This window comes from Paraburkholderia antibiotica, assembly GCF_012927125.1.
Classification (GTDB): domain Bacteria; phylum Pseudomonadota; class Gammaproteobacteria; order Burkholderiales; family Burkholderiaceae; genus Paraburkholderia; species Paraburkholderia antibiotica.
This window is the reverse complement of the sequence record NZ_JABBFZ010000009.1, coordinates 57,672-172,378: the sequence shown is the minus strand read 5'-3', so window position 1 is coordinate 172,378 and position 114,707 is coordinate 57,672. Positions and strand designations below refer to the sequence as shown.

Here is a 114,707-nt window from a genome sequence, read left to right as displayed (position 1 = left end):
CACGGACCGGACGCCGAGAACAACCACAAAAGACGGGGGATGTATGAACGATCAATTTACGCGACCGCGCGGCGATAACCCGTACAAGGGCCGCGCGCATCGCTCGCTCACGCTGCGTCAGCGGTTCGCGGCCACGCTGCTGCGGCTGGCCGGTCCGCTGCCGCTGCGCACCGCGCGCCTGACGGCCGCGCGCATGCCGCTTCACTCCTTCCGTTTGCCCCAGTTCGTTTCGCCAGGCGTTGCGCTCGTGCGGATCCAGTCCCGCACGACCATGACCGGGCGGCGATAGCCAGTACCTCATGCCGTACCCGCAGTAACCGCAGTCCCTGCAGTGCCCGCAGTGCCTTCCCTCAGCCGATCCCGGTCAAGGGTTCATTTATTTAGCTATCCAAATGGAGTCCGATCATGAAGAACATCATCGCTACCGCAGCTCGTTTCGTTCGCGACGAAGACGGCGTGACCGCCATCGAATACGGCCTGCTCGCCGGCCTGATCGCACTGCTGATCATCGGCGGCGTGACGACGCTGGGTCAGCATCTGCAGACGATTTTCGGCAACCTCGCCGACTCGGTCTGAGTTCCGATGCCGGCGGACGAACGTTGCGGTTCGTCCGTCGCTTTTCCTTTCGAAGCAAGGAGCCTGTGATGAAAGACTTTATCGCCAGCGCGGCACGCTTCGTTCGCGACGAAGACGGCGTGACCGCCATCGAATATGGCCTGCTCGCCGGGCTGATCGCGCTGCTGATCATCGGCGGGGTGAGCACGCTCGGCACCAATCTCGGCACGATCTTCACCAATCTCGCCGCCTCGGTCTGACGCGGCCTGACGATTTCAATTCATACCGGGGCCAACCATGCTGACGCTGCCACCCTTGCCGCCACATCCTGTACCGCTGTGCGTGATCGTGCTGGTGATCGTGGCCGCGAGCACGGACCTCACGGCGCGGCGCATTCCGAATCGCGTGATCGCACTCGGACTTGCCGCCGCGCTCGTTGCACAGATTGCTTTGCACGGGCCGCTCGCCGGTGCGCTCACATGGCTGGCCGGCGCCGCCTGCGGCTTCGCGCTGCTGTTGCCGTTCTATCTGCTGCGCGGCATGGCCGCCGGCGACGTCAAGCTGTTGATGATGATCGGCGCGTGGGTCGGCGCCGCGCTGACCTGGCGGATCGCGCTCGCCACGTTTCTGATCGGCGGACTCTGGTCGCTGGCGGTCGTGCTGTGTCGAGGACGCGTAGCGAAATCGCTCACGAATCTGCGGCAATTGATCGGCGGCCTGCCGGTCGCACCGCTCGACCGCCCGAATCTGATCGATGCGCAGTCCGAATCGATCGGCACGATTCCGTATGGCGTCGCGATCGCGGCTGGCACCCTGGGTTTGCTGTTCGCGACCGCGCTATAGCCGAACGTTTCCACTGAACGATGCAGGAGTGTTGCCATGAAAAACAGTCGGGCTTTTATGATGCTGGCGATCGCCGTGCTGGCCGGCCTCGCGGCAGTGAGTTTCGCGTCGCGCTGGCTGCTGCAGACGTCGTCGAGCGCGCTGACGTCGGTGGCGGTCGCTACCGGCGACATCAGTCTCGGTCAGCCGCTCAACCAGAACCTCGTGCATATGGTCAGCTGGCCGAATTCGAGCGTGCCTCCCGGCGCGTTCGCCGATGCGAAGGCGCTCGAAGGACGCGTGCTGTTGACGAGCCTCGCACCGGGCGAGCCGGTGCTCGAATCGAAACTCGCGCCGCTGGGCACGAAGGGCGGCCTGTCGGCGGTGATCGGCGAAGGCCATCGCGCGATCACGGTGCGGGTGAACGACGTGGTCGGCGTCGCGGGTTTCGCGCTGCCGGGTAACTACGTCGACGTGATCGTCAACACGCAGCAGGCGAACAAGACCGACACGCCGCAAAGCATCTCCAAGATCGTGCTCGAAAAGATTCTCGTGCTGGCAGTCGCGCAGCAGGTGAGCCGCGACGACACCGCGCCGAAAGTGGTCAATGCGGTGACGCTCGAAGTCACGCCCGACCAGGCCGAGAAGCTCGACCTCGCGCGCAGCGTCGGCACGTTGTCGCTGGTATTGCGCAACCAGGTCGACAAGCAGACGCCGAACACCGGCGGCGCCACCAAGCTCACGCTGCTCGACGTGCCGGCTTCCGCGCCGGTCGCCGCGCCCGAGCCCGTGCATCCGGTGCGCACGCGCTATGCGGCGCGCCCGGCGCCGAAGCGCGATTGCGTCGGCGTGCTGTCGGGGGTGACGGGCAGCGTCGAATGTTTCTAGTGAGTTGGCGGCGCGCGAATTCGAAGGCGCCGCGAACCGGATAACGATGGCCATAAAGAACGTCTCGGTTCACACACATCGAGCGACGGGGGCAGCGACATGAAAGCACAACAGAGGTTCTCATCCGGCGGCGGCACGTGGTGCCGCGCGCTTGGCGGCACGATGCTCGCCGCGGCGCTGTGCGCCGGTCTGACGGTCGCGCAGGACAGCGCCGCACAGAACATGGCTGGCGGCCAGATGCCGGCGGGCTGGGGCATGCCGGCCGCGCCGCTGCCGGTCGGCCGCGGGCCGGTGCCGATGCTGGTCAGCGCCACGCCGATGCCGACCGGCGCGGCGAGCGGCAAGGCGGTCAGTTCCGCGCAATTGAGCGGGCCGAACTGCAGCGGCGAGATTCGCGACGAGTCGAATGTGTCGGTGGCGGTCGGCAAGTCGGTGCTCGTGCCGCTCGTCGAACCTGCGCGCAACCGCACGCTCGGCAATCCGACGGTCGCCGAGGCGGCGCTGGTGTCGCAACGCACGCTGTACGTGGTCGGCATGACGGTGGGCACGACCAACATGATCGTGCAGGGCCGCAGCGGCGCCTGCCAGATCATCGACGTGAACGTGACCGTCGATGCGGACGGTCTGCAACGAACCCTTGCGCAACTGCTGCCGAACGAGCGCGGCATTCGCGTGTCGAGCGCGGCCGGCAATCTCGTGCTCGCGGGGCGCGTATCGAGCGCGCAGGCCGCGCAGCAGGCAATGGGCATCGCCAGCGCCTATGCGGGCGCGCAGCCGACGCAGCAACAGCAGGCCAGCACCGCGAGCTTCGGCAACGGCGGCTCGATCTCGCAGCAAAGCACGAGCGTCAGTAAGGGCTCCGACGTCATCAACATGATGACCGTCGATTCGCCGCAACAGGTGATGCTCGAAGTGAAAGTCGCCGAAGTGTCGAAGACGCTGCTCAATCAGTTGGGCTCGGCGGTCAACATCCAGGGTGGCTTCGGTTCGTGGACCGGTGCGCTGGTGAGCAGCCTGCTTGCCGGCGTCGGCAACGGCCTCGCGGTGAGCAAGGCCAACAACAAGCCGTTCAATCTGGCGCTCGACGCGCAGAAGAGCGACAGCCTCGGCAAGATCCTCGCCGAACCGAACCTCGTCACGCTGAGCGGTCAGGAAGCGTCGTTCCTCGCCGGTGGCCGGGTCTTCATTCCGGTGCCGCAAAGCAACGGCACCGGTGGCTCGACGATCACGCTGCAGGAAGAAGAGTTCGGCGTCGGCCTCAAGTTCACGCCGACCGTGCTCGGCGGCAGCCGCGTGAACCTGAAGGTCGCACCGGAAGTGTCGGAGCTGTCGCCGACCGGCGTCACCGTGTCCGCGAGCGGCACGAGCGGCGTCGCGGTGCTGCCGCTGATCACGACCCGCCGCGCGTCGACCACGGTGCAGATGAACGATGGCGAGAGCTTCGCGATCGGCGGGCTGATCCAGAACAACATCACCGGCGCGCTGAAGGCGTTGCCGGGGATCGGCGAAGTGCCGGTGCTCGGCGCGCTGTTTCGTAGCACGTCGTTCCAGCAGGATCGCACCGAGCTGATCTTCATTATCACCGTGCATCTGGTGAAGCCGTTGCCGGCCAGCACCGACTATCCGTTGCCGACCGACAGCTTCAACCCGACCTCGGATGCGATGGTCTACGCGACCGGCAACATGGAAGGCCGTCGTCCCGCCGCGCAACCGGCCGCGGGTGGCGCTACGCCGAACGCCCCGCAGCAGGGACAGCCGCAAACGCCGGCGCAACCCGCGACACCCGCACCGGTGCCGACGCCCGCGCCGACGGGCAGCACCAGCGCACCCGCCGCCGCGTTGCCGCGCGATACCCAGGCGGACCGGCCGGCGCCCTCGGCGGCGCTGCCGTCGGGCGATACGACGGCGGTCACGCCAGGCACCGCGAGCGCCGCGCAGAACGCGACGCAGAGCGTGACGCAAAACGCGACCGCCACCCCCGCCAGCGAGCCCGCGCTCGCGAGAGCCGACGCCGCGAGCCCGGGCAATCCGCCCAGCACGGCAAGCCAGGCCAACCAGTAACGCGCCGCGAAGGAGACGCTCATGAAACTCGAACTTCTTGTGATGACGCGCCGCGTGGCGTTGCTGGCGACGCTGGGCGCAACGGCCGCCGCGTTGAGCGGCTGCATGTCGAGCTCGCCGATCTGGGACGCGCACTTCGGCGACGCCGTGCGCACCGTCACGCAGATGCAGATCATCGATCCGCACGCGGGCGAGCACACGCCATCGACGCCGGGCGTCGACGGCAAGGCCGCGGTGGCCGCGCAGGATCAGTACGTGAAGTCGTTCCAGGCGCCGACCGCGACGGTCAACCCGTTCGTGATCGGCATCGGCAGCGCGGGCGGCAGTCAATGACCGCAGGTTCGCGACCACGGCGCACGCGGCGTGCGTCGCTTAATTCGACAGCTCGGTTGAGAACATCATGATCAACATCCTGGCTCTCTCGGAAGACGGTGCACGGCTCGCGCAGATCGCGCATCTGACCGGCGAATGCGGCGATTACCGGATCACGCGCGCGACGGGACGGCCGTCGCTGCTCGGCGAGCGCGGCGACAGTCTCGACGCGTTCGACGTGCTGATCGTCGACGCGGTATCGCTGCAGGACGCGGAGCTGGCGGTGGTCGAACGTCTGCACCGCGAGCATGGGCGGCTCACCTGCATCCTGCTGATTCCGGATGCGTCGCCCGAGACGCTGATCGCGGCGATGCGCGCGGGCTTTCGCGACGTGCTGAACTGGCCGCTCGACGCGCGTCAGTTCGGCGACGCGTTGCAGCGCGCGCAGACGCAAAGCCTGCAAGGCGGCACGCGCGACACGCGGGTGCTGTCGTTCATTTCGTGCAAGGGCGGCGCGGGCACCAGCTTCATCGCCGCCAACGTCGCGCATGCGATCGCGAGTCTGCCGCAGAAAAAGCGCGTACTCCTGATCGATCTGAACCAGCAGTTCGCCGATGCCGCGTTTCTCGTCTCCGACGAAACGCCGCCGTCGACGCTGCCGCAAATTTGCGCGCAGATCGAGCGCATGGACGCGGCCTTTTTCGACACGAGCCTCGTGCACGTGACCGACAGCTTTCATATTCTCGCGGGCGCGGGCGACCCGGTGAAGGCCGCCGAGATCAAGGAAGACCGGCTCGAATGGCTGATCGGCGTCGCCGCGCCGCATTACGACTTCGTGCTGTTCGACCTCGGCCAGACGCTCAATCAGCTGTCGATGCTCGCGCTCGACCGCAGCGACCACATTCATCTCGTGTTGCAGGCGAGCATGCCGCACGTGCGCGCCGGGCGTCGGCTGCAGGAAATTCTCTGTTCGGTCGGCTACGCGCAGGAACAGATGCGGCTGATCCTGAACCGCTACACGCGGCACGGCGAACGGCCGCGCGCGGCGCTCGAGTCGGTGCTCGGCATGAGCGCGTATCAGGTGATTCCGGAGGATGCCGACACGGTGGCCGATGCGATGAACCAGGGGCTGCCGGTGTCGAAGACCGCGCGCAGCAGCGGCGTCGCGCGCAGTCTGCAGACGCTCGCCGAGCATCTGGTTGCCGGCACGGCCACGCCGGGACGCGGCCACGCGAAAGGCGATTCGCTGTTCGGGCGGCTGCTCGGCCGCCAGACGTCGCCGAAACTCGAAACGCTCTGAACAACGGACTAACGCCGCATTATCGGAAGGGGGACGTCATGTCGCTTCGTGAACAGATTTCCGCGCAACGCGCGCAGCCGCTGGGCGAACGTCAGGACCCGACGGGCGCCGGCATGCTGCGTGGCGCTTATCAGAAGCTCAAGCGCGAGATTCATCTGGCGGTGCTGGAACGCGTCGAACTCGAACGGCTGTCGCGCCTGCCGTCCGACCAGGTGCGTCAGGAGATCGCCGTGCTGATCGCGCGCATTCTCGACGAGCAGAAAGCGCCGGCCAACGATCTCGAACGCCGGCAGCTGGTGACCGACGTGTACGACGAGATGTTCGGCTTCGGCCCGCTCGAAGTGCTGCTGCGCGATCCGAGCGTGTCCGACATTCTGGTCAACACGCATCGCCATACCTACGTCGAACGGCGCGGACGGCTCGAAGCGACCGACGTGAGCTTCTACGACGACGCGCATCTGATGAAAGTGATCGAGAAGATCGTCTCGGGCGTCGGCCGGCATATCGACGAATCGAGCCCGATGGTCGACGCGCGTCTGCCGGACGGCTCGCGCGTGAACGCGATCATCCGGCCGTGCGCGATCGACGGCCCGTTGCTGTCGATCCGGCGATTCGCCGCGAATCCGCTGCAGGTGTCGGATCTGATCGACCTGCAAAGCCTGACGCCGCCGATGGCCGAGGTGCTCGACGCGCTCGCGCGCGCGAAGGTGAACATTCTCGTGTCGGGCGGCACGGGCAGCGGCAAGACCACGCTGCTGAACGTGCTGTCGGGTTTCATTCCGGGCGACGAGCGCATCGTCACGATCGAGGACGCCGCCGAACTGCAATTGCGTCAGGAGCACGTGCTGCGGCTCGAAACGCGCTCGCCGAACATCGAGGGACGCGGCGAGATCACCCAGCGCACGCTGGTGCGCAACGCGCTGCGGATGCGGCCCGATCGCATCATCCTTGGCGAGGTGCGCGGCGCCGAAGCGCTCGACATGCTGAACGCGATGAACACCGGCCACGAAGGCTCGCTGTCGACGATCCACGCGAACACGCCGCGCGATGCGCTGACGCGCCTCGAAAACATGATGACGCTCGGCGGCCTCGCATTACCGACGCGCACGATGCGCCAGCAGATTTCGTCGGCGATTTCGGTGATCGTGCAGGCGTCACGGCTCACAGACGGACGCCGCAAGATCATCAGCATTTCGGAGCTGACCGGCATGGAAGGCGACATGATCAACATGCAGGAGATCTTCGTGTTCCGCCGCTCCGGCGTCGATTCGAAGGGCAACGTGCGCGGCCATTTCTGCGCGACCGGGGTGCGGCCGAAATTCGCCGAGCGCCTGCAGGCATTCGGCGTGGCGCCGTCGGATCAGATCTACGATCCGGCGCGGCGTTTCGAGGCGGCATGACCGGCATGAAGCAGGAGCGCGCCTCCGGCATCCGGCGTTTCAGGAGACTGGCATGAACTCCATTTTTTACGCATCGATCATCCTGCTGTTCGTGGCGGTGGTACTCGCGACCGGCACCGTGTACGAATACTGGAACAGCCGGCATGGCCCGGTTGCGCGTCGCGTCGAAGCGCGAATTCGCGCGGCCTCCGCGGGCGGCCAGGTGAACAAGGAGCGTCTGTCGATTCTGAAGACGCGGATGATGGCCGAGTCGGCGTGGCTCACGCGCCTGCTGCTGAAAATTCCGCGTGTGCATGCGCTCGATCTGTTTCTGCAGCAGTCGGGGCTCACGTGGTCGGTCGGCCGGCTCGCCGGCACCTGCGCGGTGTTGCCGCCGTTCGTGCTGATCATCAGCGCCAGCCTCGCGATGCCGTGGCTGTTCAGTATCGGCGCGGCGGTATTGTCGGCGCTGCTGCCGATCGTCTACGTACAGCGCCGCCGCAACCGGCGGATCCGTCAGCTCGAGCGGCAACTGCCCGACGTTTGCGACATGCTCGCTCGCGCGTTGCGCTCCGGCCATGCGTTCACCGGCGCGCTCGATATGGTCGGCACCGAGTTCGCCGAACCGATGGCCGGCGAATTCCGCATCGTGTTCGACGAGATCAACTACGGCGTGTCGATCAGCGACGCGCTCACGAATCTGGCCATCCGTGTGCCGATTCGCGATCTGCGCTACTTCGTGATCGCGGTGGTGATCCAGCGCGAGACCGGCGGCAATCTCGCGGAAGTGCTCGACGGCATCACGGCGATGGTGCGCGACCGCTTCAAGCTGTTCGACAAGATTCGCGTGCTGGCCGCCGAAGGCAAGCTGTCCGCGTGGGTGCTCGGCTTGCTGCCGTTCGGCGTCGGCGCCGCGATGCTCGCCATCAATCCCGAGTTCCTGAACGTGCTGTGGCAGGACCCCGCGGGCACGAAGATGCTCACGATGGCGGGCGTCGGCATGCTGTTCGGCATCGTGTGGATGCGGCATATCGTGCGCATCCGCGTGTGACCTGGCGTGTGACCTGGTTCGACCGGGCATAGCCGCGCGAGCCGCGAAAAATAGAAACGGGGAAATACGAGGAGAGATCATGCAAACGCTGAACCTCACGCAGATTCTGTTGCTGGCCGGTGTGTTCGCGATCGTCTTCGCCGCCGTGTTCGGCGCGATGCATCTGGCCGCGCCGCGCGACATGAGCCGCCGCATCGAGCAGGCGGGCGGCGCGAATTTCGTGGCGCCGTCGGAGCCGTCGATGGGCGCGTCGGACACGCCGTGGTACGAGAAGCTGGTGGAAATTTCGCAGCCGATTTCGCGGCTGTCGGTGCCGAAAGACGGCTGGGAGCAATCGGCGTTGCGCGTGCTGCTGATGAATGCGGGCTGGCGCTCGGCCAACGCGGTGCCGGTCTATCTCGCGGCGAAAACCGCGCTCGCGATCGCGTTGCCGTTGCTCGCGATGCTCGCGCTCTACGGCACCACGATCGCGACCACACTGCTCGAACGCTCGATCGTGCTGGTGGTGCTGGCCGCGCTCGGCTACTACCTGCCCAATGTGGTGCTGTCGCGACGCATCGCGGCACGCCAGCGCACCATCGTCGAGGACTTTCCCGACGCGCTCGATCTGCTGACGGTCTGCGTCGAAGCGGGTCTGAGTCTCGACGCGTCGCTGATGAAAGTCGGCGAGGAAATCCGCATGCGCAGCGCGGTGGTCGCGAGCGAACTCGAACTGATGCTGCTCGAAATGCGCTCGGGTTTTTCGAAGGAAAAAGCGCTGCGCAATTTCTCGCTGCGTACCGCGGTGGAAGACATCGATTCGTTCAGCGCGATGCTGATCCAGGCGGAGCGTTTCGGCACCAGCATCGGCGCGTCGCTGCGCGTGCTGTCCGATACATTGCGCACGCGGCGCCGGATGCGCGCCGAGGAGCGGGCCGCGAAGATCGCGCTGAAGCTGCTGTTTCCGCTGATGTTCTGCATTTTCCCCGCGTTGCTGGTCGTATTGATGGGGCCGGCGATGATCCACATCTACCGGGATCTGTTGCCGAGCATGGCGGGCGGCGCATGACGCGGCGGTCTGCGTGGCGACCACGGGATGCGACGCGAAGCGAACGGAGAAGGCCGATGAAACGCAAATCACAACGCGGCGCGGCAACGGTCGAGCTGGCGCTCGTGCTGCCGCTGCTGCTGGCGCTGATCTTCGGCATCGTGCAGTTCGGCTGGCTGATCAACAACTACCTGGTGCTGACCAATGCGGCGTCGCTGGGCGCGCATCAACTGGCGGCCGAGCGCGGTTACGCGGCGCCGTACAGCGACACGACGGCGGCGATCCGGTCGCAGACGGGTGCGCTGAACGGCACGCTGACGATTTCAGTCAGTGTGGGCGGCACTTCCTGCACGAGCGATAGCACCTGTGCCGCCGCGCTCGGCACCACCACTCAGGCGCCGAGCGCCGGCACGCAGGCGAAGGTGCAACTCGGCTATACGTTCGTGCCGGTATTCGGCGGCTCGCTGGACAACCTGAAAAGCATCATGCCGACGAGTCTGAGCGCCACCATGTCGGAGCTCGTGCAATGAGTCCTTCCCTCCCCATGCAACGACTGAAGCGAATGAAACGGCTAAAGGGTCGCGCGCGGATGGCAACGCGTTTGCGCCGACAGCGAGGCGTCGCCGCGGTCGAGTTCGCGCTGGTCGCGCCGATGCTGCTGCTGATCGCGATCGGCGTCGCGCAGTTCGGCTGGCTGCTCGGCAACTACGTGATGGTGGCGAACGCCGCTTCGGCGGGCGCGCGTTATTTCGCGTCGCAACGCGGCACCAGCACGCCGTACAGTACGACGCAAAGCCAGGTGAGCACGTCGGCCGCGTTGCTGAATACGTCGAATCTGTCGATCGCGACGGCGGTGAACGGTGTGGCGTGCAGCAGCGATTCGAGTTGCGCGACCAGTCTGACCAGCGCGGGGGGGACGCCCGCGATCGGCACGGCGACCGTTACGGTTACCTACACGTTCGCGCCGCTGTTCAAGGGCAGTTTGTCGGGCCTCTACGCGATGATGCCGACCGCTTTGAATGCCAGCGCGGTGGAGCGCGTGCAGTAATGCCGCCGTGCGGAATCGCGATAGGGGCGGCACCGGGCATGCGGTTACCGCGCGTGCGAAATAGCAGTTAAACCGGACGTAAGGCGAGAAAATCATGACCAGAAAAAAACTTGGCTTGCGCGGTTCGCCACGTCGCCAGCGTGGCGCGGTGTCCGTTCTGGTGGCGTTGTCGATGGTGGCGCTGTTGGGCTTCATCGCGATCGGCGTCGATTTCGGTTATCTGGCCTACAGTCAGCGGCGTTTGCAGAGCGCGACCGATGCGGCGGCGCTGTCGGGCGCGGTGGATCTGTGGACGCAGTCGTGGACTACCGCGGCCAGCGATGCGCAGGCGTTCACGGCCGGCCGCAACAACACGTTGCCGGGCGGCGTCGTGCCGGCCAGCGCGACGGTCACCGGCCTGACGCTGTCGAGCGTCACGCTGCCGTACAAGCAGGCCACCTCCGGCTACAACGGCATCCAGGTCACGCAGACGGCGAGCGTGCCGCTCTATTTCGCGCGCGTGTTCGGCAAGAGCGCGCAGACCATCTCCGCGACCTCGCGCGCGGGGGCGGGCGGCGGCGCGGAGCCCGCGCTCTACAACGTGATGATCGTGCTCGACACCACGCGCTCGATGGCCACGACGACGGACAGCAACTGCAAGAACTCGAAGGGCGTCGCGCAGACGCGGCTGCAATGCGCCGAGGCCGGCGCGTTGACGCTGCTGACGGGCTTGACCAACGCGGGCGACAACGTCGGGTTGATGGCATTTCCGCCGCAGACGTCGTCGACCTATAACTTCTCGTGCTCGGGCAAAGCGCCGACGATTGCGGGCAGCTATTCGGCGTCGGGCGCGAGTTACCAGGTGTCGTCGCTGAACACTGGGTATCTCGGCAGCAACGGCGCGGTCAGCACCAGCTCGGGCATCGTGCAGGCGCTGGGCGGCGGCAGTTGCAGCGGCATGTCCGCGCCGGGCGGGCTCGGCACGTTCTACGCGCAGGCGATCACCTCCGCGCAGTCGGCGCTGACCACGCTATCGTCGACGCAGAAGCCGCCGGGGCAGAACGTGATCATTCTGCTGAGCGACGGCATTGCGACGTCGAGCACGAGCGAACTCGGCAGCACCTATAGCAGCACGTACGGAAGCGAATGCCAGGCGGCCATCAACGCGGCCTCGACGATCAAGACCAACACCGGTACGTTGATCTATACCGTCGCGTATCTCGGCGGCGAAGCGGCGTCGGCGCCGAGTTGCGGCGACGGCAACGACAAGCTCACCGCGTGCAACACGATGCAGTCGATTGCGTCGGGGCCGTCGTATTTCTATTCGGACACCTGCGCGAATGCGGCGGGCGGCACGAATAGCCTCAATACGCTGTTCAGCCAGATTGCGTACAGCCTGACCAAGCCGAGGCTGATTCCGCAGAGCGCGAGTTGACGTGGAGTGACGTGAGTTGAAGCGAGCCGGCGCCGGCCAACGCCGGCCAACGCCGGCGCGCGGATCAAGAGTTGTCGCGCGTGTCGGCGCCGCGCCGGCCTTGAAAGATCGGCAGGCGCCAGCCGTAACGCAGCGACGCGAGCCGCACCAGCACACAGGCGAGCGTCGCGAACCACGGCGTCCACCAGTCGGTCCAGCCCGCATACGAGAAGCCCACCTGCACGGCCGCGCCGAATAGCGCGGCCGACGCGTAAATTTCCCTTTCGAGAATCGCGGGCACGCGCGACAACACCACGTCGCGCATCACGCCGCCGCCCACCGCGCTGACCACGCCGAGCAGAATCGCGAGCTCGGCATTGTGGCCGTATGTGAGCGCTTTCTGCGCGCCCGACACCGCGAACAGACCGAGCCCGATCGCATCGAAGAACAGCACCGGCTGACGCAGGCGGCGCACCTGCGGATACGCGAGAATCGTCACTGCGGAAGCGGCGAGCGCGGTGGCCAGATAGCGCCAGTTCGACAACCCCGCCGGAGGAATCGCGCCGATGCAGACATCGCGCACGATGCCGCCGCCGCACGCGACCATGAACGCGATCACGACGATGCCGAACAGGTCGAGGCGCCGCTGGCGCGCGGCCACCGCACCGCTGATCGCGAACACGAAGGTGCCGATCAGATCGAGGATGGTATAGACGGCGTGCGAATTCACAGTGTTTCGTCGTGTTGGTCGAGCCATACGCCGGCCGCGCACAGCATCGCTTCGAGGCCGGCGCGCAAGGTCGGGTCGAGCACCGGTGCGAACTTCGGCGAATGGTTGCTCGGGATCTCGTTGAGCTTTTTCGCCGCCAGCGCATTGCGGAAGACTTCGGGATCGGTGCCGCCGACGAACCAGAACGAGTACGGCACGTTCCATTCGCGGCCGAACAGGCTGAAGTCTTCGCTGGCGGCGGCCGGCTGCGTTTCGTACGCGTGTTCGCCGAATTGCGTTTCGAAGGCCGTGCGCAGACGCTCGGTGACGGCGTTGTCGTTGACGGTCAACGGGTAGCTCGACAGCGTGGTGAATTCGGGCTCGCGCGGCGCGTTCGACGCCACGCACTCGGCGCAGCAGATGCGACGGATCGCGCCGAGCATGTACTCGCGCACGTCTTCGTCGTAGGTACGGACGTTGAGCTTCAGCGTCGCGTCGTCGGGGATGATGTTTTCTTTCGTGCCGGCCTGCAGCGAACCGATGGTCAGCACGGCGCTGTCGAGCGGCGAGATTTCGCGCGACACGATGGTCTGCAGACGCAGGGTCGTGGAGGCTGCCATGATGACCGGGTCGATCGAGGTCTGCGGCTGCGAACCGTGCGAGCCGCGGCCGAACAGCTTGACCTTCAGGCTGTCGCCGGCCGACAGGATCGTGCCGCTGCGATAGCCGATGCTGCCGGCCGCGCCGACCATCACGTGCTGACCGAGAATCACGTCGGGCTTCGGAAAGCGCGTGGTCATGCCGTCGTCGAGCATGCTGCGCGCGCCGCGCCCGACTTCTTCGCCGGGCTGGAAGACGGCCATCAGCGTGCCGCGCCACGCGTCGCGATGTTCGGCCATCAGACGCGCGACGCCGAGCAGCCACGTGACGTGCAGATCGTGGCCGCACGAATGCGCAACGCCGACTTCAAAGCCTTCTTCGTCTTTGGTTCTGACCGTGCTCGCGTAGGGCAGGCCGGTTGCCTCGGCCATCGGCAGCGCGTCCATGTCGGCGCGCAGCATCACGGTCGGACCGTCGCCGTTGCGCAGCAGCGCGACGACACCCGTCACGCCGACGTTGCGCGTCACGTCGTAGCCGAGCTTTTCCACGTAGTCCGCGACGATGCCGGCGGTACGCACTTCCTGCATCGACAGTTCGGGATGCTGGTGCAGGTCTTTGTAGATTGCTTCGAGTTCGGGCAGCAACGCGTCGATCGCGGGGGACATCGTTCCGATCAGCTTCGACATGAAGGGCTCCTGGTTGGCGTGAATGCTATGGAAAACGAACTATCACCGTGGCGGCGCGTGCGTGGTTTCGCTGGCGAGCAGGCTGTTCGACAATTTGCCGAGCAGGCGTTCGAGCGTCTTGCGTTCGGTCGCGCTCAGCGCCTTCGCGAGCTCGACTTCGAGGACCGATCCTAACGCTTCCGATGCCTGAGCGACGTTGAGGCCTTGCGCGGTGGCACGCAGCGCGACGCTGCGGCGATCCGAGGCATGCGCGTGGCGGCGGATCAGGCCACGCGTTTCGAGTTCGGAAAGAACCTTGGAAAGCAGCGTTTTTTCGATCAACGCATGCTGCGACACCGCTTTCGGCGTAATGTCCGGCTCCGCGCACACGAGACGCAGCACGCGCAGCGCCCGCACGTCGAGATCCCAGCGCTCGCGATAGATCTCGTTCGCGCGGTTGATCAACAGCGCGCTGGTCAGATCGAGCCTGAAGGTGAGGAAGTCCGAATACACGATTGCTCCGCTGTCGACTGAGGTAGCCAGTGCCGGCATGCGGGCATTATAGGCAAGTAGTTGAAATTTTCAACTACTTGCGGCGCGGCGAAAGGGCGGCAGAAGGGCGACGGCGGGGCTACGGAGTTAAAGCTGCTTGCAGTAGAACGTGGTGCCGCAGAGTGCGCCGTCGGGCATCAGCGCGTAGTTCGGCACGTCGCCGACGCGCTGCCAGCCGGCGCGCCGATAGAGGCGCTCGGCGTCGCCGCCGGTGACCGTATCGAGTACCAGCACCGACTTGTTTTCTGCGCGTGCGAGTCGGTCGATCTCGTTCATCAGCGATTGTCCGATACCGCGTCGACGTGCGTTTCTGTGGACGAGCATTTTCGCGACGTCCGCGCGATGCGGCTGGTTTTCGGGCTGCGCGGTGATCAGCTGCACGGTGCCGACGATTGCGCCGGCTGTGTCTTGCGCAATCAGTAGCGCGCGCTCGCCGTGTGCAACGCCATCGGCGACGTGGCGCCAGAACGCGCGCGCCACGTCGCGCGAGATCGGTAGCATGAAGCTGACCGATGCGCCCCCTTCCACGCAGTCGATCAGCACGTCGGCGAGCGCTTCGATACAGGCGGCGGCTTCCTGTGCGCCGACCCGTCGTATGGTGATGTGATCGGTCATCCGTTGCTCCGTTCGTTGACTGCGAAGGTGGTCAGTGCCACGAGATAGCGAGCGCGTTTGCGCGTGGGATTGCGGAATACGTTCGGGCTGTCGAGACGCATCGCCAGGCAGTCGCCCGGTTTGAGTCGCCAACTGGTGTCGCCCACGGTGATTTCCATCGCCCCTTCGAGCATCCAGATCTGCTGATGGATGTCCGCGTCGCGCGCACCGGTTTCGTAGCTGACGCGTTGACCGGCGGGAAAGTCAACCTCGACCAACTGAATGGCCGAACGCGCGGTGGGCGACAGATGACGCCGCACGTAACCGGAGCCCGGATCGGTCCACACCGTCTGATCGGCGGCGCGGCTGACGGGCGATGTTTCCGCGGCCGGCGCGTCGTCCTGTTCGAAGAGCGCCGCCAGCGGCACGTTCAGCGCGGTGGCGAGCTTGTCGAGCACGGTGGCGGTGGGGCTGCTTTGGCCGCGTTCGATCAGCGAGATGTTCGAGCGGCTGACCTTGCTGCGCTCGGCCAGTGCATCGAGCGACCAGTTCTGCGCGTCGCGCAGCGCCTTCAGACGTCGCGCGATCAGGGTGTTGACGTCCATGTGTTCCAGTTTAAAGGAGGATATTTCCAGTAAATTAGACAGCCGTTTTTTTGTTGTCAATAGTGGGTCGGGTACGGGCGTTTATCCGCTAGCTACGCTACGGTGCTTTAGCAATTTTCAAATGGCGATTGCAATGATTTGGCATCGCATTAGCGATCAAATCGCTACGAGGCTGTTGCGGAATTACCGTGGGTTGCCGCGTGCGAAGAGTGCCGATACGACGCGTGGAAAGAGGTGGATGTCAGAAAATCCCTGCATATGCGGCTCGGATTGCAGCGGCGCCGTGATCGGGCAACGCATGCAATGCGGGCGATAGAACAAATACCAGATTATTCGCATATTTTTCCGAATTCATCGTTTGCGAATAAAAATTCTGATAAAAATTACCGCAATTCAGGCTATTTCTTTCAATGAGATTATGTAAGCAAAGCCTTGCGGCCCATTACGCATAAAAACACACGTATTGGTAGAAATACTGATGCTGTAGTTAGACTACATTCTTACATTACTCACCACGGAGAGTCGCTACAGCCCACCCGTCGTGTCGATTCTTCTTCCAGCAGGCAAACGTTTGCAGTCATCGCTGCAATGCCTGTTCTCGCGTCCGCTTTCCACCCACCGACGCGTTCCGCTGCCCCCAGAAAAGCACAATTTCGGAGAGACATGTATGCAAAAGAAACTATGGCCGGCCGTCGCGATAGCGGCGGCCGTGAGCGCTGCTGCGCACGCGGAACTGCCCACTCCCGGACTCGATTTCGCGCCGCTGTCGACGGTGCTGAACGCGTTCGCATCGGCGGCGGCGCATCGGCGTGCTGAAACCCTCGTCGGCAAGATGACGATCGACGAAAAACTGCAGTTCATCCATTCGGAGTACGCGATGTCGGCCGTGCCGGGCGGCGGCGCAGGCTACATTCAGGGCGTGCCGCGGCTCGGCATTCCCGATCTGAACATGGCCGACTCGTCGACCGGTTCGGGCAGCACGTCACAAGCATCGACGACCTTCCCGTCCACGATCGGCCTGGCGGCTAGCTGGGATCCCGCGCTGGCGTGGAACTTCGGCAAGCAGATCGCGATCGAGCTGCGTCAGCAGGGCTTCGGCATGGGCCTTGGCGGCGGCACCAACCTCGCACGCGAACCGCGCGGCGGGCGGCTGTTCGAGTACCTCGGCGAAGACCCGGTGCTGGCCGGCGAAATGCTCGCGGAGCGCACCGACGGCACGCAAAGCCAGAAGGTCATCGCGACGATCAAGCACTACATGGGCAACGAGCAGGAGCATGGCCGCAATGGCGGCAACAGCCAGATCGACGAACGCACGATGCGCGAGCTCTATCTGCTGCCGTTCGAAATCGCCGCGCGCCGTGCGCAGCCGGGCAGCGTGATGTGTAGCTACAACCGCGTGAACGGCACCTATGCGTGCGAGAACTCGCACATCCTGAACGACGTGCTGAAGAACGACTGGAAATTCCAGGGGCAGGTGCAATCGGATTGGGGCGCGGCGCAGAGCACGGCGCCCGCCATCAATGCCGGTCTCGACGAGGAAGAAGATGTCGGCTCGACGGTTTATCTGACGCCCACGCTGGTCAAGCAGGCGATCGCGAACGGCTCGGTGTCGACCGCGCGTCTGAACGACATGGTCGAGCGCAAGCTGTACGTGATGATTCGCACCGGCGTGATGGACGATCCGGCCAAGGCCGGCCCCATCAATTTCGCGGCCGCGAATGCATTCACGCAGTCGGCCGAAGAGCAGTCGATGGTACTCCTGAAGAACGCCAGCAATCAGTTGCCGCTTGCCGCCGGTGCGCTGTCGCGCATCGCGGTGATCGGCGGTCACGCGGATGCGGCGGTGCTGACGGGCGGCGGCTCGGGCAATACGCGCGATCCGGTGACGGGCGCGTTCGCGGGTTGCGGCGGCTTGACGTTCGGTACGTCGACCGGTTGCAGCTGGTGGACCAACCCGTGGCTGAAGCTGAACACGCCGCTCGTGTCGGCGATTCAGTCGCTCGCGCCGCAGGCCAAGGTGACCTTCTCCGGCAATAGCGATCAGCAGTCGCCGTTCGCCGCCTACACGCAGCAGCAGATCAGCGATGCAGCGACGCTGGCGGCCAACTCCGATGTCGCGATCGTCGTCGTTGCGCAGCCGGCCGGCGAGGACTTCGGCGATCTGACGAGCCTCGCGCTGGCGAATCCGACCAACCAGGATGCGCTCGTCGAAGCGGTCGCAGCGGCCAACCCGCACACGATCGTGGTGGTCGAAAGCGGCAACCCGGTGCTGATGCCGTGGAAGGACAGCGTGTCGGCGATCGTCGAAGCGTGGTATCCGGGCGAGGGCGGCGGCAAGGCGATTGCGAATGTGCTGTTCGGCAAGGTCAATCCTTCCGGCAAGCTGCCCGTCACGTTCCCGGTGCGCGACCAGGATACGCCGACGTGGGGCACCAACGGTGCATTCGCGACCAACCCGGTCTACACCGAGAAGCTCGACATGGGCTATCGCTGGTACGACTCGCAGAACATCACGCCGATGTTCGAGTTCGGCTACGGTCTGTCGTACACGCACTTCGCGTACTCGGGTCTGTCGGTGCTGCATCTGCCGGGCAACCTGATCGACGTGTCGTTCAACGTGCGTAACGATGGCCGCGTCGCCGGCGCGGAAGTGCCGCAGGTGTACCTCGGCGTGCCGTATCAGGGCGAACCGCCGCGGCGTCTGGTCGGTTGGGACAAGGTCGGTCTGAACCCGGGCGAATCGCGCCGTGTGCATATGATCGTCACGCAGCGCATGCAGAGCGTGTGGGATACGACCAACAGCCGCTGGCAATATGTGCCGGGCAGCTCGGTGTTTGTCGGTGCTTCGTCGCGTGACATCCGTCTGCAAGGCCACAGCTAAATCGCCGACGGTGTAGCGAATCCGGGCGCGATGGAGGTTGCGCCCGGGTTCGGATGAAACTGCTGCGGAGAGTCAGGCAGGCAGTTCAGGGAGGAATTTCAGGTAAGTCTTCAGGCCGGGGACGTGTCGACGATTTCATGCGACACGTTCCCGGCCAAATCGTTTACTACGCCTTGAGCGTGTTCTTGTAGAACTTCCCGTCTTTCATGACGATGCGCAGGTTCTGTTCGGGGTTGGCGAGCAGATCGATGTTATCGAGCGGATTGCCGTCGACGAGCAGCAGATCCGCATACGCGCCTTCTTCGAGTACGCCGAGTTTGCGCGGATACGGATTGCGCTCGCCGGACATCGCAAGCAGTTGCCCGTTGGTGCCGGTCGCCATGTTCAGCGCTTCCGACGCGTTGTACCAGCGCTTCATATGCGTGAGCATGGTGCCCTGGCGCGTCGCGAGCGATTGCGAAAAAATCAGATCCGTGCCGAACGCGACCTTGAGACCGTGCTTGCGGGCGAGCTTGTAGACGTTGTCGGTGCCTGCCACCACTTCGAGGAATTTCTCGCGGCTCGGTCCCGACAGCGGCGCGACGTCCTGTTCGCTGACGAACGGTTGCGTGCTCAACCATGTGTCGTTTTTCGCCATCAGCGCGGCGGTCTTGTCGTCCATCAGGTGACCGTGTTCGATGCAGCGCACGCCCGCGGCGACCGAGCGCTGAATCGATTCGGGCGTGTACGCATGCACGAGCACGTACGTACCCCAGTCCGCCGCGGTTTCTACCGCCGCGCGCATCTGCTTCTCGGTGAACGTGAGCATGTCGAGCGGACTGCGCGGCGTCGATACGCCACCGCAGCCGACCATCTTGATCTGCGTCGCACCCTGAATGAACTGCTCGCGCACGCGCAGACGCACTTCGTCTTCGGTATCGGCGATCGCGGTACCGCCATCGCGTTCGGACTGACTGACCTGATTGCTGGTGCGCGGCAGATCGGCGAGCGAACGGAAGTCGCCGTGGCCGCCGGTGGTGGTGATCATCGCGCCGGACGGATAGATGCGCGGGCCGGAGATCATGCCGCTATCGATCGCCTGCTTCAGCGCGAACGACGGGCCGCCCGCGTCGCGGATCGTCGTGAAGCCGCGCAACAGCGTACGTTCCGCTTCGGCGCTCGCGGCCAGATGGACGAGCGCGATGTCCGACTGAAGAATGACTTGAATCGGCACCGCGGCGAGCAGCGAATGCCAGTGCATGTCGATCAGGCCGGGCATGATCACCTTGCCGCCGCAATCGACGACCGTCTTGCCTTCGGTCGACGCGGGCTGGCCCTGGCCCAACTGACTGATCGTATTGCCTTCGACCACCATATAGAGGCCGTCGCGCAAGCGGGACGACTTGCCGTCGAACAGGCGGAAATTCGTGAACAGCACCGGCTTGGGCGGTGCCGCCGGCGGCTGGGTGCTCTGGGCATGACTGAGGCCGGGCAGCACCAGGCTCAGCATCGAGGCCGCGAGGCCGGCTACAAAACCGCGGCGCGACAGGTCGGCGCTGATGCGGCGGTTGGCATACTGCGTTTGCGTCTTATCGCAAAGACATGAAAACGACTGACTGACTGATTTATTGCCGATGTACTTTCCTGGAGGCATAGCTCACCCATAACGTAGATCACCGCGCATCGAAGCTCGCCGCGCGATCAGGATCGGCGGCGAAGAAAAGCCAAGTTCGCAAAGAGTATCGTTTGCGATCGCGGATGGCAAATCCGGCGGTTTTCATGCCAGCGCTGGGTTTGCCGCCATTGCCCAATCGATCCGGTTGTAGCAGGCAATTAAAAAAATCCGCTTGCGACCGGCGAAAAAAACCGGCTATGCTCATGCCACTCCTTAGCCATGGCATTCCCGGAAAAGACGTAATAATTCAATCGCTCAATCCTTTCGGGGAGCAGAATGGATCAGGAAAACGTCCGAGTCGAGTGGTTGCAACGAGCCGTCACGGTGGGCTCATCGGCATGGTTCGCGCGCGTGGCGGTGGCCCATCCTTCGAGCGCCGTTGCAGTGCGGCTTTTATCGCGCTATCGGAAACCGTTATATGCGGCTATCCGGTATTCGAATTGCCGCGGATATCTCCTCGGCATTCAACCGGGCACTATTCATCGATACAACAGTAGCGACAGTATGCGATAAACGTTTGAAATGGCGCGATTGCGCTTGCGCCTGTTTAATTTCCACGGAGAGACCGGGATGATTGATGTGTCCAAGCCACGCATGATCAAGGTGCTGGTGGGTTCTGCACTGTCGCTGTTTGCCGTCGCCGCCATGGCGGACGATACGCTCGGCTTGTCCGAAGGCCTGTATTCGGTTGGCGCGCCGGAAGTCACGCAGTCAGCTGGCGCGGGGACGAGCCCGTGGCGCTTTACGGTGGGCGCCGGGGTCGTGAACATGCCGAAGTTTCCCGGCGCGAGCGGCACCAAATGGGAAGTGGTGCCGGTTGTGAGCGCGAATTACGACCGCTTCTTTATCGGCTCGAATCCGGATGCCGCTTCCATATTGTCGCTCGGCGCGTATCTGTATCGCGACAGTAACTGGCGGATCGGCGCGGCCATCACTTACGATTTCATCGATCCGCGTAACGAGTCGGACGATTCGCGGCTGCACGGCCTCGGCGACGTCAAGCGGACCGCGCATGCCGAACTGTTCGGCGTGTACACGTATCAGTTCATCACCGCGCGCGCGAGCGTGCTGACCGATATCGCCGGTAACGATCGTGGTACAGTCGCGACGTTCGATCTGCTCGGCCGCTATCAGCCGATCCCGCAACTCACGCTGTCCGCCGGACCGGGTTTGACCTGGGCGAGCAGCAAGTACAACGAAACGTATTTCGGCGTGAACTCGGAGCAAAGCGCCCGCTCCGGTTTGCCGACGTATTCGGCGGGCTCCGGTTTGAATCAGCTGCGCTTCTCCGTCAACGGTGCATACCGGATCGCGACGAACTGGAATGTCGGCGCAAGCGTCTCGTTCGCATGGCTGCGCGGCGATGCGAACGACAGCCCGATCACGGAGAAGACGAGTCAGATCACGTATGGGCTCTTTGCTAATTATTTATTCTAGAGCGGGTTAGGCAGCGCGCTGCCGGTCGGGCTTTGAAATCTGCAACGCCCGACTGGGTGCGACGCGGGCGGCGACGTTCCGCGCGCGTGGCCGGAAGTCCGCCTTCGAGCATTGCATCATGGTTTTTTCGCCTCTCGTCACAGTCGTCATTCCGGCCTTCAACGCAGCATCGTTCGTAGGCGAGGCGATCGCCTCGATTCAGCGTCAAACGCTTCAGAACTGGGAGCTGATCGTCGTGGACGACGGCTCGTCCGATCGGACCCGGGCCGCCGCCCTCGAGGCCGCGGGAGACGACCCGCGTATCCGGGTCGTCTCTCTCGAGCAGAACCGCGGCATCAGCAGCGCTTCGAATACCGGTTTCGATGAGGCCAGAGGCGAGTTCATCGCCCGTCTCGATGCCGACGACAGAGCGCTGGAAACGCGGCTCGACGTCCAGGTCGCGGCCTTTCAGAATGACGACAGCCTCGCTGCCGCCGGATCCCACGCTCGCGTATTCGGCAACGTCGCCGAGGGCATCGCGTATTGCGCGCTCGGCGACGGCAACATCAAGGCACGTCTGCTCTCGGGTATGAACACCATCAGCGGCGGCACGCTGATGGTACGCACTGCTTTCGTTCGCAAGCATCGCATCCGCTTCGACGAAAGCATGGCCAGCGCGGAAGATCTCGACTATCTCAGCGCGATCATGGTGGCCGGCGGGCAGCTCGCGAATGTCGACGAGGTTCTCACCGAACACCGCTCTCATGACGCGAGCTTTACGCATAGCCAGGTCAGAGTCGGCAGCGAATGTCTTCAGGCATTCCGTCGCGCGCTGCTGGCACGCTGGTATCCCGCTCTCGAGTCGGACGATATCGCGCTGATCGTCGCCGCGTTTCGCGAACCGTATGCGCCCTATACCGAAGCCGTGCTGACCACAGTGCGTGCGATGGACAGACTCGTGCGCGCCGGTGCCGTCGATTACGGCCAGGATACGAGCGTCGTGCATACGATCGTTCTCGATCGGCTGGTCGCAATGGCGGGGCTCTATCGCGATCACAGGCTTCTCAATGCGTCTCATCTTGAGGCCATGCGCTATTTCGTTTCTGCGCCTGTCAACGCGGCTCTCGATCGACTCGGCCTCTAACGGAAGCGGGCGCAACCGCAGTAGAAATCGCAAAAGCCCTCGTACGCCTGATCGCTCCGGCATACGGGGGCTTCTTCGTTTTCATGAGTCCGCCAGCGCGGCATCAGTTCTTCTGCGCGAGCAACGCCTGAATCTTCGCCTCGGTTTGCGCATAGTCGCCTTCTCCGAAGTGCGAGTAGACGATCTGCCCTTTCCTGTCGATCAGATAGAACGCGGGCCAATACTGGTTGTTGTACGCATTCCACGTTGCGTACTGATTGTCCTGCGCAACCGGGTAGGTGATGCCGAGCCGCTTGAGCGCGGTTTTCACGTTGCCGGTATCGCGCTCGAACGGATACTCGGGCGTATGCACGCCGATCACCGTCAGCCCCTGATCCTTGTACTTCTGATGCCAGCTCTTCACGTACGGCAGCGTGTTCGCGCAGTTGATGCAGCTATAGGTCCAGAAATCGACCAGTACCACCTTGCCGCGCAGTTGCTGCAAGGTGAGCGGTTCGCTATTGAGCCATTGCGTAATGCCGGTGAATTCCGGCGCCGTCGAAGCGATGACCGGCGGCGCGGCCATCGTGGTGTGGCTGCTCGCGATCACGGCGCCGGCAGCACCGGCGGCGAGAGCGATGGACAGCGCGAATGCCTTGAGTCGGGTGGTCATGTCAAAGTCCTCCAGGTGAAGGGAAAAGGGCGGCGAGCCGGGCGTACAGCAGCACGTCGTATTGCAGATAGATGGCGAGTGCGGTCAGCATCACCAGTACACCGAAGACCTGTTGCAAACGTTCGGCGTGACGCGACACCGCGCGTACGTGGCGCGTCACGTAATGGCCGCCGTAGATGATCGCGAGCATCGGAATCGCCGCGCCGATCGCGTACAGCGTGAGCAGCAGCGCCGACCAGCCGAGGTCCTGCGCCTTGACCACCAGCACGAGGATCGACGCCAGCACGGGTCCCGCGCACGGCGTCCAGACCGCGCCGAGCGACATGCCGAGCACGAAGCCGCCGGCATTGCCGTTGCCGGGCTGGCCGCGCTGCGTGCCTGGTGCGATGGCCGAGCCGATGCGTTCGAGCGGCGCCTGCAACCGTGCGACGAGCCAGTCGTAGGGGCGCGGCCAGATGCGCATCAGGCCGGACAGCGCGAGCAACGCGATGCCGTTATTGCGCAGTACCTGCTGCGCGACATGGACGGTGCTCGACACCGCGCCCAGCAGCAGCGCAAACGACGCGAAAGTCACGATGAAGCCGGCGACGATGAAAAGCGGCCGGGTGCGGCTCGGTTGTTCGACGGAGGTGCCGAGCAGAATCGGCATCACCGGCAGCACGCAGGGCGACGCGATCGTCAGCAGCCCGGCGAGAAGGGCGAGTGGAGTTTCGAGAGTACTGTGCATGGTGAGCGCTCCGTGGCTGGTATGGCCGTATTGGAGCGCCCGCACGTATCTGGTTTATGTCGGCAAACGGGCACGCGTGCAAGGTTTTGTATCGGTGCATCGCACAGATACATTGCGATACGAATCGGCGCGCCGATTGCGGGTGGTCTGGAAGCCGCTTATAGAGGTTGGTAGCCGTTCTTTAGCCGTTATGGTGCGGAGCCGCACACCCTGACCGGTTAGCGGCTCTTGCGTTTGCGCGCCGCGTGCGCGGTGGTACCCACCGTTCGATTCGTTTTCGCCACGGGCGCGGAGAACATCGGCATGCGCTCCTGAATCCAGCGTAGCAATTCGAGCGGTCCCGGTGCAAGCGGCCGGCCGGACTTGGTCAGCACGCGCGCCTGGGCGCCGGAAAAGAGCGGGTGCGCGATCGGTACCGCCGTCAATTCGCCGCTCGCGATTTCCCGGTAAGCGGCGAATTCACCGATCAGCGTCATGAAGTTGTCGACCGTGACGAAGCGCTTCAACGCGCTGAGCGAGTTGGTCGTCAGCGTCGCGCGAATCGCCATGTTCTCGGCCAACTCCGTCATCTTGACGACATGTCCGATCCCAAATGTTGGGGGCATTAGCGCGAGCGGATAAGCGCGCAGATCGTCGAGCGTGGCGGGTTGTTTTTTTCTGGCGAGCGGATGGTCGCTTCTGAGCAACAACACGACCGGCTGCAGCGAGCTTGCGCGATACTCGATCCGTGCATGAGGCGGCGGATTGTATGCGAGCCCAATATGTGCGCGGCTTTCCGCGACTTCTTCCTGAATCGCGTCGACCGCGAGCATGTCCATGCCGACCTCGAGTTCCGGATAGCGGGCGCAGAAGGGCGCAAGTACGTCGTCGACCAGCATATCGACGAATCCTTCGCTGACCGCGAGCCGGATCTGCCCGCGCTGCAGGCCTTTCAATGCATGCAACTGATCTTCGAGTTTCTCCTGTTGCGAGCGATAGCCGCGCCAGAATTCCAGCAGATGAGTAGCCGCCTCGGTCGGCTTGACGCCGCGCGCCTGCCGTTCGAATAGCACCGTGCCGAGTTCGTCTTCGAGCAGTTTGATTTGCCGCGTAATCACCGATGGCGACGTATTGATGCTTTCCGCGGCGCCACGAATCGTGCCGTGCGTGAGTACTTCATTGAAATAGCGCAGGCGTTGCTGATTGATCTCTCGCATGTTATGACTCGACGACGGTTAATGTGTTGCTCATAAGGCAACGATATGTGAACTTAGTTGCTCTTGCTGTCGGCAGCCTGGGCTGTCACTATTCATCTCAAGCGTTGCGACAGTAGTAAGCCCGGTGGTTCTGTCGTATCAGCATCCTCGTTGCAGATTCGTTCTACCTGTTTCATTCAATTGCCATGTATGGCCGCTCTCGCAGCACGGCCGTCGGGTACGGTCGCGTGTATCGCAGATGAGCGGACCGGATTAATTTCGCATTACGACTGATTAAGGAGAACCAGCATGTCGGATCAGATCAATAGCCGTCGCCGTCGCTTTCTGGGCACCACGGTGGCGGGTCTCAGCCTGCTCGAATTGGGATTGAGCGGACTCGCGCATGCGCAGTCGGCCAACACGGCCGGTACTGCTAATGCCGCGACGCGCGTCGCCACATTCGAGAACATTCGTTCGATCAATGCCGGCACGCTCAATATCAGCTACGCGGAAGCGGGTCCGCAAAACGGACCGGTGACAATTTTGCTCCACGGTTGGCCGTACGATATCCAGAGTTTCGCCGAGGTGACGCCGCTGCTCGTGGCCGCCGGGTATCGCGTGATCGTGCCTTATCTGCGCGGTTACGGCGGCACGCGCTTCCTGTCGGCAGACACGCCGCGCAACGGTCAGCAGGCGGTAGTCGCGGTCGACATCGTCAATCTGATGGATGCGTTGAAAATCGATCAGGCCGTGCTCGGCGGCTTCGACTGGGGCGCGCGCACGGTGAACATCATCGCGGCATTGTGGCCGCAACGCGTGAAAGCGATGGTATCGGTGAGCGGTTATCTGATCGGCAGCCAGGAAGCGAACCGCGCACCGTTGCCGCCGAAGGCCGAACTCACGTGGTGGTATCAGTTCTACTTCGCGACCGAGCGCGGCCGCGCGGGCTATGAAGCGAACCGTCATGACTTCAACAAGCTGATCTGGCATACGGCCTCGCCGAAATGGAATTTCGACGACGCCACCTTCGAGCGTTCCGCCGAATCGTTCAATAACCCGGATCATGTTGCGGTGGTGATTCACAACTATCGCTGGCGTTTGGGGTTGGTGCAGGGCGAGCCGCAATACGACGACCTCGAAAAGCGCCTCGCCGCCGCGCCGACGATCGCCGTGCCGACCATCACGATGGAAGGCGACGCGAACGGTGCCGCGCATCCCGATCCGGCCGCCTACGCGAAGAAGTTTACCGGCAAGTACCAGCACCGCAATATTAGCGGCGGCATTGGCCACAACCTGCCGCAAGAAGCGCCGAAAGCTTTCGCGCAGGCGATGCTCGACGTCACGCGTCTTTGATGCCGGCCGGCGCGGGCCGGCCCGTCATTCCAGTTTCCTTTAACCGTACTCCCTGCAGGCGGCCTCTGGCTGCAGGGTCTTTTCATGCCTGGAATTCGTGGGAAAACGCGTTTGTATCGCAGTGTATCTACAGCGTACGCAGACAAACACGCTTGCATAAACAGGGGGTGGCGAAAACATTGCAGATACGTTCGCGCGTTCAAATGTCGTCACGCAAGGTTGATTCGCAACGTTGCGTTGAATCAGGCGGGACATGACGGCGTATCGGCTCTGACGGCTTGCTACCTGTTCCGCTCAATCCTTGATCTCAGTCTGTTTTGATTACCGGAGAAAACTCATGAAACTCGTTCAATCGCTTCTCGTCGCCGCACTCGTTGTTGCTCCCGTCGCGTCGTTCGCGCAATCGCCGCAGCATCCGTTGTCGCGTGCCGATGTGCGCGCGGAACTGGTGCAGTTGCAGAAGGCCGGCTACAACCCGGCGAGCGACAACACGCAGTACCCGCAGAACATCGAGGCAGCCGAGGCGCGTATCGGCGCGGCGAATAGTGTGGCAAGCGGTGCGGCAGCCGGCGCTTATGGCGGTGTCGAGCAGGGCCGCTCGGCCTCGGGCTCGCCTGTGCCGATGAAGCATGTCGCGGTGGAGCGGACGAACGACGGCTCGAACGTCATCGGTCTTGGCTCGATCTACGCGCACTCGTGATCGATGCAACCTCCAGGCCGTCCGCGCATTGTGTTGCGGACGGCCGCCTGAACAACGCTTGTTGACAACCTGTCGAGTCAAAAAATGACCACGCTCCTGAAGAAAATCCTCGGATCCGCGTTGCTGGTGGGCGGACTGTTCGCGTTGCAGGCTACCGAATTCGCGCAGGCCGCGCCGTCCGACGACCTGAAAGGCAAGAACGTCGTGCTCGTGCACGGCGCATTCGCCGACGGCTCCAGCTGGGACAAGGTGATTCCGCTGCTCGAAGCGCGCGGTCTGCACGTGGTGGCGGTGCAGAACCCGCTGAGTTCGCTGGCCGACGACGTCGCGGCCACGCGGCGCGTGATCGAGCAGCAGAACGGGCCGGTGATTCTGGTCGGTCATTCGTGGGGCGGCGTCGTGGTCAGCGAGGCCGGCAACGACGACAAGGTGAAAAGTCTCGTGTACGTGGCGGCGTTTGCGCCGGATAACGGTCAATCGATTGCCGACATCACGAAGGGCAAGCCGGCGCCGGTCTGGGCGAGCGAATTGCAGAAGGATTCGGCCGGTTATCTGACGCTGTCGACGAAGGCGATTCTCGACGATTTCGCGCAGGATCTGCCGCTGCCGAAAAAGCGGCTGATCGCGGCCACTCAGGAACCGTGGGCCGCCGACTGTATCGATCAGAAGGTGATGAAGGCCGCGTGGCACGACAAGCCGTCGTATTTCGTGGTGTCGGGTCGCGACCGGATGATCGATCCCGCGCTGCAACTGGAGATGGCGAAGAGCATCGACGCGAAGGTTACGCGGGTCGACACCAGTCACGTCGCGATGCTCAGCCAGCCGCAAGCGGTTGCGAATGCGATCATCGCCGCATCGCAGGCTGCGCATTGATCGGCGGCGCATTGAAATGCAATGGCGGACGGAGCGCAACGAATAGAAAGTAGCAGGCGCTCTGCTCCGCCTACGCGCTCAGATCGCAATCGACGGAATACTCTTCATGCAGCGCAGCGCAAACATCGAGCGGCTGTGGCGAATACCCGCGATCTTGTAGAGCTTCTCGCGCAGGAAGCGTTCGTAGCCGGCCGTGCCATCCACCGCGACCTTGACCAGATAGTCGTAATCGCCAGACACCAGATACGCTTCGAGTACTTCGCTGAGCGTTGCGAGTTCGGCGCCGAAGCGCGCGAGCGCGTCGTCGTCGTGACGATCCAGCGTGACTTCGAGCAGCACCACGTCTGCGAAGCCGAGTTTCTGCTGGTCGAGCAACGCGACATAGCCGCGAATATAGCCTTCATTTTCAAGCTGACGCGTGCGATTCCAGCACGCGGTGGTCGACATGCCGATCAGCTCGGCGAGCTCCGCGTTGCTGAGGCGAGCGTTCTTCTGCAGCGCGCGCATGATCTTGCGGTCGAGGTTGTCGAGCGGGCGTGTTTTGGCGGTCATCGGCGGACTCGGGAGAAAATTTCGTATGAACGAATTATAGGCGGAGATCGTCCCGTCGTAACGGATTAAATCGAACCCTTTAAGAAGCCTATCCAGCGGGGCTCCCGGTATATTTTCTCCATGCATTCATGCCCGGGACAACCATCCGGACCGCAGGCCTCGCGCCCAGCGGCCCCTCGCGGCCACAAGCCGCCTTTCGGTGTCTCGCTTCCTTGACGACAAGGCGGCACTCGGGCGAATTCCGGCGTTACCCGCGCCGGAATGCGCGCTCGCCGGGTATGGACGCATGTTCGCGCACGTGTCCGCATGTGTTTTCTGCCACCTCGTGCACTTTGCACTTCTGCCCGTTGATTCGCCGATGTCGATCCAGCTGTATGTGTCGTTTCTTCTCGCTTCCGCCGTGCTCGTTTATTCCCCCGGTCCCGTCAATGTACTGACGATGAGTCAGGCGCTCGGCGCCGGCTGGCGTGCCGCGTTGCCGTGCGTATGGGGCGGCACCTGTGCGGTGCTGCTGCAACTGGTATTGACCGCGCTGTGCCTGAATTCGCTATTGCTGATCGACGAGCGCGCACTGAGTATCTTGCGCTGGGCCGGCGCGATTTATCTGGTGTATCTCGGCTTCAGGCAGTGGCGCAGCGGCATATTTTCGATTGCCACTGGCGAGGCCGGCAATGACGGTCAGCGTGGCCTATTCTGGCGCGGCTTCGCGACCTCGGGCCTCAATCCAAAGACACTGCTGTTCTTTCCATCGTTTTTTCCGCAGTTCATTAGTACGTCGTCGGACGAAGCGCATTGGTCCGCCAATCAGCAGTACTTGCTGCTGGCTAGTACTTTTGCGTTGATATTTGCAGTGGGCGTGGCGTCGACAGCGATCTTCTCGCACCGTTTGCGGAAGGTCTTGCAGCGACCGACACGCATGCGCGCGGTGAATCGTCTGATGGGCACAGTCTGCTGGTCGGCATGGGTGCGCTGATGGCGGCGGTACGCTGATTCCGAATCAGCCGCATACCGCCGCCGCGGGAAAGTACATCGAATACCTGTCCCACCGGGTATCAATGGAAAATCAGGTACAGGATGACGAGTACGATCAGCGGAACGCCAAGCAGCCAGCCGAGTAGGTAAGGCATGATGTCTTCTCCTTTCGTATCGAAGTTGAAATACGAAGGGGACTCAGCATTTGACGTGCCTGACGTGCTCGCCTGAAAAGCGCGCGGCGTAACCGCAGCCTTATGCCGCACCGCGCCATTCCTTCATACGAAGCCGCTGCAACCTTCCCGCACCGCGCCTGATCAAGGCAGGTTCTCGCGCAACACGATGCTGAACTGCACCGGCTTCACGTCGGTCAACGGGTCGCGCCGGTTCAGTACATTGCGGAAAATCCGCAGACAATTACCGACCATCGCCTGGGGCGTTTGGGTAATCAATGCGTCCATCGTGCCGTCGATCAGCAACGCGCGCGTGTCGGGCGTCAGGCCATGGCCGACGAACAGGATCTTCTGGTCCGAACGTGCTTCGACGATCGCGCGCGCCACGCCATCAGAACCGCCGCCGCTGTTGTAAATGCCCGCGAGATCGGGATGTTCTTCGAGCAGCTTGCGCGTCTGCCGATAATTGCGCTCGCTATCGTCGTGTCCCTCGCGTAGTCCAATCACGCGCACCTGCGGAAACGTCGATTCGACCAGATGCAGAAAGCCGATCTCGCGCTCTTCATGGCCACGGTAATTGAGGCTTCCGGCCAGCATCGCAATCTTGCCGTTCGGCCGCGGGCCCATGAAACGGCCCAATAACAACGCCGCCGTGCGCCCCGCCGCGCGATTGTCGATACCGACATAAGCAAGGCGACGCGCGTTCGACAGATCCGAAATCAGCGTAATGGCCGGGATTCCCTGTTCCGCGAGTGTATTGACCGCGTCGCGCACAACCGGATGTTCGAGCGCCATGAACACGACGCCATCCGCGCGTTGTCCGTAATGCAGCAGACGGTCGGCCAATTCATTCGGGTTGAAACTTTCCACGTAGTACACGCGGCATTTCATATCCAATGCGCTCCACTGCTCGTGAGCGAATTCGATGTAGTCGCCGAGCATGCGCAAATAGCGATTGGTACCGGCGGGCAATAGAAAGGCGATGCGCATCGGCTTCACTGCGGAGACAACCGGCGCTTGGGGCGTGAGTAGATAGCCGAGTTCGGCTGCTGCCTGCAATACGCGTTGCGCGGTAATGGCACGCACGCCTTCGCGGCCATTGAGCACGCGATCGACCGTAGCAGTCGATACACCGGCTGCGCGTGCAATGTCGGGAATGCGCACGGCGGACATGCGCCGCGGCGTGTCGGAGAGGTGAACCGGATCGGACATCGCAGTCCTCGACAGAGAGAAGTCCATCAAAAAACATCAAATTGGCGGTTTGACAGCGCTTGCCGGCGCCGCCTAGTCTTGCAGCTATCGCACCGCATTTCAACGCCGATGACCGGAAAATCAGAGCGTTGCAGCGAGGGATGATGGGTTTTGATGGATTCGACAGTCGCATCAATTATAAGCATGGGATCGGCGTAGCGGCACGAACCGCCAACACCGATTCACAGGAGACGCTCATGACCAACCTTGCGAGACGCAGTCTGCTGCGTGCCGCGGCCGCCGTGCCGGTAGTCAGTACGCTGGGATTTCCGGCGATCGTGCGCGCGGCCGCCGGCCCGGAGTTCGTGTTCAAGTACGGCAATAACCTGCCGCTCACGCATCCGCTGAACGTGCGCTCGCAGGAAGCGGCGAATCAGGTGCGCGAGGCGTCCAAGGGGCGCATGGAGGTCCGCATCTTCCCGAACAATCAGTTGGGCGGCGATACCGACATGCTCGCGCAGGTGCGCAGCGGCGGCATCGAAATGTTCACGCCGTCCGCGCTGGTGGTGTCGACGCTGGCGCCCTCAGTGGCGATCAACGCGGTCGGCTTCGCGTTCGGCGATTACGACCAGGTGTGGCGCGCGATGGACGGCAAGCTCGGCGCGTACGTGCGCGCCGCGATGCAGAAGGCCGGACTCGAATCGTTCGAGAAGATGTGGGACAACGGTTTTCGTCAGACCACGACCAGTACCGCGCCCATCGTCAATGCACAGAATATGCACGGCCTGAAGATTCGCGTGCCGGTGAGCCCGCTGAGTATCGACATGTTCAAAGGCCTCGGTGCCGCGCCGACCAGCCTTCAATTCAGCGAAGTGTATTCGTCGCTGCAGACGCATATCGTCGATGCGCAGGAGAACCCGCTGCCGATCGTGCAAGTCGCCAAGCTTTACGAAGTCCAGAAGTACTGCTCGCTGACTAATCATATGTGGGACGGTTACTGGTTCGTATTGAACCCGCGCGCGTGGCAGCGTTTGCCGAAAGATCTGCAGGGGATCGTCAGCGACGCGTTCAATCAGGCCGGACTCAAGCAGCGCGAAGACGTGCGCAAGCTGAACGACGCGGCCGTCGCCGATCTGCAGAGCAAGGGGCTGACGATCAATCATCCTTCGCCCGACACGTTTCGTACCGCGCTGCGTCAGGCCGGCTTCTACGGGCAATGGAAAAACCGCTTCGGTAACGAGGCGTGGGATCTGCTCGAGCAATCGGTCGGCAAGCTCGCGTGAGTGCTTTCGGGTCCGACGAGCGTCGAACGACACGCCGCATGCGACCGCAAGGAGACAGCAGGATGGCGAATCACGCGTTGAATCCGGCGGAAGCCGGCGTGCCGTTGAGCGCGGCGAGTTTGCCGCGACGCTGGCTGCGCAGCGTCGATCGCGGCTTGATCGCGCTCGTCGAGGTGTGCGCGGCCGCGCTGCTCGCGGTCGAAATCATCGTGATGCTCGCGGGCGTGGTGTCGCGCTATCTGTTGCATCAACCGCTCGTCTGGTCCGATGAACTGGCCGGCATTCTGTTTCTGTGGCTCGCGATGCTCGGCGCGGTACTCGCATTGCGGCACGGCGAGCATATGCGGATGACCGCGCTTGTCAGTCGCTTGTCGCCGCGCGCGCGTGCGTTTGTCGATACGCTCGCGCTCGTCGCGTCGATTGCGCTGCTCGCGTTGCTGATCGCGCCGGCTTACGACTACGCAGCGGGCGAAGCGGCCATCGTGACGCCTGCGTTGCAGATCAGCAATGCGTGGCGGGCGCTCGCACTGCCGATCGGCGCCGCGTTGATGCTGCTGGTCGGTCTGACCCGTCTCGCGCAGGTGAGCCGCATGAGCGACGTCCTGATCGTGCTGGCGATCGCCGCGCTGCTCGGCGCGGTAGCAATTTTCGCGGGGCCGTGGTTTCAGACGCTCGGCAAGATCAGTCTTCTGATCTTCTTCGTGGGTGTGGTCGCGCTCGGCATCTTCTCGGGTGTGCCGATCGGCTTTTCGTTTGCGCTCGCCACTTTCGGTTATCTCGGGCTGTCCACGTATACGCCGCTCGAAGTGATGGTCGGCCGCATGGATGAGGGGATGTCGCATCTGGTACTGCTCGCGGTGCCGCTCTTCGTGTTTCTCGGTCTGTTGATTGAAATGACCGGCATGGCGCGCGCGATGATCGAATTTCTCGCGAGTCTCGTCGGTCATGTGCGCGGCGGGCTGTCGTTCGTGCTGATCGGCGCGATGTATCTGGTGTCGGGTATTTCCGGCTCGAAAGTCGCGGATATGGCGGCGATCGCGCCAGTACTGTTTCCCGAGATGAAAAAGCGCGGTGCGTCCGAGGGCGATCTCGTTGCATTGCTGGCCACCACCGGCGCGCAAAGCGAAACGATTCCGCCGAGCATCGTGCTGATTACGATCGGTTCGGTGACGGGGCTGTCGATCTCGGCGCTCTTCACGGCCGGCATGTTGCCCGCCGCGGTGCTCGCGCTGATTCTGTGCGTGGTGGTGGGGTGGCGCTATCGCAACGAAGATCTGGATGGCGCGCAGCGTTTTACGCGTCGGCAGATCGGCCGCATGTTCGTCGTGTCGCTGCCCGCGCTGGCATTGCCGTTCGTGATTCGCATGGCGGTGGTGGAGGGCGTGGCGACCGCGACCGAGGTCTCGACGATCGGCATTGCCTATTCGATGCTGGTCGGACTGCTGGTCTACCGGCGCTTCGAATGGCGGCGGCTCGGCCGCATGCTGGTCGACGCGGCCACGCTGTCCGGCGCGATTCTGTTCATTATCGGCTGCGCGACCGCGATGGCCTGGGCGCTCACGCAATCGGGCTTCTCGCAGGATCTCGCACAATTAATGAGCGCGATGCCCGGCGGCGCGTATGGCTTTCTGGCGATCTCGATCGTCGTGTTCGTGATGCTCGGTAGCGTGCTCGAAGGAATTCCCGCGATCGTGCTGTTCGGCCCGCTGCTGTTTCCGATTGCGCGACTCGCCGGCGTGCACGAAGTGCATTACGCGATCGTCGTGATTCTGTCGATGGGTGTCGGGCTTTTCTCGCCGCCGTTCGGCGTCGGTTACTACTCGGCGTGCGCGATCAGCAAGGTCAATCCCGATGCGGGGATCCGGCCGATCATCGGCTATATGGGGGCGCTGATCTTCGGCTTGCTGCTGGTCGCGGCGATCCCGTGGATCTCGATCGGATTTCTCTAGACGTTACCTGAACCGCTGGCATTCGGGCGCTGCGTTTGCATTGCGCCGGGGTGTCGCTCGTCCTTCGAAACCCGCAGCAACGGGAGAGTTTCATGAGTCGTTTCTTTGGTGAAATCCGGCAGGCCGGCTACGTGGTGCGCGATATCGAGGCCGCGATGGATTACTGGAGCCGCGTGCTCGGCGTGGGGCCGTGGTTTTACAACGAGCGCGTGCCGATCGAGAACTACACGTATCGCGGACAGCGCTACGAGGTTCATAACTCGGTGGCGCTCGCGAACTCGGGCCCGTTGCAGGTCGAACTGATCCAGACGCGCAACGACGCGCCGTCGATGTACCGCGATTTTCTTACCGCCGGCCATACGGGCCTGCAGCACAACGCGTACTGGACGACCTCGTTCGATGCCGATCTCGAACGTCTGCGGCAGCAGGGCTTCAAGGTCGCGATGAGCGGCGAAGTGGGACGCAACGGCCGTTTCGTTTACTTCGATACCGAAGATCATCCGGGCACGGTGATCGAACTCTCGGAGATCGCCGGGCCGAAAGGCAAGCTGTTCGATATGATCTACGCGGCCTCGCGCGACTGGAACGGCCGCGAACCGGTGCGCCCGTTTCCCGACCTGAGCACGCTATGAACGCCATTCACGCGCAGCGGCCCATCGACGGCGAGACGCTCGAAGCCGACTATCTGATCGAAACGCCGCTCGATCCGGCGCGCGTCGCCGACGTGATGGCCGGCGAGCAGTCGAGCGGCACCTTCGTGCGGGTCGCGAACGAATCCGATGCGCTGCGCGCACGCAGTCGCGCGACCGTGCTGCGTATCGAGGAGCTCGAAGCCGCGACGCAGCCGAGTCTGCTCAGCGCGTGGCTCACCCGGCAACGCGCGTCCGGACCGTGGCGGCGCGCGCGCGTCACGCTGTCGTTTCCGCTCGCCAACATCGGCGCGAATCTGCCGACGCTCGCGGCGACCGTCGCCGGCAATCTGTACGACCTTGGCGAAGTGACCGGCATGCGGCTGCTGTCGCTGCGCTTGCCGGCCGCGTATCGGGCCCGTTTCGAGCTGCCGCGTCATGGCGTGGCGGGGACGCGCGCGCTGACACAGGTCAAGGGGCGGCCGATGATCGGCACGATCATCAAGCCGAACGTCGGACTCAGCGCTGCAGAAACCGCGGCGCTGGTACGCGATTTGTGCGAGGCGGGCGTCGACTTTATCAAGGATGACGAAGTGTCGGCGAATCCCACGCATGCGCCGTTGGCCGAGCGTGTACGCGCGGTGATGGCCGAGGTCCGTGCGTACCGCGAGCGCAGCGGCCGGCCGGTGATGGTCGCGTTCAATATCACCGACGATCTCGACGCGATGCGCCGTCACGCGGAACTGGTCGAACGCGAAGGCGGCAACTGCGTGATGGCGAGCATCAACTGGTGCGGCTTCTCCGCGATCCAGACCTTGCGCCGCGCGACGCCGCTCGTGCTGCACGCGCATCGCAACGGCTACGGGATGATGTCGCGCGACCCCGCGCTCGGCATGTCGTTTCAGGCGTATCAAACGCTGTGGCGTCTCGCCGGTGTCGACCATATGCACGTGCATGGACTCGCCGGCAAGTTTGCGCAAAGCGACGGCGAAGTGATCGAGTCCGCGCGCGATTGCGCGACGCCGCTCGCGCCGGGTTGCGACGACCGCGTATTGCCGGCGTTTTCGTCGGGACAATGGGCGGGCACCGCGCCCGCGACGTTCGACGCCGTGCACTCGACCGATCTGCTGTTCATGTGTGGTGGCGGCATCCTGGCGCATCCCGACGGACCCGCCGCGGGCGTGATAAGCGTGCGTCACGCGTGGGATGCGGTGCAGGCCGGTGTGCCGCTCACGACGTATGCGGAGAATGTGCCGGCGCTGCGGCGTGCGTTGGCGTTTTTCGGTGACCGCCCGTGAACGCGTTTTTGGCTGAAGGCGCGATGAACGAACGCAGTGCGGTGCATGGAGAGGCGCCGGCCTACGCGTTCTACGGCGATGACTTTACCGGCGCGACCGATACGCTTGCCCATCTCGCGCGCGCCGGCTTGCGCACAATGCTGTTCTTTGTGCCGCCCTCCGACGAGCGCCTCGCGACGCTCGGCCGGCTCGATGCGCTCGGCGTCGCGGGCGCGGCGCGCACGCTGGCGCCGCGCCCGCAACAGCAGGAGCTCGCGCGCGTCGGCGCCGCGTTTGCGGCGCTTGGCGTGCGCGTCATCCATTACAAGGTGTGCTCGACCTTCGACAGCGCGCCGCATACCGGCAGCATCGGGGTGGCGATTCGCACGCTGCGCGATTACTGCGCGAGCGAACTGGTGGCGATTGTCGGTGGACAGCCGAATTTGCGGCGCTATTGCGCGTTCGGTCAGCTGTTTGCGGCGGCCGGTGGCGATGACGGGCAGCCGCGTATCTATCGGATCGATCGTCATCCGACGATGAGCCGTCATCCGGTCACGCCGATGAACGAAGCGGATCTGCGCGTGCATTTGCAGCGGCAGGGTGTCGAGCGTATCGAGCTGATCGACTGGCGGGACTATGCGTTGGACGATGCCGGATTGCTGGACGAGGTACGGCGCAAGCTCGCTGCAAAACCCACAGCGTTGCTCTTCGATGTACTCGATGACACGCATTTGCAGGCACTTGGCAAAGTCATCGCACATTACGCGGAGCGGTCCGCGCCGTTGCTGGCGGTCGGCGCAAGCAGTGTTGCGCAAGCTTATGCATTCGCGTGCGCCGCCGGCCGCACGGAAGGCGTCAGGGAAAATGAAGCGTCCGTGCCGCTCGCGCGGGCGCGCGGACCGGTGTTCGTTTTGGCCGGCAGTCTTTCGCCGTTGACTGAGGTACAGATCGAAGCCGCGCATTCGTATCTACGGATAGAACTCGATCCGCGGCAGATGATCGGTGCGCACGCACGAGCTTATATCGTCGGGCGAGTGGAGGCTATCGCCGGGCCGTTGCGCGCCGGACGCAATGTACTGGCGTTCACCGCGCGGCGAGTGGCGAATGCGACATCAACGGATTGCGTGCCGAACGAGAATGAAAAAGGCACTACACATGCGGACGGCGAAGCAGCTCCGCAATCAACACTTGCGCAAGCGTGCGCGCAGCTTTTGCAGCAGGTATTGAACGCCGTGCGACTGCAACGCATCGGCATTGCGGGCGGCGACACGTCGAGCCTGGCGGTACGGGCGCTCGATGCGTGGGGACTGTCCTACCTCGCTCCGCTTTCATCGGGTGTCACGATGTGCCGTTTGCATTCCGACCGAGTGGAACTCGACGGTATGGAGATCATGCTCAAGGGCGGGCAGATGGGTGATGCGGATCTGTTTGAAAAGTTGATCAATGGCGAAATGCTCCGCTCGCGCGTCGACGCTTGAGCATTTTTAATAACGCCAGAAAAAATAGCGAAGCCGCCGTCTACTCGCACCTGCACATGCGAGTAGACGGCGGCTCGTTAGCATTCAGTTAATACAGAGCAGCGAGCATGACCTATGTGCGTGGCCTATATCACGCCGGTAATCAGCAGCACGATCACCACGATCAGTACGACGCCGAGTCCACCGGTAGGTCCATAGCCCCATGCACGGCTGTGAGGCCATGATGGAAAGGCGCCGATGAGCAGCAGAATCAGCACAATCAGAAGAATGGTTCCGAGCATGTTATGACCTCCGTCTGGTTGATAGAGACCTGCTTTCACAGATGGCCTGCAAGGCCGCAGGGTTGTCCCTGGTGAGCAAACCACATGCCTAACCGGCAATCCGTCGGCGGAGACTGGATTCTTCTATCGATGGGACGGCATCCGGCTCATGCGGGGAATGGGCCGGGAGCGTGAGCCGGATACCGTCTTTCCAATTGCGGACACGTCGCGCGTCCTATAGATAGGTTCCTTTGATGCGGCCTTCGAAGATGGCGGTATTGATGTCCCAATCGTCGACGTGACCGGTGCCGCCGCCGTCCACCGTGACAACCACGGAGCGGCCGCCGCGCAGCGTCTTCATCTGCTCGACGGTGAGCGTCTTCTCGGGGGAGGCGTCGCTCGCGCGATGCGGCAGGTCTTTGATGATGACAGTGGCATTCATGGCATTACTCCTTGAAGTGGACAGGCGAGCAAGGTGCTGCGCCTGCTTCGATTTCTGCAAGGCCTATGCCAATCGTGGGGGATGTGGCGCGGAAAAGCGCGAGCTTGGCGCCGCGCGAAGCCAGGCAAGGAGCAGCGCGCAGGCCTCGTCGAAACGCGCCGCACGCGACGGCGATATCGCGCCGACGTGTCTGTGCGGCCCCGACGAATCGGATGCGAACGGTTGGATTGGCGCGTGGTCCTTCGGAGAAACGGAGGCGAAGTCGAAAGCAGAAGCGCAAACGGCAACGGCACGCGCGAAAAGCGCGTGCCGTTGCGATCGGGCGTTGCCGGTGCGGACGGAGAGGGTGTTAGCGACGCTGCCGCTTACGCGGCAATGCTGCGTCTGCAATACGCTGATGCGCGGCCGGAAAGCCGGGCGGATATTCGACGACGCGCGTCGCGACAGGCACCAGCGGCGCGGCACGACTCGAACTCGCCCCGACGCGCGCACCGCCGACGATCGCGGCCATCGCCTCGCGGTCGAGTTCTACGCTCTCGATCAGATCCTTGATGATGAGCTTGGCCATGACGGCTCCCTAAAAGTGCTCGGGCGGCCGGATCGTCGTCGAGCCGGCCGCCGTGCCTGCATGCTGTCCGATAGGTCGTTCGGTGTGCTGAGGTCTCGACGCACTCTCAGTATAGGAAATCCGCGTGCCGACGGTGGGGCGCAACGCTGCAGCGGCAGTGGGGAAACCCCGTCCCCGTGCTACTGCATGCGCTTACACGGCGGCGTAGTTGGCGGCCCAGAGGGTTGGATCGACGTTCAGCTTCAGCGGCACGAAACCCGCGCCGATCACGCCGATGTTGTTGAGTGCCGCGACGTTCACGTATTGCTGCTGAACCAGGTTCTGGTTCACCGTGACGTTGATGTTGGCGAGGCCGGAAAGACCACCGAGCCCGCCCGACGGTGTCGGCACGCTGCTGCCGGTGCCGCCGGCGATCACGGACATGGCCCGGCGGTCGAGTTCGCGGGTGGCGGGCAGATCGCGAATCATGAGGGATGACATGGCGTTGCTCCTGAAATGCGGGGAAAACGGACATGCACGGCGCGCGGCGAAGCGGCCCGCGTCGGCGGGCGCTTCGCCGCGTCACGCGTTACATGTGGATGTTGTTGTTCGACGTGACGAACGGATCCTGCGTCGAGTCGATGCCGGCGGCGAGTGCGACGTTGTTGCCGTTGGCGTTCTGCAGGTTCAGTTCGTTGCTGATCAGTTGGGTCGCGGTGAGGTTCTTGCTGTTGTTCGGCGCGACGACCGGGCTGAAGTTGTAGTACAGGCTGGGGCCGAAGCCGCCGCGCACCGCGCGCATCGCATGGCTGTCGAGTTGTTCGGTGACGGACAGGTCTTTGATCATCAGCGTTTTCATGGTGAGTCTCCAGAAAGAAATATTCGCAGTGGTGCGAGTGGTTTTGAGCAACTTGTTTGCTCGGACATCACTAACGCACAGGCTGTGCCAACGTTGATAAAGTGTCCTGATGAAATTGCGGAGTCCTTGTTGCATAAGGCTTTAGCGACCGGTTCGAGGTCAACGCATAGGGTCCTGACGCACGGAGTGAGGCCGCAGCAGATGGAGACGGTCCGACAGACCGGTGCCTGCTGTTGGCCCACACACGACACTCCCTTCGAATGCACGTGCAGCAACGCGCGGCTTATGTCTGATTTGACTGATTTACCTGGTTTGCGAAAGCTCGGACCGGGAGCTAGTATCGAATCGGCACATGTCACTGGTTACGAGAGGTTTTCTATCGACCCGCGTGGCTTCGGTCGCATGCGACACGGTCCAGCGGCAACGGCGGTGCTTCGCACAAATGGCTAGCCTTGCGCGTGTGATTCACGACTTCCAGAGCGGCGAGCTGTCGCGCGACGATTTCGTCGCCCAGCTCGACAGCGCGTTGACGAGCGGACAATTCGGTCCGACGCAACTGCTGGACACGCTCGGTGCCGCGCACCGGCGTACGCCGTTGCCCGACGACCTATATCTGGAGGTACGTCGGCGCATCGAATTGCTGCGCGTGTCGAACGTTCCGGCGGGTGGAGAGGAAACCGGTTTGCAGACGACGGTCGAGGGGCCGTCGATACGCTCGTCGAGCGTGGGGAGCGCAGGCGCTTCCAACGCGGCGAGTTCCGCGGGTATCGCGGGTACGGCGGCCAACGCCGGAGCGGAAACGATCAAAGGTATCGGCGACACGCTGAACAACCGCTTCGTGCTCGAGGAGTGCCTTGGCGTCGGCGGCATGGGCACCGTGTACAAGGCACTCGATCTGCGCAAGCTCGAAGCGTCGGACCGTCAGCCGTATCTCGCGATCAAGGTACTCAACGTCCAGTTCCGCGGCAATCCGAATTCGCTGGTCGCGTTGCAGCGCGAGGCGCGCAAGGCGCAGGTGCTCGCGCATCGCAACATCATCACCGTGTACGACTTCGACCGCGACGGGCCGATCGTCTATCTGACGATGGAATACCTGAGCGGCAAGCCGCTGAGCCAGCTGCTACGCACGCCGGGCTATCAGGGCATGCCGGTGCGTGCGGCGTTGCCGATCGTGCGCGGCATGTGCGCGGCGCTCGCGTATGCGCACGAGCGCGGCTTCGTCCATTGCGACTTCAAACCCGCGAACGTGTTTCTGACCACCAATGCCGAGGTCAAGGTGATCGACTTCGGCATTGCTCGGGTCTTCCAGCGGCCGGAGGAAGAAAGCGACGCGACCGTGTTCGATCCGGGCAGCCTCGGCGCGTTGACGCCCGCGTATGCGAGCCCGGAGATGATCGAGCATCGCGAGCCCGATCCGCGCGACGACATCTATGCGCTCGGCTGCATCACGTACGAGCTGTTGACCGGTCATCATCCGTTCGATCGTCTTTCGGCGACCCAGGCGCGCAATGCCGATTTCCGGCCGCAGCGTCCGCCGAATCTCGACGCGAAGCAGTGGCGCGCATTGCGTTTTGCGCTGTCGTTCGATCGCACGACGCGGATGCCGAGCGTGACGCGCTTTATCGCGGAGTTCGATAACGAAGCGCGCGCGGAAAAGTCGGGCGCGCTGGCGAAGGTCGGGCTCGCGAGTTTTGCCGTGGTGTGCGCGGCGGCGGTCGGCGTGTTCGCGTTGCGCTCGGGGCCGGCGCGGCAGGGCGCGCAATCGGAAGAAGCGGCGAACTCGCAGCCGGATCAGGTGGACCGGGCGCGCGGGGCGTCGCCTACCGCAGCGGCAACAACAACGGCAGCAACGACAACGACGATTGCGGCGGCGAATGAAAGTAACCCGGCAACGAGCCATACATCGGCCAGCGCGGTCGCGTCGGCACCCGCGCCGGTTGCGCCACCGCCGCCCACACCTGCACCTGCACCTGCACCTGCACCTGCACCTGCACCTGCACCTGCACCTGCACCGAGGCCCGCATTGACACTTGCCGCCGTGGCGCCCGCGCTCGCGCAGGTGCCGTGCTCGGCGTTATCGCCTGCGGTTCAGGATCGTGCGCTGACAGTGCGCGGTTTCGTCTCGCAGCGTTATGGCGCCGCGCATTTGAAGGACACGCTGGCCGCGTTGCCGGCCGTCGATAACGTTTCGCTCGACGTGCAAACGCTGGCCGACGATAAATGCGACATCGTCAAAACGCTGGCGCCTTACTGGGTGCGCAACTGGCAGGCTGGCCGCATTGCGTCGTTGCACGTTCGACCGCCAAGCGGTCTGCTGACCGAAGGCGATGCACTGATCGTCGATCTGACGACGCCAGGTTTCGATTCGTACGTGACGGTCGATTATTTTCAGCTCGACGGCAGCGTCGTGCATATGCTGCCGAGTCCGCGCATGAAGGACAATCAGGCGCTGCCGAACTATTCGGCGACGATCGGCAGCAAGGTCGGTGGTTGGACGATCGCGAAGCCGTTCGGCGCGGAAATGCTGGTGATGCTGATTACGCCGGTGCAGTTATTCGACAAGCTGCGCCCCGAAAGCGAACCCCGCGCCGAGTATCTGCGCGCGCTGGAAACGCGGCTCGTGCAGCTTGGCGGCCGGTACGGGCAGGACCATATCGTCGCGGACTTCGCGCCGATCATGACGAAGCCGCTCGAACCTTGAGCCGGTAAGTCTCCACGAGGTACTCGCCAGGCACGCGACGTGCAATGGGCTCGATGAAACATGGGGTGCTATTGCAGTTGCAGGCGCAAGCCGACGCGCATCACGCGAATCGGTGACGCGGAGTACTTGCGAGGAGGTGCCGCGAAACTCAGTGCAGATCCTTGGCGACGCGAAAGCCGTCCTGCGATTGGCGCACGCTTGCGCTGTACTTGAAGCGCGTCGCGCTGAGCATGTAGTCGCCGCCTTCGCGCCACGAGCCGCCGCGAATCACGCGTACTTCGCAGCCGGGGTTGTCCCACGCATGGCCGTCGACGGGCGCGCCCTGGTAGGAGTTGTGCCAGCAATCGGCCGTCCATTCCCAGACCCCGCCATTCATGTCGTAAAGGCCGAGCGGATTGGCGCCGAAGGTGCCGACGCTTTCCGGCCCTTCCTTGTGCCACGGGTCGCCGCAGTCCTTGCAATTGGCCGCGCCTTTGCGCATCTGTTCGCCCCACCAGTAAGCGGTCGTGGTACCGCCGCGATCCGCGTATTCCCATTCGGACTCGGTGGGTAGACGGTACGGTTTGCCGGTCGTTTTAACGAGCCATTTGATGTACTGCTGCGCGTCGTCCCAACTGAGATCGCGTGCGGGCGCCGCTTTGTTGGTATTGCTCTCGGGCGTGAGTTTCTGGCATGCATTGGCGGCGACGCACACGTTCCATTGCTCGACCGTCACCGGGTATTTGCCGATCGCGAACGGCGCGCCGATGCTCACGTGATGAACCGGCTTCTCGGAGGGATCGTCAGTATTGCTACCCATTGCGAAGGAACCGGCGGGGACGGCGATCATGATCGGGCAGGCTGCGCAGTCGCGGATTTCGCCCGCGCCACCTGGTGGATGGGCGACGGCTTTTTGCGTGAGCGGAGCGGCGGCAGCAACGGCGGGTTGTGGCGGTGCAGGCTTGGGAGCCGGCGCGGGGGGCGGATTCGTTGCAGTGCTTGCTTGCGCCGCCGGGCGAGCGACTGGCGCGGGAGGCGCAGCCTGGGTCGCATGGTTGTTTGGCGCCGCAGGTGCAGCAGTCGCTGGCGCATTCGACGCAGCCGCCGCGCGCAACCGGTCAATACGCGCATGCGCGAGCGGCGCGAAGCGCCCATTCGGATACGCCTTCAGATAGGCCTCATAGTCGGCCGGATAGTTGCTGTCCTTGATCGATTCCCAGAACGTGATTTCGTATTGATCGTTGCTGTCTTTGGGCAGGATGCCGCGACTGTGCAGCGTGATCGCGTGACTAACCGTTGTGAGGGGCGGCTGCGATTCGATTGCGCTGGCGAGAACCACGTTAGGGTGCGCGGTGGCGAGCCATGGCTGTTGCGTGCCGCCCGTGGTGCGGCGAACTTCGGCGGCAATGTGCTCGAACATCTCGGCTAATGGCTGTGCCGATAAGTCAGCGTCGTGCAGCGCGTGCAACCATGCGCCGGTATAGACGCCATGACGAGTGCCGTCCGCCGCGAAGCCGCCCGGTGCCGTTGCATAGGCAATTACGGTGTTGGCGGACACCGCGGTGGTCTGCGTGGTTGTTGCTGCGGTCGCAAACGGATTGTCGAGGCAGGTATCGAGAATCACGAGATTGAGCCGGCCGGCGCGTGTCGATTGCATTGCCTGCAGGATCGTATTCAGATCGATGCTGGTCGCGCGGCTAACCTCGACTCCCGCCGGTGAAAGCAGCGTTTGACGGCCAATTTGCATCCCGTGTCCGGCGAAATAGAACAGGCCGAGATCGCCTGTTTGCAGCCGTCGCTGAAATTCGGCGATGGCTTCGCGCATTTCCGGCGGCGTCGCATTCGTGCGGACGATCACATCGAAGCCGCGTGAGCGTAGCGCATCGCGCATCGCTTCGGCGTCGCGTCGCGCATTCGTGCGAAGCGGCTCCCGAGCGTCGCCGTATTCGCCATTACCGATCACGAGCGCTACGCGTCGCGAGTGAGCGGCATCGCGCAATGCAGCAAATGGCGAGAAGCGTAGTGCGGCTTCTCCGGTTGCGCTCGCGCTTATCGCCGGAATCGCCGGGGTAGTCGCGGCGGTTGCGAGGCTTGTCGCCTGCATGGCGGCACCGGCACTACTCCACTGCGCCTGGATTGCTCCAGCCATGCACACCAGCAGGAATCGTCGCCACATCTTCGTATCCTTCTTCATATCCTGTTTGTACCGGACAGAATTCAGGCATTCGAGGACCGCGCTGCTCGCGGTATTCGCCGGCTACAGCGGGCGAAGGTGTCGATGCCGCTACCGGCCATCTACCCGCAACCTGTTATTAACGATAGCACGCGCTTCGCGTTAAAACTGTCCGGGAGTCCTTAATGCGTCATACGGTTAACGAGCATTGCGTATCTTTTTGGCAAGTTACGTCCTAAGCTGATTCACAAAGTCACGCTGCACGGCCGTTTTAACTACGGGCTGTGTGCCTATGAATGTGACTGTCCGATGCTCCGCGCTCGCGACCTGTCGCCCGAACACGCGGAAGCTCATATTTCACCGGGCCAGCCATGACCCCTCTCGGGAGAATGCGCTATGCGAAGAACCCGTGTTTCCTTTCTTTTCGGCAGGCAGTATCCGGTGAAATCGTTTTCCGGCGCATGGCGGGCGGCCTCGCGCGCCATGTTCGTCGCGGCGGTCGTCGTCGCAGCGGCCGGGATCGCGCGTGCGGAACAGACGCCGTCGCCGCCGGGCGCCGAGGAGTACATCATCTGGCCGTCGGACGGCGCGGTGATTCACGGCGGTAAGCTGTGGGTGCGTATGGGGCTTCGTAATATGGGCGTGTGCCCGAAGGGCATCTCGATTCCGAATACCGGCCATCATCATCTGTTGATCGACACGGATTTGCCTCCGCTCGATCAGGAAATCCCGTCGGACCGCCAGCATCTGCACTTCGGTGCGGGAGAAACCGATGCGCGTATCGAGTTGCCGCCCGGCAAGCATACGTTGCAACTGATTCTCGGCGATCACAATCACGTGCCGCATGTGCCGCCGGTGTACTCGAAGAAAATCACGATCACCGTGCTGAAGGATTAGCGCGATCCGTGCATTCGAAGCGCTCAGCCGGAACGGAGAAACGCCATGAACAGGATCATTACGGTCGCGGTGCTCAACGTGCTCATTGCCGGGGTGTGGGCCGCCTCGGCCGCGCCTGACAGCGTGCTTGCCGCGACACCGTCGCCGGCAAGCGCCTATGCGTATATCGGCTATCCGAACGATGGCCAGGTGGTGCCCGCCAATAAGCCCTTTCGTGTCTGGTTCGGGCTACGGTTTATGGGTGTTGCGCCGAAAGGCGTCAAGTATCCGAATACCGGCCACCATCATCTGTTGATCGATACCGACCTGCCGCCGATGGATCAGGAAATTCCGTCGGACCGGCATCATCTGCATTTCGGCGCGGGCGAAACGGAGACGATGATTCAGTTGCCGCCCGGCAAGCACACGCTGCAATTGCTGATGGGCGACGACATGCATATGCCGCACAACCCGCCGGTGTACTCGAAAAAGATCACGGTGATCGCGCGTTAAACGAATGTCGTCGCGCAGCCGACAGAATAGCGGCCGGTGTCGGCTGTCATCCACCATCCGCGATCTGCTCTCTACCTGAAAGCGGCACGTGATAAATAGGCGCCATGTTTCAAGGGCTTTCCGCATAAGGCGCCGGCGAATGGAGAAGGAAAACTGGGCATGACTGGCATAGCTCATGCGTTGATAGCGTCCGAGCAGATCAGTTGCTCGAATCCCAACGACGCACGATGCGCTTTCCCTTTCCAGGAGATTTGTCATGAACATGCTGATGATCAAGGACCTGTCCAATACCGAACAACTCGATAGCAAGGCGATGAGCGCCGTGCGGGGCGGTAACGGCTATTACTTCCCGATGGGTTCGTCGTATTACAGCTTCGCGCCCGTGTATGCGCCGAACAACAGCAAGAACGTCACCGCGACGCAGATGATCAGCACGGCGATGAATATCGAAAGCGCGAACGGCAACAACTCGGCGCTCGTCGCGGGCACCACGACCACGATCGATCCGCACATCACGTCGAACAACAACATCTTCGTGTCCTGAGCGGCACGACGCACGCGCGGCCCGAGCGGCCGCGTGTGTGCAGCGCGCCACGCCCGCGTCGCTCAAAAAGATCGCCCGTTCAATCGTCCTGTCCACGCACCCCGCGCGTTTTATCGATCCCCGCACCGACTTTGCGCCGCTTCGGCACCGAAGCGGAATGGAAGTGCTTTGGCCTGTGGTGGCGAGTTTTCCGCGAAACAGCTGGGTGTCATTGGAGACTATCGTGTCACCGTTGCCCGTTTCATCGTTCGATTTGCCGGAACGTCGGAATTTTTCCAGTTTGCTGCGCGGCGTTTGCGTGGCGACGGTGTGCGCGTTTTCGCTCTGCGCCTGCATCGACGTCAGCATACCGGCGTACCAACGTCCCGATACACCGGCCAAGGCCGCATGGTCGGATCGCAAAGGCGCCTCGGTTACGGCGGCAGAAACGATCGAGGCCGACTGGTGGAAAGGCTTCCAGGACCCGTACCTGAACACACTGATCGACAAGGCGATTGCGGGCAACTTCGACATTCAGGTACTGGCCGCGCGCATCGAAGTCGCGCATACGCAGATCAGCGAAGCAAAAGCGGGCGCGTTGCCGACGATGGATCTCGGCGCCGGCGCCGATTTCGAAAAGACCACCGGTCAGGCGTTTTCGAAGACCTACAACCTCGCGGCGCAGGTGAATTGGGACATCGATATCTGGGGCAAAGTCGAGAAAGGTGTGCAGGCGCAGAAGGCCGAGTTTCACGCGACGGAAGCGGACTGGCGCGCGGGTTATCTCGAACTGGTCGCGAACGTGTCCAGTACCTATTTCCAGATCCTGCAATTCGACGACCAGATCGCGCAGCAGCAAAAGACGCTCGCGACGAACCAGCAGATTCTGACGATCTACCAGGGCCAGGCGCGTAACGGCCTCGTGCCGCAAACCCAGGTATTGCGGCAGCAGGCGGAAATCAACCGTCTGACTCACGACCTATACGAATTGCGCCGCTCGCGTGCGGTGTCGAACAACGCGCTGTGTACGTTGCTCGGGGTGCCTGCCGGTGAATTCGACCTGCCGCAAGGCCATTTGCAGGACCGCGTGAAATTGCCCGACGTGCCGGACGGTTTGCCCGCGCAACTCCTGTCGCGGCGGCCCGACGTCGTGGCCGCCGAATTCAGGGTATTGGAGGCCTATGACCTGGTGGGACAAGCCAAGCTCGCGCAATTGCCGACCATCGGCCTGACCGCACATGGCGGCACCGCGAGTTACGCATTGAACCAGTTGCTGAAATCGTTCACGTTCGGCCTGATGCCGAGCATCGATATTCCCTTGCTCGATCCCGGCACGCGCGCGCATGTGAAGGTGACCCAGGCGCAATCGAAAGTCGCCGAGCAGCAATATCGGGTGGCGGTGATGGGTGCGTTCGAGGAAGTGGAGAACACGCTGGTCAATCTGAGTGCCCATAAGGCGCAGCGCGCGGAATTGCTGCAACAGGTGGCACGTCTGCAAACCGTCGCTGATCAGATCCAGTCGCAATTGCGGCTTGGCGTGGTGTCGCAGCTCGAAGTCTTCGAGACCGAGCGGACCTTGCTGGATGCGCAGCAGCAATTGCTGGAAAGCCATCAATTGATTCTGTCCGACACTGTTCTGCTTTATAAGGCGCTCGGCGGCGGTTGGCCTGGTGTCGACGTGCAAGCGCAAGTCAAAGAGAAGTAACGAAGCATTGAGCTAATCCGCGAGTTGGCGTGCAACGCGGGTATTTAGGCCGACGACGACTTACCCACTGTTTTCTCACCCGGGAATATGGAAATTGACTCTCGTCATGCGTGACTTACAATCTTTTAGCGGGCAGCGTTTGCGCGGCGTTTACAACAATGTCGTCGCGCCGCAGTGGTTTATCCTCGCTTCCGTCGCGTTCTCGCCGCGCCGGGTAAACGCTTAGTGATCCAGAGAAAATGGCCGCCGGCGAAGCCCCGATTGCTGAGATGCGCGCGACAGTGGACGCTGCCTTCGACGTAGTGCTGTCACCGGTTGCGTCCGCGCAGCGCCCCGCGCTCGACGTTATTCGCATCGTCGACAATCTGTTCGCTATCGGCCGCAGTGAAGCACCGTTCAACGACTATCCGGCGCAATGGACCGCGAGTCTGTCGCGCCGTCATGCACGCGTTTTCATTGAACATGGCGTGGTGTATGTCGCCGACCTCGGCAGCAAGAACGGCACGACGGTCAACGGCGTCGCGGTGCGTCAGGCACCGGCGCGCGTGCGCGCGGGCGACCAGTTGTGCTTTGGCGGCGATCTCTGTTATCGACTCGGCATCGAACCGCGCGCGCGTATCGTCGCGGCGAGCAGCGCGTCTGCGCCTTCGCATTTGCTGCTGGTGCCGCAGCGCGACGATCTGGGTCTGCAACCGGTCGACGTGCTGGCTTTTCCGTTTCTCGTCAGCAAAACGGACGAGGTGTTCGCGCGTTACAAGGATCGCTATCCGCATCAGGTCAATTACATTTCGCGGCGTCATGCGCATCTGTTTCTGAAAGGCGGCGAGTTATACGTCGAAGATCTTGGCAGCACCAACGGCACGTTCGTGAACGGCAGGCGGCTCGACGAATCGGCGCTGGCGCTTGTGGAGGGCGACGTCGTTGCATTTGGCGGCGATCACTTCGTCTACAGGGTGTCGCTACAGAAATCTTCCGACGCCGAGCCGACCGTGACCCAGCTCTCCCTCAATCCCGCCGCCGATAGTGCCGCCGACGCCGACAAGACCACTTTCGTTGGCACCGCGCACTCGTTTCTCGAGATCTTTTGCGTCGATCCGGCGCTGCAGCGCGAGGACGAAGTCAATGAAGCTGCGCAGCCAGCGTCCGCGCGTGCGAAACGCGAAGGAGCCGGTACATCGACGAATCGCGCACAGAACGCGAGAAGCACCAGAAACTCGGGTGCAACGAATGACGCAGGCAGCAACGGCGCCGCGAGCGGCAAAAGTACTCGCGACGGCACAGGCGCCACAAAAGGCGCGACCCAAAGCGCGATGAAGCGCAAACCGCGCCGCTGGCGCCTGCTTGCCGGCGAACTGCACAGGACCCTCGCGGATGGCGAACGCACCAACTTCCGGCGCGCCGCGGCGTGGGGTGGCGCGGGTGTCGCGATCGTGGTGGCACTCGGCGTGGGCCTCTATCTGCATGGTTCGTCGGAGCGCGAACTGAAGAACCTGCTGGCGAGCGGCGACTATACGAACGCGGTTTCCGCCGCAGGCGTCTATCTGAGCAGTCATCCCGCCGATACGAAAGTCAGCTCGCTGGCTAGCGAAGCGCTGATGAAAGCGAAACTACCCGGCTGGCTCAATGCACTGGAAAAGGCGCAGTTCGATCAGGCCGACACGTTGCTGAAAGACATGAGGGCATTGAGCGCGAATAACGCCGATGCCGCGTCACTGGTCGGCGAATTGCAGTGGGTCGGCGATCTCGAACGCTTCGTCGCGGCGCGCGGCGGCGTCGATGCGCCGATCCGCATGTATACCGACGAAGCGACGATCAGCAATCTGCTGCAACGCTGGGACGACGATGCGAGGAGCCATCAACGCGCGCTCGATCGCATCGCGAGTTACGTGCCGGTATTCGCGGAGCCGTACGCGCTGGCGCTCAGTCATCTGCGCAAGCTCGAGAGCGACGATTCGGTGTACGTTGCGGCGATCGATCGACTGAACGGCGTGATTCGCGCCGAACTCGCGCGCGACAAACCCGATGCGCTGCCGCCGGTACTCGACGATTACGCGCAGCGTTATCCGCGCCTCGCGGGGCTGGACCGCGTGCGTGAGGATTTGCGTCAATACACGGCGTTGCTGAATGCCGCGCTGAGCCGCCAATTAGCGTCGCTGTTGGCGATGATGAAAACGGCGCGTTTCAATACGCCGCCTTTTCAGGCGCAATTCCGGCAGCTCGCCGCCACGCGTTTGCCGTCGGCGGAGATCGTGCAGCGTCAGAACACGGTCGACGCCGAATGGCAACGGGGCGATACGCAGCAGGCGTTGAGCGATCTGCAGGCGATACCGGAGAACCCGTGGTCGGACGTGCTTGCGGCGGAAGCCGCGCACAGGAAGACCCTTGCGGATCAATACGCGGAGCTGCAGAAAGCACACGGCGATAAAGATTACGACCAGCGTCTGCTGTCGTTCTACGCGAGTCTCGATCCGCAAACGGATGCGTGGTTCGTCCAGGCCATTCAGAAAGACGTCGCGGCGATTCACGATAAAGCTTTGGCCCGTGCGCAGGATCTGCTGCTGCGCGCGCAAAGCCTATGGAAAGCGTACCGCGCAAGTGGGCCGATCGGCGGCACGCAGCGTCTCGAAGCGGGCATCTCGCCGGGCTTTCGCAGCGAGGCGCGTTTGCTGTCCGATGCGCAAACCGCGGCGCGGCAAGGCATGCGCATCTACACGCAACTGAAGGCCGACCATCCCGCCGACTTCGACCGCCTGCTCGCGGATATCGAGGCCGAAGCGAATTTGCAGCGCCGCTCGTTGACCGAATTGCGGATGGTGCTGGACCCTGAGCTGCTCAAAGCGAAGCTCGCGTTGATTGGAGGCGATCAGAGTGAAACGCGATCCGCACCCTAGACCGTTGTCGGAAGCGCTCGAAGATCACAGCGTCGAAGGCATTGCGATTCTGACTGCCGAGCCGGTACGGATTGCGCGCGCGCTGATCTGGGCGATGGTCGGGCTGGTCGTGGCGGGATTGCTGTGGTCGTTCGTCGGGCGCGCGGACGTGATTGTCAGTGCGCCCGGCACGTTGTCGCCGGAATCGGAAGTGCGGCGCATTTATGCGCCCATCGACGGCGAACTCGCCGACCTCTATATCGCTGAAGGACAACCGGTGTCGAAAGGCGACGTGCTCGCGCGGCTCAATGCGCGCGGTGCAATCGAGGCAGCGAGCAATGCATTGCAGGCGCAACTGAAGCTGGAAGACGCCGAGCGCGAATGGAAGCAGTTTCCGGACAAGAAAGCGCTAATGGAACGCAAGGCTGCGTCGCTGAAAGCACAGCTCGAAGTGGAAGCGAAGTTACACGAGAACCGTATTTCGGAAGGCACGACGAAGCTTGCCGAAGGGCAGAAGGCCGAACTCGACGAAGCGCGTAGTTCGCTCGACAATGCGCGCCGAGTGCGCGAAGCGGCGCGTCAGGAACTCGAACGCTATTCGCAGTTGTTCGCGCAACCGGGCGGCGGCGGTGTCGCCGAATTGCAGGTTGAGCAGAAACGCACGGCCGCGCTCGAAGCGGATAACGCGTACCGCGTCGCGCAATCGAAGCTGGCGGAACTCGATTTCCGCCTGAGCCACGAATATGCGCAGGCCAATGCGCAACTAGCGACCAGCGGTCAGCAAAGCGCCGATCTGCAACTGCAATACGATTCGGCCGTGCGCGACATCACCGACGCGGAAGACAAGCTGCGCGTGCAATTGCAAAGCGCGCGTCTGGAAGCCGACGCAGCCGCGCGGGTTCGCTTCGAGAACATCGATAAAGACAATTTCCTGCTGATTCTCGCGCCTGTTTCCGGCGTGATTACGGATGTCACGTCGACCCAACGCGGCGACAAGATTCAGGCGAATGCGCCGCTCGGCGGCATCGCACCGAAAGACGCGAAGCCGATACTGAAGATCGAAATCGCCGAGCACGACCGCGCTTTTCTACACGAAGGCCAGACGGTCAAGATGAAGTTCAATGCATTTCCGTATCAGCGCTATGGGTTGATCAGCGGCACGCTCGCTTATATCTCGCCGGCCACCAAGCCTTCGGTACAGGACAAGCAGCCGGTCTATGAAGGCCGCGTGACGCTCGATCGTGACTATTACCAGGTCGCCGGCACGCGTTATCCGTTGCGCTACGGCATGACGGCCAGTGCGGAAATCGTGGTGCGTGAGCGGCGTCTGATCGATCTCGGTCTCGATCCGTTCAGGCAGGTGGCGGGTTGAGCGTGGCAATAACCAAGGAGCGAATCAAATGACCGCGATAGTGCGTATCGATGACGAAGTCGTGGACGTCGCCGAGTTCATTCGTCTTCTGAAACTGACGGGCCAGTTCGAAAGCCTGATAGAGCAGATCGTGCGCGACAAGCTGACCGTGCATGCCGCGAAAAAGCAGGGCGTCGCGGTGACGGCCGACGAAATCCAGCAGCGCGCCGACCAGTTTCGCCGGGTGCGCGGGCTGCACCGCGCGGCGGACATGAATCATTATCTCGACGCGCTGCACGTGAGTCTCGACGAATTTGAGGTCTTCATTACCGACGGGCTGTATCAGGAGAAGATGCTCGATGAGATTGGCAACGACGCGGCGATTCGCGATTATTTCGCGCTGAATTCGCCGAAGTTCGACGCGATCGAAGTGAGCCATATCGTGCTCGACAGCGACGGCAAGGCGAAGGAAATGATCTCGTATCTGCGCGACGATCCGGATGCCTTTGCCGAGATGGCGCGCGAGCATTCGATTGCCGATACGCGGGAATCGGGCGGCGTGATCGGCAAGGTGCTGCGCGGCTCGCTGAAGCCTGAGATCGAGGCGAAGATTTTCAATGCGGCGGTCGGCGATCTGCTCGGACCGTTTCCGTCCGCGGACCGCTCGTGCTTCGAGATCTTTGCGGTGACGGCCAAATATCCGGCCATGCTCGATGCGGACGTGGCCACCGAAATCCGTCGTTTGCTGCGCGAAGGCTGGCTGATTGCCCGCGCGCAGGAACACGTGATCGAAGCGCGCTAGCGCGTCCGCGAGCACAAGGCTCGCCTGCTCATGGACGCTCCGCAGACCGCACCCTCCGCGCCTTCCACCGCCGAGTTTCTCGCCTCGGTGGAGATTCTGTCACCGTTCTCGCGCGACGAGATCGAGCAGCTTGCCGAATGCGCGCAGTCGCGTTTCTATTCGTTTGGCGAAACGGTGTGCTCGACAGGCGAGATGGCGGACGGTCTATACGTGATCCGCTCGGGCTCGGTGCGGATCTTCACCGAAGAGCATGGCAAGGAAACCAGCATGGGCGTGCGCAAGTCGGGCGAGATTTTCGCCGACATCGCGATGCTGCGCACGTATGTCCATGAAGCGTCGGTGCGGGCGTCGGCCAAAACCGAACTGCTCTTTATTCCGCGCGCCGCAATCGAACCGATGATGGCGGCTAACCCCGCCGCGTTGGCGTTCGTCGCCAGCTATGTCGCGATCAATTCGGCGGGCGGCTTCGTCGCGCAACTGTTCGATCTGCGCGGCAAGCTGAACAAGGCCGAGCTCGAAGAGTACGTGCGCAGCGTAGGTGCGAAACGTGTGGTCGCGGGCAAGGAGATTCTGAAGCAGGACAGTCGCGATGACCGGCGGCTGTACGTGGTGCGGCAAGGCCAGGTGCGCATTGTCCGGCAAGAGGACGGACACGACTACACCCTCGCGACGCTCGGCGAAGGCGAGATCTTCGGCGAAAAAGCCTGCCTGATGCGGCAGGAACAGACGGCCTCGGTGGTGGCCACGACCGACACGCGTCTGCTGGTCATTCCCGAGCGCACCGTTCACTTCATACTCGAACGCAATCCGAAACTGCGCGAAGTGCTCGACGACCGCATCCGCTACGGCGACCGCGAATTGCAGCGGCAAAAGCGCGTCGAGCAGCGGCGCAAGCTGCCGTTGATGCTCGATCTGCAGAGCAAGCCGGAACTCGGCGAAAAGATCATCCGACGTTTCGCGCTCGTCGAGCAGGCCGAGGAAATGGATTGCGGCGCCGCGTGTCTCGCGATGATCTGCCGCCACTACGGCATTCCGATGACGCTCGGCAAGCTGCGCGAACTCGCGAACGTGACCACGCAAGGCGCGACACTCGACAGTCTCGCGCGCGCCGGCGAATCGCTGGGCTTCACGACGCGCGGCGTGCAATGCACGTTCGATTCGCTACGCGGCTTCGATCTGCCGTTTATCGTGCATTGGGAGGGCTATCACTACGTGGTCGTGTATGGCCTGTCGAAGGACTATGTATGGGTGGCCGATCCGGCGCTCGGCTTCCGGAAATTGAGCGTCGAAGATTTCGAGCGCGGCTGGAGCGGTACGTGTCTGCTGTTTAGCGGCGGTGCGCAATTGCTGCAGATTTCCGCTGCGCGCTCGCCGTGGATTCGCTTCGTCGGGTATCTGAAGCCGTACCGGAAGATACTCGGCTATCTGTTTCTCGCGACCTTCGTGATTCAGGTGCTCGGCGTGATTCCACCGCTGATCATTCAGAACATTCTCGACGGTGTGATCGTGCATCAGAACGTCAGCCTGCTGCATATGCTGATAGGCGGTCTGATCATCTCCAACGTGTTCTCGCAGTTGATGTCGACGATTCGCGCGTATCTGGCGAACTTCATGGTCCGGAATATGGACTTCGCGATGATGTCGCAGTTCTTCAGGCATACGTTGTCGCTACCGTTCTCGTTCTTCGCGAAGCGCAAGACCGGCGATATTTTCGCGCGCTTTCAGGAGAACCAGACGATCCGTGCGTTCCTGACCGAATCGACGGTTACGACCGCATTGAATCTGCTGATGGTGTTCATCTACTTCACGATCATGTTCGTCTACAACGTGAAGATGACGCTGGTGCTGATCGCGTTCGTCGTTCCTATCATGGCGTTGACCGTCGTCGCGACGCCGAAGATCAAGACGTATGCGCGCGAGGTGTTCACCGCATCGACCGAGGCGAAGTCGTTTCTGATGGAGGCGCTGTCCGGTGTCGAAACCGTCAAGGGTATGGGTATCGAACGGCCGGTACGTTTGCGCTGGGAGAAGAAATACGCGAAAGCGCTCGAATTGCAGTATCGCGCGCATGCGTTCAATATCCTGGTCGGCTTCGGTAGTCAGTTGCTCAATGCGGCGACCACGATTGCGATTCTGTGGGTCGGCGCGAACCTGGTGCTCGCGCGCGAATTGACGATCGGTCAGCTGATTGCGTTCAATGCGTTCATGGGCAGCGTATTGAGTCCGCTGATGGGGCTGGTCGGCTTGTGGAGCATGCTGAACGATGCCGGTGTGGCGATGGAACGGCTCGGCGACGTGCTCGATATCGACCCGGAGCAGAAGCCGCAGGACTTGCCGTCGCGCGTGATGCTGCCGGAACTCCAGGGCGAGATCAGCCTGCAGGGCGTGTACTTCCGCTATGGCGAAGACGATGCCGCCTATGTGCTGGAGAACATCAGCTTCGATATCAAACCCGGCGAGCTGGTCGCGATTGTCGGGCGTAGCGGCTCGGGCAAGACCACGCTCGCGAAACTGCTGGTCGGCTTCTATCAGCCGAGCGAAGGCAAGATGACAATCGACGGTTACGACGCCGGCGTTATCGATAAAGCCTATTATCGCGCGCAGATCGGCTATGTGATGCAAAGCAATCTGCTGTTTTCCGGCACGATTGCCGAGAACATTGCGAGCGGCGACGACGCACCGGAGCGGCGCCGCATCGAAGAAGTCGCGAAGATGGCCGACGCGCACGGCTTTATCAGCAAGATGCCGCTCGGCTACGAGCAGATTGTCGGCGAGCGCGGCATCGGTTTGTCGGGCGGCCAGATCCAGCGGCTATGTATTGCGCGTGCGCTGTATCACGATCCGCGTCTGCTGGTCTTCGACGAGGCGACGTCGGCGCTCGATTCGCAATCGGAAAGCAATATTCTCGGCAACATGCACGACATCCTGAAAGGCCGTACCGCGGTGATCATCGCGCATCGGCTCAGTACGATCATGCGCGCGGACAAGATTCTGGTGCTGTACGAAGGCGCGATCGTCGAACAGGGCCGCCACGACGAGCTGATTCAGCGCGGCGGCATGTACTATCAACTCGTGCAGAAACAGTTGAGTGCATCATGATGAAGATACTCGACCAGACTGAAGAGACGAGTCCCGCGATTTCCTACGCGGGATTGATCGAACGGATCGAGATTCTGCGCTCCACGCTGCGCTGGTCGTCGCGGCTCGAACGCGCCGATATCGACAAGCTGCTGAGGCAGGCCACGTCGTTGCGCGACGAGGTGATGCAGTTGTCGCACAAGGAGCGCTTCGTGCAGGCGGCAACCGCTGGCGAGCCGCAGCCGGATGCCGATCAATCGCGTGGTGCGCGCCGCAAGGCGTTGCTCGATCGCAGCTTTATTTTCGAAGGTACGTTCGGCGACAATCCGCGACTACTCGAATCACTCGAAATCGCCGAGAAAGCCGCGCCGACCGATTTGCCGGTGTTGATCGACGGCGAAAGCGGTACCGGCAAGGAGTTAATGGCGAAGGTGATTCACGCGAACGGCGCACGCGCGGACAAGCCGTTTATTTCGGTGAACTGCGGCGCGATTCCGGACAATCTGCTGGAGTCCGAGTTGTTCGGGCATCGGAAAGGCGCGTTTACTGGCGCGTCGAACGACCGCAAGGGTAAATTCGAAAGCGCGCATACGGGCACGATCTTTCTCGACGAGATCGGCGAATTGCCATTAGCGGGTCAGGTGAAGCTGCTGCGCGTGCTCGAAGCGCACGAGATCCAGCGTGTCGGTTCCGATGAAACGATCGCGGTCGACACGCGTATCGTCGCGGCGACCAATCGCAATCTGCGGCAGCTCAGCGAGGCGGGCAAATTCCGCGAAGATCTGTTCTACCGGCTCAGTGTGATTCACGTGACGCTGCCGCCGCTGCGCGAACGTCGCGACGAAATTCCGTTGCTGATTGCGTGGTTCGGCGACGAAGCGGCCGGCACGCTGAAACGCCGGCCGGTCAGATTGACCCCGCGTTTGCGGGACTTTCTGTTGAGCTACGCGTATCCGGGCAATATCCGCGAGTTGCGCAACGTGATGTACCGCATCTCGTGTCTGGCCGGCGAAATGGCCGACGTCGAGCATTTGCCGCTCGATATGCGCCCGGCCGCGCCCGGTTCGGCGGCGCTCACGGACGGCGCGCACGCGAGCGGCGAGCAGCCGATCAGCGTGGCGAACCTGATGTCGTTGAGCGACGCGAAGCGCGCCGCGAGCGACGACGCCGAGAAAGCGTTCCTCGAGCGCGGCCTGCGCGAAGTGAGCGGCACGGTCGCCGAACTCGCGCGACGTATCGACATGAACCGCTCGCACCTGCAGATGCTGCTGAAAAAGCACGGCTTGCATTCGAAGGATTTTCGCAACCGCAATGGGCAGCCGGCGAAAAACGGTGCGAACGATAGAGACGAGGAGACTGGCGAAGACTGAGCGGGATCGGATTCGCGATGCCCGCGCGTTGACAACACACCTCAAGGCGCCGGATTCAGCAAGGTTTTCTCCGACGCATTCGGGTCCCGCGCCTCGACCACGACCGCGGTGATGTTGTCGCGCCCGCCGCGTGCGAGTGCCAGTTCGACGAGTTCGCCGCTCGCGTTCTCGCGCTGCGCCGAGGTCAGCACCCCGGCGATTTCGTCGTCGCTCAACTCGTTGCTGAGTCCGTCGCTGCACAGCAGAAACACGTCGCCGTCGGTGACTTCGATCGCGTCGTCGTCGAGTTCGAGCAGGTCGGTCGCGCCGACCGCTCGCGTGATCATGTGCTGCGCCGGATGATGGCGCGCTTCCTCGTCGGTCAGAACGCCGAGCGAGCGCAGTTCCTCGACCTGACTATGATCGCGCGTCAGTTGTCGCAATTGGCCCGCGCGATACAGGTAGATGCGGCTGTCGCCGGCCCACACGTAACCACAGAAGCGATCGCATGCGAGCAATACGACCACGGTACTGCCGATGCGCTGTACCTGGCGGCGCGAGGCTTCGTCGCGCAGCAGACGGTTCGCGCCTTGCAGACGCGCACGCGCATCGGCGATCAGCGTTCTGATGCTGCGCGAGGTTTTCAATTGGCTCAATGCGTCAATCACCGCGCGGCTCGCGAGGTCGCCCACCGCGTGTCCGCCCATGCCGTCGGCGACTGCCCAGCGTCCGGCATCGGACTGATCGAGGCAGGCGTCTTCGTTGATTTCGCGGACGTGTCCGACGTCGGAACGCGCGGACGAGGTCCAGCGAAATTGGCTCGGGCAGGTCACAACGTCTACACCATATCGTTTCTGTTGCGCGCGTCGGGCGAGACGTTGAGGTTCGAGTTCGCGCCGAAGTTGCGTACATCGACCGACTGGAACTGGTTGATCATCTGGTTCGCGTAGAAGTTGTTGGACACCTCGTACAGATTGACGACGGGCCCGATGCTCGGCGTTTGCGGTACGTAAGGTTGAATCCAGCCATAGACCCATGGCGCGCCACCGCCGCCGCGGATCGCGGCCATCGCTTTGCGATCGAGCGCAAGGTTCAGCGAGAGGTCGTGTACGCTGATGCAGGACATGTCGTTCTCCGGTTGGCCGCGTGTGCAATGCGCGCGGCTGAATGGACTCTGCACCGGATGGTGCAAGTGCCATGCCAATCGGTGCGGTGGCGCATGCATGGCGCGCGGCGCGTTGACTGGCGTGCGTCACGCAGGTTTGCCCTGTGCGCGGCCGATACGATAGGTCGGCGTATAACCAACACGCCCGCATTCGAACAGATGTACGACCCAACACATCGATGCGGGCTGCCAGGTATTTCCTCACTCGTCCATTACGTCCGCGCCGCGTCGCTCGACGCGTGTGCAGATGAGCGTCGTACGCCAACAGACCGCTGCGAATTCTGTTGGCCCGGCGCTGACAACTTCCTCTTCAGAAACGCGCTCGCTACGCCGTCAACCCAGTAAACAAGGGCTTTTCGGCGCATGGCCCGGATGATGCAAAAGCTGTCGCAACAGTGTTGGAAATGCGAACGAGGCCAGCTATGAACACCCAAACGCTCGACATCCCCCGCGAAGCTCCTCAATCCGGCGCCGCGCGCACCGGCGCATCGTCGACGATCGATCTGCCGATCGGCGCGCATCTGGTGACCCAACGCAACGGCTACGAACATCACGGCATCTACGTCGGCAATGGCCACGTGGTGCATTACTCGGGCTTCGCGAGTTCGGTGCATCGCGGGCCGGTCGAGGAAGTGGAACTTGCGCGCTTCGCCGCCGGCCATCCGCTGTCTATTCGCGCGACGCCGAGCGCGCTTTACGTCGGCGCCGAAGCGGTGAGCCGCGCGCGCTCGCGTCTGGGTGAAAACCGTTACCGCCTGCTGACCAATAACTGTGAACACTTCTGCGCATGGTGCCTGCTCGGCGAAAGCCGCAGCGAACAGGTGCATGGGTGCCTGCGTCATCCGCGCGTGGGTATGCGCGCGCTGCTGTGTCTGGTGAAGGCGTTTGTCGAAAGCGGTGCCTCTCACGCGGTGCGTGAAGAGCAAAGCGCCCGGTTCGCGGAAGCGACGCAAGTCGCGTGAACACGACGACGCGCGAGACGATTCGAGGAGAGCATCATGGTCGCCGTAGAAAAGACTTTGCACTGGGCCGTCGACAAATGGCTCGCGCCCACGCCGTCGATGCCCGCGCGCGTCGTGCGGTTCTGCCATCGGGCATCGCAACAGCAGCGCTACGTGTGCGTGCAGGCGCTGAAACCCGAAGGATTGCTATCGATTTTCTTCTTCCGCCACGGCGACGGTTCGTGGAACGTGTTCCCGCCGCAAGCCGAGCGGCCCGCGATGAACGGTTGTTGCCGCACCGCCGCGTAACCCCTCGAACTCACGCGCGCCCCCACGCGGCCGCCTCCTTGACGATCCACTGACTGAACAGCACCATCGCCGGTGTCATCGGTTTGCCCTTCAGGCTGGTGAGCCAGTAACTTCCCGCGTGGACCTCGATGTCGAAGGGCCGCACCAGTCGCCCAGTGTTGACCTCATGCTCGAACATCGACACGGGCGCGAGCGCGATGCCTGCGCCCTGCATCGCCGCTTCCACCATCAAACGCGACGAATCGAACACCGGTCCGCGCACCGGTCGCGGCGCAATGCCGGCGGCCGCGAACCAGTTCATCCAGTCGTCCACGCGATACGAACGCAGCAGCGTTTCGTTCGCGAGATCGTCGGGGCGTGCGAGGCGCGTGGCGACCTCCGGTGTGCACAGCAGCGCGAGCGGCGCGTCGAGCAGCTTCGTGGCGAGCGATCCGGGCCACGTGCCGTCGCCGAAACGGATTGCGAAGTCGAGGCCTTCGGTCGCGAGATCGACGAGGTTGTTGTTGGTCAGCAGCCGCAACTCGACGAACGGATGCGCTTCGCGGAACGATTTCAGACGCGGCATCAGCCAGCCGACCGCAAACGTGCCGACCACGCCGATGGTCAACACCTCGTGAAAATGGCCGCCGTCGAACTGCTTGAGCACGGCCTCGATGCGATCGAACGCGTCGGACAGCACCGGGCGCAGCGCGAGCCCTTCATCGGTCATCGCGAGGCCGCGCGGTAGGCGCTTGAACAGCGCGGTGCCGAGTCGTTCCTCGAGCGAGCGGACCTGCTGGCTGACGGCGGCCTGTGTGACGTTCAACTCCTGAGCGGCGCGCGTGAAGCTCAGGTGCCGCGCGGACGATTCGAACGCGCGCAGCGCGTTGAGCGGAAGATAAGGTCTCATGGTGCAGACATTAGATTTTCTTGTGAGTGGGCTAACTTATCATCGTTTGCCAGGGATGCGTGGAAAATCGATAGTAACGGCTTCCAACAGGGAGCTGCGATGATTACACGAAGAAGAGCGATGGGCGCGATGCTGGGGATGTCGATAGCTGGCATTGCAGGTGGAAGCGTACGAGCAAGCGGACGAACAAGCGCGAAAGCAGGCACGTCGAGCCATGTCTCGGCCAGTACGAATGCCGGTACGAACACCGGCAGGACACGCACGGGGGCGGCATCGAACACCGGACTGGCCAGTGCTGACGCTCTGCGCGCACGGCTCGAACAGCTCGAAGTGCAAAGCGGCGGCCGGCTCGGCGTCGCGATCGTCGATACGACGTCGGGCCTGCACGCAGGCCTGCGCGCCAACGAGCGCTTCCCGATGTGCAGCACGTTCAAGCTGCTTGCCGTCGGACTGGTGCTGACGCGCGTGGATCGCGGCGTCGAGGATCTGCGGCGGCGCATCGTGTTCTCGCAGCAGGACGTCGTGCAGGATTCGCCGGAGACCAGCAAAAACACCCGCGAGTTGACGGGCGACGCCGGCATGAGCGTGGAGCAGCTGTGCAAAGCCGCACTGACACTGAGCGACAACACCGCGGCCAATCTGTTGCTCGCGAGCTTCGGCGGCCCGGCTGCGGTGACGGAGTTTGCGCGCGGACTGGGCGACAGCCTCACGCGGCTCGATCGGACCGAACCGGTGCTGAACGAAGCGAGGCCCGGCGACCCGCGCGACACCACGACGCCGAACGCGATGCTCGGCAATCTGCGCGAACTCGCGCTGGGCGAGCGGCTGTCGACGGCCTCGCGGATGCGGTTGCTCGCGTGGCTCGCGGCGAACCGTACCAGCGCGACGCGAATTCGCGCGAAGCTGCCGGCCGACTGGGGCGTCGGCGACAAGACCGGCGCCGGCGAGCACGGCACCAGCAACGATATTGCGATCCTGTGGCCGCCACAGCGCGGTCCGATTCTGGTCGCGGTGTATCTGACGGAGACGGCCGGCGACGCAACGCGCAACAACGCGACGATCGCGAGTGTCGGCGCGCTGGTGGTGGAGTCGGTCGAACGGGGGCTGATCTAGCGACGTCTGCCGCACAGCCTGCGAGCCTGTTTTTCCTCCGTCGAAATGTGCGACTCGAATTGTGCGACACTAGGGCCACATCGACGGGGGTAATCGGCCATAGCGGATTGCCTCGATGTAGGTGGTGAGAAGTTGACTGTCCAGATGGAATGCTCGACATGTTCTGCCGACGTTCGTCCAGGTAAGCCGTCGGCTTGTGCAACCGTGCATCATTGCCCTCGATCGGGAGTCCGCTATGTCCGTGTATGTCCTCGCCTTGCTCATCGGCATCGTCGCCGGCCTTCGCGCGATGACTGCTCCCGCCGCCGTCAGTTGGGCCGCGCGTCTGGGATGGCTGCCGCTGCAAGGCACGCCGCTCGCGTTCTTCGGCTTCGTCGCCACGCCGTATATCTTCACGATCCTCGCGGCCATCGAACTGATTACCGACCAATTACCCGAAACGCCGAGCCGCAAAGTGCCGCTGCAGTTCGGCGCGCGCATCGTGCTCGGCGCGCTGAGCGGCGCGGCGATCAGCGGCGCGCACGGGGGACTGGCGGGCGGATCGATAGTCGGTGTGCTCGGCGCGGTGGTCGGGGCCGTCGGCGCGGTGATCGGCACGCTCGGTGGCGCGAAGGCGCGGGCGTCGATGGCGGCCATGTTCGGGCGCGATGCGCCGGCCGCGCTGATCGAAGACGTGGTGGCGATTGTCGGCGCGGCGTTGATCGTCGTGTCGTTGCACGGCTTCTGACACACACGCGAACACCGAGGCAAACGCGGCGGGACGCCTTGCGCGCCTCGCCGCATTGATCGTTGTCCGCTTGTGGATAGGTGGGGTTCGTCGACCCCGTTTCAGTGCGCGCGGGCGATGCGCGAAACCGTCGTGGAGCGGGCAGCCGGAGCAGGGGCTGCGGCCGGAGCCGGTGCAGTAGTTGGAACGGTAGCCGAAACCGCGGCCGGCGGAATCAGCTTGCCTTGCACCAGCAGTTGCAGCGTCTTCACCACCAGCAGCGCGATGATCCCATTGGCCGCGACGAACAGAACCGGCGCGGCCCATTCGAGCGGACCCGTCGCGCCGCGTTCGAGCAGGCGCAGCACCATCGTCGGCAGCGCGGCCACGCCGAAACTGAACGCCCAGTAGCCGGCCCCGAACGCCTGTTGACGAATCCACGGCAGCAAACGCAGTAGCATCAGCGCCTGATACAGACCGTAGCCGAGCAGCGCGTAAGCGAACAGATCGGGCGTGCCGCTCGTCAGGCTCAGATACGCGACCCCACCGACGACCGGCGGCGCGAGCTGCACGCCCAAGGTCGGACGCAGCGCTTCGGGCAGCGGCTCATGCACGGCGGCGCGATGCAGGATCATCGATTCGAGCGCGAGCCACGACAGCATGCCGGCGCCGAAGAACAGCTCGCCGAGTTGATGGAAACCGAACGCGGCCGAACTCGTCGCCGCGACGAAGCCTGCGCCGACCGTCGGCAGATAGATTGCCGGCGTGGTCAATTCTGGCTTGCGGCCGCCTTGCCACAGCTTGCCGTGCAGATAGACGCCGAGCGCGAGTTGCCCGAGTGCGGCGATGCCGTACAGCGACAACGCGACGATATGCGCGTACGGTTGCAGCAGTTGCGCGGCGAGCAGCGTGGAGATCGGCGCGAGCGCGACGAACGACGATTGCACCGGATGCGCGAGTTCCGCGCGCGCCTCATTGGCATGCGCGAACCACTTGTGCGCGTACGCGAACAGCAACACCATCCACACGGCGAGCGCCGCGACCGTCAACAGATTGCCGGCGAGCACGGGCAGATGCCACACGCGAATGGCCACGCGCCACAGATTGGCGAACGCCAGCGCGCCTACCGCGATCCCGAAGAAGCCAGCGGGAACCGCACCACGATTGCTGTTCATGACGACCTCCGAAAGTTGCGACGCGCCGCGATGTTCCGGTTTCGCGCGATCGATGGCTCACTGTAAGAGGCGCAGACAATTCGCAGAACGCGGGAGACGCTCGATAAATGGCGCGAGCGTCTCAACGTGAGTTTTCAGTGGGTAAGCGATCGGGTGAAGCTGAATAGAGGCGGTTTCTGGCGCAACAGCCAAGGCGCAACAGCCCAAAGCGCGACAGCACGCGCCGGAGCGCAGCATAGCCGGTTACGTGCTGCCCATCCGCTCCAGCATCGCCAGCAGCGTGTCGAACGACAGCGGCTTGCGCGCGTACGCAATGTGCGGATTCGGTTGCGCCGGCACGTCGGCGGCGGCGCTGCACAGGATGATCGGAATCTCGCGCAGATCGGGGTCGGCGTATAGCGCCGCGCACAGCTGCATGCCGGACATGATCGGCATCATGCAGTCGGACACGATGATGTCGGGCCGGCTCGAGCGGACCAGTTCGAGCGCGGCGGCGCCGTTGGACGCCGTGCGCACCGTATAGCCGTGCCGCTCCAGCAGCAGCCGCCACACGGTCAGGATGTCGAACTCGTCGTCCACCACGAGAATGGTTTTCATGGGCGGCTAGGTTTTGCGCCGCGGTTGCAGCGTGGCCGACAGTCCGGACGTCGATTGCGTGCTGACGGCGCCCAACGGTCCGTCGATCACGTCGAGTCCCTGCGATGAAATGCTGAGGTCGCGCAGCGACGTGTCGTGCAGGCTTTCGCGCTGCTTGACCACAGAGATCATGCGCCGCAGCCCGGTGTCCGTTTCGGCGTAGCGCAGCAGGATCAGGTTTTCGGTCAGCGCCGAGACCCGCACGCTGCGACCGTGACCGGGGTCGGCGTAGAGCGGCAGTTCCTCGGTGACGAGCGTCGTGATGGCCGCCTCGCGCAACTGATGCAGCAGCGCGTTGAGAAACAGCCCGAAGCGCTCGGTGCGCAGCGCCGAATCGCGGAAGCCTTCGACACCGTCGATCACGATGCGCGTCGCGCCATGCTGCTTGACGGTGGCGAGCGCCTTGGCGGCGACTTCATCGACGGCGAGCTCGATGGCCGGCTGCCATTGCACGATCAGGCGACCGTCGCGCCACGCGTCGGCGAGCGGAATCGACACCGCTTCAGCCTTGCCGATCAGCCGCTGCGGTCCTTCGTAGAAGCCGAGATACACGCAGCGTTCGCCGCGCGCGAGGCCGGCAGCGAGAAACTGCAGGCACATCAGCGTCTTGCCGACGCCGGACGGGCCGATCAGCGTGGTCGTCGAACCTTGTGCGAAGCCGCCGCCGAGCAGGGTGTCGAGATGCGGCAAGCCGAAGCCGAGCCGCGTTTTCAGATCGACGGGACCGGGCTGCGGGGCGCATTGCGCTTCGAGCCGCGGGAACATCAGCAATCCGCTTTCGGCGATGCGGAAGAAGTGCCGGCCCATCAGATGATTGCGCGCGCGCATCTTGTGCACTTCGATTTCGCGCGCGCGGCGCATGCCGTCGGTGTAGCGGTTCAGCTCGATCAGCCCGTCGACCAGCGTGTGTTCCGGATGCGGCTCGTTGCCCGAGAGCGGCGCGAGCAGCAGCGTGGTGCAGTCGAGCGCCGCGACCAGCGCGTTCAGCTCGTGAATGAACTTCGACAGCGACAGCTCGGTTTCGCTGAATTCGCGCGCGCTGCGAAAACCGTCGATGATCATCAGGCTCGGCCGGTAGTCGTAAATGCTCGACGCGATCAGCTTCAGGAAGCCGTCGAGGCCGTCCTGCATCAGTTCGTGATAGCCGGACACGAACAGCATCTGCTGCGCGACCGCGGTTTCGTCGAAGAAGCTCAGGCCTTTCAGATGACCGAGCAGCTTGTCGTGCGACTCGGCGATCAGCGTCATGTACAGCACTTTCTCGCCCTGGCGGACCCGATGAAAGCCGATCTGGCTGGACAGGATCGTCTTGCCGGCGCCGGCCATCCCTTCGAGCAGATAGACGCCGCCGCTCACCAGTCCGCCGCCGAGAATCTCGTCGAAGCCGGGCACGCCCGTTTCGACGTTGCGCCGCGCCGCGTCGGGCCGGGACGCTGGGGACGGGGAGGACGTCTTGGATTCGTCGGTAGTCATTGTCGATGTGGAGGTCAAAGTGCGCGAAAACGACGACCCGGTCGCGGTCGTCCGATGCTTAACCCAACAGGGTTAGCAATCCGCGTTCCTGTCCGGGCGGTGGTGCGAGGCGGCGCGGGATGCGGGGATTCTATCCGGCAATGCGGCGCTTGGCGAACGGTGGTTCGACGGGAGAACGGCGAGGCTGGGCGGGCGATGGGGGCGGCGCAGGAGCGGATGGGTCGTGCGAGAAGCGGTTCGAAAGGTGGTGCGCGCAGGGTCTTCCGTTTCGCCGTGCCTGCCGCTTCGTGGCGCGGCGGCCGGTCGAACTTGCAAAACCGGTGCAAGGAAGTGGTGGAGGATGGCGCGTGCCCGTCGAGGGCACTCTCGATGGAGGAGGGTTCGTTATCACGAGGGGTAAGGCGTTGGAGCGCGGGCGAGGTAGAAGCAACGTGAGTCTCCCCGACGATGCCGAAGCCGCGGTGACACGCGGCGCGAACTCGTTGCCCGCGCCGCGCTTCGGCACCTCGCCCGCGTCAACTCAACTGCACGCGAAGCTGCTCGCCGAATCGATGTCGCCACCCTTGTAGCGCGCGACCTTCGGATACGGGCACAGCGGCCGCGTGCGTCCGGCGCCCCAGCTCGACGGCACGTCGCTGTTCGGCGAGGCGCTGCTGGCGTCGCGCGCGCTCGCGATCACGCTGTCGGGCGCCGTGCCCTGCTCGACCCACGCGATCATCGGCGTCAGCATGTCGAACTGGTCGGTGCTCGGACCGCCGCTGCAATGGTTCATGCCGGCGATCGTGTAGAGCCGCGCGAAGTTCGACGCATCGCCGCCGTTGGCTGCCGTCAGGCGCTGATACCAGTCGGTCGTGTCGTTCGACGAAAACACCGGGTCGCTGGTGCCGTGATAGACCATCAGCTTCGCGCCGCGCTGCTTCAGCGCGCTCAGGTTGGTCTCGTCGGGCGGCGTCATGAACGACCACGACGACTCGGTATAGACGCCGCCGGTCGCGAAAATCTTCGGCGCGTCGTTGTCCATGCTGAAGTTCAGCGCATACGTCGACAACTGGCTCAGGATCGACGCACTCTGCGGCAGCGTCGTGAACGTGAACGCGGCGGCGGCCGGGTCGAGCGTGATCGAGTTCGACTGCTTCCACGCCGACCAGCCGTTGCCGAGCCCCGCGTCGTACGGGAAGCTCGCATACAGCGCGTCGCCCGTGCTGTTGCGCGGGCCCGAGAACACGTTGCCGATCGCGTCCTTCTGCGCGGTGGTCAGGCAGGTGCCGTCGCGCACGTTGTTGGTGCAGGTCGGCACGTCGGTCGCGAGGCTGAAGTTTGCCTGGCATGCCTTAATGTCCTGGATCAGGCCGTCGGTGGCACCGTCGAGCGCATCGCATTTGGCCAGAATCTTCGCGGCGACCATCTGCCGTTCGGTTGCCGTGAAGCCGGTGGTGATGTCGGGCAGACCGCCCGAGGTGGTGGCGGTCGCGACCTTCGCGAGCTGTTGCGCACTCCACATTTCGCCGATCGCCGCTTTCGGCAGATGGAAGCCCGGGTCGCCGGCAATGATGCCGTCGTATTCCGCCGACGAGCGCGCGGCGGCCACCAGCGCATGCCGTCCGCCGTTCGAGCAGCCTTCGAAGTAGCTGCGATCCGGGCCCTTGCCGTAGGCGAGCCTGATCACCTGCTTGGCCATCGGCGTGAGCGTGGCGACCGCGTTGTAGCCGTAGTCGAGGCGCGCCTGCGGATCGAGACCGAACAGCGGGTTCTGCGAAGAGCTATGGCCGGCATCCGAGCTGATCACCGCGAAGCCTATGTTCAGCGCGTCGTTGGTTGGTCCGCCGCCGCCGATCTCGCCGGTCGCGGTGACGACGTTGCCGTCGAGGCCGCCGTTGGCCTGATAGAAGAAGCGGCCGTTCCACGCGAGCGGCAGGCGCATTTCGAAGCCGATCGCGTAGGTTTTACCGTCGACGCTGCTCACGCGCTGATTCATGCTGCCCTGGATCAGGCAGTGCTCGGCGATCGGCTTGCCGGCCACCGTCAGCGTGCCGGCGGCGACGTCGGTGACCGTCGCGAACGTGGTGTTCGCATACGAGAGCCTCGCGGCCAGCGCCGCGCAGGTGCTCGCGAGCGTGGCCGGCGTCGCCGCGCTCAGTTGCGGCAACGCGGTCGCGTTGGCGCTCGTGCCGGTGCTGCTGTTGCCGCTACTGCCGTTGGTGTTGCCTGCGTTTTCCACATCGCTGCTGCCGCATGCGGCGAGTGCGAGTGCCGCGGCTGCGGCGACTGCGATAGACGTGCCTTTCATTCGATGTCTCCTGTCGAGGCAAGCTGCCTGTCGTTAGAAAGAGTGACGAACGCCCACCATCACGCCGGTCTGGCCGGTGCCTGCCGCCGGCGTCGTGCCGCCGCCACCGCCGCTGACCGAATAGCGCGCCTTCGCGCTGTTGCCGAGATAGGACGCCTGGGCATACATCGCGCTGCGCTTCGACAGCAGGTAGGTGGTGCGCAAGGTGCCCATCGTCGCGCGCGTGTCGTGCTCGTTGTTGCCGATGTGATAGACCTCGCCGTCGACGATGAAAGCCGGCGTCACGAAGTACGACGCGCCGACGAAGTACAGATTCGAGCGCACGTCCGGCAGCGCGATCGACGTTGTTTCGACGCGGCGGTTCAGCCAGCCCGCGCCGACCTTCAGCTTGCCGATGTTCGCGTACGCGCTGACGTGCGCGCGCGTGTCTTTGTCGGCCGCGTCGATCAGCGGGATCGGCGCGACGCCGTCGAAGAAATTCGCCGCCGCGGTGCTGCCGCCGCGCTGCTCTTCATACGAGGCCGCGACGCCGAACATCGACGCGTCGTACTTCAGCATCACCGACCAGTCGCGGCATTCGGTCGGACGGCCCGCCACCGAGCCGGTGCAGGTGCCTTGGCCTGGCGAATTGCCGGTGCCCGCCGAGTCGCGGCCGAACGAGTAGCTCGCGCCGAAGGTGACGCCGGCGTAGCTGCCCGTGTAGGCGACCGAATTGTCGGCGCGCGCGTTGGGCACGTAGGCGTCGAGCGAGCCGAGACCGTAGATGTCGGGGCCGATGATGTCCGCGCCGAGCAGCGCGAGGTAAGTCATCGTGTACTGACGGCCGAAGCTCAGCGTGCCGTACGGGCTCTTCACGCCGACGAACGCCTGGCGTCCGAACAGCCGGCCGCCCTGACCCGAATCGCCGCCGCGCAGATTGAAGCCGCTTTCGAGCGTAAAGATCGCGCTATAGCCGCCGCCGAGATCTTCATTGCCGCGAAAGCCCCAGCGCGACGGAAATTCGCCGGTGACGCCCGGCATGCGGACCACGCTCTTGCCCTCGGCGTTGGCGTGCGAAACATATTCGATGCCGGTGTCGACGATGCCGTACAGCGTGACGCTCGATTGCGCCAATGCCGCGCCGCTGACGGCGCACAACGCGCCGCAAAGCAGAAGACGTGCGGGTGCTTGCATGAGTGAGATCTCCAGACCGTTGATGAAGCTGTTGTTGTGATTAGGTTTTGTGGTTGTGTATCGAGGTGCGACGCGGACCGGCTCAGTCGGCGGCGCGCGGGCGGCGCAGCAACAGCAGCGCGGCGACGGCGGCGATTACGGTGACCGGAATACTCGCGCCGATCACAGTCGACGAACTGCGGCCCATCGCCAGCAACTGACCGGCGGCGAGCGGCCCGACCACCGAGCCGATGCGGCCGACGGCGACTGCCGCGCCGACGCCGGTGCCGCGCATCGCGGTCGGATAGAACGCCGCGGACAGCGCATACAGCACCGATTGGCCGCCGACCACGAAGGTGCCCGCAAAGAACGCGGCGGCCACCAGCGCGCCGAAACCGGGCGAGACCGACAGCCCCGCGAGCGACGCGATGATGCCGACATACATGCCGCCGATCACGAGGCTCTGGCGGATCCGGTCCATCAGCATGCCGATCAGCAAGGTGCCGAGGCCGCCGCCGACGTTGAAGAAGATCTGCACGTAGCCTACTTCGGCGCGCGACAGACCGCGTGCGGCCATCAGCGACGGCAGCCAGTTGAGCAGGAAATACAGCACGATCAGCGTGCAGAAATAGCTGACCCAGATCTGCACGGTGGACAGACCGCGCGTGCCGCCGAACAGCACCTCGCCGATCGGCGCGGGCTTGATGCGGCCGTCGTGCGAGGCCTTCGTGAATGCACTCGAGTCCCGCAGGAACAGGAGCAGCAGCGGCACCAGCAACAGCGGCCCGGCGCCGCCGACGTAGAAGATGTGGCGCCAGTCGGCGTCGCCCGCGCTCAGCACGCCGATCACCGAGGCGATCACGCCGCCGAACGGAATGCCGCAATACATCACGCTGACCGCGGTGCCGCGCCGATGCGGCTCGACCGCTTCCGACGACAACGCGATCAGGTTGGGCAGCGCACCGCCGAGGCCGATGCCGGTCAGCACCCGCACCAGCACGAGCGTGTGGAAGTCGGCGACCAGCGCGGTCATGATCGACAGCAGTCCGAACAGACAGGCGGAGATCACCAGCACGCGCTTGCGGCCGATGCGATCCGCGAGCCGTCCGCCGAACATCGCGCCCGGCAGCAGGCCGAAAGTGCCGGCGCTGAACGCGAGCCCCATCTGCGCGACCGACAGGCCAAACTCGCGCGCCATGCGTGGCGCGGCGACACCGACCGACTGCAGGTCGAGCCCTTCGAGCAGCGCGAGCGCGAAACACAGGCCGAGCGTGAGCGCGACACCGCCCGGTGTGGATTGCGGCGGCGCGGCGGCATCGGGAGTAGAAGAGAAAGTGGCGGCTCTTTTCACGTTAGTGATCCTTATTAAATGGCTTGGCTTTCCGGTGCTGCGGGTATGTCGACGTACTGCGAAGGCCGGCCGTGCGCATGAGCGCAGGGTCGGCGCCGTAGCGGCCGGGGTGGACAGCATACGGCGGTGGTGCGGAGTTCAGACTGGCATCAAGGTCGTGGTGGGACGCTTGCGGATCGCGCGACAGACGGCGCATCGGTTCGACATCCACCTGCCGGCGCGTAGGCCTCGATGCGATGTGACGAACCGTCGCCCGTCGCGTCGTGGAGTGGATTTAATATCAGGTAGGCTGATAAAACAAGCGTTAACCGTTCGGTGAAAACACCTAGTGAACGGCTGGGCGGGAAAGAACGGGGAGCGGCGGGAAGGAGTAGGAAACTCAGCCGCGCAGGTTGCGCACGAAGGTTTCGAGGTGCGTTTGCACGCTGGCGGCGGTGTCGACGCCGAGGTCGTCGAGCATCTGCTTCTCGATCGCCTTGACCGCCTGTTCGCAGTCGCGCAGCACCGCGCGGCCTTCTTCGGTCAGCTGCAGCAACACGATGCGGCCGTGCGTCGGGTCCGGCTCGCGGCTCACCCAGTTGCGAGCCGCCATCGCGTTCATCACCTCGTTGGCCGATTGCGGCGTGATGAACGAGCGTTCCGCGACCTGCGCATTCGACGCTCGCCCGTTCGCCTCCAGCACCGACAGCGCGGTGAACTGTGCGAGCGTGAGACCGAGCGGCGCGAGCGCTTCGCTCATGCGGCGCCTGAGAATGCGATCGAGACTGCCGATGACATAGGTCAGGCGCAGGCTCGGACGACGGTTGCGGGCTGCGCTGGGTTCGGCGGACGGCTTCTGATTCTTGTTCATGACGTACCGGATAAGAGGTCTAGCCCGCATCTTAGCGTGTCGCGCGCAACGACCGCAGCAAGCGCCTATTTTCCTACGTAAAAACGCGCGTAGGGGTTTGCCCCGACGTCCCGAAATTCCGCTTTACATATCAGGCAACCTGATATTAAATGCACTCATCAGGCCGCCGTCGCGGCCATCGTTCACGGAGAAAGCAGATGAATTACGAAGGCCGTTGGAAAGCAGTCAAGGTTGAAGTCGCGGAAGGTATCGCGTGGGTCACGTTCAATCGTCCGGAGAAGCGCAACGCGATGAATCCGACGCTGAACCGCGAAATGATCGAGGTGCTCGAAGCGGTGGAACTCGACGCCGAAGCGCAGGTGCTGGTGCTGACGGGCGAAGGCGATGCGTGGACCGCCGGCATGGACCTGAAGGAATACTTTCGCGAAGTCGACGCGGGCCCGGAAATCCTGCAGGAAAAAATTCGCCGCGACGCGTCGCGCTGGCAGTGGCAACTGCTGCGCATGTACTCGAAGCCGACCATCGCGATGGTCAACGGCTGGTGCTTCGGCGGTGGCTTCTCGCCGCTCGTCGCGTGCGATCTCGCGATCGCCGCGGACGAAGCGGTGTTCGGCCTCTCCGAAATCAACTGGGGCATCCCGCCGGGCAACCTCGTCAGCAAGGCGATGGCGGATACGGTCGGACATCGTCAGGCGCTTTACTACATCATGACCGGCGATACCTTCACGGGCCAGCAGGCGGCCAACATGGGTCTCGTCAACCAGAGCGTGCCGCGCGCCGAGTTGCGCGACGTGACGCGCAAGCTCGCCGCCAAGCTGCTCGACAAGAACCCGGTGGTGCTGCGCGCGGCCAAGCATGGCTTCAAGCGCAGCCGTGAACTGACGTGGGAGCAGAACGAGGACTACCTCTACGCGAAGCTCGATCAGGCGCAACTGCGCGATCCGGAGCACGGTCGCGAGCAGGGTCTGAAGCAGTTCCTCGACGACAAGTCGATCAAGCCGGGCCTGCAGGCCTACAAGCGCTGAGCCGCCTGTCCACGCAAATAACCGACAGAGAGACAGGCGAGGAGACGACACGATGCAGGACGTGACTTTACTGATCGGCGGCGAGAGCCGCGGCGCGTCGGACGGCAGGACCTTCGAGCGGATCGATCCGGCGAACGGCCGGGTCGCGTCGCGCGCGGCGGCGGCAACGCTGGCCGACGTGGACGCGGCGGTCGAAGCGGCGGCGCGTGCCTTTCCGGCATGGTCGGCGCTTGCGCCGGGCGAGCGCCGCAAGCGCTTGCTCGTCGCGGCCGATCTGATGGATGCGCGTGCCGCGCAGTTCATCGAAACCGGCCGTGCCGAAACCGGCGCGATGCCGAACTGGTACGGTTTCAACGTGATGCTCGCGGCCAACATGCTGCGCGAGGCCGCCGCGATGACCACGCAGATCGACGGCGACGTGATTCCGTCGAACGTGCCGGGCAGTCTCGCAATGGCGGTGCGTCAGCCGTGCGGCGTGGTCCTCGGCATGGCGCCGTGGAATGCGCCGGTGATTCTCGGCACGCGCGCGCTGGCGATGCCGCTCGCGTGCGGCAACACGGTGGTGTTCAAGGCGTCCGAGGGCTGTCCGGGCGTGCATCGGCTGATCGGCAGCGTGTTGCACGATGCGGGTCTCGGCGACGGCGTCGTCAACGTGATTACCCATTCGGCCGAAGATGCGCCGGCCGTCGTCGAGCGTCTGATCGCGCATCCGGCGGTGCGGCGCGTCAACTTCACGGGTTCGACGCGCGTCGGCCGCATCGTCGCGCAACACGCGGCACAGCATCTGAAGCCCGCGCTGCTCGAACTCGGCGGCAAGGCGCCGGTGCTGGTGCTCGACGACGCGGATCTCGACGCGGCGGTCGAAGGCGTCGCGTTCGGCGCGTTCTTCAACCAGGGGCAAATCTGCATGTCGACGGAACGCGTGATCGTCGATCGCAAGGTGGCGGACGCGTTCGTCGAGAAGCTCGCGGCGAAGGCGCGTACGCTGAAGGCCGGCGATCCGGCCGCCGCCGATTCCGTGCTCGGCCTGCTCGAAAGCGAAGCGGCAGCGCGGCGCGTGAAGGCGCTTGTCGACGATGCGCGCGAGAAGGGCGCGCGTTTGCCGGTGGGTTGCACGGTGGAAGGCGCGGCGATGCAGCCGGTGATCGTCGACGGCATTACGCCCGCAATGAAGCTGTACGCGGACGAATCGTTCGGGCCGGTGGTCACGGTGCAGCGCGTCGATAGCGACGACGAAGCGATTCGCGTCGCCAACGACAGCGAATACGGCCTGTCCGCGGCGATTTTCAGTCGTGATGTCGCGCGCGCATTGAATCTGGCGAAGCGCGTCGAATCGGGCATCTGCCATATCAACGGACCGACCGTGCACGACGAAGCGCAGATGCCGTTCGGCGGCGTGAAGAAGAGCGGTTATGGGCGCTTCGGCAGCAAGGCATCGATTGCCGAATTCACCGATCTGCGCTGGATCACGGTTCAGACCGGGCCGCGTCATTATCCGATCTGAACACCCGTCGTTCACGTAGTAAACCGAATCAATCAGGAGAGGCGCGCCGCGCGACGACGCGGCGCACCCGACGCCGCCACGAGGCGGCGCGCATGGAATCGACAAAGGAGACAGGCTTTGCATTCCGAGCCGACACAAGTGAATACTGCGTCGAATGCCGCCGGCCGGCCGACGCCATACCGCGACGCGCTGATCGGCACGTCGTCGCTGCATCTGCGGCGGCAGGGCGACACGTGGTATCTGAAAGCGACCGAAGCGCTCGGCGAGCATCCGCAGCGGATGACCGAGCGGCTCGAAAGCGGTGCGCGCGCGCATCCCGAGCGCTGGCTCGCCGCGCGGCGCGGCAGCGACGGACAGTGGATCGGCCTCAGCTATGCGCACGCGCTGCAGAGTGCACGTGCGATCGGCGAGGCGCTGCTCGCGCGCAATCTGTCGGCCGAGCGGCCGATCGCGATTCTGTCCGGCAACGATCTCGACCATCTGCAACTGATGCTCGGCGCGATGTGGGCGGGCATTCCGTTTTCGTCGATTTCGCCGGCTTATGCGCTCGCATCCGGCGACCTCGGCAAGCTGCGTCATACGATCGAGCTGCTCACGCCGGGCCTCGTGTTCGCGAGCCACTACGATACGTTCGCGGCAGCGATCGAAGCGGTGGTGCCGGCTGATGTGGAAATCGTCAGTGTCGTTGGGCCGCGCGAGCCGCGGAACACGCACAAGGTGAGCCTGTTCAGCGAGCTGCTGAACACGACTCCAGCCAAAGTCGACGCCGTTCATGCGGCGATCAGCCCGGACGCGATTGCGAAATTCCTGTTTACGTCCGGCTCGACCAAACTGCCGAAGGCCGTGCCGACCACGCATCGCATGCTGTGCAGCAATCAGCAGATGCTGCTCGAAACGTTCCCCGAGTTTGCGAAGGAACCGCCGGTGCTGGTCGACTGGCTGCCGTGGAATCACACGTTCGGCGGCAGTCATAACGTCGGCATCGCGCTCTACAACGGCGGCACGCTGTATATCGACGACGGCAAGCCCGTCAACGGCAAGTTCGACGAAACGCTGCGCAATCTGCGCGAAATCGCGCCGACGATTTACTTCAACGTGCCCAAGGGCTGGGAAGAACTGGCGATTGCGCTGGAGCGTGACGAAGTGCTGCGCGAGACGTTTTTCTCGCGTGTGAAGCTGTATTTCTTCTCCGGCGCGGGCCTGTCGCAAGCCGCGTGGGATCGGCTCGAACGCGTGACGGAGAATCATTGCGGCGAGCGTATCCGCATCATGGCGGGGCTCGGCATGACGGAGACGTCGCCGTCGTGCATGTTCACGACCGGTCCGGTGATGCGCGCGGGCTATGTGGGCCTGCCCGCGCATGGCTGCGAGGTCAAGCTCGAACCGGTCGGCGACAAGTTGGAAGCGCGTTATCGCGGTCCGCACGTGATGCCCGGCTATTGGCGCGCGAGCGCGGCGGAGCGCGAAGATTCGTTCGACGAGGAAGGCTTTTTCCGCAGCGGCGACGCAGTGCGCTTCGTCGATATCGAGCGGCCGGAACTGGGGCTGCTGTTCGACGGACGTATCGCCGAGGACTTCAAGCTCAGTTCGGGCACCTTCGTCAGCGTCGGGCCGATGCGAGCGCGGGTGATTTCCGAAGGCGCGCCGTACGTGCAGGACGTGGTCGTGACCGGCATGAATCGCGACGACATCGGCTTGCTGGTGTTTCCGCGGCTCGACGATTGCCGGCGGCTCGCGGGTCTGCCCGTGGCGGCGAGTGCTGGCGAGGTCGTGCAGGCGCCGGCGGTGCGCGCGCATTTCGTCGCGTTGCTCGAGAAGCTGAACCGCGGCGCGACCGGCAGCGCGAGCACGATCGCGCGACTGCGGCTGATGGACGTGCCGCCGTCGCTCGATCTCGGCGAAGTGACCGACAAAGGCTCGATCAACCAGCGCGCGGTGCTGAAGCAGCGCGCCGAGCTGGTCGACGCGATGCACGACAGCGCGCAGCGCGATGCCGACGTGATCGTCGCGCACGCCGATGCGAGACGATGATGTGATCTGAGGCGCCCGATGCGCGTGACGCGATACTTCACGCGTGCATCGGGCGCGATGCGCTGACAGGAGCCGTTAAATGAACCTCGACCAACTCGTCGCGATCGACACGCACGTCCACGCGGAAGTCTCGTGTTGCCAGCCGCCGGATCTGTTCGGCAAGGAATTCGACGAAGCCGCCGACAAGTACTTCGGCACCGTGCTCAAACTCGGCCGTCGCCCGACGATTCCCGAGACGATCGAGCATTATCGCCAGCGCAATATTGGCTTCGTGATGTTCACCGTCGACTGCGAAGCGAACCTCGGCCGCCGGCGGATTCCCAACGAAGAGATCGCCGAATTCGCGCAGAAGAACAGCGACATCATGATCGCGTTCGCCAGCATCGATCCGCACAAAGGCAAGATGGGCGTGCGCGAGGCGCGCAAGCTGATCGAGGAATACGGCGTGCGCGGCTTCAAGTTTCATCCGACCATGCAGGCGTTTTTCGCTAACGATAGGCTCGCCTATCCGCTCTACGAGTTGATCGCCGAGCATCGGCTGACGGCCGTGTTTCATAGCGGCCATTCGGGCATGGGATCGGGCATGCGTGCCGGCGGCGGGCTGCGGCTGAAGTATTCGGAGCCGATCCATCTCGACGACGTCGCCGCCGATTTCCCCGACATGAACGTCGTGATTGCGCATCCGTCGTGGCCGTGGCAGGAGCAGGCGCTGTCGATCGCGTTGCATAAGCCGAACGTGTATATCGATCTGTCGGGCTGGTCGCCGAAGTATTTTTCGCCGGAGCTGATCCGCCACGCGAATACGCTGCTGAAGCGCAAGATGCTGTTCGGCTCCGACTTTCCGCTGATCCAGCCGGATCGCTGGCTCGCGGATTTCAAGGAAGTCGGCTTCAGGGAAGAAGTGCACCCGCTGATTCTCAAGCAGAACGCGGTGGGCTTGCTGGGTCTCGAATCGCGCTGAGCTACCGCTGCGCGAAGGAGCGGCTGACGGCGGCGGCGCGGCATGGGCGCGCCGGCGTATACAATTCGGCTGCTCCCGATTTCCGCGGCCGTTTGTCCGCCTCTTCGCAACCGATCCAACCCATGCCGAATCCGACCCGGGCCTTTCTTCTCGGTCCGCTCCTGAAAGGCGTTTCACGCTCCTTTTATCTCACGCTGCGCGTGCTGCCCGTCGGCATGCGCGATCCGATCGGCCTCGCGTACCTGCTCGCGCGAGCCGCGGACACGATCGCCGATACCTCGTTGATTCCGCCCGAGCAGCGTCTTGCGTTGCTGCTCGCGCTGCGCGACCGCATCAACGGCGTGAGCGGCGCGGCCGGCGACAGCGCGGCGTTCCAGCGTATCGCGGCCGAGGTCGCGGGCCAGCAGGTGCAATCGGATGAAAAGGTGCTGCTCGAATCGCTGGGCCCCGCGCTCGACGTGCTCGCGCAACTGGACGAGTCGGATCGCAAGGCGGTGCGCGAGATCGTCACGACGCTGACCGAGGGCATGGAATTCGATCTGCGCACGTTTCCCGACGAACGTTCCGGCCAACTCGCGGCGCTGCGCGAATACGACGAGCTCGATCGCTATACGTATCTGGTCGCGGGCTGCGTCGGCGAATTCTGGACCACGATGACCTACGCGCACATGCTGGGCACGCTGAAAGCGCAACCCGACACGATGGCGCAGCGTGGCGTGCGATTCGGCAAGGCGCTGCAGATGACCAACGTGCTGCGCGATTGCGGCAAGGATTTGCGGATCGGCCGCTGCTATTTGCCGCAGAGCATGCTCGATCAGCACGGCCTGAGCGCGCAGGATCTATTGCAGCCGGCCAATTCGATGCGCGCGCGACCGTTGCTGGTCAAGCTGTTGCGCCACACGCTCGATCACTTCCGGGCCGCGCTCGACTATACGCTCGCGATTCCGGCCGGTGCGGTGCGCTTGCGGCTCGCCTGTCTGTGGCCGATTCTGATCGGGCTCGAAACCTTGTTGCTGCTCGCGGATAACGACGCGTGGCTCGATCCGGCGAAAGTGTCGAAAGTGACGCGCAATACGGTGTATCGGATCATTGCGTCGTCGCTGCTGTTGGTGCCGTCGAATGCGCTGGTTCGCAATGCGATCGAAAAAAGGCTCCGTCTGATTGAGGCACGGTTGTAGGCGTAAACGCGTACTGCCTGGCGCCGCGTGATTTTGCGCGGTGAATAAAACCGAATGACTTCAATGCACTACGAATCGCGCGGAGTACTGCCGATTTAATCTGGATCATTGAATAGCCGGGAATCGGGAAAGCCCCAGGCCCGTGCCTTCGCGCTTCGCGTTAGTCTCTTTCTAAAGGAGGCGACCTATGCGACAAGCGTTTTACATTGCGTTGGTGCTTTTGCTTGGCTATCTGATGGCGGATCGGGCGATGATGCGGGCGCAGGCCGGTGAGGTCGGCACGATTACGTGTCACCAGGGCGCGGCGCTCGTCAAATCGAATGCATTGAAGAAGGGCTTTGGAGACGCTGGAGCGAGTGCTCAGAGCGAGAGCTTCCTGTCGAGCTGTCTCGTGACTGGACGCGGTCAGGTCGGTAACCTGATCGCACGCGACTGACCGTCCTTCAAGTCGTCATCCCAGGATTCGCCGTGGCGCACGGATTGCGCCGCGAAAAAGCGCCCAGACCGCGAAGGTCCGGGCGAAGTCATCGGGAGCCCGATGACGGAGGTAACCAGATGTGAACTGGCCCGCGTTCGGGGATACCCGGCCGCGGGCCAGTTCATTTGAATCGGGGTGCGCGTCGCGCGGACGCGCTTATTGACGCAGCGCTTGCGGTTCGTGTCGCCGGACGGCCTGGCGACACTGCTCTGTGCTTATCGAACCGCTTGCTGCCTGTTACTGCTTACTGACCGAAGTAGACCGACTTTGCGTCAGTCGTTGCAACGGTGTGGCTCGATTGCGACGAACCGGCCTTCACACCGCCGAAGCCGCTAGCTGCGGGTTGGCCGACGCCGTTTTGCGCGTTGACGCGAGCTTCTGCAGCCTGGATGTCAGCCGGGTAGTGCGGGTCGGCGTGGCCCGGCTGGTAGCCGGCCTTTTCCAGTTGAACCAGTTCAGCGCGCACTTGAGCGCGGGTCACCGGCTGGTTGGCTTGTGCGAACGAAGCGACCGGAGCGGCGATAGCGGCGGCGATAACAACGGCTTGAATGAGCGATTTCATGATACTTACCTCCAGTTTTAGGGTTTTATCTTGCTGCGAACTTGCTTGTTCGTAGTCAGTGATTGCATTGTAAATTTGATAACTGGATAGAGTAAGTATCTATTCGGGTAATGTTTGTTGCTGAATTTGAGATAAAGACGGGGAACTATAAGGGTTAATGCCTAGTTAAAACGCGGCTGTCAGGGGGCCGTACGCGGTAGCTCAGGTGATCTGGTACTTTTTATTGGATGGAGCGCGGAACAGTGGCGGCGGGATTAATCCGGTGAAGGCGGATGGGCGCCGGAGATCGTTGCGTTGGCATCGTTGCCGACCGGCTCCGAGGTCGGATCGACCGATTGCCTGAGGCGCGTGAACGCCTGAGCCGTCCGCCCATCGCGCTGATCCTTCGCGTCGTAGAAGTCCTGACTGAGCCACTGGCCAAAGCGCATCACCTGCGAACCCAGCGCGCTCTTGAAGCGCACCCACGCATTGCTGGTGCGCGCGAGTTGCGTGGCGGCATCGACGGCTTTCGCGGCAAGCTGGTCCAGTTCGGCGTGCAGATGATCGGCGAAATGATGGAGGCCGTACTGATTGCCGTTCGATGATTTGCGCTCCAGCTCGGTGTGCTCGGCAATCAGCGACTGATTCGTCACGCGGATAAATGCCGGTGTGTCGGTACGCGCGGTGCCACGGTGCCGAAGCGCCACACGGATATCGGTTGCGGCCTGGGTGCGCGCGCCGAGCGGCCCGAGTTGCCACTTGTCGCACAGGTACTTCAAGAGGCTGCAATGATCGAATTGCTCCTTGCATACGCCGGGTTCGCACCATGGCGACACCAGCAGCGCGGGCACGCGCACGCCGAGCCGTTTGAAATCGAAGCTCGTGGTGTGGTCGTCCGGTGCGTCCGCGTTCGCCGGTGGCGACACATGATCGTAGAAGCCGCCGTGTTCATCGTAAAGGATCACTAATAATGTGCTTTCCCACAGCGCCTGATTCGAGCGCAGCGCATTGTAGGTGTCCGCAATCAGCTTTTCTGCCTTCATGATGTTGTGCGGCGGATGATCGTCGTTCTGCGCTTCGCCGAAGTACTTCGGCTCGATCAGCACGAAGTTCGGGAATTCAGCAGCGGAGCCCGCAGCGTCCCGAAAGAACGTGTCGAATAGATGATAGTTCGCGAGATTCTCCGCGCGACGCTGGTTCTTCAATAGCAGCGACGCGGGGAAGTCGTAGAAATAGACCTTCCAGGTTTTCTTTTCCCGCGCATTATTCAACCGGTCGAAAATCGTGTCCTGGTCCTGTTCGGTGTACCAGTGCGGACTGAGCGCATCGAGTCCGGACGGCATGTCCACCTGGCCTTTCGACGTCCCCGTCAGCGCGAAAAAGCGGTTCGGCCAGGTCGGTCCCGGCAACGACGAGAACCACTGGTCGCAGACGGTGAATTGCGCGCCCAGCGTATGCAATGCCGGAAGAAAGCCGTAGGGGTAATAGCCCATCACGTCCTGCCGCGCGGCGATGCTGCTGTGCGGATAGTCGTTGACGAACGAGCGCACGAAGCCGCTATTGTTGTCGGCAATCTGCGCCATCACGGCCTTGTGCTCGTGATTGGGATCGTGCTTCATTTGCCGCTCGCGCGTTTCGCGCGGGGAGAATGTGTGGCCTTGGCCATCGGTGTTCGATTTGCCGGCCGCGTTGCGCACGCCGTCCAGATCCTTATGCACGACGTCGAGGCAGCCGAGCATCTGGTCGAACGAGTGATTTTCCATCAGCAGCAGTACGACGTGTTTGATTGGATCTTCTTGCGTGTTCTGCTCGACGTCGCTCATCTTCGTCGCTCCGCTAGTGGATGGATTCCGTAGGTCTACTGCTACTGGACACGGCGTTGCCAACTTAGTGCAAAAGGCGGGCTCGCGAAAGAGTCTTCGTAAGAAGCGAAACGGCACGCGACACCGAGGTATGGCGTCGCGTGCCTGTTTCGCTTAACGAAGCATTCGCTCAACTGCCCGAAAAGATCGGACCCTGCGCGCCCGGTGCGAACGACTGAAACGTATCGCCCGATGACGCAGCCGGCGCCCCGGATGCGGGCGGCCCCGATGGCGGTGCCGGCTCGCGCAGCGTCAGCGCGCTATTCGTGGTGATCGGCACACTCGGCTGGGCGAGCAACTCGGTCTTGCGCATCGAGCCGACCGACGTGCCGAAGTAGTAGCTGATGATGCTGATCCACGCGGTCCCCAACGCACCGACCACCACGTTGACGAGATCCTTGTTGGCGGGCGGCAAGGACTGAAATGCCATCAGCAGCAGAATGCCGAAGAAGCCGGTGGTTACCGCCATCGCGAGTACTTTCGGCACCCAGTCGCGATTGGTGACGCCCATCGCGCGTGCGTTGGCGCGATCGCCGGCGGCGATGCGAGCCATGTCGCTGTCGTGCGCGAGGCTCGATTGCGCGGCGCTCACCATCAACTGCTGCAACTGTAGCGAGTTGGCGCTTTCCGCCTGGCGGATCTTTTCGAGCGCGCCGGGGTCGTTCAACGCCGGTTCCACGAAGGCAGGATCGCTAGGCGTGCCGAGCGTGTGCGAGATGATCGCGGCTGCTGCTGTCACGCCAAGGCCGACCGGACCACCCACGAGCTCGGCGAGAAGCGGGGCGGTGCTACCGATGTTCGTCGCTACTTTAGACCAGTCCATCATGCCGCTCCCAGAAGAAGATTGGATGCCATCCGTTCGGTCCAGCCGCGGCTGAAACTCGGCCATGCATGCAGGTTGCGCAGATAGCGCAGACGATACGCGGCGAAGCGCATCACGAACTTCATCGGGTCCACGCTCTTGACCGCGTTCAGCGTATCCGGGCCGAACTTGCCGTCTTCCTTCGCGCCGGACGCCTTCTGCATCCACAGCACGACGAGGCCGCCGTTGTAGTTCGCGTCGAAAATCTGGAAGGCCACGCGCGGATCGAGTTCGTCGAGATGCAGCGGATCCCAGTACCTGCGTTTGGCGATCTGATGCGCGGTGTCGAGCGGCAGATCTTTCATCGGGCCGCTATAACCCTCGTTGCGCGCGACGCGCGCGGTCACACCCCACATCGTTTCGCCGCCGGGATCGGCGGGATTGAAGCTGTAACCGCCTTCATTTCCGATCAGGGCTTTGAATGCGTCTTCGAAGCTGTCCATCGAACTGTCTCCTCTTCGGCTGTGTGCACGACTCAAATCGCGAATGCATTCGGCTCAGAGCGCGTGCATCGCACTTCCTCCGGCGTCGTGCGTTGCATCGAGCGATGCCCGCAGCGGAGATGCCGCCGATGGATTCGGAACGGGTCTGGCTTGATCGCCGGGCCTCGGTGTAGGCGTGTCGCCTGCGTCCTGAACCGCATTGGCGAAGTGCGCCAGTTCGTTTTCGCGTGCCGACAGCGTGCTGGGGTCGAGCTGCAATGCCTGTGCATATTTCAGTGAGGCGGCGTGTAAATCGCCTTTATGTTCGAGCGCGCGGCCCCATTCGACATACGACGGCGCATGATCGGGGCGCAGCTTGACGGCGGCCGACAGATGCTTGATCGCTTCGTCGTAGTGGCCGATGCTGGCAAGCGCTTCACCCCAGTCGTGCAGCGTGTCGACGGATTCGGATTTCTCCGCGGCGCGCCGGAACGCTTCGATCGCTTCTCCGTATCGATGCGCGTGCAGCAACACGTCGCCAAGCAGTCGCAGGTTTTCGGCGGTGTGCGACTTTTCCCTGGCGCCTTCACGCAATACCGCGAGCGCGGCGTCGATGTGGTTCTGCTGTTCGAGCACGATGCCGAGGCTTGCGCGCAGCACTGCCGAATCCGTGTACACGTCCAGCGCGTCACGAATCTGCCGCTCGGCATCTTTCCACAGTTTCTGATTGATGAACAGCCATGCTTTGCCCGCGATCGCCCATTCGCCTTGCTCGGATGCAGGCAGTTTGAGCACATCTTCATAGATGCCGAAGATCTCGCGATAGTCGCACTGTTCGAACGAGCATCGGGACTTTCGAACTTGCGTGAACAGGTGACTCGCGAGGATGTTCGGCTCGGCGAGTCGCATTGCCTTGACCGCTATTGCGTGCACGAAGTCTTCGAGGTCACGTCCTTCGAACGATACGGTGCTTTGGTGGCTGTCGAACGGGCCGCCTTCTATCTGCACGTGCGCGACGTACGAGTCCAGTCCGTCGTTGGTCTTCGTGATGCCGACGTGCACGATCACGTCGGTGCGATGCATCACGCTTTTGATGAACCGCACGGTCGACGCGTACGACATCTCCTGCCCCGGAATCTGGATATCCGGTTGCGCGTCGTTGTCGGTGACCGTATCGTGAGGAATCGATTCGGCATCCTGTCCGATTTCCTTCATCGTCGACATGATCCGCTCGGCGATGAAGCTGGAGGTATAGCCGCGTTCGCTCAGCGTTTGCGGCGCTTCGACCGGCGGTACCCGTAACTGGCGGGTGAATACGTCGCGCACGACGAGGCAGAACAAACCGATCGCGAGTATTCCGACCATCCACGGCAACACGTACGGCCACAGTTGCTTGGGTCCGCGGCCGACGAAGCCGATGGCGCGCAATCCACGCTGAAGGAATTCGCGCAAGTGACTGCGTCGAGACGGGCTACCATGCCCGCTCGCTGGCCAACGTTGACTGTGTTCGCTCGACATGACTCACCTCGCCTCGATCCGCTCGATGTTGGGAACTGCCCGACTTGCGCGGGGATAATGCATCGAGCGTGCCATCGGGCGCGACACGCGGTGGTAGCGGGATGTTGGCTGGGAGTGAGCGGCTTGAAAGAAAGAAGTGTTGCGCGCTGTCCAACGTGTAAGGGACAACCGTTTGTTGCGGGGAGACAGCGAGCGCAAAAGTGGCTTAAAAAGCAGGCTGAAAAAAGCTAGGCGTGCTTCCGGAAATAGAAAAGCCGCTCAGTTAAAAACTGAGCGGCTTTAACGACGCGTATTGCTGGTGCGAGGTCGAACTATACGAAATCCAGACTAAACGACACGGAAAACAAAGCGATAGCGGACATCCTCAAACCGAACTCGGCCGCCATTTCAACAGGCGATTCTCGACCGCGGTCAACAGATAGTCGGCTGCCAATGCCACCACCGCCAGCACGATCATCGCCGCGAACACTCCGCTCGCATTGAACGCGCCCTGCGCGGTCGAAATCAGCAAACCGATACCCTGCTTCGAACCGAGAAACTCGCCGACCACCGCGCCGACCAGCGCGAAGCCGAAGCTCACGTGCAAGCTTGCGAGAATCCAGCTGAGCGCGGACGGAATCACGACCGAGGTCGTCACCTGGCGGCGCGACGCGCCGAGGATCTGTGCATTCGCGATCATGTAGCGGTCCGCTTCGCGCACACCCTGGAACGCATTCGCGAACACGACGAAGAACACCATCACCACCGCGAGCGCAACTTTCGACGCCATGCCGAGGCCGAGCGCGATCACGAACACCGAGCCGAGCACGACGCGCGGAATCGAATTGGCGACCTTGATATAGACACTGAATACGTCCGCCAGCAGTTTGTTGCGACCGAGCACGATGCCGCAGAAAATCCCGGCTATCGAGCCGATGATGAAGCCCAGTCCGGTTTCTTCCAGCGTGACCCACACTTGCGTGAGCAGCGGGCCTTGCGATGTACCGTTCACGAACCAGTCGACGATCTGCTCGAAAATCGCGCTCGGCATCGAGAAGAAGAACGGGTCGATCCACTTGAGCCGCGCGGACAGTTCCCAGCCGCCGAGCACGACCACGAGTATCAGAATGCGCAGAGAAATGACCAGCGCCTGACGTTGACGAATCTTCTGTTGCGCGATGCGCTCGACGTGGGCGAGCGACGCGGCGTCGATGCCCGTAGGCATCATCTGTTGAGCGGGAGTAGACATGTTTGCCGTTCCTTGATTAACCGATCTGCACTTCTTCGCGCAGGTCATGCCAGATATCGCGCGAAATTTCGATGAAGCGCGGGTCGTAGCGGATCTCCGACGTGACGCGCGGACGCGGCAGATCGATTTCGTACACCTTCTTCAGCGTCGCGGGGCGCGCGGTCAGCACGAACACGCGGTCGGCGAGCGCAATCGCTTCTTCGAGATCGTGCGTGACGAACACTACCGAGCCGGCGCCGCCCCACAGTTGCAGCAGTTCGTCCTGCATCAGCGTGCGCGTTTGCATGTCGAGTGCCGAGAACGGTTCGTCCATCAGCAGGATTTCCGGCTTGTTGATGAAGGTCTGCGCAAGCGCGACGCGCTTGCGCATGCCGCCGGACAGTTGATGCGGATAGTGCTTGCCGAACTTTTCGAGGCCCACGCGGCGCAGCCATTCGTTCGCTTCGTCGTAGGCGGCCGATTTCGAGCGGCCGCGATACAGCGGACCCGCCGCCACGTTGTCGAGCACCGAGCGCCACGGAAACACCGCGTCGGCCTGAAATACGAAGCCGATGCGCGGGTCGATGCCATCCACCGGCGCGCCCATCACGCGCACTTCGCCGGTGGTCGGTTGCAGCAGACCGGTAATCATGCTGAGCGTGGTGGACTTGCCACAGCCCGTCGGGCCGACCACCGCGACGAACTCGCCGCGTGCGACCGACATGCTGAAGTCGCGCAAGGCGATCGTGGCCTTGCCGTCCGGGGAAATGAAACGACACGACACGTTGCGCAATTCGATCGCGGGTGTCTCGCGTGACATAGGTTGATTCATCGACGGGTGCCTCGCAGTTCTGTGAATATGAAAGAAGCGTTACTTCGCCGCGGTCTTGACCGGCGCGGCGACGTAATCGTTCGTGTAGGTCTTGGCCAGATCGATATGCTTGCCCTTGACCGACGGATTGAACGCCGACAGCACCTTCAGCACCGTGTCCGGACCGTCGGCGGGCATCTTGCCGTCCTTCGTGAACATCGGCAGCGATGCTTTCAGCGCGCCCACGTACAGATCCTTGTTGTTACCGTAGTAGTCCTTAGGCATCTTCGCGGCGATATCTTCCGCGCTGTGCGTCGCCATGAAATTCAGCGTCTTCGCGAACGCGTGCGACAGTTTGGTCGCTTCGTCCTTGTGCGCTTCGGCCCATGCGCGCTGCACGTAGAAGCTCGACGCCGGATAGGTGCCGCCGAGTACCGCGCGCGTGCCTTCGACGTTGCGCATGTCGACCAGCACCTTCGCGTCGCCGGTTTTCAGCAGTTGCGACACGGTCGGTTCGGTGGTCATGCCGGCGTCGATGCGACCTTGCTTGATCGCGACGATAAAGCTGTTGTCCGCGCCGACCGGCAGCATCGTGTATTGCGTGGACGGCACGCCCGCGCGTTGCGCGAGGTACTGCGTGAGGAAGCTCGTCGACGAACCGAGACCGGTCACGCCCAGCGTCTTGCCCTTGACGTCGGCCATGCTCTTCAGCGAGTCGGCCGCCTTGGTCGAGACCATTTCGACTTCGCCCGGCACCTGGCCGAACACGACGAGCGCCTGCACTTCCTTGCCCTTGCTTTGCAGATCGATCGTGTGATCGTAGAAGCCGACCACCCCTTGCACCGCGCCCGCGAGCAGTTCGTTCTCCGCATCGACGCCGGCCGGCTGCGACAGGATCTCGACGTCGAGGCCTTCGTCCTTGAAGTAGCCGAGCTGCTCGGTCAGTTTTGCCGGCAGATAGATGATCTTGGTGGCGCCGCCGACCATGATCGTGATCTTCTCCGCGTGGGCGGCGGCCGACGCGGCGGCAAGGGCGAACGCAACACTCGATACAACGGCAAGCTGGCGCAAAGTACGCATGGGGCAGTCTCCTTAGGTTGGATCGCCGCGAGCAGGGTGTGCGGCGTTTTTGGGTAAGTGCTGGCGATTATAGAAATGCGAAACCTTCTGAAAGCTTTCTGGGTTCGGCGCAAAACATGGGTGTTAACCCGAGACTTTGGCGGCGCTGCTGCGGGATTTCCCGGGTTCGAGCGACAAGCGGGGGGACGTATGCGGCAAACCACATTGCACGCGCGCAGCCCTCTTGTTTTAAGGCACAATCGACGGCCTGACTTTTTGCCGTTGCCGCCATGAAGCTGCTGCTGATCGAAGACAACCCCACGCTCGCGCATTGGCTCGCGAAGATGCTCGAGCAGGAAGCCTTCGCACTCGATGCCGTACAGGACGGCGACGAAGCCGACCGCCTGTTGCGCACCAATCACTACGACGTGATCCTGCTCGACCTGAATCTGCCGAAGCTCTCCGGCAAGAACGTGCTGCGCCGGCTGCGTCAGCGAGGCGATGCCACGCCGGTGCTGATCCTGACGGCGAGCGGTTCGATCGACGAAAAAGTCGAACTGCTCGGCGCTGGCGCCGACGATTACCTCGTCAAGCCTTTCGAGGTGCGCGAACTGATTGCACGGATCAAGGTAGCGATTCGCCGGCAGTCGCCGTCGAAGGCGGGCGAAGTGGTCTGCGGGGATCTGTCGTTCGATATCGACACGCGCCAGTTCACGCTGAAGGGGGCGCCGCTGAACGTCACGCCGCGCGAACGTTCGGTGCTCGAAGCGCTGATTCTGCGGCTCGGCAAGACGGTGACGAAGCCGGCGCTGGTCGATGCGATCTTCACGCTGGCCGATGAACCGAGCGAGGACGCGGTCGAGATCTACATCTCGCGTCTGCGCAAGAAACTCGACGGCAGCTCGGCGGCGATCGTCACGCTGCGCGGGCTCGGCTATCTGCTGCGCAAGAAAGAAGACGAGCAGTGACGATGGCCAATAGCCTGCGCGTACGTTTGCTGTGGTGGCTGCTGGTGCCGCTGGCGCTGTACGTGTTCGTGACCGGCAAGACCGAGTATGACAACGCGCGCAGCACCGCGAATCTCGTGCAGGACAATCAGCTGGTCGCGTCCGCGCGGATGATCGCGGGAGAGGTCGAGTGGATGGACGGCTTTTTGCGCGTCGATGTCCCTCCAGCCGCGCTCGAAATCTTCGCGTCGCCATATCGCGACCAGGTGTTCTATAGCGTGCGCGTCGACGATGGTCGACTGCTTGCCGGTACGCCCGATTTTCCGGCGCGTCCCGCACAGGCTCCCGACGTGCCGGACTCGTACTACACGGAATTGCACGGCGAGCAGGTGCGCGCGGTCGATATCGTGCGGCTCATGTATGACAACGGCGTCACGCGCCGCGTACGCGTGACGGTCGGCAAGACCGTGCGCTCGCGCGATGCGATGACGCGGCAACTATGGCGTCCGCAACTCGTGCGGCAACTCGAGATGATCGCGTTGGCGGTCGCGCTGGTGTGCATCGGACTCACGTTCGAATTGCGGCCGTTGATGAAAGTCAAGGACGAGGTGGAGGATCGCGATCCGATGCAGCTCGAACCGATTCGCGTCGAGCGTCTGCATTCGGAGTTGCGGCCGATCGTCGATGCGATCAATCAGTGCATTACGCGTCTCGGCGTGCAGGTCGCCGCGCAGCGCCGCTTTATCGCGGATGCCGCGCATCAATTGCGTACGCCGCTCACGCTGCTCGGCACGCAATTGCAATTCGCGCGGCAACAGGAAGGCCTTAATCCCGCGCTCGACGAAGCGCTGGCCGCGATGCACCGAAGCAATCGTTCGATGGTCGGGCTCACCAACAAGCTGCTTCTGCTCGCTCAGGCCGAGGCCGCCGATAGCGCGGCAGCCGCGATGGAAAGCGTCGATCTGGTGCCGCTCGCGATGGAGGTTGTCGAAGATCTTGCGCTGCTCGCCCAGGCGCGCGAGATCGATCTCGGCGCCGAATTGCATGGCACGGCGTTCGTGCATGGGCATCGCGGCCTGTTGCAGGCGCTGATCGCGAACCTCGCGGAGAACGCGATTCGCTACACCGGCAGCGGCGGCCACGTCACGGTTGCCGTCACCGCCGACGCCCGAACGGTTACGGTCAGCGTGATCGACAATGGCCCCGGCATTCCGGCCGAATCGCGCAGCCGCGTGTTCGAACCGTTTTTCCGCGCCTCGACGGATACGGAAGGAACCGGCCTCGGGCTCGCGATCGTGCGTGAAATCGCGGACGCACATCACGGCGAGATCGCGCTGAAGACGGGCGAGGGCGGCAAGGGCGTGGATATCGGTGTGACGTTTCCACGCGCGGTACCGAAATGATCGGGACTAACCCGTAGTTCGCGCGAATTCGCATGCCGTGAAAGCATCGGGAAGGGTTCGCCCATTCAGAATCACGGGCAGGCGACCCGCGCGGTGCCCAGACAAAAAATCACGGAGACATCCACCATGAAGCTTCCTTCGACGCGTTTTTCGCGCGCGGTCTACGTGGCCGTCGCGGCGTCGTTCGCGTTCTGCGGGTTCGCGCGGCTTACCGCGCCCGCGCAGGCCGCCGCGCCGGAGAAACTCGCGATCATGGTGGGTGGTATTAACAAGCTCATCTATTTGCCGGCGCGCCTTGCCGAACAGCTTGGCTATTTCACGGCGGAAGGGCTCGACGTCGAACTGCTGTCGCAGCCGACCGGAATCGATGGCGAAAACGAAATGCTCGCGGGCGCGGTGCAGGGCGTGGTCGGCTTCTACGATCACACGATCGATCTGCAGACGCGCGGCAAGGAGGTGAAGACGATCGTCGTGTTCAGCCAGGTACCCGGCGAAGTGCAACTGGTCGCTGCGAAGTCGGCGGAGTCGATTCGCAGCATGGCCGACGTGCGCGGTAAAACGCTCGGCGTGACGGGGCTCGGTTCGTCGACGAGCTTTCTCACGCAATACCTCGCGCAGCGCGCGGGCGTGCCGTCCACGCAATACACGCTGCTACCGGTCGGCGCGGACAGCAGTTTTATCGCAGCGATGCGGCAGGGCCGTATTCAGGCGGGCATGACCACCGAGCCGACTGTCACTCAATTGTTAAAGGCGGGCGATGCGAAAGTACTCGTCGACATGCGCAATGTCGACGGCACGCGCGCCGCATTGGGCGGTACTTATCCCGCGTCGAGTTTTTACGTGCAAACCACGTGGCTCGACGCGCATTCGGACGAGGCCGCGAAACTCGCGCGCGCGTTCGTGAAAACGCTGCGCTACATGCATACGCATAGCGCGGAGCAGATTGCCGCACAGATGCCGAAAGAGGATGTCGGCAAGGACCGGGCTTTATATATCAGTGCGCTGCAGGCTTCGTTGCCGATGTACACCGTGGACGGCAAGATGCCCGCGGACGGTCCGCAGACGGTGCTCAAGGTGCTGTCGGGTTTCAATCCGGCGGTGAAGGGGCGCCATATCGATCTGTCGCGTACGTTCACCAATCAGTTTGTCAATGACGTGAAGCCTTGAAAGTGCGCTGAGCGCGCTTGTCGCTTCGAGCCGCAGAGGATTGACGCATCGTGTTTTCCGGCAGTTTGCGCGGGCGCTTGCTGTGGTGGCTGTTGTTGCCGCTGGCCGTGTTCGTCTCCATTTCCGTTGTCATTTCCTACCGGTTCTCGCAGACCACAGCGGATCTGGTGCAGGACAACGCACTGCTTTCGTCGATGAGAATCATCGGCGAGGATATCGACTGGGACAACGGCTCGGTGTCGATCCAGATTCCGCCAGCCGCGCTCGAACTGTTCGAATCGCCGGAGCAGGACACCGTTTTCTATCGCGTCGAGGCAAGCGGCCAGCGTCTTCTCGCCGGCAGTCCCGACTTGCCATTGCCACCGCATCTGAGCGAAAGTCCCACGCTGTATTCCACGCATTTCAGTGACGGTCGCGCGGCGCGCGCGGTGGCCTACGTGCGGCAGCTTTACGATTCAGGACGTACCGAGGAAGTCGTCGTCGCGGTGGCGAAGACGGAGGGATCGCGCGATGCGATGGTGTGGCGTCTGCTGCGACCGCAATTGTCCGGCGAAGTACTGACGCTGGTACTCGCGATGGTGTTCGTCTATCTCGGCCTCACATTCGAACTATTGCCGTTGATGAGGGTGAAGGACGACGTCGCGGATCGCAACACATCGCAGCTCGAACCGATTCGCGTTGCGCGTTTGCACGTCGAATTGAGGCCGATCGTCGACGCGATCAACCAGTGCATTGCGCGGATGGGCCAGCAGGCCGCGACGCAGCGGCAGTTCATCTCCGACGCCGCGCATCAGTTGCGCACACCGCTCGCGCTGCTGGTCGCACAGATTCAATTCGCGCGACAACGCGATAGCCGAGACGCGCCGCTTGCCGAGGCGCTCGTGGGTATGCACAAGAGCAGCCGCAAGCTGACCACGCTGACCAACAAACTGTTGCTGCTCGCGCAGGCCGAGTCGGCGACACCGTTCAGTGCGCGCGAGCGGATCGATCTGGGGGCGCTGATTGCGGGTGTGTTGGAGGAATTGATCGCGTATGCACAGTCGCGCGAAATCGATCTGGGCGCGGAGCTGGAAGACGGTTTATACGTGACCGGGGACGAAGCATTGACCGCGGCACTCGTGACCAATCTCGTCGATAATGCGCTGCGTTATACCCAATCGGGTGGTCACGTCACGGTGCATACACAGCGGAGTGGCGAGATGGCGATCGTACGCGTGATCGATAACGGTCCGGGCATCGAGGGCGAGGCGCGCGAGCGCGTGTTCGAGCGGTTCTATCGCGCGTCGAGCCATGCCGAAGGGACCGGCCTCGGTTTGCCGATCGTGCGTGAAATTGCGCAGCGCCAGGGCGGTACGGTGTCGCTTGCGTCGAACGAGGGCGGCGCGGGCCTTGTCGCTACTGTTGAGATGCGTTTGTGGAGCGGCAACGGTACAGGCTGATTTTTGCCGATTTGCTACGCGATCCGCGAAGGAAAAGGATAACGATGAAACTGCTGCTCGTTGAAGACGACGCCGATCTCGCGCGTTGGGTGATGAATCTGATGCAGGTCGAGCAATTCGTCGTCGACTGGGCGCAGAACGGCGAATGTGCCGAAACGCTGCTCGGCATGCAATGCTATGACGCGGTGTTGCTCGATCTGCGCTTGCCGGGCATCAGCGGCAAGGAGGTGCTGGCACGCCTGCGGCGCAAGCGCGACAACGTGCCGGTACTGATGTTGACCGCAAACGGTTCCACCGACGACAAGGTCGCGTGCTTTTCGGCGGGCGCCGACGATTACGTCGTCAAGCCCTTCGACGCACGCGAACTGGTGGCGCGGATCAAGGCGTTGATTCGCCGGCAGGCCGCGGGCGACAAGGGACAGTCGATCGAATGTGGCGATCTGCGCTATCTGTTCGATTCGCGCGAATTCGAACTGCAAAACGAGCGCTTTCCGTTGCGTCGACGCGAGCACGCGATTCTCGAAACGCTAATGCTGAGACAGGGCAAGACCGTTTCGAAAGCGACGCTAATGGACAAGATCTTCACGCTCGACGAAGAACAGAGCGCCGACGCGATCGACATCTATATTCATCGACTGCGCAAGCATCTCGCGGCATCGAGCGCGAAGATCATGACGCTGCGCGGACTGGGCTACATTCTGCGCGAGGAAGAGCCGCGCGAAGCCTTTGCCGCGAGCTGAAATGACAGTGCGATAAAAGCCGCCTCCATCTACTCGTCTTCTGTTGTCAATACCGCATCGTTCTAGTGTTTTCACCGAGCCCCATCGCTCTCCCGCGAAAGAGGCGTGAAGGGTTGTGCTGACTATTCTTGGCTTCGTCGTGGAAGCGGAAGTCGGATCAATTCAACACAGCGGTAGCGGAGGAGAAGATGGAGAAAAAAACCAGGTTGTTGCTTGTGGCGGGTAGCAGTGCTTTGGCGATGAGCAGCGTTCATGCGCAGTCGAGCGTGCAGCTTTACGGCTTGATGGATCTGAGCGCGGTGTCTTACCAGACCAACGCGAATGCGGACGGCAAGCACGTCATTTCGATGGGGATTAACGGCGAGCCCTGGTTCAGCGGTAGCCGCTTCGGCATGAAAGGCGCCGAAGATCTCGGCGGCGGCCTGAAGGCGATCTTCCGGCTCGAAGCGGAATATCGCGTGAGCGACGGCGGCATGGAAGACCCGGGTCAGCTCTTCGACCGCGACGCGTGGGTGGGTGTCGAAAGCGATACGTTCGGTAAAATCACAGCCGGCTTCCAGAATACCGTGGCGCGCGATGCTTCCGCGATTTACGGCGACCCATACGGCAGTGCCGCATTGACGACCGAAGAAGGTGGTTGGACCAACACCAACAACTTCAAACAGCTGATTTTCTACGCGGGCAGCGCGACCGGCACGCGTTATGAAAACGGCGTCGTGTGGAAGAAGCTCTTCACGAATGGCGTATTCGCCGCGGCGGGTTACGCATTCGGCAATCACACGAGCTTCGGTACCGACGCGACCTATACCGGTGCTCTCGGCTATAACGGCGGACCGTTCAACGTTTCCGCGTTCTTCAACCACGTGAACAACAACGGCTTCACGAACAAATCCTATTCGATTGGCGGTAACTACACGTACAGCATCGTTCGTGTGAATGCCGGCTATTTCCACTACTCGGGCGATCAGGGTGCGCTGGGTCAGCGTCATGACAATGCGTGGACCGTGTCGCTCAAACTGTCGCCGAAGGGCCCGTTCGATTACGCGATCGGCTACCAGCAAATGCATGCATCGAACGCCGCGTTCGACGACAACGGCGGCACCGCGAACGCGAACCTCGCGTTCAATCCCGATGGCGGTACGGCAAGCGGGTATAAGGAGACCCTGTACGCGTCGATGTTTTACCACCTGTCGAGGCGCACCGAACTATACGTGGCAGGCGATTATATGAAGCTGCACAACGGCTACGTCGTTGCGACAACCTACGGCGCGAAGAACCAGTTGGAGTTGACGACGGGTATTCGTACGCGGTTCTGAGTGCTGGGCAGCGTGTAATAGATTGGTTGGCTGAGTCTCTGAACGATTGTCGGTGTCACGAGCCGGTCGTTTGATTTGCCGAAAGCCACTGGTCTTGCCGCTCGAACCGTTCCGTGCTGAAAAAGCCGCCGCGCGATTTCGCGCGGCGGCTTTTTTTGCGTGCTTAAGCAGCCTTGGCTGCGGTTTCCCTGGCGAGCAGGCGCTGAGCCTGGTGGTCACCCTTTGCCGCCTCCTGCGCGGTCTGTACCGATGTCTCGCTCGCCTCAGCCAACATCGCGCGTGCGGCACTGCTAATACTGACCGTGTACGACGATCCCGCGGGACTCGCCGTCGATTGTGCCTTAGCCGAAGTGCTCGTGCTGGATGTGGGCGCCGCCGCTGTCGCCGCTGAGCCTGATGCGGCTGTCGAGCCCATTGTGCTCGTGGTGTTTTGACTTATTGCCTGAATAGACATTGATCTCTCCTGGTAAGAAAAGGGGTACTGCGTTCTGTCTATCGGCGTTGTTCAACAGTGCTTGAGAACTATATTTCCTCTTTATTTCATGGGCCTTAAGGGGTTGTTAAGGTTTGCATGAAAGGGTCTCAAGGCAGATCAGGTTCTTAAGATTTCGATAAGAATTTCTGCGTGTTCCGACGGCGAGGAAGCGAACCTGCGCATGAGCCACGGTTCGCGATATGAAGAAATTTTCCTTCGATGGGATATCCCGACTAAATGGCTTTGTTTAAATCGATGAATTTAAACATCGAATTGATCGACGTTCAGTAGCTCATTCACGCGCTTCAGAATACCTGCCTTGTTCCACGCCATATAGCGCAGATAGCAGGTCTGTTGCGGCGGAAACGTGGCGGGGAGCCGATGCCATTTTTCTTTATGCTGCTGCAGCCACAGAATGGCATTGAGAATGTCGCGGTCGCTGCGGCGTGGGCGCCCGCGCGTGGATGGAGGAAGCTCGGGAAACAGACCCTCGACGCGAGCCCAATCGGCGTCGGAGAGCGGGATTTCTAGCATCGGCTGTCTTGAATGAATTTAAGGGAAATTCGCAGTCGCTGGTCAATGTTGCGTCGCAGCGGATACTAGATAAACTTTTGGAGCCGGTCAAATCATTTGGCGCGCAATTTTATGTATCCCGACTTTCGCGATCTTCCCGATTTTGTATGCGCATTCGCTACGACGCTACGTCACGGGTGACATCGCGTAACGTGAGACGTAACGCAAACGTTTTGCGATGCGTTCTGAATTTAATCGGAGAGTGGTAATTCGAGTCGAAGTCCTTGTCAGGAAAGGATTTTGTCGATTTTTTGCAAATCATCGATAAAGCTACATTACATTTGGCATGGCTTTTGCGTGCTCTCGCGCGTTTACACGAAAAGACGTATCCGCCATGCACACGCTCGACTATGCGAAACATGCTGCGCTTGCGCGCACGATGACCGCGCGCCTGACCGCCATCGCGCAGAACGATGCGAGCGGTATCGACGACACCCCTGTACGACTCAGCGAGCTGGAGACCCGCGTTTGCGAAGGTTTGCGCGCGGGCGAGTTTCATCTCGTGTTTCAGGGTGCGTATCGCGTGGCGGACGGCACGCTGGCGCGTCTTGAAGCACAGCTTCGCTGGACGCATCCGGAATACGGCCTGTTGCTGCCGGGCATCTTCATGATGCCGCTCGAACATCCGCAGGTAGCCGAGGAAATGGCGGCATTCGTCGTCGATCGCGTATGCCGCGAGTTGCGCGATTGCGTGGCCGCACAGTTGCCGTTGCAGCCGATTGCGATCACGGTGCCGGCGCAGATTGCGTTGCTCGATTCGTTTGCCGACGACCTTGCGCGCGCCGCGCAGGTATATGGCGTGCCGTCGCATCTGTTTGAAATCGAAGTGGCTGATAGCGCGGAAGCGGCGAAGCTGCTGTCGTTGCGCACGATGACGGAAGGGCTCCGTGAGGCGGGGGTAGGTGTAGCGCTCGGCAAGTGGGGCAATGGGGCGTCGTCGCTTGCGTTGCTGGGTGCGCTTGATGTGGACACGATTACCGTCGCGCGAGAGTTGATGAGCGCGGTGCCGCGTGACGAACGGGCCGGTGTGGTGATGGCAGCGATGATGGATTTGCTGCGTGCACTTGGGGTGCGGGTGGTCGTGAATGGCATCGATACCCAGGAGCAATTGCAGTGGCTGCAAAGGTGGCCGGAAGCGCTGGCGCAAGGGGCGTTGCTGGCGCGGCCGCAGGCGGGGTTGGGGGAGGTGCTGGGCGCACAGTACGGACGATGATGCGGGGCATCGGGTAATTCCAGTTCAACTGACTGCATCCCTTCGTTTCATACATTCAATTCAATCGCACTGCGAGCTTTCTCGGCAAATGCACGCGCGCAGAACATGGTAAGCGCACTAGCCGCCTAAGTAAGCGCTGGTCGATGTCTTTATCGCTGGCCCAACCATCCCTCCATTCGAAGACCGACGTTAAGCAATTGCTCAACGTCGGCCGTCACATTACGCGACCACTCCTTTCAACGTAAAACGATCGCAGTCATCTGGATGGCCATGCGACGTGATCGGTAAGAATGTTTTGCAGGTATTGCCCGTAGGCATTCTTCGCGAGCGGCTTGGCGAGCGCGAGCAACTGCTCGCCATCGATCCACTGGCGCCGGTACGCGATCTCTTCCGGACACGCGACCACGAGACCCTGACGCTTCTGCAGCGTCGCGATGAAGGTCGCCGCCTCGATCAGCGAATCGTGCGTGCCGGTGTCGAGCCATGCATAGCCGCGGCCCATGATCTCGACGTTCAGCGCCGCGTTCGCGAGGTAGCGCGAGTTCACGTCGGTGATTTCGAGTTCGCCGCGCGGCGACGGCTTGATGTCGGCGGCGATGTCGCAGACCTGCTTGTCGTAGAAGTACAGTCCCGTGACCGCGTAGTTCGAACGCGGCTTGAGCGGCTTTTCCTCGATCGACAACGCACGGAACTGCTTGTCGAATTCGACCACGCCGTAGCGCTCCGGATCCTGCACGTGATACGCGAACACGGTCGCGCCATCGGGCTGTTCGTCGGCGCGCTCGAGCTGCTTCGCGAGGTCGTGGCCGTAGAAGATGTTGTCGCCGAGAATCAGCGCGGACGGATCGTTGTTCACGAACTCGCGACCGATGATGAACGCCTGCGCGAGCCCATCCGGCGACGGCTGCACCGCGTACTGGATGTTCATGCCCCACTGGCCGCCGTCGCCGAGCATCGCCTCGAAGCGCGGCGTGTCCTGCGGCGTGGAGATGATCAGCACGTCGCGGATGCCCGCCACCATCAGCGTGGACAGCGGGTAGTAGATCATCGGCTTGTCGTACACCGGCAGCAGCTGCTTGGAGACGACATGCGTGATCGGATACAGGCGGGTGCCCGAACCGCCCGCGAGAATAATGCCTTTGCGCGCCATTGCCGTGCCTTTACGCGCGTTGCGCGGAGTGAGTCTTGAGCCGGTTCAGGCTGGGAATGCAACGGCCATTACACGGCATCGCTCCTTCCCGTGTATCGCTCCGGTCGGACATGAAATCGACACCGACGAAGCGGGCGCGGTTCGTGGTCTGAATCATCAATTCTCCAATCGACTATAAACTTGGTGGTTCTGTTCGTTCACTAGCGGCATGCTGGCGAGGATTCACGGCAATGTGCACGCTATCGCACAGATGGAACGCGGAACGCCCATTACCCTGCTCGTGAATTGGGGGCGTCCGGTCGAGCGCATATAACCTGACAGTATGTAGGCAACAAATCATGGCCAAACGATATGTGATCAATGCAGCTCTGGCGCCGTTGCTCGCCGTGGTGATACTCGGATCAATCACCTTTGCGGTGGGGCTTGCCTTATTCGATGCGATGCGGGCTGACCCGAAAAACAGGAACCGATTTATCTAGCGGGTTCCTGCCGGCCAGGCGCAGCGAGCGTTGAATCTTTATGAGCATCGTTCGAGTTGGCCGACAAAGGCCAGATCAGCCCGGCGCGCCGGCATCGACATGAATTTTCCTGCGCTTGCGTCGCAATGTTTCGAACATTCCCCATAAGCTCGACAGCCGTTTCTTTGCGATAGCGACAAGGACCAGTCCATAAGAGGCTGCACCGATCGTTAGATCGGCAATCAGTTCCAGACCGGGACTCATGGGCGGTAACAATGCCCGGCTGCCGAGAATGACCCCGGCCATTGCGCAGGACGCGAGAAGCGGCGCGAGAAACTGCCCCAGGTACCGACTCGCCGACAGTCGCAGCAAGCGCAATGTCATGACGACTGGCGCGGGCCAGAACAGATACGTCTTTGCGACAAGCACGATCAACATCAACGAAATGCCTCGCGGCGCCAATAGAAAAAAGATCGGTATGTTGACGAGGCCGGTGAAGAGTTGATAGTAAAACCACCATTTGGCTTTCCCAAGGCTATTGATTAGCCCGGCTTGCAGAGTGCCAATGCAAGTGATGATGCCGAGAACACATAGAATACGGATAGGCCACAAGGCTCCAGCCCACTGCGGGCCGAATATCAAGGGGATGGCTCTATCCGCTACGGATGCGAGCCCAATAAAGACCGGGAAAGCGAAAATGCTGGTAAGAAACGTCGCCGACACGAACCCTTCCCGCACCCGTGCGATGTCATTCTGCATCCCGGAGAAGAACGGATGTGCGACGGCGCCGAGGGCACCGCTTGACACGTCATTGATGATCAAAAAAATGCGCCGCGAAAAATTGTATATCCCGAGTTGAGCCGCGCCCAACACAAAGCCCACGATGATCTGATCCGCTTGATTCCACAAGAACAGGAGCGTTTTAGTGCCGGACGCGTATAAGCCATAGTTAGTCAGATCGCGCAGGGCCGCGGTGCTGAATACGAGTTCGGGGCGCCAACGCGCAGTCCAGAACGTCGCCACGACCGATACGACGGAGGTTGCGAGCAGTGACATCGCCAATGCCCAGATACCGAATCCCTTCAGAACCAGTGCGATCGAAATTGCCGCCGCGACGATGCTCGCCAACGCAGTGCGGGTCGCAATCAGGCGAAAGGACAGTGTTTGGGTAAGCAGTGCCGTCGGCACAATACCCACGGCATCGACGATGACCCGAAGTCCCAGTACGGGAATGAGTTGCGCGAGTAGCGGCGCTCCGGACAACCTGGCGATGAGTCCGGCAAGTGCGATTAAAAGCACATAGGCTATAGCGCCGGATACGGCGCACAACCAGAAGACACTGCTGAGATGCAGCGAATCCTTTTGCATGCTCTGAACGAGCGCGTCGCCAAAGCCGCTCGGCACGAGTATCGCCGCCGCGGCGGCGATCGTCGCGGCGAGCGCGACGACGCCGAAATCGGCCGGCTTCAGCAGCCTCGAAGTCACGATGAAGACAAGCAGGCTCACCGCGGTCGGGACCGCGATGTTGAGCGCGGACCAGAACACGCCTCGAAACGCATCGAGAGAGCGGGAAGCGTCCACATTATTCAACGGTGCCATGCATGAACCTTCGGCGATGATTGAGATATTCGAGTGGTGCTATTCATTCCTGAGACGGGTCGGCGCTTTGTCTGCCTAGTTGTCCGATAGCGCAGACGGTCTGGAAAGCGAAGAGCGTTTGACTCGACAGGTCGCCGGCGAACAGGGCGACAACGCGGCCGGATTTCTGGGTGCGGCGACGTCGTCGTCATCGTCGTCCTTGCTCAGACTATTCTGCTTTTTGTTATGACGAACATCCGGTTTGTGGGTTGAGATAGCGGTGCCCGCGGCTGCCATGTCGCCTAACTGGCTCATGCTATCGGGGTCGCCGGTTAAGGGCATTGCCGTATTCAGCGCTGCCTTGTTGCGAATGGACCGGATATCCTTGCCGTTGAGCAAGCCTGCCGAGCCGCCCTGAGTTGCGGCGATTACGCCACTGTCGGACCGGAGGGATTTCTGTCGCGCGGCCTTGAACCTTGCGAGTGCCTTGCGGGTCGAGCGATAAAAAGGATCCTGCTCTTCGAGCAACGCAGCGTAGGGATCCTTTAATACAGGATCGTTCATCTGCCGAACCTGCGATTGCCCGCTCAGGTCCGGCGAGAGTAATCCGTTGTCCAGTTCGCCGGCGATGCCTGAGGCTGCATGCAGCCCGCACGTAGCGACGAGTAGAAAATATCCGCTTATGCGTCGGCGTTCGGAACGGTCATCGCTCACGCGATTGCCTCGGAAGGTCGCTTTCATACCCGGCATTCCCTCAGGACAGACGACGCTTGTCGCGCTTGTTCTGCGGTTCGGTCGAAGTGGACGAATAGCCGTAGCCATATCCATATCCGTATCGACCCGCATTGAAGCCGTTGAACACCAAACCGGATACGTTAACGCGGGCGCGTTGCAGCCGGTTGATCGTTTCCGTCAACTGTCGTGCGGAAGTGACGTCCGAGCGAACCACCAGGAACACCGCGCTGCATTGCTGCGCGATTGTGACCGCGTCGCTGACCGGCAAAACCGGCGGCGAATCGATCACGACATAGTCGTAGGCAGCGCTGGCCTCGCGCAGCAAGGCGGAGAAGCTCGGACGTTCGAGCAGTTCGCTCGGGTTTGGCGGCACGCGATTGCCGGCCGAGAGGACGTGCAGGTTGTCGACGCTGGTCGGCTGGATTGCATCCTTTAGCGAGACGGTGCCAGCCAGCACTTCCGCCAGACCGCCGGCCTTTTTGCACGGGAAGTAGTTGGCGAGGCCGGAGCGTCGCATGTCCGCATCGATCACGAGAACACGATCGCCGTTGATTGCCAGCAGGTAGGAGAAGTTCGCCGACGTGAACGTCTTGCCCAGTCCTTGGGTCGCCCCCGTAAACAGAACGACATTCGATTCGGCTCCAACGAGTGCGAATTTCAGCGTGCCGCGCAATGACCGCAAAGCCTCGATACTCGGGTCGCCGGGATCCGATTCGGCCAGCAACGCCACGTCCTCGCCGTTACGCCGCGATGCGCGCAGCAGCGTCGTCTGTCCCTTACTGGTCGGCACGACGGCGTAGAGCGGTACGTTGGCCACGCGCTCGACCTGCAACGGATCTCTCAGCGATCCACGCAGTGAGCCGATGAGCTGTACGGTAATGAAGGCGATCAACGTACCGGCAATCAACGCACCTGCCATGACGATGGGCGGCTTGGGCCAATCGGCTTTTTCCGGCGACACTGCGAAATCGATCACTGATACGTTGCCCGTTGTCCCTGCTTCCGCAACTTCAAGCTGTTGCGAGTTGGCGAGAAGGGCGGTGTAAAGCTGAGTGTTGACCGTCACGTCGCGCGCGAGCCGCAGGTAGTCCTGCTGTGTAGCGGGCAGCTTTTCGATCTGTCGTGACACGGTGTTTTCCATCGCGTCGATCGCGGCTTTTTGTGCCTGGAGTGCCTTGACTGACGGATGGAATTCATTGAACTGGGCCTTGGCCGCTTCGAGGTTCAGATCGACCAGCGTTCCCTGCTTGATGAGCGCCGCGGATTGCGTCAGCAATGCCTCGGTCTGGTCTTCGATATCGATCGTCTTTGTCGCGATCCGGTAGCGATTGAGGCGATCTTCGGACTGTTCCAGTTCGTTGCGCAACGCAGGCAGTTTGCCACTCAGAAATTGCAGACTGAGGCGCGCCTGTTCGGAACGGTGGGCCTTGTTGAGCGCGACATAGGCGTCGGCGATGGAGTTCGCGAAGTTCGCGGCGAGTACCGGATCTTTCGCCTTGAACGCCATCTGGATCATCGAGGAATCCTTGGTGGTTTCCTCGACCTTCAATTGCTTTCTGAGCGTCTCGATGGTGCTTTGCAGTGAATGCTGTTCGAGTTCAAACCGGGTGCCCGGACGTCCGGACAGTTCAGAGAGGGTGATCTTTGCGTTGAAAACGCCGTCGTCGGTCTGAACCGGGAAGGATACTGACTCGCCGACCCGGCCGTGCGCCATCAGCGTGCCGTCGCGTTTCTCGAGCTTCCAGTTATCGGGCGAGGTAATCGACAGATAGGTGTTTTTGCCGTACAGGGAGGACGGCAAAACGAATTCCGTTAATTTCAGTCGTTCGCCGCCCCATGCGAACGAGTCCAGTCCAAAAGGCGCGGGAGCGACGGGGGTCTGCGGGCCCAGCACGCGCGCGTAAAGTGCACCGATCACCGGGAAACGATTTGCGACCGCAATCGTAGTGTCCGCGCGGGTGGCATTGATGGCGTTGCCGATTACCGCTCTAGAATTGAGGATATCCAGTTCACCATCGAGCGACTTCGTCATGTCCAGTGCGCTTGCGACATCCGAAAGCGCGCCTAGCGCCGACGCCTGTTGCTGATCGACCTGAATCAGCACGTTTGCCTTGTAGGTCGGCGGCGCGAACACCGAATACAGCAATCCGAGCGCGAGAAAAGCGCCAATGATGGTAAGGAATAGCCTTTTATTGGACGTAATGTTGTGCCACAACTCCACCGGGCTGACCTCGTCTTCCGCCGCGGGTAACGGGTAGTTGGGCATCGTCGTTTCAATAGGGTAGCGTTTCATATGCAGACCTTTGTTTGTTATTGTTTGACACGCATGGCGGTCAGCCAGCTCTGAACGGCTTTTTCAATCGTGTCCAGGGTGATCCTGAATACCTCGTAATTTCCACCCACCGGATCCTTCACCTCGGTATTGATCCAATGGCCTAGCAACCAGATCTTTCCGCTGGCAGCGGGGAAGCGGGCGATCAACTGCTTGCGTTGTTCCTTGTCCATCACGAACACGAGATCCGCCCACGCCATATTTCCGCCGAGCAGCAGCTTCGCCTTCTTCGACGAGACGTCGTACCCTTTTTCCTGCAAAGCTTTGGCTGTCAATGGATGCACTGCTTCGCCGACCGCGCCGGCAATGCCCGCGGATTCGACCTCGAAGCCGTCGATATGGCCTACCGCGTGGCGCAGCACGCTTTCCGCCATAGGACTGCGGCAGACATTGGCGAGACAGATAACCAGTAGTTTCATTTCATCTCCAACCGGATCATCTCGATCCGACAGCCAGCACGTGAAGCGAACCGTTCATTTTTTGAAAACGTCTCTGACAGCATCGATATAGGCTTCGCCAGATTTTTTGGTGGGCTCGATATACGAACCCTCGCCGTATTCGTTCCAGCAGCAGATGATTACCGTGGAAGCGGTCTTTCGGCCATTGGCATCTAAAGTCTGCTTTGCCTCCAGTAGATGCTGGCGGAAGGATGCCGGCGTACTGACCGACGCATCATGCGCGGGATCGTCGGAGCCTCCCCACGCGCGCTTGTCCCAGCCGGACGTGACCGGCAGCCAGTAGGGGATCGGCGAGTGCGCGAGGATCCACTCCCAGCTTTCCCGATACCCTGCTGTCAACTCCGCATAGCTATGTGATTCCCTTTGCTTTCCGTCGGTCGAGGTCGGAGCATTCTGGTAGTTGTACGCGGTTAGCGCGCGATAGCCCGCGTCGGGCAGGAATGTGTCGGCGCGGTCGGCCACCGCTTGCGTCGCGGCGACGAATTCGATTCCCGGTAGTCCTGCGGTAATGGCGATCTCGTTTGCTTCGCGCAGTAGATCGCTGCTGCTTTTACCGAATGCTTTTGCTGCCGTATCGAGTTGGATCGGCGCGAAAATAACGACGACGGGTCGACCTTCAACCCTGTAATACGCGGTGTCGGTGAAGTAGTGCTTGACCCAGTACTGGACGATATCGACGAATTCCTGCTCGCTGGAGGGCGCGCCGGAATGATTGGCCCATAGCAGTGCATACCTTACGCCTCGCTTGTTGGGTAGCTTCCGGAAGCTCTCGACCGCGTGATCGAGTTCGACACCGAGCTTCGGCAACCAGTACCAGTCGTACACGACGAGATTGATTCCCGCGCTCGCCATCTTCGTGTTTTGCCAGTCGGTTACGGTCGGATCGCCGTCGACATACCAGCCTATTGCGGGCTCTCGCTCGGGAAAGTTCTTGATCTTCGTCCACGGATCGTTGTGAAACAGCGGAGGCGCGATTCGCCAACCGGGGAAGTAATAGACACCGACCGTGTATTTCGCGGCTGGCCCAACGCCTTCGGCCTGGCATTCGACGTTAAAGATAGCGAGTAGCGCGACCAGTACCGCAAGCAGCCAACGCATCGAGAATCTGGTGTTCATGCGTTATCTTCCGTAGACACGGGCGAAGGGAGCAGGGGCGCATTCCAGGCGGCCGGATGCACGCATACGGAAAGCAGCAGGGCCGCGTTTCGAAGCCAGCCATTCATTGCGATGCCCGCGCTGAAAGTGCGAACGAGTGGAAGGCAAGATCGCGCGGAGCCGAGCGCGGTCACCTTGTCGATTGCCGCGAGGTTCGTTTGGGTCAGCGAGTTGCCATAGGCACGCCGGAACGACGAAGACTGAGCCGCAACCTTGCAGATATAGACGGACGCCCTTTTCCATGGCTTCGAATTCCACAGCATCGTGATGTAGCGGGAAAGATTCGAACCGGGGGCGCCAAGGGAGTTGCCGCCATGTTGTCGATACAGGATGGACGGTGTCGACGAGTATTCGATCGTGCCGAACGCGGAGGCTAGTAGCGCGAACCACCAGTCGTGCATCAGCATTTCGTGCCGGTTGTGGGTTTGTGCTTGCCGAAGCAGGGCCAGCAACGCCGAGTTGCCCGCCATCGTGCAGCCGACGACGATATTCTGCAGAAGCAGGCCTTTGAATGATTTCGCTCGCAGCGGATCGAACTTCTGAAACGCCATGAACGACTTCGCGATCGTCCCGAGGTCGCCGTCGGTAACGATCAGGTCGGTGAAGAATAGTCGCGGCGTGGCCGTATCGTCGCCGATACGGGCGACAGCTTCGCCGACTTTATGAGGTAACCAGACGTCGTCCTGATCGCAGCACATGAAAATCGGGCTCTCGACTTGCGCAAGCAGATGCATGAACGAACGCGCCGGTCCCATGTTACCGTGGCTGTCCTGCATGAGTCTGATACGTGCATCCCGCTTCTGGTATTCGGCGATGATGGCCAGCGTGGCGTCGGACGAGCCGTCGTCACGGATCGACAGGCACCAGTTCGAGTAGTGCTGTGCAATGAGCGAGTTGAGCTGCTGGCGAATGAACTTCTCGCCGTTATAGGTCGACATCACGATGGATACCCGTGGCGTGTGTGTCATATCAGAGTCCGAGTGCCTGCAGTCTTCTTGATTCACGGATATAACTCCAACCCAGCGCCCATAGGACGGTTGCCGGCAAGCCAATGCTGAGCAGATCCCAGACGGTCGCGGAACAACCCACTATCGCGACAATGACGACGCTGATAGACAAAGACAGATAGAGCCTCGTATCGAATTCGCTGGTCCGCAAACGGCGATATGCCGAGAGGAAGACGAGCGCGAAGTTCGACATGAAGAGCGAATAGAGAACGAGGAAGAGCACGCCGCCGTAAAGAACGAGCGACAGATACAGGTTGTCGATCAGAGGGGGCGGCGACTTGACGAACGGGAATGCGCTTTGCAGAAGTGCGTTTCCTGTCAGGATCGTTTCGGGCGACCCGTCGAGAAGATCCCGGTAATAGCTCCAGGAGCCGTAACGGCTTTCCAGCGTTTGCAGGTTGAGGAGCGATTTCGAATTGACGAGGCCCGACACGGCCTTTTCGGCATCGGCAGCCTCGAACAGAATGCCGCCGAACAGGCCCAGCATCACGATGATGGCGACGATACCGACCATGCCGAAGCGGCGTATGCAGTACGAACCGATAATGAACGAAAGCGCGACCATGTAGACGAGATACGCGGTCCGGGTGTACGTGAAGTACACGAGAATGGATATGACAATTAGCGTCGCCACGAAGCGGAACTTCGAGATTTTCTTTTCCGCCATCAGAATCCAGCTGAACAGCGCGGAAATGGTCAGAAAGAAGCCGTGATCGAGGCCGCTGGCGAAGAGGCCGACGAGCCGGATGTCGCTGAACTGGGCAACGGAGTTCAGTCGCTGATTTTCGATAAAGATGTAACCGGATGGATCGATAAACGTCAGATACACGATCTGCAGGAGCGACACGACAATGTCGGCCGCGAGCACGACATGAACCGTTGTATGGAGCAGGGCGATCAGACGCGGCTTGTCGATTCGCTGAGTCACGACAATCCACATGCACGGAAACAGCATGACGTATGGGGTGATCGCGACATAGAGTGCGCCGGGGCCATCGTAGTTGCTGCTATTCACCGCTACTGTCGCCGCGGCAAGTGCCGACACGAACAGCAGTGCAACGATGAGCCCGACCACCGAGTTGTTGAGGCGCAACGACAGGCGGCCGGTCTGCAGCGCGCGGCGTACGTCCAGCAGCAGCAAGAGAAAAATGGAGAGAATCAGCAGCGTCGTGGCACTCAGCTGAATCTGCATGTAGCCGAATGCGTCGACGGTAGCGACGATAAAGGGCGCGACATAAAGAAGCCTATGCATTTTTATGGGCCCGGCAAAAAAGCGCGTTGAGTTCGGAAGCGGATTTCTCCCACGAGTATTTCGTCAGGTGCCGGGCACCAGAGAGTGCGAGCGAGTTTCTGACGTCGTTGTCGCGAACCAGCCGTTCGATGTTTGCCGCTAATGCCCGTACATCCGAAGCCGGTGACACGAGTGCGGTGCTGTTGTGCACCGCGAATTCCATGTGCCCGCCTGCGTCGGTCGCCGCGAGCGCGCAACCGCACTGCATCGCTTCACAGGGCACCAGTCCCCATCCCTCGGTGACGCTTGGCGCGACGACGAACGACGCGTCGTTGTACATATCGCGCAGTTGCGTCACGGACGGCGATTTCTGGTAATCGATCCAGCGGGGCAACCCGGCCGGACGGTCATAGACGCCGAACATCGTCAGTTTGAGTTCGGGCATCTTTTCCCTGACGACTTCGCAGGCGCGAATACCGATCTCCGTGCCCTTTTCCGGAAGCGGGTGATAGAGCATGATCCCTTGCGCGCTGTCGCGCAGAATCGGATCGCGGGTGATGAAGAATTCCCGTTGATCGAGGCCGTTCGGGATGTAGGTTGCGTGACTACCCTTTTCGGTTGCTACCTCGCATAGCCATCGAGAAATGGCGATCTTCTCCAGTGGCATCCGGTAGGTCGCGTCAAGCCGTTCCAGGCCGATCGGATCCCAGCTTTCGTAGTGCTGCAACAAGTAGAACTTTCGGCCTTTTTCGGGACCGTAGGAATTCACCCACTCGGCGGTTGGAGCTCCGGTTGCGACGACGATGTCGGCATCCGGCACGAACCGGGAAGAAAGGTTGGGCGTCCAGAGCAGCTCAACCGACGTGTCGACCGGAAACCAACGCTTCGGTTCATAAGTCTTGTCGGTTGCGCGTTGGACGTAACGGATGCTGCGTTTGATCCGGTCGACGACCGGTTCATCCCGCCTGACCCATGCGGGATGGACGACGGTGACGGTGTGACCGATCGCGGACAGACGGTTCGCATATTCGTAGACGACCTTGAAGCCGCCAACCGGCTTGTGGCCAGACCCCGTGAGCACGAAACTTATTTTCATGCGGCCTCCGCGTATTTTTGCCGATGCGCTGACATGCGGTTGAAACCTGTCTTCAGCGCGAATGCGGAAACCAGTAGGCAGGACGTGAGTCTTTTGATGATATGAAGCGATCTGGACCGCGGCATGTCGGTGGTATCCGACGCTGACAGAGTCTTGTCCAACGAGCGGGATGCCTCGACGCCGAGCGCACGCGCGCGCGCGGAGTCCGGTACCGAACCGGACGCGGATTCGATGATCTGGGCAACCTGGCCGGTCTCACCGTTCAGCAAGTCATTAACCGAAATCGTGTGCATCGATGGAAAGCGTTCGCGCAAATCGCCCACCTTGCTCGCGTACGGAATGGCGACGACCGGTATGGCCCATGCAAGCGCCGGAATTACCGCATGCAAGCGCATCGCGATGACCACTTGCGCGCGCTGGTAGATCTCATTCAATTGCTCGATTGAATGCGGGCGAATCGACACGACTTCGACAGAGATGTCCGCGCAAATCACGCTGCGTAGCCTGTTCAGAATCGTGAGGTCGGACTCGGTTGGGGAGTAGCCGTCGGCCAGCGTCGAGTCGTCCACCATCGGCACGAGCACGACACGCGTCGTATGCGCGAGCACATGCTGCGATATGGCTTGTGCGAGGGTTTCGCACAACGCCGCATCGTCGAGTCGTTCGACGTTCATATGATGCAGATAGGCAGGATTCGTGACACTTCTCAGGTTGACGACGATCGAATCGCGCTCTTCACTGCCGGCTACACGCGCGTTCACGCCGTTTGCGGCCGCGAATACGAGATCGGGACCTACGCAAACGGATGCCGACGAAAACCGGCGCAGAACTTCTCCACTACGTTCGTCGCGAGCGAGTGCGTGTGTGACGCAGCTCAACGCCACCTTGTAAATAAGCCGCCAAACGGCTTTTTGGGGCGCGACGACACCGACGCCGACCAGGGAGACTTCCTTGCCAAGCACGAGCGCGATCAGAAGGGGGAGCATCGATAGAAACTCGGGACGAACGACGTCGCCACCGCCAATCAGAATTCGGTCCGCACGCCATATTTCCGCGCATACGCGCCAGAACGCTTTCCACGACACCAGAGCCGGAAACAGTGGATGCCACGACGCATTGTCGATGGTCCGCACGACTGCGGGGACCGGTTTTTCGCTGAGCACGCTGATCTCGAGATCTTTCCATATGCCGACGAGGTGATTCACGATGACTTCACACAGGAAATCGTCACCCGAGTTGACTCCAGCCCAGTTGATCAGTAGATGACGTTTCATGAGAGTGCGATGATTTCCAGGTAACGTGCCGCAGCAAATCCGCGTGACCGCTTAAGGGTTTCGCACCGGACTGCCGTTCGCATCGCCGCGAGCGATAGCGAAATCGACGACGAATTTTTCGCTCAGAATCTGCTCGTAGCTGTGCAGGATGTGATCCCATTCGAAGCCGCTTTCGAAGCGAATGACCGCTTCCTCCCGCATGGACTGGATTTCATGCGTGTCTTCGAGCAGGGCGCCGATGCGTTCGTCACACTCGTCGACCGAATTGAAGAAACGCGCGGCATCGCCGGCAACCCACCGGTTGAATGCGTTGCCGTGTGCGAGTACCGCGTTACCCGCTCCCAGCGCTTCCACGAGAGACGGATTGGTTCCGCCAACCTGATGCCCGTGCACGTAGAAGCGCGCGTAAAAACGCAGCGCTTCCAGCGTGGGTTGTTCGTAGATGGCTCCGGGGAACACGACTTCTTCGCTGGCGGCCGCGAGTACTTCGGTGTGGAATTTGTTGGTAGGCAGATAGTTGCCGAGCACTACCAGCCGCGCATTACGCTTTCTGGCCGAAAACGCCTTCACGATTTCAAGGATCGAGTTTTCCGGTTCCGGACGTGCGATCACGATCGCGTAGCGGTCTTTTTCGAGGCCATATTGCTGCAGCCTCGACTCGTCCGCGCTCAGCACGCGATTCGCGCCGTACGGAATCGTGACGATTTTCTCAGGCGAAACCCGCGTAGCCAGATGCTTCGCGATTTCCGGATGATCGGCGATCAGGCGGTTGCCGACGAGGCAGCCGATCCGCTCATTGAGCCACAGCCACGCGCGTTCGTGCGAACGCCATTTGTTGCGCTTCCACTCCAGCCCATCCATATTGATGACGTTGTGAATGCCTCTGAGCCGCAGCCATGCGGAGAACACGGCGGTGTTATAGCCGAGAGTCAAGACGACCTGCGGCTTGATTCGAGCGACCTGGGTGACACACTTCCAGTCGAACTCGACGGTGCCGAGCGCACCATTGCGTGCAACTGGCAGGATGATCCGATTGACGCCGCGCCAGACGTCCTCGATCGGTCGGTCGATAGATGCATCGCCCTGGCAATACACGGTCACGCGCCAGCCTCGGCCAACCAGATACAACGCCAGTCGTTCGGCGAAGGTCTCGAAGCCGCCGTGATTAGCCGGAATACCTCTGATCCCCAATATCGCGATTTCTTTAGTCATTTGCCAACCCCGGTGTATTTTTATTTGGTGACGATCGCGGCGGTCAGTCCGGCATTGATAGCGGGCATTAGCAGACTCAACACGCGGCTGAAACGAACCAGGCCATTCCCGTCGATATAGACGATGTCTTCCGGTTGCAGGTCGAATTGATTGGCCAGAATCATCGATACCGGAGATTTCGCGTCCAGATGGAAGACCTGCGGATTCGCATTCAACGAGCCGCGAATCACATATAACTGCGCCGCATCCGCGCTGGCATTGTTCAGACTGCCAGCCTGTGCGATGGCATCGCTGAGGCTGAGCCGGCCGTTTTTCATCGGCACCGCGATAGCGGGACGATTGACTTCGCCCATCACGTAGACGCCGCTGTCGTCGCGAGCAAGGACTCGCAGAACGTCGCCGTTCTTGAGGACGATCTTCGACGGGTTCTGACCGCTCGCGATCATCTTCTGGAGATCGATCGGATAAGACACGCCGCCACGCACGAGCGTCAGTCGGCTTTGATCGGCAGTCGTGCTGAATCCGCCTGCCCGATTGATCGCTTCATAGAGCGTCATCGGAATGTCGTTGATCTGCTGTGCGCCCGGCGTATGAACTTCGCCGTCGATGTAAATCTGCTGGGACCGGAATGAAGCGATGCGCACGGTCACCTGCGGACCATTGAAAACATGATCCAGTTTCTGCGTGATCTGTTGTTGAACCTGGTCGGTGCGAAGCCCTTCGACGTGAAGATTTCCCACGTACGGAAAAGTCAGGTTGCCTTGCTGGTCGACCACGAAGCCGGCGACCGGATCCGATGCGCGAGCTACGGATTGCGGCTGGGTGCCGAGCGCTGCAGCCAGTTCGGGATGGTCCCAAACCGTTATCTGCAAGACGTCGCCGATACCGATGGTGTAGGGTGCGGGCCGCCACGCGAGCCCCAGGGCTTCGTTCTCGTTCGCTTTTGCGGCCGTATCCCGCATCTGCCTGATCAACGCGACATTGATGTCGGTAATGGGGATCGGCGAATTTTCCTGCTCGGTGGTCGCCGCGCCGCTGGTTGTGGAGGATTGCGCGCCGGTGTTCGTGCTCATTCGCATACCGGGAGCAACCGCGCAACCTGCCAGGGTCACGCAAGCGAGCGTGGCTAGCAGAAGCACAAATCTATGTCCCCGGATGATGAATCTTTCGTTGCGGCTGGCTTCCATTTTTTTTTACCTTTTTAGTACTTCAGAGTGGCTCTATCCAGGTTGACCTTTTCCTGGCGTGACACGGATCGCTGTCGCGTTGAGCGGTTATCGGATGCGTCGATAACGCGCTCATCCCCGGCGGCTTGACGATCCGGTTTCATGCAAGCGGCCAGCGAACACAGACCTGTAAAGCGACGCTGGCCGCTCGGAATCGCTCAAGCGTTGTGAGCAATTCGTTGGCGGGTGTATCTGGGCGACGGCGTAATGGGCGTTATTTGGTTGTCGTTCCCGTCCCCCCCGTCCCCCCCGTCGCCACACTCCCCGCACTGCCACTCGAAATCGGCGCCGCCTGACCTGCCGCCACGGCCGCCGCCACCAGCGACGCCGCCGGCTGCCCGTCGCTCGTGATCGCGCCCGCGGCTTGCAGCGTGTCGAGATCCGCGTCGGCGCCCGCCGTGCCCGGCGTGAACGACACCGTCAGGAACGACGACGAAGACAGCGTGATGCCGTACGTGTCCTTGATGAGCTTCACGACCGCCGCTTCAGCGTTGGCGATCACGGTGCTGTTCGACAGCGCGCTCTGGTACGAAGCGTTCGACGAAATACCCGCGAGCAGCGCGCTTTCTGTCGTGCCGAGTTGGCCGGCCAGATAGCTCAGCAGCAGCTCGGTGAGCGGCGTCACGTTGTAGGTGCCCGAACCGGCCGCGAACGAATGGATCGTCGTCGAGCCGCCGCTTGCCGTGATCGCGCACGGCGCGTCGAAATTGAAAGTGGCCTTATACGCGCCGTTCGAATCGGTGGTGGCGCTGCCCGAACCGTTCTTGCACGTCAACGTGACGTTCGCGTTCGCGAGCGCGGCGCCGACCGCGGCCGTGCCGCTGATCGTCGCGCCGGGCGCGGTGCCGCTGTCGTTCGAGCCGCCGCAGGCCACCACCGCACTGGCCGCCAGCACCATCGATCCATACTGCAGGGCGCGCAGCGCGGCGCCGTTCAGAAGCTTCATCGTGTATCTCCAAAGAAAGTCATTCACACATGACGGGCACGAGCGCCTGTCCATCGCTTACACCTGGCAGAACCTGTTTTCCGCAGTCGCGGCGCGAAAGCTTGATCCCCGTCGAGGCAGCACGGGCACCCGTTTGCGGCGCGGTTTTGTTTTCGTCGCGAGAAGCCGGGCCGTAACGCAGGTAGGCGTCACGCATCCGGTAGAGCTGGGTGGAGAAGTACTCGCCGCTAAAGCGCCCCTGATTCAGCAGGTACTGCTGCGTGCTGTAGGGGAAGCTCATGTTCTCCGCGGCGCCGGGCGACAGGTAATTGGTCGAGCCCACGCGCGTGCGGAAGTCGAGCCCGAAGTCTTCCGAGCCATAGACCTGGGTAATGCCCGGCTGCATGCCCTGACGCGGCGTGAGCGGGAAGCTGACGGCCGCGCCCACGAACGTGCCCTGGCCGCTGTGCTCGCCATGCACGCTGACGGAGACGTCGTCGAACCAGCGCGTGAGCGTGGCGACCGGACCTTTGTCTCCACCGACGAAGCGCGCGACGCCCGCTTCGATCCACAACTTCCACGCGGGCTGTACCCAGCGATACGTCAATTCCGCGTTCTTTACGCTCGGCAGATCGTCGTGGCCGGGACCGTGATGCAGGTAAGCGAGTCGCAGGCGGATCAGATCGGGACGGCCGGGCACGAATACGGTGGTTTCGTTTTGTGCGCCGACGTACGAGTAATCGAACTTGCCGACCGATACGACGTTAAAGACCTGTGGCACGATCCAGAAGCTTTGCGCGAGCGCGACCGCATTCAGACCACCGCGCAGACGGTAGTCGCTGAACACGTGGCCGTCGTCCATGTTCTTCGTGTTGTAGAGCGGGGCGATATAGCTCGCGTACAGTTCCGCGCCGCGCCACAGCGGCACGAAGCCCTGAATGTTCGCGCCGAGCGAGATGTCGAAGACGCCGTACTCGGTGCCGTACAGATAGCTGACGACCGGTTCGATCTGAATACGCGTCAAGCCATGCTTGTGTTCGTCGCCGTGCCATGCGATCGAATCGGCGTCGTAGGTCGGGCGCGAGCGCATCGTCAGCGACGCACTCGCGGCAGTCGGCGCTCCGCCGGCCATGAACTGCGCGAATGCGTCGCGATCGACGCTTACTTCGCCAATCGGCTCGTTCGCCTTCTTGATGACCACATGAATCTTCTCGGTGCCGTGCGGTGCATTGACACTCGCGACGCCGAGCACGATACCGAGTGCGTCCGCTTCGTTCTGGTTGTAGCGGTGGTTTTCGTATTCGACGATCAGGTCGTGACCGCTGACACCGACGCGCACGCGTTCGAGACCGGCGGTAAACAGTTGCGTGGCGATGGCATCGAGCGACGATGTGTCGAGCGCTTCCGTCAATGCGGGCGCATCCGCTGATTTCGGCGGGGTCGCGTCGCTCAGCATCACCGAGGCATACGATTGCAATGGCGGGACGTAGGCGATCGGCCCGCTGGCGAGTGCACTGCTGCTCGCGGTTGCTGCGCGCACGTCGACGGGCGGCAGGTTCGTGAGTTGCAGCGGATCGTCGTTGTCGGCGGTGGTGTTTTGCGCGGTGGCGACTTGCGGGCCTTCGCACAGGCCGTTTTCGCAACGCGTGCTGCTGAAGCGCTTGCCGAGCGGAATCTGGATACCGACCGAAAACGACGTGCGCGGCGACACGCCATTGGTCGAGCGTAGCGAGCGCGTGAGAGTGCCGATCACGTTCGCGTCGGCGAGCCAGCTGACGCGCGGCGACTGATAGCGGATACCCGCATAGGGGGTCTTCGAATCGTCTTCGGCGAGCAGCGACAGACCGGTATGCCACAACGAAAGCTGAGCGCCGCCGAATATGCCGTCGAGGCGATCGCCCTGACCGTAACCGGCGGTCAGCGTCAACGGTCCGAATGCCTGCGAGACGACGCCGTATTTCGAGCGGAAGAAATGCGTCTGTCCGCCGATGTCGCCGATGCCGAAGGCGATCGTCGGCTGGTATTTGAAGAACTTGGGCACCTCGACCTTCAGATTCCCCATCAGGTGACGGAAGAGAAAGCGCTCTTCGTTCGAATACGGTACGTGGACATTGGCGGGATAGTTCGCGAGGCCCGCGGACAACTCGACATAGGGCAACAGTCCCACCGCACCCCAGTAGATTTGCGAACCGGTTGCCTGCTTCCCGTAACGGGGATCGATGTAATTGTTGTACTGCGCTTCGGCCATCCCCTCGGGCAGCGCAAACGCGTACGGAATCACGAGGCCGCCCGACTGACCGAGCGCGCCGAGCGCCGGTTCGGCGGCGTGGCTCGACGTCGAGAATGCGATCGCTGCCGCGAGCGCCAGCGTTTTAGGTGCCGAATGGAATGTCGGTCCGCGTAGTTTCATGGCCATGTGTTGT

General features: G+C 62.4%; 104 protein-coding genes and 1 pseudogene. 54 read left to right on the top strand and 51 right to left on the bottom strand.

The genetic code is table 11. The features are described 5' to 3' along the window. The first annotated feature begins 43 nt into the window (after positions 1–43). From HHL14_RS17000 to HHL14_RS16935, 14 genes are all read left to right on the top strand, one after another. Complete coding sequence (locus HHL14_RS17000; RefSeq protein WP_169498781.1) at positions 44–289, top strand: hypothetical protein; 246 nt, start codon at positions 44–46, stop codon at positions 287–289. 116 nt (positions 290–405) lie between these two features. Then, positions 406–576, top strand: a complete 171-nt coding sequence (locus HHL14_RS16995) for a Flp family type IVb pilin (protein ID WP_169498780.1) — start codon at positions 406–408, stop codon at positions 574–576. 68 nt (positions 577–644) lie between these two features. Then, entirely contained in the window at positions 645–815 is a 171-nt protein-coding gene (locus tag HHL14_RS16990) for a Flp family type IVb pilin (RefSeq protein WP_169498779.1), read from the top strand. Between the two features lie 37 nt (positions 816–852). Further along, complete coding sequence (locus HHL14_RS16985) at positions 853–1,398, top strand: A24 family peptidase (protein ID WP_169498778.1); 546 nt, start codon at positions 853–855, stop codon at positions 1,396–1,398. Positions 1,399–1,434: 36 nt separating this feature from the next. Further along, positions 1,435–2,265, top strand: a complete 831-nt coding sequence (cpaB, locus tag HHL14_RS16980; protein ID WP_169498777.1) for a Flp pilus assembly protein CpaB — start codon at positions 1,435–1,437, stop codon at positions 2,263–2,265. Between the two features lie 99 nt (positions 2,266–2,364). Further along, positions 2,365–4,326, top strand: a complete 1,962-nt coding sequence (locus tag HHL14_RS16975; RefSeq protein WP_169498776.1) for a type II and III secretion system protein family protein — start codon at positions 2,365–2,367, stop codon at positions 4,324–4,326. A gap of 21 nt (positions 4,327–4,347) precedes the next feature. Next, positions 4,348–4,659 (top strand): hypothetical protein, encoded by a 312-nt coding sequence (locus HHL14_RS16970; protein WP_169498775.1) that lies wholly within the window; start codon positions 4,348–4,350, stop codon positions 4,657–4,659. A 67-nt stretch (positions 4,660–4,726) separates the two neighbouring features. Beyond that, on the top strand, positions 4,727–5,938 hold the full coding sequence (locus tag HHL14_RS16965) for an AAA family ATPase (RefSeq protein ID WP_169498774.1): 1,212 nt from the start codon (positions 4,727–4,729) through the stop codon (positions 5,936–5,938). 38 nt (positions 5,939–5,976) lie between these two features. After that, positions 5,977–7,338, top strand: a complete 1,362-nt coding sequence (locus HHL14_RS16960) for a CpaF family protein (protein WP_169498773.1) — start codon at positions 5,977–5,979, stop codon at positions 7,336–7,338. A gap of 52 nt (positions 7,339–7,390) precedes the next feature. Beyond that, positions 7,391–8,368 carry a type II secretion system F family protein gene (locus HHL14_RS16955; RefSeq protein ID WP_169498772.1) on the top strand — a complete coding sequence of 326 codons (978 nt, stop codon included), beginning with the start codon at positions 7,391–7,393 and terminating at the stop codon, positions 8,366–8,368. A gap of 79 nt (positions 8,369–8,447) precedes the next feature. Beyond that, positions 8,448–9,416: a type II secretion system F family protein gene (locus HHL14_RS16950; RefSeq protein ID WP_169498771.1), complete on the top strand. Its 969-nt coding sequence runs from the start codon at positions 8,448–8,450 to the stop codon at positions 9,414–9,416. 56 nt (positions 9,417–9,472) lie between these two features. Further along, positions 9,473–9,925, top strand: a complete 453-nt coding sequence (locus HHL14_RS16945) for a TadE/TadG family type IV pilus assembly protein (RefSeq protein ID WP_169498770.1) — start codon at positions 9,473–9,475, stop codon at positions 9,923–9,925. A 32-nt stretch (positions 9,926–9,957) separates the two neighbouring features. Continuing rightward, the gene (locus HHL14_RS16940) at positions 9,958–10,443 is read left to right on the top strand and encodes a TadE/TadG family type IV pilus assembly protein (RefSeq protein WP_169498769.1); all 486 of its coding nucleotides are present in this window, start codon (positions 9,958–9,960) and stop codon (positions 10,441–10,443) included. 94 nt (positions 10,444–10,537) lie between these two features. Then, positions 10,538–11,857: a pilus assembly protein TadG-related protein gene (locus tag HHL14_RS16935; RefSeq protein WP_169498768.1), complete on the top strand. Its 1,320-nt coding sequence runs from the start codon at positions 10,538–10,540 to the stop codon at positions 11,855–11,857. A gap of 64 nt (positions 11,858–11,921) precedes the next feature. Here HHL14_RS16935 and HHL14_RS16930 read toward each other — a convergent pair whose 3' ends face one another. The 5 genes from HHL14_RS16930 to HHL14_RS16910 form a co-directional block, all read right to left on the bottom strand. Next, a complete protein-coding gene (locus tag HHL14_RS16930; protein WP_169498767.1) occupies positions 11,922–12,566 on the bottom strand; it encodes a trimeric intracellular cation channel family protein in 645 nt (214 codons plus the stop codon). Next, positions 12,563–13,831, bottom strand: coding sequence for a M20 family metallopeptidase (locus tag HHL14_RS16925; RefSeq protein WP_169498766.1), 1,269 nt, complete (start codon positions 13,829–13,831; stop codon positions 12,563–12,565). The genes HHL14_RS16930 and HHL14_RS16925 overlap by 4 nt, the downstream gene beginning before the upstream one ends. 42 nt (positions 13,832–13,873) lie before the next feature. Next, a complete protein-coding gene (locus HHL14_RS16920) occupies positions 13,874–14,323 on the bottom strand; it encodes a MarR family winged helix-turn-helix transcriptional regulator (RefSeq protein ID WP_169498765.1) in 450 nt (149 codons plus the stop codon). Positions 14,324–14,449: 126 nt separating this feature from the next. Next, a complete protein-coding gene (locus tag HHL14_RS16915) occupies positions 14,450–14,977 on the bottom strand; it encodes a GNAT family N-acetyltransferase (RefSeq protein ID WP_169498764.1) in 528 nt (175 codons plus the stop codon). Further along, entirely contained in the window at positions 14,974–15,561 is a 588-nt protein-coding gene (locus HHL14_RS16910) for a helix-turn-helix domain-containing protein (RefSeq protein ID WP_169498763.1), read from the bottom strand. Before HHL14_RS16910 ends, HHL14_RS16915 begins: the two co-directional genes overlap by 4 nt. A 667-nt stretch (positions 15,562–16,228) precedes the next feature. On the opposite strand from HHL14_RS16910, the gene HHL14_RS16905 reads away from it, so the two are divergent. After that, positions 16,229–18,442, top strand: coding sequence for a beta-glucosidase (locus HHL14_RS16905; protein WP_169498762.1), 2,214 nt, complete (start codon positions 16,229–16,231; stop codon positions 18,440–18,442). A 166-nt stretch (positions 18,443–18,608) separates the two neighbouring features. Here HHL14_RS16905 and HHL14_RS16900 read toward each other — a convergent pair whose 3' ends face one another. After that, positions 18,609–19,931, bottom strand: a complete 1,323-nt coding sequence (locus tag HHL14_RS16900; RefSeq protein WP_169498761.1) for a metal-dependent hydrolase family protein — start codon at positions 19,929–19,931, stop codon at positions 18,609–18,611. 163 nt (positions 19,932–20,094) lie between these two features. Next, positions 20,095–20,301, bottom strand: coding sequence for a hypothetical protein (locus tag HHL14_RS16895; RefSeq protein WP_169498760.1), 207 nt, complete (start codon positions 20,299–20,301; stop codon positions 20,095–20,097). A 365-nt stretch (positions 20,302–20,666) separates the two neighbouring features. Here HHL14_RS16895 and HHL14_RS16890 point away from each other — a divergent pair, with 365 nt between their 5' ends. Then, a complete protein-coding gene (locus HHL14_RS16890) occupies positions 20,667–21,533 on the top strand; it encodes a MipA/OmpV family protein (protein ID WP_169498759.1) in 867 nt (288 codons plus the stop codon). A 118-nt stretch (positions 21,534–21,651) separates the two neighbouring features. Continuing rightward, positions 21,652–22,656, top strand: coding sequence for a glycosyltransferase family 2 protein (locus HHL14_RS16885; RefSeq protein WP_169498758.1), 1,005 nt, complete (start codon positions 21,652–21,654; stop codon positions 22,654–22,656). Between the two features lie 103 nt (positions 22,657–22,759). Here HHL14_RS16885 and HHL14_RS16880 read toward each other — a convergent pair whose 3' ends face one another. From HHL14_RS16880 to HHL14_RS16870, 3 genes are all read right to left on the bottom strand, one after another. Beyond that, the gene (locus tag HHL14_RS16880; RefSeq protein ID WP_169498757.1) at positions 22,760–23,308 is read right to left on the bottom strand and encodes a thioredoxin family protein; all 549 of its coding nucleotides are present in this window, start codon (positions 23,306–23,308) and stop codon (positions 22,760–22,762) included. Position 23,309: 1 nt separating this feature from the next. Then, positions 23,310–24,035 (bottom strand): cytochrome c biogenesis CcdA family protein, encoded by a 726-nt coding sequence (locus HHL14_RS16875; RefSeq protein ID WP_169498756.1) that lies wholly within the window; start codon positions 24,033–24,035, stop codon positions 23,310–23,312. Between the two features lie 218 nt (positions 24,036–24,253). Continuing rightward, positions 24,254–25,231 carry a LysR family transcriptional regulator gene (locus HHL14_RS16870; protein ID WP_169498755.1) on the bottom strand — a complete coding sequence of 326 codons (978 nt, stop codon included), beginning with the start codon at positions 25,229–25,231 and terminating at the stop codon, positions 24,254–24,256. Between the two features lie 288 nt (positions 25,232–25,519). Between HHL14_RS16870 and HHL14_RS16865 the strand changes: the two genes are divergently transcribed. The 3 genes from HHL14_RS16865 to HHL14_RS16855 all read left to right on the top strand — a co-directional run bounded on the left by HHL14_RS16865 (position 25,520) and on the right by HHL14_RS16855 (position 28,136). Next, entirely contained in the window at positions 25,520–26,563 is a 1,044-nt protein-coding gene (locus tag HHL14_RS16865; protein WP_169498754.1) for an alpha/beta fold hydrolase, read from the top strand. A 337-nt stretch (positions 26,564–26,900) separates the two neighbouring features. Further along, the gene (locus HHL14_RS16860) at positions 26,901–27,263 is read left to right on the top strand and encodes a DUF4148 domain-containing protein (protein WP_169498753.1); all 363 of its coding nucleotides are present in this window, start codon (positions 26,901–26,903) and stop codon (positions 27,261–27,263) included. 84 nt (positions 27,264–27,347) lie between these two features. Continuing rightward, complete coding sequence (locus HHL14_RS16855) at positions 27,348–28,136, top strand: alpha/beta fold hydrolase (protein ID WP_169498752.1); 789 nt, start codon at positions 27,348–27,350, stop codon at positions 28,134–28,136. A 78-nt stretch (positions 28,137–28,214) separates the two neighbouring features. On the opposite strand, the gene HHL14_RS16850 is transcribed toward HHL14_RS16855, so the two are convergent. Beyond that, complete coding sequence (locus tag HHL14_RS16850) at positions 28,215–28,688, bottom strand: Lrp/AsnC family transcriptional regulator (protein ID WP_169498751.1); 474 nt, start codon at positions 28,686–28,688, stop codon at positions 28,215–28,217. A 358-nt stretch (positions 28,689–29,046) separates the two neighbouring features. Here HHL14_RS16850 and HHL14_RS16845 point away from each other — a divergent pair. Beyond that, positions 29,047–29,678, top strand: a pseudogene (locus HHL14_RS16845) (LysE family translocator). Between the two features lie 299 nt (positions 29,679–29,977). On the opposite strand, the gene HHL14_RS16835 reads toward HHL14_RS16845, so the two are convergent. Further along, the gene (locus HHL14_RS16835) at positions 29,978–31,045 is read right to left on the bottom strand and encodes a LacI family DNA-binding transcriptional regulator (protein WP_169498749.1); all 1,068 of its coding nucleotides are present in this window, start codon (positions 31,043–31,045) and stop codon (positions 29,978–29,980) included. 236 nt (positions 31,046–31,281) lie between these two features. Between HHL14_RS16835 and HHL14_RS16830 the strand changes: the two genes are divergently transcribed. The 5 genes from HHL14_RS16830 to HHL14_RS16810 all read left to right on the top strand — a co-directional run bounded on the left by HHL14_RS16830 (position 31,282) and on the right by HHL14_RS16810 (position 37,640). After that, a complete protein-coding gene (locus tag HHL14_RS16830; protein ID WP_169498748.1) occupies positions 31,282–32,307 on the top strand; it encodes a TRAP transporter substrate-binding protein in 1,026 nt (341 codons plus the stop codon). A gap of 62 nt (positions 32,308–32,369) precedes the next feature. Further along, a complete protein-coding gene (locus tag HHL14_RS16825) occupies positions 32,370–34,256 on the top strand; it encodes a TRAP transporter large permease (protein ID WP_169498843.1) in 1,887 nt (628 codons plus the stop codon). Between the two features lie 92 nt (positions 34,257–34,348). Continuing rightward, complete coding sequence (locus HHL14_RS16820) at positions 34,349–34,888, top strand: VOC family protein (protein ID WP_169498747.1); 540 nt, start codon at positions 34,349–34,351, stop codon at positions 34,886–34,888. Beyond that, entirely contained in the window at positions 34,885–36,183 is a 1,299-nt protein-coding gene (locus tag HHL14_RS16815) for a ribulose-bisphosphate carboxylase large subunit family protein (protein WP_169498746.1), read from the top strand. The genes HHL14_RS16820 and HHL14_RS16815 overlap by 4 nt, the downstream gene beginning before the upstream one ends. A 23-nt stretch (positions 36,184–36,206) precedes the next feature. Then, the gene (locus HHL14_RS16810; RefSeq protein WP_169498745.1) at positions 36,207–37,640 is read left to right on the top strand and encodes a four-carbon acid sugar kinase family protein; all 1,434 of its coding nucleotides are present in this window, start codon (positions 36,207–36,209) and stop codon (positions 37,638–37,640) included. 125 nt (positions 37,641–37,765) lie between these two features. On the opposite strand, the gene HHL14_RS16805 is transcribed toward HHL14_RS16810, so the two are convergent. The 5 genes from HHL14_RS16805 to HHL14_RS16785 all read right to left on the bottom strand — a co-directional run bounded on the left by HHL14_RS16805 (position 37,766) and on the right by HHL14_RS16785 (position 39,748). Further along, entirely contained in the window at positions 37,766–37,921 is a 156-nt protein-coding gene (locus tag HHL14_RS16805; protein WP_169498744.1) for a DUF3309 family protein, read from the bottom strand. A gap of 214 nt (positions 37,922–38,135) precedes the next feature. Continuing rightward, on the bottom strand, positions 38,136–38,342 hold the full coding sequence (locus HHL14_RS16800; RefSeq protein ID WP_169498743.1) for a hypothetical protein: 207 nt from the start codon (positions 38,340–38,342) through the stop codon (positions 38,136–38,138). Between the two features lie 349 nt (positions 38,343–38,691). Further along, positions 38,692–38,910 (bottom strand): hypothetical protein, encoded by a 219-nt coding sequence (locus HHL14_RS16795; protein WP_169498742.1) that lies wholly within the window; start codon positions 38,908–38,910, stop codon positions 38,692–38,694. A gap of 192 nt (positions 38,911–39,102) precedes the next feature. Further along, entirely contained in the window at positions 39,103–39,390 is a 288-nt protein-coding gene (locus HHL14_RS16790) for a hypothetical protein (protein ID WP_169498741.1), read from the bottom strand. Between the two features lie 88 nt (positions 39,391–39,478). Beyond that, complete coding sequence (locus tag HHL14_RS16785) at positions 39,479–39,748, bottom strand: hypothetical protein (protein ID WP_169498740.1); 270 nt, start codon at positions 39,746–39,748, stop codon at positions 39,479–39,481. A 442-nt stretch (positions 39,749–40,190) separates the two neighbouring features. Between HHL14_RS16785 and HHL14_RS16780 the strand changes: the two genes are divergently transcribed. Next, a complete protein-coding gene (locus tag HHL14_RS16780; RefSeq protein WP_169498739.1) occupies positions 40,191–42,449 on the top strand; it encodes a serine/threonine protein kinase in 2,259 nt (752 codons plus the stop codon). 148 nt (positions 42,450–42,597) lie between these two features. Here the strand turns inward: HHL14_RS16780 and HHL14_RS16775 are convergent, their stop codons facing one another. Then, positions 42,598–44,604: an SUMF1/EgtB/PvdO family nonheme iron enzyme gene (locus tag HHL14_RS16775; RefSeq protein ID WP_169498738.1), complete on the bottom strand. Its 2,007-nt coding sequence runs from the start codon at positions 44,602–44,604 to the stop codon at positions 42,598–42,600. Between the two features lie 393 nt (positions 44,605–44,997). On the opposite strand from HHL14_RS16775, the gene HHL14_RS16770 reads away from it, so the two are divergent. The 9 genes from HHL14_RS16770 to HHL14_RS16730 all read left to right on the top strand — a co-directional run bounded on the left by HHL14_RS16770 (position 44,998) and on the right by HHL14_RS16730 (position 57,689). Continuing rightward, on the top strand, positions 44,998–45,498 hold the full coding sequence (locus tag HHL14_RS16770; RefSeq protein WP_169498737.1) for a DUF4399 domain-containing protein: 501 nt from the start codon (positions 44,998–45,000) through the stop codon (positions 45,496–45,498). Positions 45,499–45,543: 45 nt separating this feature from the next. Beyond that, complete coding sequence (locus tag HHL14_RS16765) at positions 45,544–45,990, top strand: DUF4399 domain-containing protein (RefSeq protein ID WP_169498736.1); 447 nt, start codon at positions 45,544–45,546, stop codon at positions 45,988–45,990. Positions 45,991–46,246: 256 nt separating this feature from the next. Further along, the gene (locus tag HHL14_RS16760; RefSeq protein ID WP_169498735.1) at positions 46,247–46,534 is read left to right on the top strand and encodes a hypothetical protein; all 288 of its coding nucleotides are present in this window, start codon (positions 46,247–46,249) and stop codon (positions 46,532–46,534) included. A 223-nt stretch (positions 46,535–46,757) separates the two neighbouring features. Beyond that, a complete protein-coding gene (locus tag HHL14_RS16755) occupies positions 46,758–48,218 on the top strand; it encodes an efflux transporter outer membrane subunit (RefSeq protein WP_407945289.1) in 1,461 nt (486 codons plus the stop codon). Positions 48,219–48,457: 239 nt separating this feature from the next. Next, on the top strand, positions 48,458–51,109 hold the full coding sequence (locus HHL14_RS16750) for an FHA domain-containing protein (RefSeq protein WP_169498733.1): 2,652 nt from the start codon (positions 48,458–48,460) through the stop codon (positions 51,107–51,109). Continuing rightward, positions 51,087–52,460: an HlyD family efflux transporter periplasmic adaptor subunit gene (locus HHL14_RS16745; protein ID WP_169498732.1), complete on the top strand. Its 1,374-nt coding sequence runs from the start codon at positions 51,087–51,089 to the stop codon at positions 52,458–52,460. The genes HHL14_RS16750 and HHL14_RS16745 overlap by 23 nt, the downstream gene beginning before the upstream one ends. 28 nt (positions 52,461–52,488) lie before the next feature. After that, positions 52,489–53,241 (top strand): peptidylprolyl isomerase, encoded by a 753-nt coding sequence (locus HHL14_RS16740; RefSeq protein WP_169498731.1) that lies wholly within the window; start codon positions 52,489–52,491, stop codon positions 53,239–53,241. A gap of 30 nt (positions 53,242–53,271) precedes the next feature. After that, positions 53,272–56,340, top strand: coding sequence for a peptidase domain-containing ABC transporter (locus HHL14_RS16735; protein ID WP_169498730.1), 3,069 nt, complete (start codon positions 53,272–53,274; stop codon positions 56,338–56,340). Next, on the top strand, positions 56,337–57,689 hold the full coding sequence (locus HHL14_RS16730; protein WP_169498729.1) for a sigma-54 interaction domain-containing protein: 1,353 nt from the start codon (positions 56,337–56,339) through the stop codon (positions 57,687–57,689). The genes HHL14_RS16735 and HHL14_RS16730 overlap by 4 nt, the downstream gene beginning before the upstream one ends. A gap of 41 nt (positions 57,690–57,730) precedes the next feature. Here the strand turns inward: HHL14_RS16730 and HHL14_RS16725 are convergent, their stop codons facing one another. Beyond that, complete coding sequence (locus HHL14_RS16725) at positions 57,731–58,501, bottom strand: PP2C family protein-serine/threonine phosphatase (RefSeq protein WP_169498728.1); 771 nt, start codon at positions 58,499–58,501, stop codon at positions 57,731–57,733. A gap of 5 nt (positions 58,502–58,506) precedes the next feature. Then, a complete protein-coding gene (locus HHL14_RS16720; RefSeq protein ID WP_169498727.1) occupies positions 58,507–58,794 on the bottom strand; it encodes a hypothetical protein in 288 nt (95 codons plus the stop codon). Between the two features lie 461 nt (positions 58,795–59,255). Between HHL14_RS16720 and HHL14_RS16715 the strand changes: the two genes are divergently transcribed. Both HHL14_RS16715 and HHL14_RS16710 read left to right on the top strand, forming a co-directional pair. Further along, a complete protein-coding gene (locus tag HHL14_RS16715; RefSeq protein WP_169498726.1) occupies positions 59,256–59,795 on the top strand; it encodes a lecithin retinol acyltransferase family protein in 540 nt (179 codons plus the stop codon). 36 nt (positions 59,796–59,831) lie between these two features. Next, complete coding sequence (locus HHL14_RS16710; protein WP_169498725.1) at positions 59,832–60,083, top strand: hypothetical protein; 252 nt, start codon at positions 59,832–59,834, stop codon at positions 60,081–60,083. 10 nt (positions 60,084–60,093) lie between these two features. Here the strand turns inward: HHL14_RS16710 and HHL14_RS16705 are convergent, their stop codons facing one another. After that, the gene (locus HHL14_RS16705) at positions 60,094–60,972 is read right to left on the bottom strand and encodes a LysR family transcriptional regulator (protein ID WP_169498724.1); all 879 of its coding nucleotides are present in this window, start codon (positions 60,970–60,972) and stop codon (positions 60,094–60,096) included. A 99-nt stretch (positions 60,973–61,071) separates the two neighbouring features. Here HHL14_RS16705 and bla point away from each other — a divergent pair, with 99 nt between their 5' ends. Further along, positions 61,072–62,085, top strand: a complete 1,014-nt coding sequence (gene bla, locus HHL14_RS16700) for a class A beta-lactamase (protein WP_169498723.1) — start codon at positions 61,072–61,074, stop codon at positions 62,083–62,085. A 235-nt stretch (positions 62,086–62,320) separates the two neighbouring features. Next, on the top strand, positions 62,321–62,812 hold the full coding sequence (locus HHL14_RS16695) for a DUF4126 domain-containing protein (RefSeq protein ID WP_169498722.1): 492 nt from the start codon (positions 62,321–62,323) through the stop codon (positions 62,810–62,812). 101 nt (positions 62,813–62,913) lie between these two features. Here HHL14_RS16695 and tehA read toward each other — a convergent pair whose 3' ends face one another. The 7 genes from tehA to HHL14_RS16660 form a co-directional block, all read right to left on the bottom strand. Beyond that, on the bottom strand, positions 62,914–63,966 hold the full coding sequence (gene tehA / locus HHL14_RS16690) for a dicarboxylate transporter/tellurite-resistance protein TehA (RefSeq protein ID WP_169498721.1): 1,053 nt from the start codon (positions 63,964–63,966) through the stop codon (positions 62,914–62,916). A gap of 243 nt (positions 63,967–64,209) precedes the next feature. Next, entirely contained in the window at positions 64,210–64,563 is a 354-nt protein-coding gene (locus HHL14_RS16685) for a response regulator (protein WP_169498720.1), read from the bottom strand. A gap of 6 nt (positions 64,564–64,569) precedes the next feature. Continuing rightward, positions 64,570–66,075, bottom strand: a complete 1,506-nt coding sequence (locus HHL14_RS16680) for an ATPase domain-containing protein (protein ID WP_169498719.1) — start codon at positions 66,073–66,075, stop codon at positions 64,570–64,572. Between the two features lie 520 nt (positions 66,076–66,595). Continuing rightward, positions 66,596–68,362, bottom strand: a complete 1,767-nt coding sequence (locus HHL14_RS16675; RefSeq protein WP_169498718.1) for a tannase/feruloyl esterase family alpha/beta hydrolase — start codon at positions 68,360–68,362, stop codon at positions 66,596–66,598. Positions 68,363–68,395: 33 nt separating this feature from the next. Next, complete coding sequence (locus HHL14_RS16670; RefSeq protein ID WP_169498717.1) at positions 68,396–69,535, bottom strand: porin; 1,140 nt, start codon at positions 69,533–69,535, stop codon at positions 68,396–68,398. Positions 69,536–69,617: 82 nt separating this feature from the next. Then, positions 69,618–70,865 (bottom strand): 3-(3-hydroxy-phenyl)propionate transporter MhpT, encoded by a 1,248-nt coding sequence (gene mhpT / locus HHL14_RS16665; RefSeq protein ID WP_169498716.1) that lies wholly within the window; start codon positions 70,863–70,865, stop codon positions 69,618–69,620. A 379-nt stretch (positions 70,866–71,244) separates the two neighbouring features. Further along, positions 71,245–71,715 carry a MarR family winged helix-turn-helix transcriptional regulator gene (locus HHL14_RS16660; protein WP_230413078.1) on the bottom strand — a complete coding sequence of 157 codons (471 nt, stop codon included), beginning with the start codon at positions 71,713–71,715 and terminating at the stop codon, positions 71,245–71,247. Positions 71,716–71,912: 197 nt separating this feature from the next. Between HHL14_RS16660 and HHL14_RS16655 the strand changes: the two genes are divergently transcribed. From HHL14_RS16655 to HHL14_RS16630, 6 genes are all read left to right on the top strand, one after another. Then, positions 71,913–72,740, top strand: coding sequence for a p-hydroxycinnamoyl CoA hydratase/lyase (locus HHL14_RS16655; RefSeq protein ID WP_169498714.1), 828 nt, complete (start codon positions 71,913–71,915; stop codon positions 72,738–72,740). A gap of 52 nt (positions 72,741–72,792) precedes the next feature. Further along, positions 72,793–74,244, top strand: coding sequence for an aldehyde dehydrogenase (locus HHL14_RS16650; protein WP_169498713.1), 1,452 nt, complete (start codon positions 72,793–72,795; stop codon positions 74,242–74,244). A gap of 117 nt (positions 74,245–74,361) precedes the next feature. Further along, positions 74,362–76,275, top strand: a complete 1,914-nt coding sequence (locus HHL14_RS16645; protein ID WP_169498712.1) for a feruloyl-CoA synthase — start codon at positions 74,362–74,364, stop codon at positions 76,273–76,275. A gap of 79 nt (positions 76,276–76,354) precedes the next feature. Beyond that, a complete protein-coding gene (locus HHL14_RS16640) occupies positions 76,355–77,236 on the top strand; it encodes an amidohydrolase family protein (RefSeq protein ID WP_169498711.1) in 882 nt (293 codons plus the stop codon). 122 nt (positions 77,237–77,358) lie between these two features. Beyond that, positions 77,359–78,414: a phytoene/squalene synthase family protein gene (locus tag HHL14_RS16635; protein ID WP_169498710.1), complete on the top strand. Its 1,056-nt coding sequence runs from the start codon at positions 77,359–77,361 to the stop codon at positions 78,412–78,414. A 187-nt stretch (positions 78,415–78,601) separates the two neighbouring features. Further along, positions 78,602–78,850, top strand: coding sequence for a hypothetical protein (locus HHL14_RS16630; protein WP_169498709.1), 249 nt, complete (start codon positions 78,602–78,604; stop codon positions 78,848–78,850). 286 nt (positions 78,851–79,136) lie between these two features. Here the strand turns inward: HHL14_RS16630 and HHL14_RS16625 are convergent, their stop codons facing one another. From HHL14_RS16625 to HHL14_RS16590, 8 genes are all read right to left on the bottom strand, one after another. Continuing rightward, positions 79,137–79,454, bottom strand: coding sequence for a DUF4148 domain-containing protein (locus HHL14_RS16625; RefSeq protein WP_169498708.1), 318 nt, complete (start codon positions 79,452–79,454; stop codon positions 79,137–79,139). Positions 79,455–79,708: 254 nt separating this feature from the next. Continuing rightward, on the bottom strand, positions 79,709–81,256 hold the full coding sequence (locus HHL14_RS16620) for an alkaline phosphatase family protein (protein ID WP_169498707.1): 1,548 nt from the start codon (positions 81,254–81,256) through the stop codon (positions 79,709–79,711). 169 nt (positions 81,257–81,425) lie between these two features. Continuing rightward, positions 81,426–82,118, bottom strand: coding sequence for a hypothetical protein (locus HHL14_RS16615; protein WP_169498842.1), 693 nt, complete (start codon positions 82,116–82,118; stop codon positions 81,426–81,428). Continuing rightward, complete coding sequence (locus HHL14_RS16610) at positions 82,118–82,600, bottom strand: glycoside hydrolase family 108 protein (RefSeq protein WP_169498706.1); 483 nt, start codon at positions 82,598–82,600, stop codon at positions 82,118–82,120. The genes HHL14_RS16615 and HHL14_RS16610 overlap by 1 nt, the downstream gene beginning before the upstream one ends. Before the next feature lie 54 nt (positions 82,601–82,654). Continuing rightward, a complete protein-coding gene (locus HHL14_RS16605; RefSeq protein WP_169498705.1) occupies positions 82,655–84,097 on the bottom strand; it encodes a tetratricopeptide repeat protein in 1,443 nt (480 codons plus the stop codon). Between the two features lie 364 nt (positions 84,098–84,461). Beyond that, entirely contained in the window at positions 84,462–85,325 is an 864-nt protein-coding gene (locus HHL14_RS16600; protein ID WP_169498704.1) for an ABC transporter permease, read from the bottom strand. 16 nt (positions 85,326–85,341) lie between these two features. Continuing rightward, positions 85,342–86,136 (bottom strand): ABC transporter ATP-binding protein, encoded by a 795-nt coding sequence (locus HHL14_RS16595; RefSeq protein WP_169498703.1) that lies wholly within the window; start codon positions 86,134–86,136, stop codon positions 85,342–85,344. A 39-nt stretch (positions 86,137–86,175) separates the two neighbouring features. After that, complete coding sequence (locus tag HHL14_RS16590; protein WP_169498702.1) at positions 86,176–87,195, bottom strand: ABC transporter substrate-binding protein; 1,020 nt, start codon at positions 87,193–87,195, stop codon at positions 86,176–86,178. A gap of 269 nt (positions 87,196–87,464) precedes the next feature. On the opposite strand from HHL14_RS16590, the gene HHL14_RS16585 reads away from it, so the two are divergent. The 6 genes from HHL14_RS16585 (at position 87,465) to HHL14_RS16560 (ending at position 94,186) form a co-directional block, all read left to right on the top strand. After that, entirely contained in the window at positions 87,465–88,142 is a 678-nt protein-coding gene (locus HHL14_RS16585) for a response regulator (RefSeq protein ID WP_169498701.1), read from the top strand. A gap of 2 nt (positions 88,143–88,144) precedes the next feature. Further along, the gene (locus HHL14_RS16580) at positions 88,145–89,524 is read left to right on the top strand and encodes a sensor histidine kinase (RefSeq protein ID WP_169498841.1); all 1,380 of its coding nucleotides are present in this window, start codon (positions 88,145–88,147) and stop codon (positions 89,522–89,524) included. 126 nt (positions 89,525–89,650) lie between these two features. After that, positions 89,651–90,691, top strand: a complete 1,041-nt coding sequence (locus tag HHL14_RS16575) for an ABC transporter substrate-binding protein (protein ID WP_169498700.1) — start codon at positions 89,651–89,653, stop codon at positions 90,689–90,691. A gap of 50 nt (positions 90,692–90,741) precedes the next feature. Next, positions 90,742–92,130 carry a sensor histidine kinase gene (locus tag HHL14_RS16570; RefSeq protein WP_169498699.1) on the top strand — a complete coding sequence of 463 codons (1,389 nt, stop codon included), beginning with the start codon at positions 90,742–90,744 and terminating at the stop codon, positions 92,128–92,130. Positions 92,131–92,174: 44 nt separating this feature from the next. After that, entirely contained in the window at positions 92,175–92,870 is a 696-nt protein-coding gene (locus HHL14_RS16565; protein ID WP_169498698.1) for a response regulator transcription factor, read from the top strand. Between the two features lie 188 nt (positions 92,871–93,058). Then, the gene (locus HHL14_RS16560; RefSeq protein WP_169498697.1) at positions 93,059–94,186 is read left to right on the top strand and encodes a porin; all 1,128 of its coding nucleotides are present in this window, start codon (positions 93,059–93,061) and stop codon (positions 94,184–94,186) included. A 736-nt stretch (positions 94,187–94,922) separates the two neighbouring features. On the opposite strand, the gene HHL14_RS16555 is transcribed toward HHL14_RS16560, so the two are convergent. After that, positions 94,923–95,195 (bottom strand): transposase, encoded by a 273-nt coding sequence (locus HHL14_RS16555; RefSeq protein ID WP_169498696.1) that lies wholly within the window; start codon positions 95,193–95,195, stop codon positions 94,923–94,925. Between the two features lie 373 nt (positions 95,196–95,568). On the opposite strand from HHL14_RS16555, the gene HHL14_RS16550 reads away from it, so the two are divergent. Then, positions 95,569–96,447, top strand: coding sequence for an EAL domain-containing protein (locus tag HHL14_RS16550; protein ID WP_230413076.1), 879 nt, complete (start codon positions 95,569–95,571; stop codon positions 96,445–96,447). Positions 96,448–96,703: 256 nt separating this feature from the next. Here HHL14_RS16550 and rfbA read toward each other — a convergent pair whose 3' ends face one another. Further along, positions 96,704–97,597 (bottom strand): glucose-1-phosphate thymidylyltransferase RfbA, encoded by an 894-nt coding sequence (gene rfbA, locus HHL14_RS16545; protein ID WP_169498694.1) that lies wholly within the window; start codon positions 97,595–97,597, stop codon positions 96,704–96,706. A 338-nt stretch (positions 97,598–97,935) separates the two neighbouring features. Here rfbA and HHL14_RS16535 point away from each other — a divergent pair, with 338 nt between their 5' ends. Further along, positions 97,936–98,076, top strand: a complete 141-nt coding sequence (locus HHL14_RS16535; protein ID WP_169498692.1) for a hypothetical protein — start codon at positions 97,936–97,938, stop codon at positions 98,074–98,076. Positions 98,077–98,151: 75 nt separating this feature from the next. On the opposite strand, the gene HHL14_RS16530 is transcribed toward HHL14_RS16535, so the two are convergent. From HHL14_RS16530 to HHL14_RS16470, 13 genes are all read right to left on the bottom strand, one after another. Then, complete coding sequence (locus HHL14_RS16530; protein ID WP_169498691.1) at positions 98,152–99,654, bottom strand: lipopolysaccharide biosynthesis protein; 1,503 nt, start codon at positions 99,652–99,654, stop codon at positions 98,152–98,154. A gap of 75 nt (positions 99,655–99,729) precedes the next feature. Then, the gene (locus HHL14_RS16525; protein ID WP_169498690.1) at positions 99,730–100,374 is read right to left on the bottom strand and encodes a hypothetical protein; all 645 of its coding nucleotides are present in this window, start codon (positions 100,372–100,374) and stop codon (positions 99,730–99,732) included. 13 nt (positions 100,375–100,387) lie between these two features. Further along, positions 100,388–102,661 carry a polysaccharide biosynthesis tyrosine autokinase gene (locus HHL14_RS16520; protein WP_169498689.1) on the bottom strand — a complete coding sequence of 758 codons (2,274 nt, stop codon included), beginning with the start codon at positions 102,659–102,661 and terminating at the stop codon, positions 100,388–100,390. 17 nt (positions 102,662–102,678) lie between these two features. Then, the gene (locus HHL14_RS16515) at positions 102,679–103,119 is read right to left on the bottom strand and encodes a low molecular weight protein-tyrosine-phosphatase (RefSeq protein ID WP_169498688.1); all 441 of its coding nucleotides are present in this window, start codon (positions 103,117–103,119) and stop codon (positions 102,679–102,681) included. Between the two features lie 54 nt (positions 103,120–103,173). Continuing rightward, positions 103,174–104,274, bottom strand: coding sequence for a glycoside hydrolase family 99-like domain-containing protein (locus tag HHL14_RS16510; protein ID WP_169498687.1), 1,101 nt, complete (start codon positions 104,272–104,274; stop codon positions 103,174–103,176). Beyond that, on the bottom strand, positions 104,271–105,251 hold the full coding sequence (locus HHL14_RS16505) for a glycosyltransferase family 2 protein (RefSeq protein ID WP_230413085.1): 981 nt from the start codon (positions 105,249–105,251) through the stop codon (positions 104,271–104,273). Before HHL14_RS16505 ends, HHL14_RS16510 begins: the two co-directional genes overlap by 4 nt. A gap of 31 nt (positions 105,252–105,282) precedes the next feature. After that, on the bottom strand, positions 105,283–106,461 hold the full coding sequence (locus HHL14_RS16500; protein ID WP_169498685.1) for a hypothetical protein: 1,179 nt from the start codon (positions 106,459–106,461) through the stop codon (positions 105,283–105,285). A gap of 103 nt (positions 106,462–106,564) precedes the next feature. Next, positions 106,565–107,647 (bottom strand): glycosyltransferase family 4 protein, encoded by a 1,083-nt coding sequence (locus HHL14_RS16495; RefSeq protein WP_169498684.1) that lies wholly within the window; start codon positions 107,645–107,647, stop codon positions 106,565–106,567. Then, positions 107,644–108,921: a polysaccharide pyruvyl transferase family protein gene (locus tag HHL14_RS16490; RefSeq protein WP_230413075.1), complete on the bottom strand. Its 1,278-nt coding sequence runs from the start codon at positions 108,919–108,921 to the stop codon at positions 107,644–107,646. The genes HHL14_RS16495 and HHL14_RS16490 overlap by 4 nt, the downstream gene beginning before the upstream one ends. A gap of 51 nt (positions 108,922–108,972) precedes the next feature. Continuing rightward, positions 108,973–110,133, bottom strand: a complete 1,161-nt coding sequence (locus tag HHL14_RS16485) for a DUF1972 domain-containing protein (protein ID WP_169498682.1) — start codon at positions 110,131–110,133, stop codon at positions 108,973–108,975. 20 nt (positions 110,134–110,153) lie between these two features. Then, the gene (locus HHL14_RS16480) at positions 110,154–111,206 is read right to left on the bottom strand and encodes a polysaccharide biosynthesis/export family protein (protein ID WP_456238714.1); all 1,053 of its coding nucleotides are present in this window, start codon (positions 111,204–111,206) and stop codon (positions 110,154–110,156) included. Between the two features lie 367 nt (positions 111,207–111,573). After that, the gene (locus HHL14_RS16475) at positions 111,574–112,305 is read right to left on the bottom strand and encodes a carboxypeptidase regulatory-like domain-containing protein (protein WP_169498680.1); all 732 of its coding nucleotides are present in this window, start codon (positions 112,303–112,305) and stop codon (positions 111,574–111,576) included. Between the two features lie 19 nt (positions 112,306–112,324). Beyond that, positions 112,325–114,700 (bottom strand): YjbH domain-containing protein, encoded by a 2,376-nt coding sequence (locus tag HHL14_RS16470; protein ID WP_169498679.1) that lies wholly within the window; start codon positions 114,698–114,700, stop codon positions 112,325–112,327. Positions 114,701–114,707 lie beyond the last annotated feature (7 nt).

Excerpts from the sequence above, each read along its gene's own strand:
- HHL14_RS17000 (WP_169498781.1), top strand. The coding sequence starts at position 44 with ATGAACGATCAATTTACGCGACCGCGCGGCGATAACCCGTACAAGGGC.
- HHL14_RS16995 (WP_169498780.1), top strand. The coding sequence starts at position 406 with ATGAAGAACATCATCGCTACCGCAGCTCGTTTCGTTCGCGACGAAGAC.
- HHL14_RS16990 (WP_169498779.1), top strand. The coding sequence starts at position 645 with ATGAAAGACTTTATCGCCAGCGCGGCACGCTTCGTTCGCGACGAAGAC.
- HHL14_RS16985 (WP_169498778.1), top strand. The coding sequence starts at position 853 with ATGCTGACGCTGCCACCCTTGCCGCCACATCCTGTACCGCTGTGCGTG.
- cpaB (WP_169498777.1), top strand. The coding sequence starts at position 1,435 with ATGAAAAACAGTCGGGCTTTTATGATGCTGGCGATCGCCGTGCTGGCC.
- HHL14_RS16975 (WP_169498776.1), top strand. The coding sequence starts at position 2,365 with ATGAAAGCACAACAGAGGTTCTCATCCGGCGGCGGCACGTGGTGCCGC.
- HHL14_RS16970 (WP_169498775.1), top strand. The coding sequence starts at position 4,348 with ATGAAACTCGAACTTCTTGTGATGACGCGCCGCGTGGCGTTGCTGGCG.
- HHL14_RS16965 (WP_169498774.1), top strand. The coding sequence starts at position 4,727 with ATGATCAACATCCTGGCTCTCTCGGAAGACGGTGCACGGCTCGCGCAG.
- HHL14_RS16960 (WP_169498773.1), top strand. The coding sequence starts at position 5,977 with ATGTCGCTTCGTGAACAGATTTCCGCGCAACGCGCGCAGCCGCTGGGC.
- HHL14_RS16955 (WP_169498772.1), top strand. The coding sequence starts at position 7,391 with ATGAACTCCATTTTTTACGCATCGATCATCCTGCTGTTCGTGGCGGTG.
- HHL14_RS16950 (WP_169498771.1), top strand. The coding sequence starts at position 8,448 with ATGCAAACGCTGAACCTCACGCAGATTCTGTTGCTGGCCGGTGTGTTC.
- HHL14_RS16945 (WP_169498770.1), top strand. The coding sequence starts at position 9,473 with ATGAAACGCAAATCACAACGCGGCGCGGCAACGGTCGAGCTGGCGCTC.
- HHL14_RS16940 (WP_169498769.1), top strand. The coding sequence starts at position 9,958 with ATGAAACGGCTAAAGGGTCGCGCGCGGATGGCAACGCGTTTGCGCCGA.
- HHL14_RS16935 (WP_169498768.1), top strand. The coding sequence starts at position 10,538 with ATGACCAGAAAAAAACTTGGCTTGCGCGGTTCGCCACGTCGCCAGCGT.
- HHL14_RS16925 (WP_169498766.1), bottom strand. The coding sequence starts at position 13,831 with ATGTCGAAGCTGATCGGAACGATGTCCCCCGCGATCGACGCGTTGCTG.
- HHL14_RS16915 (WP_169498764.1), bottom strand. The coding sequence starts at position 14,977 with ATGACCGATCACATCACCATACGACGGGTCGGCGCACAGGAAGCCGCC.
- HHL14_RS16910 (WP_169498763.1), bottom strand. The coding sequence starts at position 15,561 with ATGGACGTCAACACCCTGATCGCGCGACGTCTGAAGGCGCTGCGCGAC.
- HHL14_RS16905 (WP_169498762.1), top strand. The coding sequence starts at position 16,229 with ATGCAAAAGAAACTATGGCCGGCCGTCGCGATAGCGGCGGCCGTGAGC.
- HHL14_RS16900 (WP_169498761.1), bottom strand. The coding sequence starts at position 19,931 with ATGCTGAGCCTGGTGCTGCCCGGCCTCAGTCATGCCCAGAGCACCCAG.
- HHL14_RS16895 (WP_169498760.1), bottom strand. The coding sequence starts at position 20,301 with ATGAGCATAGCCGGTTTTTTTCGCCGGTCGCAAGCGGATTTTTTTAAT.
- HHL14_RS16890 (WP_169498759.1), top strand. The coding sequence starts at position 20,667 with ATGATTGATGTGTCCAAGCCACGCATGATCAAGGTGCTGGTGGGTTCT.
- HHL14_RS16885 (WP_169498758.1), top strand. The coding sequence starts at position 21,652 with ATGGTTTTTTCGCCTCTCGTCACAGTCGTCATTCCGGCCTTCAACGCA.
- HHL14_RS16880 (WP_169498757.1), bottom strand. The coding sequence starts at position 23,308 with ATGACCACCCGACTCAAGGCATTCGCGCTGTCCATCGCTCTCGCCGCC.
- HHL14_RS16875 (WP_169498756.1), bottom strand. The coding sequence starts at position 24,035 with ATGCACAGTACTCTCGAAACTCCACTCGCCCTTCTCGCCGGGCTGCTG.
- HHL14_RS16870 (WP_169498755.1), bottom strand. The coding sequence starts at position 25,231 with ATGCGAGAGATCAATCAGCAACGCCTGCGCTATTTCAATGAAGTACTC.
- HHL14_RS16865 (WP_169498754.1), top strand. The coding sequence starts at position 25,520 with ATGTCGGATCAGATCAATAGCCGTCGCCGTCGCTTTCTGGGCACCACG.
- HHL14_RS16860 (WP_169498753.1), top strand. The coding sequence starts at position 26,901 with ATGAAACTCGTTCAATCGCTTCTCGTCGCCGCACTCGTTGTTGCTCCC.
- HHL14_RS16855 (WP_169498752.1), top strand. The coding sequence starts at position 27,348 with ATGACCACGCTCCTGAAGAAAATCCTCGGATCCGCGTTGCTGGTGGGC.
- HHL14_RS16850 (WP_169498751.1), bottom strand. The coding sequence starts at position 28,688 with ATGACCGCCAAAACACGCCCGCTCGACAACCTCGACCGCAAGATCATG.
- HHL14_RS16835 (WP_169498749.1), bottom strand. The coding sequence starts at position 31,045 with ATGTCCGATCCGGTTCACCTCTCCGACACGCCGCGGCGCATGTCCGCC.
- HHL14_RS16830 (WP_169498748.1), top strand. The coding sequence starts at position 31,282 with ATGACCAACCTTGCGAGACGCAGTCTGCTGCGTGCCGCGGCCGCCGTG.
- HHL14_RS16825 (WP_169498843.1), top strand. The coding sequence starts at position 32,370 with ATGGCGAATCACGCGTTGAATCCGGCGGAAGCCGGCGTGCCGTTGAGC.
- HHL14_RS16820 (WP_169498747.1), top strand. The coding sequence starts at position 34,349 with ATGAGTCGTTTCTTTGGTGAAATCCGGCAGGCCGGCTACGTGGTGCGC.
- HHL14_RS16815 (WP_169498746.1), top strand. The coding sequence starts at position 34,885 with ATGAACGCCATTCACGCGCAGCGGCCCATCGACGGCGAGACGCTCGAA.
- HHL14_RS16810 (WP_169498745.1), top strand. The coding sequence starts at position 36,207 with ATGAACGAACGCAGTGCGGTGCATGGAGAGGCGCCGGCCTACGCGTTC.
- HHL14_RS16805 (WP_169498744.1), bottom strand. The coding sequence starts at position 37,921 with ATGCTCGGAACCATTCTTCTGATTGTGCTGATTCTGCTGCTCATCGGC.
- HHL14_RS16800 (WP_169498743.1), bottom strand. The coding sequence starts at position 38,342 with ATGAATGCCACTGTCATCATCAAAGACCTGCCGCATCGCGCGAGCGAC.
- HHL14_RS16795 (WP_169498742.1), bottom strand. The coding sequence starts at position 38,910 with ATGGCCAAGCTCATCATCAAGGATCTGATCGAGAGCGTAGAACTCGAC.
- HHL14_RS16790 (WP_169498741.1), bottom strand. The coding sequence starts at position 39,390 with ATGTCATCCCTCATGATTCGCGATCTGCCCGCCACCCGCGAACTCGAC.
- HHL14_RS16785 (WP_169498740.1), bottom strand. The coding sequence starts at position 39,748 with ATGAAAACGCTGATGATCAAAGACCTGTCCGTCACCGAACAACTCGAC.
- HHL14_RS16780 (WP_169498739.1), top strand. The coding sequence starts at position 40,191 with ATGGCTAGCCTTGCGCGTGTGATTCACGACTTCCAGAGCGGCGAGCTG.
- HHL14_RS16775 (WP_169498738.1), bottom strand. The coding sequence starts at position 44,604 with ATGTGGCGACGATTCCTGCTGGTGTGCATGGCTGGAGCAATCCAGGCG.
- HHL14_RS16770 (WP_169498737.1), top strand. The coding sequence starts at position 44,998 with ATGCGAAGAACCCGTGTTTCCTTTCTTTTCGGCAGGCAGTATCCGGTG.
- HHL14_RS16765 (WP_169498736.1), top strand. The coding sequence starts at position 45,544 with ATGAACAGGATCATTACGGTCGCGGTGCTCAACGTGCTCATTGCCGGG.
- HHL14_RS16760 (WP_169498735.1), top strand. The coding sequence starts at position 46,247 with ATGAACATGCTGATGATCAAGGACCTGTCCAATACCGAACAACTCGAT.
- HHL14_RS16750 (WP_169498733.1), top strand. The coding sequence starts at position 48,458 with ATGGCCGCCGGCGAAGCCCCGATTGCTGAGATGCGCGCGACAGTGGAC.
- HHL14_RS16740 (WP_169498731.1), top strand. The coding sequence starts at position 52,489 with ATGACCGCGATAGTGCGTATCGATGACGAAGTCGTGGACGTCGCCGAG.
- HHL14_RS16735 (WP_169498730.1), top strand. The coding sequence starts at position 53,272 with ATGGACGCTCCGCAGACCGCACCCTCCGCGCCTTCCACCGCCGAGTTT.
- HHL14_RS16730 (WP_169498729.1), top strand. The coding sequence starts at position 56,337 with ATGATGAAGATACTCGACCAGACTGAAGAGACGAGTCCCGCGATTTCC.
- HHL14_RS16720 (WP_169498727.1), bottom strand. The coding sequence starts at position 58,794 with ATGTCCTGCATCAGCGTACACGACCTCTCGCTGAACCTTGCGCTCGAT.
- HHL14_RS16715 (WP_169498726.1), top strand. The coding sequence starts at position 59,256 with ATGAACACCCAAACGCTCGACATCCCCCGCGAAGCTCCTCAATCCGGC.
- HHL14_RS16710 (WP_169498725.1), top strand. The coding sequence starts at position 59,832 with ATGGTCGCCGTAGAAAAGACTTTGCACTGGGCCGTCGACAAATGGCTC.
- HHL14_RS16705 (WP_169498724.1), bottom strand. The coding sequence starts at position 60,972 with ATGAGACCTTATCTTCCGCTCAACGCGCTGCGCGCGTTCGAATCGTCC.
- bla (WP_169498723.1), top strand. The coding sequence starts at position 61,072 with ATGATTACACGAAGAAGAGCGATGGGCGCGATGCTGGGGATGTCGATA.
- HHL14_RS16695 (WP_169498722.1), top strand. The coding sequence starts at position 62,321 with ATGTCCGTGTATGTCCTCGCCTTGCTCATCGGCATCGTCGCCGGCCTT.
- tehA (WP_169498721.1), bottom strand. The coding sequence starts at position 63,966 with ATGAACAGCAATCGTGGTGCGGTTCCCGCTGGCTTCTTCGGGATCGCG.
- HHL14_RS16685 (WP_169498720.1), bottom strand. The coding sequence starts at position 64,563 with ATGAAAACCATTCTCGTGGTGGACGACGAGTTCGACATCCTGACCGTG.
- HHL14_RS16680 (WP_169498719.1), bottom strand. The coding sequence starts at position 66,075 with ATGACTACCGACGAATCCAAGACGTCCTCCCCGTCCCCAGCGTCCCGG.
- HHL14_RS16675 (WP_169498718.1), bottom strand. The coding sequence starts at position 68,362 with ATGAAAGGCACGTCTATCGCAGTCGCCGCAGCCGCGGCACTCGCACTC.
- HHL14_RS16670 (WP_169498717.1), bottom strand. The coding sequence starts at position 69,535 with ATGCAAGCACCCGCACGTCTTCTGCTTTGCGGCGCGTTGTGCGCCGTC.
- HHL14_RS16660 (WP_230413078.1), bottom strand. The coding sequence starts at position 71,715 with ATGAACAAGAATCAGAAGCCGTCCGCCGAACCCAGCGCAGCCCGCAAC.
- HHL14_RS16655 (WP_169498714.1), top strand. The coding sequence starts at position 71,913 with ATGAATTACGAAGGCCGTTGGAAAGCAGTCAAGGTTGAAGTCGCGGAA.
- HHL14_RS16650 (WP_169498713.1), top strand. The coding sequence starts at position 72,793 with ATGCAGGACGTGACTTTACTGATCGGCGGCGAGAGCCGCGGCGCGTCG.
- HHL14_RS16640 (WP_169498711.1), top strand. The coding sequence starts at position 76,355 with ATGAACCTCGACCAACTCGTCGCGATCGACACGCACGTCCACGCGGAA.
- HHL14_RS16635 (WP_169498710.1), top strand. The coding sequence starts at position 77,359 with ATGCCGAATCCGACCCGGGCCTTTCTTCTCGGTCCGCTCCTGAAAGGC.
- HHL14_RS16630 (WP_169498709.1), top strand. The coding sequence starts at position 78,602 with ATGCGACAAGCGTTTTACATTGCGTTGGTGCTTTTGCTTGGCTATCTG.
- HHL14_RS16625 (WP_169498708.1), bottom strand. The coding sequence starts at position 79,454 with ATGAAATCGCTCATTCAAGCCGTTGTTATCGCCGCCGCTATCGCCGCT.
- HHL14_RS16620 (WP_169498707.1), bottom strand. The coding sequence starts at position 81,256 with ATGAGCGACGTCGAGCAGAACACGCAAGAAGATCCAATCAAACACGTC.
- HHL14_RS16615 (WP_169498842.1), bottom strand. The coding sequence starts at position 82,118 with ATGGACTGGTCTAAAGTAGCGACGAACATCGGTAGCACCGCCCCGCTT.
- HHL14_RS16610 (WP_169498706.1), bottom strand. The coding sequence starts at position 82,600 with ATGGACAGCTTCGAAGACGCATTCAAAGCCCTGATCGGAAATGAAGGC.
- HHL14_RS16605 (WP_169498705.1), bottom strand. The coding sequence starts at position 84,097 with ATGTCGAGCGAACACAGTCAACGTTGGCCAGCGAGCGGGCATGGTAGC.
- HHL14_RS16600 (WP_169498704.1), bottom strand. The coding sequence starts at position 85,325 with ATGTCTACTCCCGCTCAACAGATGATGCCTACGGGCATCGACGCCGCG.
- HHL14_RS16595 (WP_169498703.1), bottom strand. The coding sequence starts at position 86,136 with ATGAATCAACCTATGTCACGCGAGACACCCGCGATCGAATTGCGCAAC.
- HHL14_RS16590 (WP_169498702.1), bottom strand. The coding sequence starts at position 87,195 with ATGCGTACTTTGCGCCAGCTTGCCGTTGTATCGAGTGTTGCGTTCGCC.
- HHL14_RS16585 (WP_169498701.1), top strand. The coding sequence starts at position 87,465 with ATGAAGCTGCTGCTGATCGAAGACAACCCCACGCTCGCGCATTGGCTC.
- HHL14_RS16580 (WP_169498841.1), top strand. The coding sequence starts at position 88,145 with ATGGCCAATAGCCTGCGCGTACGTTTGCTGTGGTGGCTGCTGGTGCCG.
- HHL14_RS16575 (WP_169498700.1), top strand. The coding sequence starts at position 89,651 with ATGAAGCTTCCTTCGACGCGTTTTTCGCGCGCGGTCTACGTGGCCGTC.
- HHL14_RS16565 (WP_169498698.1), top strand. The coding sequence starts at position 92,175 with ATGAAACTGCTGCTCGTTGAAGACGACGCCGATCTCGCGCGTTGGGTG.
- HHL14_RS16560 (WP_169498697.1), top strand. The coding sequence starts at position 93,059 with ATGGAGAAAAAAACCAGGTTGTTGCTTGTGGCGGGTAGCAGTGCTTTG.
- HHL14_RS16555 (WP_169498696.1), bottom strand. The coding sequence starts at position 95,195 with ATGCTAGAAATCCCGCTCTCCGACGCCGATTGGGCTCGCGTCGAGGGT.
- HHL14_RS16550 (WP_230413076.1), top strand. The coding sequence starts at position 95,569 with ATGCACACGCTCGACTATGCGAAACATGCTGCGCTTGCGCGCACGATG.
- rfbA (WP_169498694.1), bottom strand. The coding sequence starts at position 97,597 with ATGGCGCGCAAAGGCATTATTCTCGCGGGCGGTTCGGGCACCCGCCTG.
- HHL14_RS16535 (WP_169498692.1), top strand. The coding sequence starts at position 97,936 with ATGGCCAAACGATATGTGATCAATGCAGCTCTGGCGCCGTTGCTCGCC.
- HHL14_RS16530 (WP_169498691.1), bottom strand. The coding sequence starts at position 99,654 with ATGGCACCGTTGAATAATGTGGACGCTTCCCGCTCTCTCGATGCGTTT.
- HHL14_RS16525 (WP_169498690.1), bottom strand. The coding sequence starts at position 100,374 with ATGAAAGCGACCTTCCGAGGCAATCGCGTGAGCGATGACCGTTCCGAA.
- HHL14_RS16520 (WP_169498689.1), bottom strand. The coding sequence starts at position 102,661 with ATGAAACGCTACCCTATTGAAACGACGATGCCCAACTACCCGTTACCC.
- HHL14_RS16515 (WP_169498688.1), bottom strand. The coding sequence starts at position 103,119 with ATGAAACTACTGGTTATCTGTCTCGCCAATGTCTGCCGCAGTCCTATG.
- HHL14_RS16510 (WP_169498687.1), bottom strand. The coding sequence starts at position 104,274 with ATGAACACCAGATTCTCGATGCGTTGGCTGCTTGCGGTACTGGTCGCG.
- HHL14_RS16505 (WP_230413085.1), bottom strand. The coding sequence starts at position 105,251 with ATGTCGACCTATAACGGCGAGAAGTTCATTCGCCAGCAGCTCAACTCG.
- HHL14_RS16495 (WP_169498684.1), bottom strand. The coding sequence starts at position 107,647 with ATGAAAATAAGTTTCGTGCTCACGGGGTCTGGCCACAAGCCGGTTGGC.
- HHL14_RS16490 (WP_230413075.1), bottom strand. The coding sequence starts at position 108,921 with ATGAAACGTCATCTACTGATCAACTGGGCTGGAGTCAACTCGGGTGAC.
- HHL14_RS16485 (WP_169498682.1), bottom strand. The coding sequence starts at position 110,133 with ATGACTAAAGAAATCGCGATATTGGGGATCAGAGGTATTCCGGCTAAT.
- HHL14_RS16480 (WP_456238714.1), bottom strand. The coding sequence starts at position 111,206 with ATGAGCACGAACACCGGCGCGCAATCCTCCACAACCAGCGGCGCGGCG.
- HHL14_RS16475 (WP_169498680.1), bottom strand. The coding sequence starts at position 112,305 with ATGAAGCTTCTGAACGGCGCCGCGCTGCGCGCCCTGCAGTATGGATCG.
- HHL14_RS16470 (WP_169498679.1), bottom strand. The coding sequence starts at position 114,700 with ATGGCCATGAAACTACGCGGACCGACATTCCATTCGGCACCTAAAACG.